This is a genomic window from Bradyrhizobium sp. UBA2491 (assembly GCF_002341725.1).
GTDB lineage: Bacteria > Pseudomonadota > Alphaproteobacteria > Rhizobiales > Xanthobacteraceae > Bradyrhizobium.
Genome location: NZ_DDOP01000037.1, coordinates 1 through 111801, shown reverse-complemented (window position 1 = coordinate 111801; position 111801 = coordinate 1). Strand labels below are relative to the sequence as shown.

113 protein-coding genes and 2 pseudogenes (1 of these 115 only partly in view) are annotated in these 111801 nt (G+C 65.0%); 53 read left to right on the top strand and 62 right to left on the bottom strand.

Translation table 11 applies throughout. From position 1 onward, the window contains the following. On the bottom strand, positions 1-338 hold the 5' portion of the coding sequence (rpsF, locus tag B2W55_RS11110; RefSeq protein ID WP_024581463.1) for a 30S ribosomal protein S6. Its footprint begins 133 nt before the window's first position; the window shows 338 of its 471 coding nt (coding positions 1-338); it begins with the start codon at positions 336-338; the stop codon falls past the left edge of the window. A 340-nt stretch (positions 339-678) separates the two neighbouring features. On the opposite strand from rpsF, the gene B2W55_RS11105 reads away from it, so the two are divergent. The 9 genes from B2W55_RS11105 to gmk all read left to right on the top strand — a co-directional run bounded on the left by B2W55_RS11105 (position 679) and on the right by gmk (position 9467). Then, positions 679-1389 carry a TetR/AcrR family transcriptional regulator C-terminal domain-containing protein gene (locus B2W55_RS11105; RefSeq protein ID WP_024581464.1) on the top strand — a complete coding sequence of 237 codons (711 nt, stop codon included), beginning with the start codon at positions 679-681 and terminating at the stop codon, positions 1387-1389. Next, entirely contained in the window at positions 1386-2411 is a 1026-nt protein-coding gene (locus B2W55_RS11100) for a fatty acid desaturase family protein (protein WP_024581465.1), read from the top strand. Before B2W55_RS11105 ends, B2W55_RS11100 begins: the two co-directional genes overlap by 4 nt. A gap of 220 nt (positions 2412-2631) precedes the next feature. Next, positions 2632-3585: an ACP S-malonyltransferase gene (gene fabD, locus B2W55_RS11095; protein WP_024581466.1), complete on the top strand. Its 954-nt coding sequence runs from the start codon at positions 2632-2634 to the stop codon at positions 3583-3585. A 21-nt stretch (positions 3586-3606) separates the two neighbouring features. Further along, a complete protein-coding gene (fabG, locus tag B2W55_RS11090) occupies positions 3607-4344 on the top strand; it encodes a 3-oxoacyl-[acyl-carrier-protein] reductase (RefSeq protein ID WP_024581467.1) in 738 nt (245 codons plus the stop codon). A gap of 287 nt (positions 4345-4631) precedes the next feature. After that, positions 4632-4871 (top strand): acyl carrier protein, encoded by a 240-nt coding sequence (locus tag B2W55_RS11085; protein ID WP_002716125.1) that lies wholly within the window; start codon positions 4632-4634, stop codon positions 4869-4871. 96 nt (positions 4872-4967) lie between these two features. After that, the gene (gene fabF, locus B2W55_RS11080; protein ID WP_024581468.1) at positions 4968-6233 is read left to right on the top strand and encodes a beta-ketoacyl-ACP synthase II; all 1266 of its coding nucleotides are present in this window, start codon (positions 4968-4970) and stop codon (positions 6231-6233) included. A gap of 225 nt (positions 6234-6458) precedes the next feature. Continuing rightward, positions 6459-7721, top strand: coding sequence for an endolytic transglycosylase MltG (gene mltG, locus B2W55_RS11075; RefSeq protein WP_024581469.1), 1263 nt, complete (start codon positions 6459-6461; stop codon positions 7719-7721). Between the two features lie 201 nt (positions 7722-7922). Continuing rightward, positions 7923-8810, top strand: a complete 888-nt coding sequence (locus B2W55_RS11070; RefSeq protein WP_024581470.1) for a YicC/YloC family endoribonuclease — start codon at positions 7923-7925, stop codon at positions 8808-8810. Between the two features lie 3 nt (positions 8811-8813). Then, positions 8814-9467: a guanylate kinase gene (gene gmk, locus B2W55_RS11065; protein WP_371412492.1), complete on the top strand. Its 654-nt coding sequence runs from the start codon at positions 8814-8816 to the stop codon at positions 9465-9467. Between the two features lie 69 nt (positions 9468-9536). Here gmk and B2W55_RS11060 read toward each other — a convergent pair whose 3' ends face one another. From B2W55_RS11060 to lptF, 9 genes are all read right to left on the bottom strand, one after another. Next, positions 9537-10559 carry a hypothetical protein gene (locus tag B2W55_RS11060; RefSeq protein ID WP_024581472.1) on the bottom strand — a complete coding sequence of 341 codons (1023 nt, stop codon included), beginning with the start codon at positions 10557-10559 and terminating at the stop codon, positions 9537-9539. Positions 10560-11272: 713 nt separating this feature from the next. Continuing rightward, positions 11273-12625 carry a caspase family protein gene (locus B2W55_RS11055; RefSeq protein WP_024581474.1) on the bottom strand — a complete coding sequence of 451 codons (1353 nt, stop codon included), beginning with the start codon at positions 12623-12625 and terminating at the stop codon, positions 11273-11275. Positions 12626-12784: 159 nt separating this feature from the next. Then, positions 12785-13843 (bottom strand): alcohol dehydrogenase, encoded by a 1059-nt coding sequence (locus B2W55_RS11050; protein WP_024581475.1) that lies wholly within the window; start codon positions 13841-13843, stop codon positions 12785-12787. 19 nt (positions 13844-13862) lie between these two features. Beyond that, complete coding sequence (gene rsmA / locus B2W55_RS11045) at positions 13863-14717, bottom strand: 16S rRNA (adenine(1518)-N(6)/adenine(1519)-N(6))-dimethyltransferase RsmA (protein WP_024581476.1); 855 nt, start codon at positions 14715-14717, stop codon at positions 13863-13865. After that, positions 14718-15722, bottom strand: coding sequence for a 4-hydroxythreonine-4-phosphate dehydrogenase PdxA (gene pdxA, locus B2W55_RS11040; protein ID WP_024581477.1), 1005 nt, complete (start codon positions 15720-15722; stop codon positions 14718-14720). A gap of 17 nt (positions 15723-15739) precedes the next feature. Continuing rightward, positions 15740-16687 carry a SurA N-terminal domain-containing protein gene (locus B2W55_RS11035; RefSeq protein WP_024581478.1) on the bottom strand — a complete coding sequence of 316 codons (948 nt, stop codon included), beginning with the start codon at positions 16685-16687 and terminating at the stop codon, positions 15740-15742. 101 nt (positions 16688-16788) lie between these two features. Further along, complete coding sequence (locus tag B2W55_RS11030) at positions 16789-19206, bottom strand: LPS-assembly protein LptD (protein WP_024581479.1); 2418 nt, start codon at positions 19204-19206, stop codon at positions 16789-16791. 77 nt (positions 19207-19283) lie between these two features. Further along, positions 19284-20381, bottom strand: a complete 1098-nt coding sequence (gene lptG / locus B2W55_RS11025) for an LPS export ABC transporter permease LptG (protein WP_024581480.1) — start codon at positions 20379-20381, stop codon at positions 19284-19286. Further along, a complete protein-coding gene (gene lptF / locus B2W55_RS11020; protein ID WP_024581481.1) occupies positions 20378-21544 on the bottom strand; it encodes an LPS export ABC transporter permease LptF in 1167 nt (388 codons plus the stop codon). Before lptF ends, lptG begins: the two co-directional genes overlap by 4 nt. Before the next feature lie 359 nt (positions 21545-21903). Here lptF and B2W55_RS11015 point away from each other — a divergent pair, with 359 nt between their 5' ends. From B2W55_RS11015 to B2W55_RS11005, 3 genes are all read left to right on the top strand, one after another. Beyond that, a complete protein-coding gene (locus B2W55_RS11015) occupies positions 21904-23406 on the top strand; it encodes a leucyl aminopeptidase (RefSeq protein WP_024581482.1) in 1503 nt (500 codons plus the stop codon). A 15-nt stretch (positions 23407-23421) separates the two neighbouring features. Then, positions 23422-23874 (top strand): DNA polymerase III subunit chi, encoded by a 453-nt coding sequence (locus B2W55_RS11010; protein ID WP_024581483.1) that lies wholly within the window; start codon positions 23422-23424, stop codon positions 23872-23874. 151 nt (positions 23875-24025) lie between these two features. Beyond that, on the top strand, positions 24026-24532 hold the full coding sequence (locus tag B2W55_RS11005; RefSeq protein WP_100555262.1) for a hypothetical protein: 507 nt from the start codon (positions 24026-24028) through the stop codon (positions 24530-24532). A gap of 46 nt (positions 24533-24578) precedes the next feature. Here the strand turns inward: B2W55_RS11005 and B2W55_RS11000 are convergent, their stop codons facing one another. Continuing rightward, positions 24579-25484 (bottom strand): LysR family transcriptional regulator, encoded by a 906-nt coding sequence (locus B2W55_RS11000; protein ID WP_024581485.1) that lies wholly within the window; start codon positions 25482-25484, stop codon positions 24579-24581. A gap of 159 nt (positions 25485-25643) precedes the next feature. On the opposite strand from B2W55_RS11000, the gene B2W55_RS10995 reads away from it, so the two are divergent. Next, positions 25644-26264, top strand: coding sequence for a DUF1989 domain-containing protein (locus tag B2W55_RS10995; protein WP_024581486.1), 621 nt, complete (start codon positions 25644-25646; stop codon positions 26262-26264). A gap of 40 nt (positions 26265-26304) precedes the next feature. Here the strand turns inward: B2W55_RS10995 and B2W55_RS10990 are convergent, their stop codons facing one another. The 3 genes from B2W55_RS10990 to B2W55_RS10980 form a co-directional block, all read right to left on the bottom strand. Then, entirely contained in the window at positions 26305-28167 is a 1863-nt protein-coding gene (locus B2W55_RS10990; protein WP_024581487.1) for an ABC-F family ATP-binding cassette domain-containing protein, read from the bottom strand. Positions 28168-28275: 108 nt separating this feature from the next. Beyond that, complete coding sequence (locus tag B2W55_RS10985; RefSeq protein WP_168200255.1) at positions 28276-28446, bottom strand: hypothetical protein; 171 nt, start codon at positions 28444-28446, stop codon at positions 28276-28278. Positions 28447-28644: 198 nt separating this feature from the next. Continuing rightward, on the bottom strand, positions 28645-28914 hold the full coding sequence (locus B2W55_RS10980; RefSeq protein ID WP_024581488.1) for a hypothetical protein: 270 nt from the start codon (positions 28912-28914) through the stop codon (positions 28645-28647). Between the two features lie 346 nt (positions 28915-29260). Between B2W55_RS10980 and ndk the strand changes: the two genes are divergently transcribed. Next, positions 29261-29683, top strand: coding sequence for a nucleoside-diphosphate kinase (gene ndk, locus B2W55_RS10975; RefSeq protein ID WP_024581489.1), 423 nt, complete (start codon positions 29261-29263; stop codon positions 29681-29683). A gap of 111 nt (positions 29684-29794) precedes the next feature. Next, entirely contained in the window at positions 29795-30634 is an 840-nt protein-coding gene (locus tag B2W55_RS10970) for a TerC family protein (protein WP_024581490.1), read from the top strand. A 64-nt stretch (positions 30635-30698) separates the two neighbouring features. Here B2W55_RS10970 and ppx read toward each other — a convergent pair whose 3' ends face one another. The 4 genes from ppx to B2W55_RS10950 form a co-directional block, all read right to left on the bottom strand. Further along, positions 30699-32201, bottom strand: coding sequence for an exopolyphosphatase (ppx, locus tag B2W55_RS10965; RefSeq protein ID WP_024581491.1), 1503 nt, complete (start codon positions 32199-32201; stop codon positions 30699-30701). 12 nt (positions 32202-32213) lie between these two features. Further along, a complete protein-coding gene (locus B2W55_RS10960; RefSeq protein WP_024581492.1) occupies positions 32214-34418 on the bottom strand; it encodes an RNA degradosome polyphosphate kinase in 2205 nt (734 codons plus the stop codon). A gap of 131 nt (positions 34419-34549) precedes the next feature. Beyond that, a complete protein-coding gene (locus B2W55_RS10955; RefSeq protein WP_024581493.1) occupies positions 34550-35227 on the bottom strand; it encodes a DnaA/Hda family protein in 678 nt (225 codons plus the stop codon). An 18-nt stretch (positions 35228-35245) separates the two neighbouring features. Further along, on the bottom strand, positions 35246-35788 hold the full coding sequence (locus tag B2W55_RS10950; RefSeq protein ID WP_024581494.1) for a CDP-alcohol phosphatidyltransferase family protein: 543 nt from the start codon (positions 35786-35788) through the stop codon (positions 35246-35248). A gap of 161 nt (positions 35789-35949) precedes the next feature. Here B2W55_RS10950 and purM point away from each other — a divergent pair, with 161 nt between their 5' ends. Continuing rightward, positions 35950-37035: a phosphoribosylformylglycinamidine cyclo-ligase gene (gene purM / locus B2W55_RS10945; RefSeq protein ID WP_024581495.1), complete on the top strand. Its 1086-nt coding sequence runs from the start codon at positions 35950-35952 to the stop codon at positions 37033-37035. Beyond that, positions 37032-37703, top strand: a complete 672-nt coding sequence (purN, locus tag B2W55_RS10940) for a phosphoribosylglycinamide formyltransferase (protein ID WP_024581496.1) — start codon at positions 37032-37034, stop codon at positions 37701-37703. Before purM ends, purN begins: the two co-directional genes overlap by 4 nt. Positions 37704-37755: 52 nt before the next feature. Here the strand turns inward: purN and B2W55_RS10935 are convergent, their stop codons facing one another. The 3 genes from B2W55_RS10935 to B2W55_RS10925 form a co-directional block, all read right to left on the bottom strand. Then, entirely contained in the window at positions 37756-37959 is a 204-nt protein-coding gene (locus tag B2W55_RS10935) for a cold-shock protein (RefSeq protein ID WP_024581497.1), read from the bottom strand. 350 nt (positions 37960-38309) lie between these two features. Beyond that, on the bottom strand, positions 38310-39458 hold the full coding sequence (gene rnd / locus B2W55_RS10930) for a ribonuclease D (RefSeq protein ID WP_024581498.1): 1149 nt from the start codon (positions 39456-39458) through the stop codon (positions 38310-38312). 255 nt (positions 39459-39713) lie between these two features. Beyond that, the gene (locus B2W55_RS10925; protein ID WP_024581499.1) at positions 39714-40466 is read right to left on the bottom strand and encodes a helix-turn-helix domain-containing protein; all 753 of its coding nucleotides are present in this window, start codon (positions 40464-40466) and stop codon (positions 39714-39716) included. An 89-nt stretch (positions 40467-40555) separates the two neighbouring features. Here B2W55_RS10925 and B2W55_RS10920 point away from each other — a divergent pair, with 89 nt between their 5' ends. From B2W55_RS10920 to B2W55_RS10905, 4 genes are read left to right on the top strand one after another with little or no spacing between them, the layout of a single operon-like run. Further along, the gene (locus B2W55_RS10920) at positions 40556-42049 is read left to right on the top strand and encodes a bifunctional 3-(3-hydroxy-phenyl)propionate/3-hydroxycinnamic acid hydroxylase (RefSeq protein ID WP_024581500.1); all 1494 of its coding nucleotides are present in this window, start codon (positions 40556-40558) and stop codon (positions 42047-42049) included. Then, positions 42046-42900: a fumarylacetoacetate hydrolase family protein gene (locus B2W55_RS10915; RefSeq protein WP_024581501.1), complete on the top strand. Its 855-nt coding sequence runs from the start codon at positions 42046-42048 to the stop codon at positions 42898-42900. The genes B2W55_RS10920 and B2W55_RS10915 overlap by 4 nt, the downstream gene beginning before the upstream one ends. A 5-nt stretch (positions 42901-42905) precedes the next feature. Then, the gene (locus B2W55_RS10910; RefSeq protein ID WP_029879138.1) at positions 42906-43904 is read left to right on the top strand and encodes a VOC family protein; all 999 of its coding nucleotides are present in this window, start codon (positions 42906-42908) and stop codon (positions 43902-43904) included. Between the two features lie 37 nt (positions 43905-43941). Further along, a complete protein-coding gene (locus B2W55_RS10905; RefSeq protein WP_043855563.1) occupies positions 43942-45144 on the top strand; it encodes an ABC transporter substrate-binding protein in 1203 nt (400 codons plus the stop codon). Positions 45145-45284: 140 nt separating this feature from the next. On the opposite strand, the gene B2W55_RS10900 is transcribed toward B2W55_RS10905, so the two are convergent. From B2W55_RS10900 to B2W55_RS10890, 3 genes are all read right to left on the bottom strand, one after another. Continuing rightward, positions 45285-46439, bottom strand: a complete 1155-nt coding sequence (locus B2W55_RS10900) for an acyltransferase family protein (protein WP_043855543.1) — start codon at positions 46437-46439, stop codon at positions 45285-45287. Positions 46440-46508: 69 nt separating this feature from the next. Continuing rightward, a complete protein-coding gene (chrA, locus tag B2W55_RS10895; RefSeq protein WP_024581505.1) occupies positions 46509-47723 on the bottom strand; it encodes a chromate efflux transporter in 1215 nt (404 codons plus the stop codon). 85 nt (positions 47724-47808) lie between these two features. Beyond that, on the bottom strand, positions 47809-48744 hold the full coding sequence (locus B2W55_RS10890) for an AEC family transporter (protein ID WP_024581506.1): 936 nt from the start codon (positions 48742-48744) through the stop codon (positions 47809-47811). 115 nt (positions 48745-48859) lie between these two features. On the opposite strand from B2W55_RS10890, the gene B2W55_RS10885 reads away from it, so the two are divergent. After that, complete coding sequence (locus tag B2W55_RS10885; protein WP_244442214.1) at positions 48860-49753, top strand: LysR family transcriptional regulator; 894 nt, start codon at positions 48860-48862, stop codon at positions 49751-49753. On the opposite strand, the gene B2W55_RS10880 is transcribed toward B2W55_RS10885, so the two are convergent. The 3 genes from B2W55_RS10880 to B2W55_RS10870 all read right to left on the bottom strand — a co-directional run bounded on the left by B2W55_RS10880 (position 49714) and on the right by B2W55_RS10870 (position 52777). Beyond that, positions 49714-51018, bottom strand: coding sequence for an SLC13 family permease (locus B2W55_RS10880; RefSeq protein ID WP_024581508.1), 1305 nt, complete (start codon positions 51016-51018; stop codon positions 49714-49716). The genes B2W55_RS10885 and B2W55_RS10880 overlap by 40 nt on opposite strands. A gap of 144 nt (positions 51019-51162) precedes the next feature. Beyond that, positions 51163-51555 (bottom strand): VOC family protein, encoded by a 393-nt coding sequence (locus B2W55_RS10875; RefSeq protein ID WP_024581509.1) that lies wholly within the window; start codon positions 51553-51555, stop codon positions 51163-51165. A 400-nt stretch (positions 51556-51955) separates the two neighbouring features. Further along, on the bottom strand, positions 51956-52777 hold the full coding sequence (locus B2W55_RS10870) for a hypothetical protein (RefSeq protein ID WP_029879142.1): 822 nt from the start codon (positions 52775-52777) through the stop codon (positions 51956-51958). A 145-nt stretch (positions 52778-52922) separates the two neighbouring features. On the opposite strand from B2W55_RS10870, the pseudogene B2W55_RS10865 reads away from it, so the two are divergent. Next, positions 52923-53447, top strand: a pseudogene (locus B2W55_RS10865) (zinc-binding dehydrogenase); the annotation flags it as partial. Between the two features lie 98 nt (positions 53448-53545). Here the strand turns inward: B2W55_RS10865 and B2W55_RS10860 are convergent. Further along, the gene (locus B2W55_RS10860; RefSeq protein ID WP_024581511.1) at positions 53546-55018 is read right to left on the bottom strand and encodes a protein adenylyltransferase SelO; all 1473 of its coding nucleotides are present in this window, start codon (positions 55016-55018) and stop codon (positions 53546-53548) included. Between the two features lie 195 nt (positions 55019-55213). On the opposite strand from B2W55_RS10860, the gene aspS reads away from it, so the two are divergent. Then, positions 55214-56986, top strand: a complete 1773-nt coding sequence (aspS, locus tag B2W55_RS10855; RefSeq protein WP_024581512.1) for an aspartate--tRNA ligase — start codon at positions 55214-55216, stop codon at positions 56984-56986. Between the two features lie 144 nt (positions 56987-57130). After that, positions 57131-57766, top strand: a complete 636-nt coding sequence (locus B2W55_RS10850) for a response regulator (RefSeq protein ID WP_024581513.1) — start codon at positions 57131-57133, stop codon at positions 57764-57766. Here the strand turns inward: B2W55_RS10850 and B2W55_RS10845 are convergent. Beyond that, on the bottom strand, positions 57759-59564 hold the full coding sequence (locus tag B2W55_RS10845; protein ID WP_168226364.1) for an ATP-binding response regulator: 1806 nt from the start codon (positions 59562-59564) through the stop codon (positions 57759-57761). The two genes, B2W55_RS10850 and B2W55_RS10845, sit on opposite strands and share 8 nt — an antisense overlap. 282 nt (positions 59565-59846) lie before the next feature. On the opposite strand from B2W55_RS10845, the gene B2W55_RS10840 reads away from it, so the two are divergent. Further along, positions 59847-60461 carry a PEP-CTERM sorting domain-containing protein gene (locus B2W55_RS10840; RefSeq protein ID WP_145987268.1) on the top strand — a complete coding sequence of 205 codons (615 nt, stop codon included), beginning with the start codon at positions 59847-59849 and terminating at the stop codon, positions 60459-60461. 126 nt (positions 60462-60587) lie between these two features. Here the strand turns inward: B2W55_RS10840 and B2W55_RS10835 are convergent, their stop codons facing one another. Beyond that, on the bottom strand, positions 60588-62600 hold the full coding sequence (locus B2W55_RS10835) for a hypothetical protein (protein WP_024581516.1): 2013 nt from the start codon (positions 62598-62600) through the stop codon (positions 60588-60590). A 223-nt stretch (positions 62601-62823) separates the two neighbouring features. Between B2W55_RS10835 and B2W55_RS10830 the strand changes: the two genes are divergently transcribed. Together B2W55_RS10830 and B2W55_RS10825 are read left to right on the top strand one after the other, a co-directional pair. After that, the gene (locus B2W55_RS10830) at positions 62824-65133 is read left to right on the top strand and encodes an NADP-dependent malic enzyme (protein ID WP_024581517.1); all 2310 of its coding nucleotides are present in this window, start codon (positions 62824-62826) and stop codon (positions 65131-65133) included. A 178-nt stretch (positions 65134-65311) separates the two neighbouring features. After that, positions 65312-65764: a DoxX family protein gene (locus tag B2W55_RS10825; protein WP_024581518.1), complete on the top strand. Its 453-nt coding sequence runs from the start codon at positions 65312-65314 to the stop codon at positions 65762-65764. A 36-nt stretch (positions 65765-65800) separates the two neighbouring features. Here the strand turns inward: B2W55_RS10825 and B2W55_RS10820 are convergent, their stop codons facing one another. From B2W55_RS10820 to B2W55_RS10800, 5 genes are all read right to left on the bottom strand, one after another. Then, on the bottom strand, positions 65801-66919 hold the full coding sequence (locus B2W55_RS10820; protein WP_024581519.1) for a helix-turn-helix domain-containing protein: 1119 nt from the start codon (positions 66917-66919) through the stop codon (positions 65801-65803). A gap of 517 nt (positions 66920-67436) precedes the next feature. After that, entirely contained in the window at positions 67437-67994 is a 558-nt protein-coding gene (locus B2W55_RS10815) for a hypothetical protein (RefSeq protein ID WP_024581520.1), read from the bottom strand. Positions 67995-68013: 19 nt separating this feature from the next. Next, complete coding sequence (locus B2W55_RS10810; RefSeq protein ID WP_024581521.1) at positions 68014-69009, bottom strand: polysaccharide deacetylase family protein; 996 nt, start codon at positions 69007-69009, stop codon at positions 68014-68016. Positions 69010-69181: 172 nt separating this feature from the next. After that, a complete protein-coding gene (locus B2W55_RS10805) occupies positions 69182-69751 on the bottom strand; it encodes a glutathione peroxidase (protein WP_024581522.1) in 570 nt (189 codons plus the stop codon). Positions 69752-69831: 80 nt separating this feature from the next. After that, positions 69832-71616 (bottom strand): L,D-transpeptidase family protein, encoded by a 1785-nt coding sequence (locus B2W55_RS10800; RefSeq protein WP_024581523.1) that lies wholly within the window; start codon positions 71614-71616, stop codon positions 69832-69834. Positions 71617-71907: 291 nt separating this feature from the next. On the opposite strand from B2W55_RS10800, the gene B2W55_RS10795 reads away from it, so the two are divergent. Next, positions 71908-72411 carry a CreA family protein gene (locus B2W55_RS10795; RefSeq protein ID WP_100555275.1) on the top strand — a complete coding sequence of 168 codons (504 nt, stop codon included), beginning with the start codon at positions 71908-71910 and terminating at the stop codon, positions 72409-72411. A gap of 43 nt (positions 72412-72454) precedes the next feature. On the opposite strand, the gene B2W55_RS10790 is transcribed toward B2W55_RS10795, so the two are convergent. Further along, positions 72455-72679: a hypothetical protein gene (locus tag B2W55_RS10790; protein ID WP_024581525.1), complete on the bottom strand. Its 225-nt coding sequence runs from the start codon at positions 72677-72679 to the stop codon at positions 72455-72457. Positions 72680-73109: 430 nt separating this feature from the next. Between B2W55_RS10790 and B2W55_RS10785 the strand changes: the two genes are divergently transcribed. Together B2W55_RS10785 and B2W55_RS10780 are read left to right on the top strand one after the other, a co-directional pair. Further along, complete coding sequence (locus B2W55_RS10785; RefSeq protein ID WP_168200254.1) at positions 73110-73268, top strand: hypothetical protein; 159 nt, start codon at positions 73110-73112, stop codon at positions 73266-73268. 33 nt (positions 73269-73301) lie between these two features. Next, positions 73302-73697, top strand: a complete 396-nt coding sequence (locus tag B2W55_RS10780) for a hypothetical protein (protein ID WP_024581526.1) — start codon at positions 73302-73304, stop codon at positions 73695-73697. Between the two features lie 53 nt (positions 73698-73750). Here B2W55_RS10780 and B2W55_RS10775 read toward each other — a convergent pair whose 3' ends face one another. From B2W55_RS10775 to B2W55_RS10765, 3 genes are read right to left on the bottom strand one after another with little or no spacing between them, the layout of a single operon-like run. Continuing rightward, positions 73751-73996, bottom strand: a complete 246-nt coding sequence (locus tag B2W55_RS10775; protein WP_029879145.1) for a DUF6719 family protein — start codon at positions 73994-73996, stop codon at positions 73751-73753. Between the two features lie 11 nt (positions 73997-74007). Next, a complete protein-coding gene (locus B2W55_RS10770; protein WP_168200253.1) occupies positions 74008-74160 on the bottom strand; it encodes a hypothetical protein in 153 nt (50 codons plus the stop codon). 47 nt (positions 74161-74207) lie between these two features. Continuing rightward, on the bottom strand, positions 74208-75710 hold the full coding sequence (locus B2W55_RS10765; RefSeq protein WP_024581528.1) for a PLP-dependent aminotransferase family protein: 1503 nt from the start codon (positions 75708-75710) through the stop codon (positions 74208-74210). Between the two features lie 73 nt (positions 75711-75783). Here B2W55_RS10765 and B2W55_RS10760 point away from each other — a divergent pair, with 73 nt between their 5' ends. Next, positions 75784-76509: a pyridoxamine 5'-phosphate oxidase family protein gene (locus B2W55_RS10760; protein ID WP_024581529.1), complete on the top strand. Its 726-nt coding sequence runs from the start codon at positions 75784-75786 to the stop codon at positions 76507-76509. 55 nt (positions 76510-76564) lie between these two features. Beyond that, on the top strand, positions 76565-77842 hold the full coding sequence (locus B2W55_RS10755; RefSeq protein WP_024581530.1) for an ArgE/DapE family deacylase: 1278 nt from the start codon (positions 76565-76567) through the stop codon (positions 77840-77842). Positions 77843-77986: 144 nt separating this feature from the next. Here B2W55_RS10755 and B2W55_RS10750 read toward each other — a convergent pair whose 3' ends face one another. Next, positions 77987-78775: a cobalamin-binding protein gene (locus tag B2W55_RS10750; protein ID WP_024581531.1), complete on the bottom strand. Its 789-nt coding sequence runs from the start codon at positions 78773-78775 to the stop codon at positions 77987-77989. 147 nt (positions 78776-78922) lie between these two features. On the opposite strand from B2W55_RS10750, the gene B2W55_RS10745 reads away from it, so the two are divergent. Together B2W55_RS10745 and B2W55_RS10740 are read left to right on the top strand one after the other, a co-directional pair. Continuing rightward, complete coding sequence (locus B2W55_RS10745) at positions 78923-79321, top strand: PaaI family thioesterase (RefSeq protein ID WP_024581532.1); 399 nt, start codon at positions 78923-78925, stop codon at positions 79319-79321. Positions 79322-79461: 140 nt separating this feature from the next. Further along, positions 79462-80085 (top strand): GNAT family N-acetyltransferase, encoded by a 624-nt coding sequence (locus B2W55_RS10740; RefSeq protein WP_024581533.1) that lies wholly within the window; start codon positions 79462-79464, stop codon positions 80083-80085. 81 nt (positions 80086-80166) lie between these two features. Here B2W55_RS10740 and B2W55_RS10735 read toward each other — a convergent pair whose 3' ends face one another. The 3 genes from B2W55_RS10735 to B2W55_RS10725 form a co-directional block, all read right to left on the bottom strand. Beyond that, positions 80167-80475 (bottom strand): hypothetical protein, encoded by a 309-nt coding sequence (locus tag B2W55_RS10735; protein ID WP_024581534.1) that lies wholly within the window; start codon positions 80473-80475, stop codon positions 80167-80169. 89 nt (positions 80476-80564) lie between these two features. Then, complete coding sequence (locus tag B2W55_RS10730) at positions 80565-80927, bottom strand: putative quinol monooxygenase (protein WP_349678878.1); 363 nt, start codon at positions 80925-80927, stop codon at positions 80565-80567. A gap of 3 nt (positions 80928-80930) precedes the next feature. Beyond that, the gene (locus B2W55_RS10725) at positions 80931-81614 is read right to left on the bottom strand and encodes a DUF2161 domain-containing phosphodiesterase (protein ID WP_024581536.1); all 684 of its coding nucleotides are present in this window, start codon (positions 81612-81614) and stop codon (positions 80931-80933) included. 134 nt (positions 81615-81748) lie between these two features. On the opposite strand from B2W55_RS10725, the gene B2W55_RS10720 reads away from it, so the two are divergent. Continuing rightward, positions 81749-82093, top strand: a complete 345-nt coding sequence (locus tag B2W55_RS10720) for a GrlR family regulatory protein (RefSeq protein WP_029879146.1) — start codon at positions 81749-81751, stop codon at positions 82091-82093. Positions 82094-82113: 20 nt separating this feature from the next. On the opposite strand, the gene fabG (B2W55_RS10715) is transcribed toward B2W55_RS10720, so the two are convergent. After that, complete coding sequence (gene fabG, locus B2W55_RS10715) at positions 82114-82794, bottom strand: 3-oxoacyl-ACP reductase FabG (protein WP_024581538.1); 681 nt, start codon at positions 82792-82794, stop codon at positions 82114-82116. 330 nt (positions 82795-83124) lie between these two features. Between fabG (B2W55_RS10715) and B2W55_RS10710 the strand changes: the two genes are divergently transcribed. Both B2W55_RS10710 and B2W55_RS10705 read left to right on the top strand, forming a co-directional pair. Further along, positions 83125-83625 (top strand): SGNH/GDSL hydrolase family protein, encoded by a 501-nt coding sequence (locus B2W55_RS10710; protein ID WP_244442216.1) that lies wholly within the window; start codon positions 83125-83127, stop codon positions 83623-83625. A gap of 175 nt (positions 83626-83800) precedes the next feature. Next, positions 83801-83944, top strand: coding sequence for a hypothetical protein (locus B2W55_RS10705; RefSeq protein ID WP_244442217.1), 144 nt, complete (start codon positions 83801-83803; stop codon positions 83942-83944). Between the two features lie 9 nt (positions 83945-83953). On the opposite strand, the gene B2W55_RS10700 is transcribed toward B2W55_RS10705, so the two are convergent. Then, the gene (locus B2W55_RS10700) at positions 83954-84697 is read right to left on the bottom strand and encodes a tyrosine-protein phosphatase (RefSeq protein WP_024581540.1); all 744 of its coding nucleotides are present in this window, start codon (positions 84695-84697) and stop codon (positions 83954-83956) included. Between the two features lie 96 nt (positions 84698-84793). On the opposite strand from B2W55_RS10700, the gene B2W55_RS10695 reads away from it, so the two are divergent. Continuing rightward, entirely contained in the window at positions 84794-85105 is a 312-nt protein-coding gene (locus B2W55_RS10695) for an MliC family protein (protein WP_024581541.1), read from the top strand. 90 nt (positions 85106-85195) lie between these two features. On the opposite strand, the gene B2W55_RS10690 is transcribed toward B2W55_RS10695, so the two are convergent. Beyond that, positions 85196-85402 carry a DUF2735 domain-containing protein gene (locus B2W55_RS10690; protein WP_024581542.1) on the bottom strand — a complete coding sequence of 69 codons (207 nt, stop codon included), beginning with the start codon at positions 85400-85402 and terminating at the stop codon, positions 85196-85198. 542 nt (positions 85403-85944) lie between these two features. Between B2W55_RS10690 and B2W55_RS10685 the strand changes: the two genes are divergently transcribed. The 5 genes from B2W55_RS10685 to B2W55_RS10665 all read left to right on the top strand — a co-directional run bounded on the left by B2W55_RS10685 (position 85945) and on the right by B2W55_RS10665 (position 89647). Continuing rightward, the gene (locus B2W55_RS10685) at positions 85945-86979 is read left to right on the top strand and encodes a glutamine synthetase beta-grasp domain-containing protein (RefSeq protein ID WP_024581543.1); all 1035 of its coding nucleotides are present in this window, start codon (positions 85945-85947) and stop codon (positions 86977-86979) included. A 208-nt stretch (positions 86980-87187) separates the two neighbouring features. Beyond that, positions 87188-87892 (top strand): hypothetical protein, encoded by a 705-nt coding sequence (locus tag B2W55_RS10680; RefSeq protein ID WP_024581544.1) that lies wholly within the window; start codon positions 87188-87190, stop codon positions 87890-87892. Continuing rightward, on the top strand, positions 87889-88584 hold the full coding sequence (locus tag B2W55_RS10675) for a substrate-binding domain-containing protein (protein WP_024581545.1): 696 nt from the start codon (positions 87889-87891) through the stop codon (positions 88582-88584). Before B2W55_RS10680 ends, B2W55_RS10675 begins: the two co-directional genes overlap by 4 nt. Before the next feature lie 32 nt (positions 88585-88616). Continuing rightward, positions 88617-89435, top strand: coding sequence for a tetratricopeptide repeat protein (locus B2W55_RS10670; protein ID WP_043855566.1), 819 nt, complete (start codon positions 88617-88619; stop codon positions 89433-89435). 62 nt (positions 89436-89497) lie between these two features. Further along, positions 89498-89647 (top strand): hypothetical protein, encoded by a 150-nt coding sequence (locus B2W55_RS10665; RefSeq protein ID WP_100555261.1) that lies wholly within the window; start codon positions 89498-89500, stop codon positions 89645-89647. 66 nt (positions 89648-89713) lie between these two features. On the opposite strand, the gene B2W55_RS10660 is transcribed toward B2W55_RS10665, so the two are convergent. The 5 genes from B2W55_RS10660 to B2W55_RS10640 all read right to left on the bottom strand — a co-directional run bounded on the left by B2W55_RS10660 (position 89714) and on the right by B2W55_RS10640 (position 95585). After that, positions 89714-90331 (bottom strand): hypothetical protein, encoded by a 618-nt coding sequence (locus B2W55_RS10660; protein WP_024581547.1) that lies wholly within the window; start codon positions 90329-90331, stop codon positions 89714-89716. Positions 90332-90342: 11 nt separating this feature from the next. Beyond that, positions 90343-90867 carry a (2Fe-2S)-binding protein gene (locus tag B2W55_RS10655; protein ID WP_024581548.1) on the bottom strand — a complete coding sequence of 175 codons (525 nt, stop codon included), beginning with the start codon at positions 90865-90867 and terminating at the stop codon, positions 90343-90345. Continuing rightward, positions 90864-93638, bottom strand: coding sequence for a xanthine dehydrogenase family protein molybdopterin-binding subunit (locus tag B2W55_RS10650; RefSeq protein ID WP_024581549.1), 2775 nt, complete (start codon positions 93636-93638; stop codon positions 90864-90866). Before B2W55_RS10650 ends, B2W55_RS10655 begins: the two co-directional genes overlap by 4 nt. Before the next feature lie 121 nt (positions 93639-93759). Further along, on the bottom strand, positions 93760-94851 hold the full coding sequence (locus B2W55_RS10645; RefSeq protein ID WP_024581550.1) for a hypothetical protein: 1092 nt from the start codon (positions 94849-94851) through the stop codon (positions 93760-93762). Positions 94852-95141: 290 nt separating this feature from the next. Then, positions 95142-95585 carry a DMT family transporter gene (locus B2W55_RS10640; protein ID WP_024581551.1) on the bottom strand — a complete coding sequence of 148 codons (444 nt, stop codon included), beginning with the start codon at positions 95583-95585 and terminating at the stop codon, positions 95142-95144. A gap of 158 nt (positions 95586-95743) precedes the next feature. On the opposite strand from B2W55_RS10640, the gene B2W55_RS10635 reads away from it, so the two are divergent. Beyond that, positions 95744-97366: an ABC-F family ATP-binding cassette domain-containing protein gene (locus B2W55_RS10635; RefSeq protein ID WP_024581552.1), complete on the top strand. Its 1623-nt coding sequence runs from the start codon at positions 95744-95746 to the stop codon at positions 97364-97366. Between the two features lies 1 nt (position 97367). Here B2W55_RS10635 and B2W55_RS10630 read toward each other — a convergent pair whose 3' ends face one another. Beyond that, positions 97368-98000: a DapH/DapD/GlmU-related protein gene (locus B2W55_RS10630; protein WP_029879149.1), complete on the bottom strand. Its 633-nt coding sequence runs from the start codon at positions 97998-98000 to the stop codon at positions 97368-97370. 103 nt (positions 98001-98103) lie between these two features. Next, on the bottom strand, positions 98104-98979 hold the full coding sequence (locus tag B2W55_RS10625) for a dienelactone hydrolase family protein (RefSeq protein ID WP_081725948.1): 876 nt from the start codon (positions 98977-98979) through the stop codon (positions 98104-98106). Positions 98980-99124: 145 nt separating this feature from the next. Here B2W55_RS10625 and B2W55_RS10620 point away from each other — a divergent pair, with 145 nt between their 5' ends. After that, positions 99125-100000 (top strand): MBL fold metallo-hydrolase, encoded by an 876-nt coding sequence (locus B2W55_RS10620; RefSeq protein WP_024581555.1) that lies wholly within the window; start codon positions 99125-99127, stop codon positions 99998-100000. 34 nt (positions 100001-100034) lie between these two features. Here B2W55_RS10620 and B2W55_RS10615 read toward each other — a convergent pair whose 3' ends face one another. Genes B2W55_RS10615 through B2W55_RS10600 form a run of 4 tightly spaced genes read right to left on the bottom strand, consistent with a single transcriptional unit; the run spans position 100035 to position 102419 of the window. Continuing rightward, positions 100035-101084, bottom strand: coding sequence for an HD-GYP domain-containing protein (locus B2W55_RS10615; protein WP_024581556.1), 1050 nt, complete (start codon positions 101082-101084; stop codon positions 100035-100037). A 29-nt stretch (positions 101085-101113) separates the two neighbouring features. Next, complete coding sequence (locus B2W55_RS10610; RefSeq protein WP_024581557.1) at positions 101114-101311, bottom strand: hypothetical protein; 198 nt, start codon at positions 101309-101311, stop codon at positions 101114-101116. Positions 101312-101340: 29 nt separating this feature from the next. Beyond that, on the bottom strand, positions 101341-101643 hold the full coding sequence (locus B2W55_RS10605) for a PilZ domain-containing protein (RefSeq protein ID WP_024581558.1): 303 nt from the start codon (positions 101641-101643) through the stop codon (positions 101341-101343). Further along, positions 101643-102419: a DUF2336 domain-containing protein gene (locus B2W55_RS10600; RefSeq protein ID WP_291532222.1), complete on the bottom strand. Its 777-nt coding sequence runs from the start codon at positions 102417-102419 to the stop codon at positions 101643-101645. The genes B2W55_RS10605 and B2W55_RS10600 overlap by 1 nt, the downstream gene beginning before the upstream one ends. Between B2W55_RS10600 and B2W55_RS10595 the strand changes: the two genes are divergently transcribed. The 3 genes from B2W55_RS10595 to B2W55_RS10585 all read left to right on the top strand — a co-directional run bounded on the left by B2W55_RS10595 (position 102393) and on the right by B2W55_RS10585 (position 104341). Then, positions 102393-102773, top strand: coding sequence for a hypothetical protein (locus B2W55_RS10595; RefSeq protein ID WP_244442221.1), 381 nt, complete (start codon positions 102393-102395; stop codon positions 102771-102773). The genes B2W55_RS10600 and B2W55_RS10595 overlap by 27 nt on opposite strands. 555 nt (positions 102774-103328) lie before the next feature. Then, the gene (locus B2W55_RS10590) at positions 103329-104024 is read left to right on the top strand and encodes a helix-turn-helix domain-containing protein (RefSeq protein ID WP_311538609.1); all 696 of its coding nucleotides are present in this window, start codon (positions 103329-103331) and stop codon (positions 104022-104024) included. 71 nt (positions 104025-104095) lie between these two features. Further along, entirely contained in the window at positions 104096-104341 is a 246-nt protein-coding gene (locus B2W55_RS10585; protein ID WP_024581561.1) for a PilZ domain-containing protein, read from the top strand. Positions 104342-104458: 117 nt separating this feature from the next. Here the strand turns inward: B2W55_RS10585 and B2W55_RS10580 are convergent, their stop codons facing one another. Then, positions 104459-104707, bottom strand: coding sequence for a hypothetical protein (locus B2W55_RS10580; protein ID WP_024581562.1), 249 nt, complete (start codon positions 104705-104707; stop codon positions 104459-104461). Positions 104708-104857: 150 nt separating this feature from the next. On the opposite strand from B2W55_RS10580, the gene B2W55_RS10575 reads away from it, so the two are divergent. Together B2W55_RS10575 and B2W55_RS10570 are read left to right on the top strand one after the other, a co-directional pair. After that, on the top strand, positions 104858-105535 hold the full coding sequence (locus B2W55_RS10575) for a nitroreductase (protein WP_024581563.1): 678 nt from the start codon (positions 104858-104860) through the stop codon (positions 105533-105535). Positions 105536-105708: 173 nt separating this feature from the next. Further along, positions 105709-106872 carry an acyl-CoA dehydrogenase family protein gene (locus B2W55_RS10570; RefSeq protein ID WP_024581564.1) on the top strand — a complete coding sequence of 388 codons (1164 nt, stop codon included), beginning with the start codon at positions 105709-105711 and terminating at the stop codon, positions 106870-106872. A gap of 128 nt (positions 106873-107000) precedes the next feature. Here B2W55_RS10570 and B2W55_RS10565 read toward each other — a convergent pair whose 3' ends face one another. Both B2W55_RS10565 and B2W55_RS10560 read right to left on the bottom strand, forming a co-directional pair. Then, entirely contained in the window at positions 107001-109082 is a 2082-nt protein-coding gene (locus B2W55_RS10565; RefSeq protein WP_024578509.1) for a methyl-accepting chemotaxis protein, read from the bottom strand. A 168-nt stretch (positions 109083-109250) separates the two neighbouring features. Beyond that, a complete protein-coding gene (locus B2W55_RS10560; protein ID WP_024578508.1) occupies positions 109251-109502 on the bottom strand; it encodes a hypothetical protein in 252 nt (83 codons plus the stop codon). 209 nt (positions 109503-109711) lie between these two features. Between B2W55_RS10560 and B2W55_RS10555 the strand changes: the two genes are divergently transcribed. After that, positions 109712-110302: an NADPH-dependent FMN reductase gene (locus tag B2W55_RS10555; RefSeq protein ID WP_024578507.1), complete on the top strand. Its 591-nt coding sequence runs from the start codon at positions 109712-109714 to the stop codon at positions 110300-110302. A gap of 25 nt (positions 110303-110327) precedes the next feature. On the opposite strand, the gene B2W55_RS10550 is transcribed toward B2W55_RS10555, so the two are convergent. Then, positions 110328-110711, bottom strand: a complete 384-nt coding sequence (locus B2W55_RS10550) for a hypothetical protein (RefSeq protein ID WP_024578506.1) — start codon at positions 110709-110711, stop codon at positions 110328-110330. 174 nt (positions 110712-110885) lie between these two features. Between B2W55_RS10550 and B2W55_RS10545 the strand changes: the two genes are divergently transcribed. Continuing rightward, the gene (locus tag B2W55_RS10545) at positions 110886-111515 is read left to right on the top strand and encodes a L,D-transpeptidase (protein ID WP_244442100.1); all 630 of its coding nucleotides are present in this window, start codon (positions 110886-110888) and stop codon (positions 111513-111515) included. Positions 111516-111592: 77 nt separating this feature from the next. Here B2W55_RS10545 and B2W55_RS10540 read toward each other — a convergent pair. After that, positions 111593-111801 (bottom strand): annotated as a pseudogene (locus B2W55_RS10540) (hypothetical protein); the annotation flags it as partial.

The following is a 111801-nucleotide window of genomic DNA, read 5'->3' as shown; positions in this document are numbered from 1 at the left end:
CGCTCGCGGTCACGGTCGGCCTTGCGCATCATCGCCGACGGGCCTTCCTCGTGCTCTTCGACGCGCACGGTGAGGTAGCGGATGACGTCTTCGTTGATCCGCTCCTGGCGCTCGATCTCGGTGACGACAGCCGACGGAGCGTCGATGTTCATCAGGACGAAATGCGCCTTGCGGTTCTTGTTCATGCGGTAGGTGAGGGAGCGCACGCCCCAGCTCTCGGTCTTGGTGACCTTGCCGCCGCCCTGTTCGACGATACCCGTCATCTGGGCCGTCAGTTCATCCACCTGTTGGGTGCTCGCATCCTGACGCGCGAGAAAAACATGCTCATAAAGAGGCATGGTTGTCCTTTCCTGTGTTGGCGCGGGTTCCGGCGACAAGCCCTTCGAGACCTTCGGAAAGGACTCGAGCTGCTCAGAAGGCGGGAGCACGGGACGACGGGCCGACTGGCCCTGCCACATCAAAATCAACGGGTGAATTTGCTGAGACCGTCCGTTCAGCTCCCGGCCGGAGCCCACGAATGGCGCGCTTTATACGGATTTTGGCTGGGAAGGCAAGCCTTGCCCGCCACCGGATTGGCAATAGGGCTTAGTCTCTCGAGGCCAATCAACGCAACTTTTCCCAGTTCAGCCTTGATTTCTTTGTTTGTATATCATACAAATATATCGGGAGGACGATCAGATGGGTTCGGAGACCGCCAGCGGCATGTCTGCGCCCGATCCGAAGCACGCGGTGCGCGCGACGCGGTCGGCTGGGCGCAAGATGCGTTCGCTGCTGCTCGACGCCGCCAGCCGGCTGTTCAAGGAGCGCGGGCTCTCCGGTACCTCGATCTCCGACATCGCTGCGGCCGCCGACGCCTTCCCAAGCCAGATCACCTACTACTTCCGCACCAAGGAGGCGCTGTTCGTCGAAGCCGCGAGCCGCGACATGCTTTACCTCGCGCGCGCCACTGAGCAGGCCGCTCTTCAGGCCCGCACGCCGCGGGACTACACCCATGCGCTCGCCGCGACCGTGACGGCGACCGACACGGTCGCCTTCTTCGCCGAGGCCCTGACGCTGACGCGACGCCGGCAGGATCTCGCGCCACTGGTCGAGCGCACCATCGAGCGTCTGCATAGCGAAGGCGCACGCGCCTATGCCGGCCAGGTCGAGCGGCATGGCTGGCGTTCGCTGCGCGCCCCGGAGGAGAGTTCGCGGCGGTTCTGGGCAATTGCGATTGGCGTGATCGTCGAAGGTTTTGCGATGGGCCGCGGCGCCGAGGAGATGTGCCGCGAATTGCTGCGCGCGCTCGGCGAGCAGGCAACATCGACATCGGCTGCTGAGACGACGCGCCTGCGCCTGGTTGGCGACCGCGATACTTCATCCGCTCCGGACGGGGAGACCAGCTCATGACCGCGCTTCGCATGCGTGCCCGCGATTTCCTCACCGAAGACGAACTGGTTTCGGTTCGACAGCGCACGACGTGGAAGGGCGTCGCCCTGATCGTGCACGCCTGGGCGCTGATCCTGGGCGCGATCGCGCTGGTCGCGTGGTGGCCCAACCCGCTGACCTATCTGCTCGCGGTCGCCATCATCGGCTCGCGTCAGCTCGGCCTTGCGATCCTGATGCATGACGGCGCGCATGGCTGTCTCTCTGCGGACGAGAGGACCAATCTCGCGCTGAGCCAGTGGTTTTGCGCCTATCCGATCTTCGCCGAAACCCGTGGCTATCGCCGTTATCATTTGCAGCATCATGCCCGCACGCAGCAGGAGGACGATCCGGATCTCGTGCTGTCGGCGCCGTTTCCGATCACCAGGATGAGCTACCGCCGCAAGTTCTTCCGCGATATCACCGGGCAGACCGGCTACCAGCAGCGCAAGGCGCAACTGCTCAATGCGATCGGGCCGAAGGAGTGGCCGTTGTCACGGCGCGCCGCCAACTTCTGGCAGAAGCTCGGGCCGCAATGCGTCGCCAACACGCTGCTGTTCGCGGGTTTAGCCGCTGCCGGCGTGTGGTGGGCCTATCCGCTGCTGTGGCTGGTGCCGCTGTTGACCTGGATGATGGTGATCACGCGCATCCGCAACATCGCTGAACACGCCGTCGTGCCCGACAGCTCCGATCCGCTGCGCAACACCCGCACCACGCGGGCCAACGTCCTCGAACGTCTGTTCATCGCACCGTACTACGTGAACTATCACCTCGAGCATCATCTGCTGTTCTACGTGCCCTGCTACAACCTGCCGCGCGTGCACCGCATCCTGAGCGGGAGCCGCTATGCCGACCGGATGGAGGTGCAGCCGGGCTACACGGCTGTGCTGCGGCTTGCGACCGCAAAGCCCGATCGGGAAGACCGCCCGGGCCAATTGGTCAACAGCGCGCGCCGGGCGCGGGCCGGCGCCGAGGTCAACGCCGACCAGAATGCCGGTGGATTCTAGGGCCGAACCGGCCCGGCATCCCCAGGGTTCCGCCAGCGCGGCTTGACATCGCGCCTCCCATCAGTGTCTTACGGCCCGGTCCGGGGCCGGTTGCAAGGCTTGATTGCAAGGGATTGCCCGGACCCGCCGTGGCGCGGTTCGCGCGACGCGGATACCGTTTTCCCCTGCGGCAGGCGCGGCGCCTGCGCGGAGATCACGCTCAACAAGGTAGGGATCGCCGATGACGGCAGCTTTTACGTTTCCCGGGCAGGGCTCGCAGGCGGTTGGCATGGGCAAGGCCCTGGCCGACGCCTTTCCGGTCGCCAAGGCGGTGTTCGACGAGGTCGATGCGGCTCTCGGCGAGAAGCTGACCGCGATCATCTGGGATGGTCCGGGCGAGACGCTGCAACTGACCGAGAATGCCCAGCCGGCCCTGATGGCGGTCTCGATCGCCACCTTGCGTGTGCTTGAGAGCGAAGCCGGCTTCTCGGTCGGCCGCAACGCGGCCTTCGTTGCTGGGCACTCGCTCGGCGAGTATTCGGCGTTGGCCGCGGCCGGTAGCCTGACGATCAGCGACACCGCAAAGCTGCTGCGGACCCGCGGGCTGGCGATGCAGAAGGCGGTGCCGGTCGGCGTCGGTGCGATGGCCGCACTGCTTGGGCTCGACTACGAGACCGCCGTGGCGGTTGCCGGTGAGGCGGCGCAGGGTCAGGTCTGCCAGGCGGCCAATGACAATGGCGGCGGACAGGTGGTGGTCTCCGGCGACAAGGCCGCGGTCGATCGCGCCGTCGAGATCGCCAAGACCAAGGGCGCCAAGCGCGCGATGCTGCTGCCGGTGTCGGCGCCGTTCCACTGCAAGCTGATGCAGCCGGCGGCCGATGCGATGGCGCAGGCGCTCGCGGGCGTCACCATCAAGGCGCCGGCCGCGCCGCTGGTCTCCAATGTGCTGGCGTCCGCCATCACCGATCCCGACGAGATTCGCCGCCGCCTGGTCGAGCAGGTCACCGGGACCGTGCGCTGGCGCGAGTCGGTCGCCTATATGGCTGGGCAGGGGGTGACGCGGTTCTTCGAGATCGGCGCCGGCAAGGTGCTGAGCGGCCTGGTCAAGCGCATCGCCGATGGCGCGGTCGGCGTGTCCGTCGGCGGCCCGAACGATATCGCTGCGGCCAAGGACGCGCTGGCAGCTTCGGCTTAATGCAGCCGGGAGGAGAATTCGATGTTTGATCTGACTGGCAAGACCGCGCTCGTGACGGGTGCAACCGGCGGCATCGGCGGCGCGATCGCGCAGGCGCTGCATGCGCAGGGGGCGACGGTGGCGATCTCGGGGACGCGGCGCGAGGTGCTGGACGGCTTCGCGGCCAAGCTCGGCGAGCGCGTACACGTGCTGCCGTGCAATCTCTCCAGCAAGGATGATGTCGAGGCGCTGGTGCCGGCGGCGGAAGCTGCGATGGGGCAGGTCGACATACTGATCGCGAATGCCGGCATCACCCGCGACAACCTGTTCGTCCAGCTGCGCGATGAGGATTGGGACGACGTGATTGCGGTCAACCTGACCGCGACGTTCCGGCTCGCGCGCGCCGCGACCAAATTGATGATGCGCAAGCGCTTCGGCCGCATCATCGCGATCACCTCGATCGTGGGCGTCACCGGCAATCCGGGGCAGGGCAATTACACCGCGTCGAAGGCCGGCATCATCGGCCTGATCAAGACGCTGGGTGCCGAATACGCCAAGCGCGGCGTGACCGCCAATTGCATCGCGCCGGGCTTCATCAAGACGCCGATGACCGACGCGCTGAACGACAAGCAGCGCGAAACCATCCTGGCGAAGGTTCCTGCGGCGCGGCTTGGAACGCCCGAGGATATCGCTGCCGCGGCGGTCTATCTGGCCTCGAACGAGGCCGCCTACGTCACCGGACAGACGATTCACGTCAACGGTGGAATGGCTATGATTTGAGCTGTTGCCGGCTCTCGCAATGCGGCGAAAAGCCGTTTTCGGGAGCCGGTTCAGGCGTGTAGTCAAGGCTTGGGAAGTATGATAGCTGAACCCCCCATGGATGGGCAAAGAACGCCATTGCAGGATTTTGAATCCCTGTATATTGGCGTGGCGACGCCTGCCGTTCGCCGGGGCTTAGTCGGCTACGACCGGGCCGAATCAAGACTATGCGCGATTGAGTAATCGAGACGACCACGATGGCTCGTATCGTCTTGGGGTCGGGTCCAATGGAACAACGAGGTTGAACGATGAGTGAGATTGGCGAGCGGGTTAAGAAGATTGTGGTCGAGCACCTTGGTGTCGAGCCCGAGAAGGTGGTCGATAGCGCGAGCTTCATCGATGACCTCGGCGCCGACAGCCTCGACACGGTCGAGCTCGTGATGGCCTTCGAAGAAGAATTCGGTTGCGAGATTCCCGACGACGCGGCGGAGACCATTCTCACCGTCGGCGACGCGACCAAGTTTCTTGAGAAGAACGCGAAGAGCTAACGCCGATCGCGAAGTTGACAGGGCCGGACGGACCGCGATCGAGCGGTCCCCCGGCTTCTTACTATTAGCCGCGCATTGCTGGCCGGAGACGTTGAAATGAGACGAGTTGTCGTCACGGGGCTGGGCATGCTTTCACCGCTCGGCTGCGGCGTTGACGCAACTTGGACGCGGATCCTCGCCGGCGAGAGCGGTGGCAAGAAGATCGACACCTTCGAGGTGTCCGACCTGCCGAGCCAGGTCGCTTGCTACATTCCGCGCGGCGACGGCGCCAATGGCACCTTCAATGCCGATCAGTGGATGGAGCCGAAGGACCAGCGCAAGGTCGACGACTTCATCCTTTACGCGATGTGCGCGGCCAAGCAGGCGCTCGACGACGCCAACTGGCATCCGACCTCCGATGAGGACCAGTTCGCGACCGGCACCATGATCGGCTCCGGCATCGGCGGGCTCACCGGCATTGCCGAGACCGCGGTGCTCCTGAAGGAGCGTGGCCCGCGCAGGATCTCTCCCTTCTTCATCCCGGGCCGCCTGATCAATCTGGCATCGGGCTACGTCTCGATCGAGCATGGCCTCAAGGGTCCCAATCATGCTGTTGTCACCGCGTGCTCGACCGGCGCGCATGCAATCGGCGACGCGGCGCGGCTGATCGCGCTCGGCGATGCCGAGGTGATGGTGGCGGGCGGCGCCGAATCGCCGATCTCGCGCATCGGCATCGCGGGCTTCTGCGCGGCGCGCGCATTGTCCACCGGCTTCAACGACACCCCGCAAAAGGCGTCGCGTCCTTATGACAAGGATCGCGACGGCTTCGTGATGGGCGAGGGCGCCGGCATCGTCGTGCTCGAGGAATACGAGCATGCGAAGCGCCGCGGCGCCAAGATCTACGCCGAGGTCACCGGCTACGGCCTGTCGGGCGATGCCTTCCACATCACCTCGCCGCCGCCGGACGGCAATGGCGGCTTTCGCAGCATGAGCATGGCGCTGAAGCGCGCCGGCCTCGCCGCCGCCGATCTCGACTACATCAATGCCCACGGCACATCGACGCTGGTCGGTGACGAGATCGAGCTCGGCGCGGTCGAGCGGCTGCTCGGTAATGCGGCCTCCAAGGTTTCGATGTCGTCGACCAAGTCCGCGACCGGGCATCTGCTCGGTGCGGCCGGCGCGATCGAGGCGATCTTCGCGATCCTGGCGATTCGCGATAACGTGGTGCCGCCGACCATCAATCTCGATAATCCGTCGGTGGAGACGGCAATCGATCTTGTGCCGCACACGGCGCGCAAGCGTGACGTGAATGTGGCGCTGTCCAATTCCTTCGGTTTCGGCGGCACCAACGCCTCCGTGATCGTGCAGCGCGTGACCAATTAGTAGGTCGGTAGAGCGTTTTCGAGCGAAGTGGGTACCGGTTCGCGTGAAGAAAACGCGTCAGAATAAGAATCCAAAGTCCCGTTCCGATGTGATCGGAACGGGACTTTAGAACTAGTCCACCGTTTTGCCGTATTCCGCGGTGACTCCTATTAGCGGGCGTATGCTATTGGCAGGGCAGGGGTTTGTCCGGCCACGATTGAACCGGCAGGATATTGGTTTGCATCGATGAGTGAGAGGCCGCCCATTTCACCGAGGAGTCCACGTGCCGCGCTGGAGCCCGAGCAGGTTCCGCCGCCGCCCAAGCGCTCGGATCGCGCCCGCAATCCCTTCGTGATCGTCGGCAATGCCATCTTCACGATCCTGATCATCCTGATGATCGGTGCCGGTGCCACGTACTATTACGGCAAGCAGACCCTGGAATCGCCGGGACCGTTGCAGGAAGACAAGATCGTCAACATCCCCGCGCGCGCCGGCAAGCGCGACATCGCCGACGTGCTCTCGCGCGAGGGCGTGATCAACGTCAATCCGTGGATCTTCATCGGCAGCGTGTTTGCGCTGAAGGCAAGTTCCGACCTCAAGCCGGGTGAATATTCGTTCCAGAAGAATGCCAGCCTGCGCGACGTCATCGCCACCATCGTCGATGGCAAGGTGGTGCAGCACGCGATCACGATTCCCGAAGGCCTGACCTCGGAGCAGATCGTGTCGCGGCTCACCGACAACGACATCTTCACCGGATCGGTGCGCGAGATCCCGCGCGAGGGAACGCTGCTGCCGGAGACCTACAAGTTCCCGCGCGGCACCACGCGCGACCAGGTGATCCAGCGCTTGCAGCAGGCGCAGAAGCGCGTGCTTGCCGAGATCTGGGAACGCCGCAACACCGACACGCCGCTGAAATCGCCGGACCAGCTGGTGACGCTGGCATCGATCGTCGAGAAGGAAACCGGCCGCGCCGACGAGCGCAGCCGCGTTGCCGCCGTGTTCGTCAACCGCCTGCGCCAGCGGATGAAGCTGCAATCCGATCCGACCATCATCTACGGACTGGTGGGCGGCAAGGGCACGCTCGGACGTCCGATCAAGCGCAGCGAGATCACGCAGCCGTCGCCCTACAACACCTATGTGATCGACGGCTTGCCGCCTGGACCGATCGCCAATCCCGGCCGCGCCTCGCTGGAGGCGACCGCCAACCCGGCGCGCACGCGCGACCTGTTCTTCGTGGCTGACGGAACCGGCGGTCACGCCTTTACCGAAACCTACGACCAGCACGCCAAGAACGTCGCCAAGCTGCGTGCGTCGGAGAAGCAGATCCAGAACGACACCGTCGAGCCCGCCGACGAGACGGCGCCCGCCGCCGCGGCGCCCGGCGCGGCCGACACCAATCCAACGGCGACCACGCCGCCGAAGCCGACCAATCAGAAGAAGCCGCCGCGCAGCGGTCGCCAGGGCGCCGCCCAGCAGCAGACCAATTCGCCGCCCGTCGTGCAGCGCTGACACGCGCGCGATCAGATCGGCCTCTTGTCCGACGCTCCGGAACGCCGCGCAACGGCTTCGCCGGATCGCTTGAGCCCTGCATTTTCCGGGGTGGAACGTAATTCCACTTTCACGGAATCCGTTTTAAGGTCGAACCGGCTCCGGACGAGTCTCGTAGGCTCCGGGTGAGTCCCATATCCTTCTGTTGGAGAGTTGCACGCGATGGCGCTGTCGAGCATGACTGGCTTTGCCCGAAGCCATGGCGGAAGCGGTCCCTACACGTTCGAATGGGAGCTGAAATCGGTCAACGCCAAGGGCTTTGACCTCCGGTTGCGGCTGCCGCCGGGCTGGGACGAACTGGAGGCCCTGGCCAAGAAGCGCGCCGGCGAATTGCTGTCGCGCGGCACGGTCTATGCCAATCTCAGCGTCAAGCGCACCGATGCGGCGCAGACGATCCGGATCAATGAGGACGTGCTGGCCGCGGTCGTGAAGGTCGCAGGTGAGCTCGCGCAACGGATCGACGCGGTGGCGCCGAGCATCGACGGACTGCTCGGCATCAAGGGCGTCATCGAAGTGGTCGAGCCTGAGAGCGACGAGGACGAGGACAAGGCGGCGCGCGAAGCGGCGGCGAAGGCGTTCGAGCAGGCGCTCGGCAGCCTGGTGGAGATGCGCCGCCGCGAGGGCGACGCGCTGGGCCAGATCCTGATGCAGCGGATGGACGAGATCGAGCGGCTCGCCAAGCGCGCCGAGACCGCGCCTGGTCGTAAGCCGGAGGCGATCAAGGCAAGGCTTGCCGAGCAGATCGCGGCGCTGCTGGAAACATCCGATCGCTTCGATGCCGACCGCCTCAGCCAGGAGGCGATCCTGATCGCCACCAAGGCCGACATCCGCGAGGAGCTCGACCGCATCGCCTCGCACATTGCCCAGGCGCGCGAGATGATCGGCAAGGGCGGGCCGGTCGGGCGGCGGCTCGACTTCCTCGCGCAGGAGTTTAATCGCGAGGTCAACACCTGCTGCTCGAAGTCGAACGACGTCGAGCTGACCAACACCGGACTTGAAATGAAGAACGTGGTGGAGCAGTTCCGCGAACAGGTTCAGAATCTGGAGTGAATGATGACGGCGGAGGGGTTTGACGGCGTTGAGCGGCGTGGACTGATGTTCGTCCTGTCGTCGCCCTCGGGCGCCGGCAAGACGACGCTGTCACGCATGCTGATCGATCGCATGCCGGGCCTGAAAATGTCGGTGTCGGCGACCACGCGCTCGAAGCGGCCGGGCGAGGTCGAGGGCCGCGATTACTTCTTCGTCGACAAGACCAAGTTCGAGGCCATGGCCAAGCAGGGCGAGCTGCTGGAATGGGCCACCGTGTTCGACAACCGCTACGGCACGCCGCGCGCGCCGGTCGAGGCCGCGCTGGCGGCCGGTCAGGACGTGCTGTTCGACATCGACTGGCAGGGCACCCAGCAATTGCGCGAGAAGGCGCGGGCCGACGTGGTCAGCGTCTTCATCCTGCCGCCGTCGGCCGCCGATCTCGAGAAGCGGCTGCACACCCGCGCGCAGGATTCCGAGGACGTCATCCGCGGGCGGATGAACCGCGCCACGCACGAATTGAGCCATTGGGCGGAGTACGACTACATCGTCGTCAACCAGAACGTCGACGATGCCTTTGCCGAGGTGCAGTCGATCCTGAAGGCCGAGCGCCTGAAGCGGGAGCGCCGCACCGGCCTCACCGAATTCGTGCGCGGCCTGCAGCGCCAACTCGAGAAGTAGCGCGCCGCAACCGTGATGCGATCGCAACCGATCGCATCACGTCTCATTGTTCCTATTCCAGAACGGACGCTAGTTCGCCGCGCTGCGCGCCAGCCGCTGCAGCATCGCGGCGATCTGCTGGTTGTCTTGCTCGGTTTGATCTGGCTTGCGCGCGATCTCACGGCGGGGCGCCGGTGTCTCGGCACGACGCGGCACCTGGGTCTCCGCACGCCGCGGAGTGGCCTCCGACAGCCGTAGCGGACGGTCCCGGTTGACGACGGCCATCGGCGGCGCCGGCTCGGTGTGGAGCGAATCCCACGGTGCGCGCCACTCGTCACTGATCTCGTAGGGCGGCGTCCGCGTCCGCGTCAGCCGGAACACCAGCGCGCTGACCAGGCCGGCCAGCGCCAGTGCACCGACCATCACGAACAGCAGCATCTGCGTCGAGGATGCAGACTTCTCGGCAGGCGTCTCGGCTGCCACGGGGACCGCAGGTGCGGGCGCGGCGGCCTGCTGCGGCGTTGCATCGGCTTGCGCGACCACGGTCGGCTGGTCTGCTGCGTGCCGGGTCCCGTTGGTTCCGGCCATGCTCGAGGCGTCCAGCCATCTCGCATTCGCGTCTGATGATTGGGCGTTCGCTTCGGGCGGCGCTGCCGGAGCCGCCGGAATTGGCGCTGCGCTGTCGGCTTGACCGGCGCCGGCGACCGCGCTGGGCGCGGTCCCAGCCTGCGGCGAGGGCCATTCAGCACGCGCATCGGCGATGGATTTGCGCATTGCCGGCGGCGGCGCCGGCTGGCCCTGTGGTGGTGTTGCGTCGGCCGTCGCCGTGTCGGGCACGGCTGCTGGCTGCGCGACTGCGGTCTTGGCAACCTTGTTCCTGGCGTCACCGAGGTACCAGCACTTCTTCTGGGTGCTGCGGTCGAGGTGATAGAACCAGTGACTTCCTGCCGGCGCGGTTCCCTTCGGTGCGGACTGACAACTGTCCGCCGTCCTGGCAGTGGCCGTGCCGGTGCCCGCCGTGGTGGCGGCGTTCTGGGCCATGGCGCCGAAGTTGGCGCCGGCCATGATGCTGGCGGCTAGCGCCGCAGCGAATTTCGCTGAACGATTTGACATACACGTCCCCGGTATTTCTTTTTTTACGCAAGCGCTGGCGATACCAATCTCGGCAAAGAGTTGGGTCGCAATGCGCCGCAAATCCGGAGCGGTTAGGGCTTAATTGGGGCTTGCGGCGCTCCGCGATTGCGGCGCGCCGGGGGCAGGAAACTTCCGGGGCGAGGGAAGAGGCGGACTATCGCTTTGATGCGGTCCAGTGGCCCCTGCATCCGTCGGAGCGGACGAACGACCCGGAACCGCTGCGGCCGGAGAACCGGCCCGAACTGGTCCAGGTCAGACCTCCAGCGGATCCGCCTCCGGTCGTGGCGCCGTTGGGGCTGACCTGTCCGGAACTCATCTCTCCGGAAATACTGCCGCCGGATATCACCAGTCGCTCCGTGCTCGACCCGCAAGGCGAGCCTTCCGCAACGACGACCCACGAACCATCGAAATTGCCGCCACCGCCGCTACTTTCGCTGCCACCTTTCCTGGTGGCGCGGCGTGGCGCTTCCGAATTCTTGCTTCGCTCCGGCTTCGAGGGCGTCACCGCGCGCGGCGCGGTACGGGTCCCGGACAGCGACTTCTCGTCATTGCCGATGCTGCCGCCGCTGCTGCCGGATTGCGCAAATGCGGACGTCGACCCGAGCGCGAACAGGAGCAGGGTCGAAAGCAGGGCGGGGCCTGCCGATGAGCAAAACATGCTTTTCATTTTCAGGTCTATCCAATGTGATCAATCAATGTCCGGTGCCGTCGGCGCAGACGGCATCGATAATGCGACAGGATTTGCCGGCCTTGCCGCATTCGTCAAGCGCGGCGCTCTTGGCGCGATCGAGCGCATCACGCTGGATCAGCGACCAGGACTTGCTCGATATCGCGAATGCGCCACAGCGCGTCCCGTAGAAGGAAAGCTCGAGGGTGCATTTGGCTCCGCCGCATTTGGCACGGGCGTCGTCGACCGCGGCACGGCGCGACGAATGCTTCCAGGAGATGCCCCATTTGTCGATGTCGGGCCCGTAGACAATCGATCCCCAGGGCTGCAAGTCCTCCATCTTGCGCAGCCGCGTCAGCACGCCTTCGGTGGCTTCGCCGGTCGGCGTCATCGCCACCTTCTGCTGGAATTTGCTGATCGCCGCGCGCATGTCGTTCGGTTCGGGATCGAAATTGTGCTCGTAGAGCCGGTCGCTCAATTCACGCAGCAGCGCGCCATCCTTGATCGGGATGCGGTCGGGATCGGGCCGCAGCGAGCCCGGCAATTGCGGCTCGGGCTGCGGCGCGACCGCGACCTTCGGCCCGGCCGGCGCCGCGGGCGGCACGAAATAGAACGTCCCGTCGATCGGCGACGATGAGACCCAGGGCTGTTGCGAGCCGCCGGTCTCGCGTTTCACCGCGAGCCCGACCTGATTGAAGGTCTGGAAGATGTCGAGGCCGGCGAGCCGGATCGTGGCGGCCAGCGCCTTGGTGTAGGGGCTGTGGCCGTCGCTGCCGTCCTGCGCGACATTGCCGGGTTGCGTGGCGTAGGAGATCAGCGTGCCCTCGGGAGCGCGCATCTGCGCAAGACCGCCGTCGGCTGCGCGCAGCCCGCGTCCGCCGAACGGATTGTTCCGGCAGGCGTCGAGGATCACCATGTTGAGCCGCGTGCCGGAGCCCTGCATCTGCCGCAGCACCAGATTGACGTCGAGCATCTGGAAATCGACGTCGGCCTCGCGGGTGGCGTTGGCGCTGACCGGCACCAGATAGTTCGCGCCGGAGACCTGGACGCCGTGGCCGGCATAGTAGAACAGCGCGACGTCGGCGCCCTGGACCTGGCGGCCGAAGCTCTGGACTGCGATGTCCATCGCCGGCTTGTCGAGATCGAGCTGGGCGCGGCCGCCGACCAGAGTGAAGCCGAGGCTTGCCAGCGTCTCGGCCATCAGGGCGGCATCGTTGCGCGGATTGTCGAGCCGCGTCACGTTCTGGTAGGCGGAATTGCCGATCACCAGCGCGACGCGCTTTTCGGTGGCCGCCTGTGCCACGCCGATGAACGCCTGCCACAACAGCGCAAGCAGCACCGCAGCCGCCAAGCTCCTGCCTTGCACCGCCCCGCGCATGCCCTGTGACCTCTCAGCCCGGAGCGTAGATTACCAGCGGGCGCGAGAGGACAAAAGCAGCAGTCAAGGTCACGGGGCGCGACCAATCGCGCTCAGTGACGTCACACAAGGGCAGGTGCAAGGGCAAGTCCCGCCGGCCACGCCGGCGGGACCTGGGTGCTAGTTCTTCAGGACGATGCGGCCCACGACCTTGCCGGCGCGCAGCTCGTCGATCCATTTCTGAACGTCGGCCATCGGCTCTTCCTTCATCGGCGTCGGCTTGATCTTGCCGGCGCGTGCGAGCGCCATCAGCTCGCGACCCTCGGCCAGGGTACCGACCATGAAGCCTTCGATGGTCATGCGCTTGTAGACCCACTGCACCATCGGCAGCGAGAAGTTGCCGCCCATCAGGCCCGACACCACGATCTTGCCGCCGCGCGCGACGGTCGAGACCGCGAACGCCATCGACTTCTCGTTGCCGGCAAAGTCGACCACGCCGTCGAAGCCGCCATCGCTCTCCTTCAGCATGCGCTTGACGACGTCAGGCTCCGCCGGGTCATAGGCGGCCGCTGCGCCGTTCTTCAGTGCGGTCTCGCGCGCCGCGGGGCTGAGATCAGCGACCGTGATCGGCTGCTTGAACATCGCCTGCGCGAAAGACAGGCCCATCATGCCGACGCCGCCAAGTCCGATCAGCAGCAGATTGCGCTGGCGCGGGCGATCGACCAGCCGCTTCAATGCGCCATAGGCGGTGACGCCGGAGCACATCAGCGTGGCCGCCTGGTTGACCGGAAGCGGATCGTATTCGAGCAGATATTTCGCGTCGGGCACCAGCACGTGGGTGGCGAAGCCGCCGTCGATCGAAACGCCGAGGAAGCGCTGCTTGACGCAGAGGTTCTCGTCACCGGCGAGACAGTCGCGGCACTGGCCGCAGCCGATCCAGGGGAAGACCGCCTGCTTCGTTCCGACCAGATCGTTCGGCGCATCGGGGCCGACCTCGTCGACGACGCCGGCGATCTCGTGGCCGAGCGTGAAGGGCAGGGTCATGCCGCGGGTGGTGTCGAGCTTCTTGCCGCCGCCGAGATCCGCGTAGCCGTCCTGGATGTGCAGATCGGAATGGCACAGGCCGCAGCGCTCGATGCGCACCAGCACTTCGCGTCCCTGTGGCTTCGGTGTGTCCACGATGGTCTCGCACAGCGGTGCATCGAATTTGACGAGGGATTGGCGAACCATACGCGCCATTACGTTTTCTCCTGTTGTTCTATTTTGTGGACCGTATATCGGCCAATTCACGGGCCATGGCAACAAAGCCGGCGACCGGAATGGTTTCGGCGCGCCGCGTCGCTTCGATGCCGGCTGAGGCCGCGAGCCGTGCCGGATCGACCGACAGCGATTTCAGGCTCTGGCGCAGCATCTTGCGGCGCTGGCCGAAGGCGGCGGCCGCGACCTGCTCGAGCATGCGGCGGTCGCACGGCTCGGGCGCGGCGCGCGGTATCAACCGCACCACCGACGACGTGACCTTGGGTTGCGGCACGAAGGCCGCGGGTGAAATGTCGAACAGGATCTTGGTCTCGGCGCGCCAATTGGCGAGCACCGCGAGCCGGCCATACGCCTCTTCGTCCTCATGGGCTGTGATACGCTCGGCGACCTCGCGCTGAAACATCAATACCATGGTGTCGTACCAGGGCGGCCACGGCTCGATCGACAGCCAGTCGACCAGAAGCTGGGTCGCGATGTTGTAGGGCAGGTTGGCGACGATCTTGGCCTTGCCGCCGTCAAGGAAGGGACGTGGATCGAAATGCTGCGCGTCGCCGTGCACGATCTCGATGCGGCCGGGGTAACGCTTGACGATGTAGTCGAGCGCGGCGAGCGCCCGCTCGTCGCGCTCGATGGCGATCACGCGCTTGGCGCCCATCGCAAGCAGCGCGCGCGTCAGGCCGCCGGGGCCGGGCCCGACCTCGATCACGGTGGAGTCTTCGAGCGGGCCTGCGGCGCGGGCGATCCGTGCGGTGAGATTGAGGTCGAGCAGAAAATTCTGGCCGAGCGATTTGCGCGCCGACAGGGAATGCTCGCGAATGATGTCGCGCAGCGGCGGCAGATCGTCGATCGTGCTCACCTAGCTTGAGGCCGCGGCCATGCGCGCGGCGAGCCGCAGCGCGGCGATCAGGCTCGAGGGATTGGCCTTGCCGGTGCCGGCGATATCGAACGCGGTGCCGTGATCGGGCGAAGTCCGGACGAACGGCAATCCGAGCGTGACGTTGACGGCGTCCTCGAACGCGACGGTCTTGATCGGGATCAGCGCCTGATCGTGATACATGCAGATCGCGCAATCATAGGTCTTGCGCGCGGCTGCGTGGAACATGGTGTCGGACGGCAGCGGACCTCGGACCGCAACGCCGTCGCGGCGCAGGATGTCGACCGCCGGCGCGACGATCTCGACATCCTCCATGCCGAGCGTGCCGTCCTCCCCGGCGTGCGGATTGAGGCCGGCTATGGCAAGCCGCGGCGCCGCCAGGCCGAACCGCGCCTTCATATCGGCGACCACGATGCGCGCGGTCGAGACGATCAGGTCGGTCGACAATTGCGCCAGCGCTTCGCGGACCGAGACGTGGATGGTCACCGGGACCACGGCGAGGGCCGGCGACCACAGCATCATCACCGGCTGCGGTGCCGGGCCGCCGCGGGCGGCGGCAAGCTCGGCAAGGAATTCGGTATGGCCGGGATGGCGGAATCCGGCACGGTACAGCACATTCTTGGCGATCGGATTGGTGACGACGGCGCTGGCCTTGCCGGAGGCGACGTCGGCGACGGCCTGGCGGATCGACGCCAGCGCCGCGTCAGCGCTGGTCGCGTCGGGCTGGCCCGGTCGGGCCGTTGCCAGCTTGCCGGTCGCGACCACGGGGAGGGCGTGGGCAAACGCTGCGCAGGCTTCTTCCGCGCCGACCTCGGCAAACTCGACGGCAAGCCCGAGCGCCTTCGCGCGCTCAGCCAGGGAGGCGGGGTCGCCGAGCAGATAGAACGGCGGAAGATCAAGCTCGCGGCGGCGCAGCCATGCGGCGAGCGTGATATCGGGGCCGATGCCTGCGGGCTCGCCGGATGTCAGTGCGAGAGGTTGGGCCATGCATCAACGATAGTCGATCATTTCCCGCCTGGATATTCGATCATCGCGGCTCTTCGGACTTCCTGCAGATAGGCCTTGGACTTCGCCTCGTACTTCTGCACGTACATCTTGTCCCGCATCTCACGCTTCTTCGGCGTGTCCACGGTGGTCGCCTTCCTGCCGCAGAGGACGACCATTTCGACGCCCTGCTTGGTGATCTCAGGCGGGGTGAGGTGGCCGACCGGGGTCTTGTCCAGGATATCGCGCAGCGACTGCGGCAGGTCGGCCGAGGTCTTCACCACGATTTCGCGGATCGCGGCATTGCGCATCGACTTGAAGTAGGAGTTGGCCTCCTCACAACTGGTCACCCGCTCGCGCAGGGTGTCGGCTTCCTTGCGGCGTCCCTCGAACTCCGACTGCGGAGCACCGCGGGGCACGATCAGAACCACCGGCTGCATCCGGTATTCGAACGCTTCGGCGTCCGGAGCGTCTCCGGTCTCCTTGACCGCGGTCGCCACGTCCCTCTCGCCGACCTGCAGGCTTTCCTTGAAGCGGCCACGGACCAGGCTGGTCCAGACCATGTCGGCCCTGATGCGCTGCTTCAGCGTATCGGGTCGGATGCCCTTGCTCTCCAGCACCTTGGTGAGCTGGTCGCCCGACAGCCGCATCCGCTGCGCCATGCCGCCGAAGGACTGCTCGATGTCGTTGGCGGTGGGATCGACGCCATACTTCTTGGCTTCCTTGATCTTCAGCTTCTCATCGATCAACTCGTCGAGGACGGCTTTGCGATCGGGAGTCTTGCCGCCGGTCAGGGCGTTCAACTTCGCGCGCTGCTCGATGTCGAAAGCGGTAATGGGTTCGCCATTGACCATCACGGCGATGCTCTGGGCGTGCAATCGCGCGCTGCCCCCGAACACGAGGACAAGAGCCAGCAGGGAACCCAGTATGAGCGAACGGCGGCGGGGTGGCAGGCTAGCGGTCGTCATTATTGTCATGTCAGCCGTTTAAACCAATTCAAGCCGGAGCCACAGGCCCGCGGGCAATTTAAGCCCCTCGCCAAGCTCTCTCGCCTGGCGCCCCTCGCTTGCTACTGCACGCCAGCCGAACTGCTGGTGGTGGAGGTTTGCGCGATCGTCCGCAGCCCAATCTGGAACATGAACGCGTGGCTGAGGACGGGCGGCTGCGAACCGGCCTGATAGGTATAGGACGTGACGTAGTTGGCGGCCAGCACGAAGCAGTCGTCCACGTAGCCCGCGCCTACCGCATACTGGTTGATCTTGTTCGCTTCAAGGTCCCAGCGCGCCGCGCCCTGGACCACCCAGTTCGCCGCCACCTTGACCGAACCGCTGGTCAGGATGCCCTCGCGGCGGGTCAGGTAGCCGAGTTCCGGCTGGGCGGCATAGTCGCCGTAGGTCACGGCGACCGACCAGCGGTCGAAATTCGCGGCCGCCGTGGCCTCGAACCGGTTGATGTTCCAGGTCGCCTCATCCATCCGGGTGCGGACGCTGAACGTATAGGTGCGGTTGGGCGAATAGGCGAGGCTCGCGACGTAATCCGAGCGCGGGTTCTGCAAGCCGGAATCGATGCCGGTGTTGGTGACGTCGGCGACCGCGAACGAGTTCAGGCCGAACATCTGGTAGGACTGCCCGAACATCGCCTTGACGCTGCCGCCACGGTCGAACTGGGTGGTGGCCTGCACGCCGACATTGGCGCGGCTGCCGCCCTCGACGCGGTCATAGCCGGAGAACTTGTCGACCGAGAACAGGTTCGAGGTGTCGAACACCAGGCTCTGCGCGTCCTCGTTGGGAAGCTTGCCGGCATTGGGCTCGTTGGGCCGGATGATGACCTGCGCGATCGGCTCGACGGTGGTGGTGCCCCACGGCTGCACATTGATGAAGGGGTAGCGGTATTCGAGGCCGACGGTCGGCATCAGGCGGACCGTCTGGGTGTCGCCGATCGGCAAGTAGCTGGAAACGCCCGGCTGGTTCGAGACATCCGCGTTGATCGCATCGGCGCGGATGCTGGCGAACGGCGTCCAGATCTGGCCGAACGGGTCGGTATAGGACTTGCGCCACTGCGCCTCGGCGGTCAGGCGGGTGTAGGTGCCGGGCATGCCGCGCAGCAGGCACTGCGACGGCGTGCGTGCCATCGGATCGGCCGACGTGGTCAGGCACAGGCTGTTGGTGTTGGCCGTCGTCGTGATCGGATCGAACACCGCGGTTTCGCGGGTCAGGTTGACGAAGTTCATCTTGTAGCTGAACTCGCCGCCCAGGATATTGCTGTTGATCACGTTGTTGTAGTCGATCACGGGCGCGACCACCGGCACCTGGCTCTGGTTGCCGGAGTAGCTGAGATAGTAGATCGCGCGCGCGTCAAAGAAGCTGCGGTTGCCGACGCCGGTCAGATAGAGCTGCGAGATCGCCTCGGTCGGCAGCGACAGGAACGACCCGAACGGGTCCTTGTACTGGGCGAGCCGGTAGTCGGACATGAAGAAGTAGTCCGACAGCACCACGCCGTCCCAGCCCCAGACCCATTTGTCGTTCAGCGCGAACTGGCCCTTGGTGTCGACGCCCCAGCGGAAGTCGCGGTCGCCCGGCTGGCCGGTGAACTGACCTCGATCGAGCTGATCGATACCGTAGAGCCGGATCTGATAGGAGCCGTCCGCGAAGCGCTGGCGGAATTCGGTTTGCAGCAGCACGCCCTGTTTCGACGTGATGCGCGGATTGAAGGTCGCGTCCATGTCCGGCGCGATCGCCCAGTAATAGGGGATTTCGACGCCGTAACCGAACGCCGTATAGCTGGTGAAGCCCGGCATCAGGAAGCCGCTCTTGCGCTTCACGGTCGGATCGGGCGTCGAGAAGTACGGCAGATAGGCCATCGGAACGCCGAAGAATTCGAGCTGGGCGTTCTCGAAATAGAGCATCTTCTCGGTCTGGTTATGGATGATGCGCGCGCCCTTGACCTGCCAGAGCGGCGGCTTCTTCGGATCATCCTTACAGGGTGCGCAGGCGGTATAAACGCCGTTGTCGAACACCGTGTAATTGCCACTCGAGCGATCGGCGCGGGTCGCCGCCATGCGGGTCTGGTCTTCGGTGTCGACGCGCAGCGAATCGACGAAACCGTCACGGTAGTCGTCGCTGAGATCCATGATGTTGGCGTAGGTGATCTTGCCTTCCGCATCGGTCATGCGGATGTTGCCTTCGGCATGAAGACGCTTGGTCTTCTGGTCGTAGATGACCTTGTCGGCCTCGACGCTGGTGCCGTTGTAGAACATCTGGACGTTGCCGACCGCCGAGATGCGCGAGTTGTTGTAGTCGTAATCGACCTCGGTCGCCTGAACGAGCATCTGCCCGTCGTTCTTGGCCGGCGGACGGGGCGGCTTCGGCGGACGCGGATTGTAGGTGAATGCCTGCGCGGCAGCCGGCGTCGACGCGACGACGTCGAGTGCGCTGACCACGACGAGCGCGGCGAGGAGAGCTGAGATCGAAACGCCAAACGCGGCCATGCGGCTCCGTTGACGGCGCAGAGCACTGCGCCGCCCGCAAGCAGGCGACCTCAACTGGCGGGCGGCGACAGTAGCCACTACCCGTCCTCCTGGTACAGCAAAGCTAAGAAGCCGGTGAGGCTACCCACAACGACGGGCAACCACGCCGCAGCGATGGGATGCATCAACTCAGCCTTGCTCAAATCTTCAGTTACTTTCGAAAGCACGTAGAGCAGAAAGCCTGCGCCCACGCCACTCAAAACCATCTTCTGCACGCCGCCCATCCGGAAGAAGCGAAGGCTCACAGAAGCCGCCAACATCACCATCGCAGCCAGCAAAAACGGCTGTGCGATGAGCTTGTGATACTGCAATCGATAGCCGGCCGTCGCGAACCCTGAGCTCTCCGACGAACGGATGTAAGTCGGCAGTTGCCAAAAGGACACAGTTTCGGGGGTGGAGAAACTGTTGCGCACCTGTGCCGGGGTGAGAGTCGTGGTCAGGTAGAAGGTGTCCTGATCCACCGGAGCCTTGTCGAGGGTGTATCGGCGTACTCCCTTGAACACCCAGCGACCGTCTTCGAGCGCCGCTTCGCGCGCTTCGATTCGTTCCTTGAACTGCAATGCCGTATCGAATCGAAACACGGTGAGGCCGGTGAGCCGGACGCCCTGCTGCTCGCTGCGCGCCGCGTTGATGATCGCCTGACCCTCGTCGTTGATCTGGTTCAACCAGAAGCCGGACGCGTCCTGGATGCCGCCGCCCGGCGCCGAGCCGAACAGCTCGGCCTCCATCCGCTTCGAGAGCTCGCGCAGATTGGCCGACATCGGATTGTAGGCGGTGGTCGCGAAGATGCCGAGCACGATGGCGCTGACCAGTGCCGGCGAGATGAATTGCCAGGCCGAGACGCCGGCGGCGCGCGCCACGACGAGCTCGAGCCGCCGCGACAGCGCGAGATAGCAGGTCATCGCGCCGATCAACACGCAGAACGGCATCAGCTTCTCGAGCAATTGCGGCACGCGGAACAGCGAGGTCTCGGCGACGGTGATGGCGGACGCATCGACCAGGCCCGATGTCTTGCGCACCATCTCGATGTAGTCGACCAGCACGAGCAGCACGAAGATGCCCGCGAACACGCCCACCGCCGCGATCACGAAGCGACCGGCGAAATAACGCCCGAGCGTGTTGGTGACCATGCTCATGCGGTTGCGGGCCTCCGGAACAGGCGCGCGATGCGCTCATTGTTTCGGTTGATGGCTTCGATCAGCGCCGCCGGCGGTTCGACGACCACCCCGCCGACGATCATCCAGATCCCGATGCCGATGCCGGCGAACAGCATCACATATTGCACCAGCGCCGCGATCGGCGTCTTCACCGCCATGACCGAGCAGGCGAAGCCGACCATGCGCAGGCCGAACACCGCGAATACCGAGCCGCCGATCGAGAAATTGCGGCTTTGCCGCGTGGTGCGCGGCGCGCCGAGGAAAGCAAAGGTGAGAGCCGCGAACGCGAACGGATAGATCGGTGCCATGAATCGATCGTGCAGCTCGGCGAAGAACTGGCCCGACAGCTGCTGATAGGTCGGATCCTTCTCGTCCGGCGACATCAGCTCCCAAAGATAGCGTTCGCGAATCCCGAGGGTGACGTCGCGGCCCTGCGAGAACTTCGACATGTCGAAAGCGTAGCGCTGAAACACCACCAGCGTCGGATCGCGCTTGCCGACCTCGAATCGCTCGAGGTTGCCGTCCTCCAGCACGAGATACGACCCGCTCTCGTTCTTCAGCACGGTGCCGTGGTCGGCGACGATGGTCACGCGCTGCTGCGGATCGCGGCGATCGTCGACGAAGACGCCGCCGAGTACGCCGCCGGGCAGCCGCTCGCGGATCCGAATCGTCAGATTCTGGTCGAGCTGGGCGAAGCGGCCGGGTTGCAGGATGTTGGTCAGGACGTCGGCGGTGATCTCGGCATCCCACTGCTTGATTCGGCGCATGCCGTCGGGGGCGAGATAGGCGCCGATGAAGGCGACCAGCGCTGCCACCACGCAGGTGGCGAAGAAGAACGGCCGGAACAGGCGGAACGGCGAGAACCCCGCCGCATTCATCACGATGATCTCGGAATCGGTCGCCAGCTTGTTCAGCGTGTGGGAGATCGCAATCATCAGTGCGATCGGGGCGATGATCAGCACCAGGGCCGGAATCACGAGGCCGGTGATGCCGAGGAAGGTCAGGATGGTCTGGCCCTGGCTCGTCATCAGATCGATACCGCGCAACGCCTGCGTAATCCAGATCACGCCGGTGAGGCTGACCAGCACAAGCGCAAACGACGCCAGCGTCGTTTTAAAGATGTACTTGTCGATCGACCCCATCGCTACCCGTACGACCCCCAAGACCCCTAGTACGCAGCCAAACGCACGGCTTTCGACCAATCCCGTCAACCCGGGTTCCCCAATGGTCGAGCCGCGAACGCACCTGGCTCACTCTCTCACTACCATCCCTTTGATCCGTCAACAAAATGGCCACGCCAAGGCGCGCTTAATTTATGGTTAATTATTCGCTTTTGTGACCTTCCGGCCACTGCGGTGCTTGGCAGCGGCGCAGCCGACAGGTCATAGTGTGTGACAAACCCGGTCCGGGATGTTCCGGACCGCCATCGCCATGCTCACCCCGAGTGCCGGAAGGACCGCCTCAGGTTCGGGCAACACCCTGAGTTCTGGAGGATTTTCCTATGCCCGACGCCGTCAAGGTCGGCTTTGCCCCATTCTCCGCGGCCGCTCGCGGCATTCTGGTCGTCTTCTGCGACGAGCAGTTGAAGCTGGGATCCGCGACCCGAAAGGCGCTGGGCGTCGCAGCCGAGACGATCAAGCGGGCCGCGGCGACCAACCAGTTCAAGGGCAAAAGCGGGGCAGCGCTCGACATTCTGGCGCCCGAGGGCATCAAGGCCGAGCGGCTGATCGTGATCGGCGCGGGCAAGCCGGCCGACCTCAAGGAGAAGGATTTTCTCAAGTTTGGCGGGCTGGTGGCCGGCAAGCTCAATGCCGGCAGCGCCGCGATGACCGTCATCGCCGAACTGCCCGATGCCGCGATGGCAGCCGGCCAGGCGGCCGCGATCGCCGCCGGTATCCGCCTGCGCGCCTACAAATTCGATCGTTACAAGACCAGGAAGAAGGACGGCGAGGACGGCACCGTGCGGGCCGAGGTCTCCATCGCGGTCGACGATGTCGCGGCGGCGAGGAAGGCGTTCGCGCCTGAATCTTCCATCGTCGACGGCGTCAACCTTGCCCGCGAGCTCGTCAACGAGCCGCCGAACGTGCTGTATCCCGAAGAGTTCGCGCGCCGCGCCAGCCAGCTGCGCAAGCTCGGCGTCACCGTCGAGGTGCTCGACGTCAAGGCGATGACGAAGCTCGGCATGGGCGCACTGCTCGGCGTCGGCCAGGGATCGGCGCGGCCGAGCCGTACCGTGATCATGCGCTGGAACGGCGGCAAGAAGAGCGAGACACCGGTCGCCTTCGTCGGCAAGGGCGTCTGCTTCGACACCGGCGGTATCTCGATCAAGTCCGCCGGCGGCATGGAGGATATGAAGGGTGACATGGGCGGCGCGGCCTGCGTGGTCGGGCTGATGCACGCGCTGGCGGCGCGCAAGGCGCGCGTCAATGCGGTCGGCGCCATCGGGCTCGTCGAGAACATGCCCGACGGCAATGCCCAGCGTCCCGGCGACATCGTCACCTCGATGTCCGGTCAGACCATCGAGATCATCAACACCGATGCCGAGGGCCGCCTCGTGCTCGCCGACGTGCTCTGGTACGTCGCCAAGAAGTTCAAGCCGAAATTCATGGTCGATCTGGCGACGCTGACCGGCGCGATCATGGTCGCGCTCGGCACCGATCACGCCGGCCTGTTCTCCAACAATGACGAACTCGCCGAGCGCCTGGCCAAGGTCGGCCTCGAGACCGGAGAGAAAGTGTGGCGCATGCCGCTCGGGCCGGAATACGACAAGCAGATCGATTCGCAGTTCGCCGACATGAAGAACACCGGCGGGCGCAACGGCGGCTCGATCACGGCGGCGCAATTCCTGCAGCGCTTCGTCGACGGCACGCCATGGGCCCATCTCGACATCGCCGGCACCGCGATGGGCGCGCCGAAGACCGAGATCAATCAGAGCTGGGGGTCGGGTTACGGCGTGCGGCTGCTGGAGCGGTTGGTCTCCGACTATTATGAAGCCAAGAAGTAGGATGCTCGCCGGCGCATGACCGAAGTGCTGTTCTACCATCTCCAGAACATGACGCTGGAGAGCGTGCTGCCGCCGCTGCTCGAGAAGTCGCTCGAGCGCGGCTGGCGCGTGGTCGTGCAATCGACGTCGCAGGAGCGCGCCGAGACGCTCGACGCGCATCTGTGGACCTACAGCGACGATTCGTTCCTGCCGCACGCGTCGTCGCGCGTTGCCGATGCGCAGGACCAGCCGATCGTCCTGTCGATCGAGGAGGGCAATCCGAACCGGGCCAATGTCCGGTTTCTGGTCGACAACGCCGCGCTCCCGGCCGACTGCGACAGCTACGAACGGGTGGTCCTCGTGTTCAACGGCGACGACCCCGACGCGGTGGCCGCGGCGAGGGAGAGCTGGACCACTTGCAAGGCGCGCGGCTTCGAGGTGACCTATTGGCAGACCGACGAGCGGGGTCGCTGGCAGCGGCGCCAATAGCGATATCTACTAATTAATGATAATCCGAGGTTTCTCGGTGTGGGTCACGGTCATGCCGCAAAGTGATGTTCGGACAACCTCTTAGGTAAAGGGGTTAGGAGCCTGGTCGATCGTGCGTGATGGAACATTCAGTCGGAAGTCGCTGCTGGCGTTGCTGGTGCTTGCACCCGGTCTTGCTGGCTGCTCGGGCGCGGCATCCGACATATTCTCGCGCGACGCCGACTGGTTCTCGCGCCCCGGGCGGGTGTTCATCCGCAACATCTCGATCGAATCGCCGCCGCTGACACCCGATAAGCCGGTGACCAACGACGATCTGGTCAGTGCCGACGGCGGTTGTCCGGGCATGGCGCCGCCGGCCGCCGCCGCCGATGCCAACGCCCAGGCTCCGGGTGGCGCACTGCCGCAGCCGACCGGCGGCAGCGTCGCGCTCGGTCACACCGAATGCGATGTCGTGCGCGGCATCGGTGCCCCTGACAGTGTGAACCTGTCGAACGGCCCCGGCGGCGAGCGCGTCGCGGTCGTCACCTGGTCGCGCGGCCCGCGTGCCGGTATCTACACGTTCTCCGGCGGGCGCCTGACGTCCGTCGAGCGTGGCCCAGACGCTGCGCCGGAGCCGAAACCGGCGAAGCCGAAGAAGAAAAAGACCGCGCACGGCTAAGGCACGATCCGGAGACCAGCGACGCTGTTCTCCGAAAAATGCACGCTCATCTGCCTGACGATCGCAAGGCGGATTCGAACTCCCTGATGGCAAGCTGAAGCAATGGAGACACTCGCTTCTCCATTCGCGTCGCCATGAAGAAGTTCGAATACACGCGGGGAATGCTCGGCGACAACGACCTCATCTCGCCGCGCAACACCCAGGCCTTTGCATAATGTTCGGGAAGGTAGCTCAGATAGAGCCCGCTCAGAACCAGAATGGCCTGCGCCTCCATGCTTGAAACGCTGACGCGGGCGATCGCATTCGGCACATGCTCCAGTTCGAGCATCCTGGCGTAGGGACGAACCACAAAGGCATGACGTTCGACCGTTTCGCGCACGATCTCGGTCCTCCTGCGGCCGAACAGCGGGTGGGTCGACCCGCAATAGAGCGAATGCACCTCTTGCCTGAGGGCAATGCACCGGATGCCCGGATAACGACCGGGCTCGGGCAGGATGGCGAGATCGAGTCCGCCGTTTCCAAGCTCCGAGATCAGGGATTCCGGCGATCGGACTTCGATGCGGACGATGACATCAGGCGCCTTTCGATTGAGCGCGGCGATGACCCGATGAACCGGCATCTGCGGGTCGGTGATGGTGTTGTCGACCAGTCCCAGACGGATCGTCCCGGAGAGTCGCTTTTTCAGTGCGCCGACGACGTTCTCGAACGACGTGAGCTCCTCGAAGACCTTCTTCGATTGCTCGAAGACGACCGACCCGCGATCGGTCAACCCAAATCCGCGCCGTCCCCGTTGGCACAGTGTGAAGCCGAAGCGCTCCTCAAGCGCCTTGATATGGAAGCTCACGGCGGATTGGCTGAGACCGAGCGCAACCTGCGCGCCCACAAACGACCGATGCTTGACGACGGCATGAAACACGACAAGGGAAGCCAGGTCCGAGCTGGATGTCTTCATCGATACACCAATAATCCTGATGTGAAGATCACCATACCACTATTTTCCGGAGGTTGAATCGACGATCTGCTCCCGGGTGGGCGCTGCCCTGTTCGCGCATGGGGCCATCGCTCGCATGACGATGTCATTCACGCGGGTTCGTTTCCGGGAGAAAGCGCAATGGGCAAGTTCGAATTGGACGGCAAGACGATCGTCCGTCGGGAGACGGTCGAGGCGAAGGGCAGGTGGTCAGCCCGGCTCGATCGCGGGCAGAAGCTGACCCTGGTCGATTTGAAGGGGCAGCAGGCGATCGATTTTCTCTGCTTCAGCGCGACGATGCCGCTCGACAGGATCAACCTCCCCAACACCGTCAAGCTCAACAAGTCGCTATACATCACCAAAGGATCAAAGATTTATTCCGACCACGCACAGGTCATGATGTCGGTCGTCGAGGACACCTGCGGGTTTCACGATACGCTGGCGGGATGCTGTAGCTGCGAGATCGACAGGGTCAGGTACGGCGTCGAGAAGCACGAAAGCTGTAGGACGAATTTCATCGCCGAGCTCGCCGGATGGGCGCTCGGTCCGTCCGAGATCGTCTCGAACATCAACTTCTTCATGCGGGTGCCGTTTGACGACAGCGGCAAGATCGAGATTGCCGACAGCGTGTCGAAGCCTGGCGACTATGTGACACTGGTGGCAGAAATGCCCGTCATCGTCGTCATCTCCAACTGCCCGCAGACGGACAATCCCGCGGCTGGGTTTGCGCCGACGCCCGTCGAGGTGAGCATATGGGAATGATGCGGAGTTGGATATCCCGTGTCGTTGGGAAGCGCGCGATCTAGTTCGCCGCCTCGTCGAGCTCGGCGCTGGCCTCCAGCCACTCTTCCTCGGCGCGTTGCAATGCGCTTTCGGCGCCGGCGCGCGCCTTGGTGAGCTGCGCGGCCTGCTTGGGGTCGCGGGTGAAGATATCGGGCAGCGCGAGCGCGGCGTCGATCTTGGCGATGATGCCGTTGATGCGCTCGATCTCGGCCTCGGCCTGCGCGATCCGCTGCTGCGGCGACACGCGCTTCTCGTTGCGGACGCGCTCGGGCTTCGCGGGTTCCTTGAGGCGCTCGCGCGATGCCTGGCGGCCGTCATTGGCCGACAGGATCATGCGGCGATATTCGTCGAGATCGCCGTCATAGGAGGTCACGGTCTGGTTGGCCACGACCCACAGCCGATCGGCGCAGGCCTCGATCAGATAGCGATCGTGCGAGACCATCATGACGGCGCCGGGGAACTCGTTGATCGCCTCCGCCAGCGCGGCCCGGCTGTCGATATCGAGATGGTTGGTCGGCTCGTCCAGGATGATCATGTTCGGGCCGTAGAACGTCGCGAGCCCCAGCAGCAGCCGTGCCTTCTCGCCGCCCGACAGGCTTTTCACCAGCGTGTCGCCGGCCTTGCCGGAGAAGCCGATCGCGCCGACGCGGCCGCGCACCTTGCTCTCGGGCGCATCGGGCATCAGCTTGCGGATGTGGTCATAGGGCGAGCCGTCGAGGTTGAGCTCGTCGACCTGGTGCTGGGCGAAATAGCCGACCGACAGCTTGTCGGCCTTCGTGATCTTGCCCGCGGACGGCGCGAGCTTGCCTGCCAGGAGCTTGACCAGCGTCGACTTGCCGTTGCCGTTGGAGCCGAGCAGCGCGATGCGGTCGTCGGGATCGACGCGCAAGGTCACGCGATTGAGCACCGGCTTGCCGGGCTCGTAGCCGACCGAGACGTCGTCGACGGCGATGATTGGCGGCGACAGCAGTTTCTCGGGCGCCGGAAACGAGATCTCGCGCACGTCCTGCGTGACCAATGCGGTGATCGGCTTCATCCGCTCCAGCATCTTGACGCGCGACTGTGCCTGCCGCGCCTTGGAGGCCTTGGCCTTGAAACGGTCGACGAAGTCCTGCAAGCGCTTGCGCTCATCGGCCTGGCGCTTGGCATGCTTGGCGTCGAGCAGTTCGCGCGCTGCGCGCTGTTCCTCGAACGAGGAATAGGTGCCCTTGTAGAGCGTCAGTCTGCCGCGATCGAGGTGCAGGATCTGGTCGACCGAAGTGTCGAGCAGATCGCGGTCGTGGCTGATCACGATCACCGTGCGCGGGTAGTTGGCGAGATGGTTCTCCAGCCACAAGGTGCCTTCGAGATCGAGATAGTTGGTCGGTTCGTCCAGCAGCAGCAGATCGGGCGCGGAGAACAGCGTTGCCGCCAGCGCCACGCGCATGCGCCAGCCGCCGGAGAATTCCGCGCACGGTCGCGCCTGGTCTGATGTCGAGAAGCCGAGGCCCGAGAGGATCGCAGCCGCCCGGGCGGGAGCGGAGTGGGCGTCGATGTCGACCAGCCGGGTCTGGATCTCGGCGATCCGGTGCGGATCGTGCGCGGTCTCGGCCTCGTGCAGCAGCGCGTCGCGCTCCAGATCGGCCTTCAGCACCACGTTGATCAGGCTCTCGGGGCCGTCGGGCGCTTCCTGCGCCAGGCTGCCGATGCGCCAGCGCGGCGGCAGCGCGATGCTGCCGCTCTCGGTCGGAAGATCGCCCCGGATGGCATGAAACAGCGTCGACTTGCCGACGCCGTTACGGCCGACAAATCCGACGCGCGCGCCGGGCACGATTTGCACAGAACTGTGATCGATCAACAGCCGTCCGGCGATCCGGACGGAGATGTCAGTGATGGAAAGCATGCAGCGTTGTCACCGGACCCGCTGCCAAACGCAACCCGTCTGCTTGTAAAATCTCTCCGGGTCGCGGTCTCGAAAGCACGTTTGGGCTGCTCGGCAGCCCAATAACACCTAATGGCGATCGTTTTCCCGTCGGCGCATCTCGTCGAGCAATTGCTGCAAGCGGGACGAAAGTGCGGGCTCAGGCCGCATGTTTTGCTGAAGCCGTTCACCCACGGCATCGCAGATGTAACGGCATGTCTTGTGATCAATCTGATCGGGATCGGTATCGATCTGGGTCATTGTCATGGCGCGTCTTTCGGCGAGTTCCACCTCGCGTGTTCGAGTCAACTCTCGCCATGACAAGTCGCGACCCCCGAATTTGGTTTCCGGTCCGCCTTGGTTTCGCCTTCGAGCCGTGCGCGGCAGTTCCCGAATGGCTTGAAAAAAGCCCCGGCGCGGGCGCCGGGGCTGAGCAAGTCAGGGGAGGTCGTGGGCAGATCAGTAGCAGCGGTTGACCAGGCGCCAGCGGGGGCCCCATGGGGTCGGCACGACGCGCCGCACGTAGCAGCCGCCGCCGTAGCCATACCCGTAACCGCCATAGTAGGCGGGACCGCCGACCACGATGCGCGGGCCGCCCCACCAACCGTGGTGCCACCCACCGTGCCAGCCGCCATGCCAACCACCCCAGGCGGAAGCGGAGGTCGGGGCGAGCGCGGCCGCACCGAGCGAAATTGCAGCAACTGCGGCAAGCGAGATCTTGCGTAACATGATCGTCTCCTCGAGCTGTGGGCGCGCGTGGCGCGCCGCGGTGACATCGTTTCCCGAGACGTCCTGTGAAGCTTGCGGATGGGTCAGCAAGGCGTCCGATCGATGCAGAGCCTAGGCGGCTAGAACTGAACGGCAGCGGCACGGCGCTGACAGAATGGGTTCACCTAGGTGAAATCGCGGTAAGTCGGCCGGTCCGGCGTCCGTCCGAACGCCTCCCAAACCGCGGCTTTCGTCGCGAAAATCCATCAAAACTAAAGGCTAACGCGTCACAGGGTCGCTTGCCGTTGTCCCATCGCGCCGATATAAGCCCCCGCAACTCCCAGCCACCGTTTACAAGGACGAAATCATGGCGATTGAACGCACCTTTTCGATCATCAAGCCCGATGCCACCGAGCGCAACCTGACCGGCGCGGTCAACGCCGTGATCGAGAAGGCGGGCCTGCGGGTCGTGGCGCAGAAGCGCATCCAGATGACCCGCGGCCAGGCCGAGACCTTCTACGCCGTCCACAAGGCGCGTCCGTTCTTCGGCGAACTGGTCGACTTCATGACCTCGGGCCCGGTGGTGGTGCAGGTGCTGGAAGGCGAGGGCGCCATCCTGAAGTATCGCGACGTGATGGGCGCGACCGATCCGTCGAAGGCGGCCGAGGGCACCATCCGCAAGCTCTATGCGAAGTCGATCGGCGAGAACTCGGTGCACGGCTCGGATGCGCCGGAGACCGCGGCGATCGAGATCGCGCAGTTCTTCGCCGGCAACGAGATCGTCGGCTAACGCCGAATTGTCGACAATGGCACGGTCTCCGATGGAGACCGGGCCGAAAGAAACTGGGGAGCGGCGGACGACCGCCGCCAGGGGCGGCCGCAAGGCCGAATAGGACTCGCTGTGGACTGGCTGTGGCAGATCTTTGATCCGGCGTACATCGGCGCGTTCTTCACCGAGTTCAAGAACGAGATGGCGACGCCGACCTTCTGGGTCGCCGTCGGCAAGATCATCTGGATCAACGTCCTGCTGTCGGGCGACAACGCGCTCGTGATCGCGCTCGCCTGCCGCGGGCTGGCGCCGCGCCAGCGCCTGTGGGGCATGATTCTCGGCGCCGCCGCGGCGGTGCTGCTGCGCGTCATCTTCACCGGTATCGTCGCCAGCCTGATGGAGCTTCCCTACCTGAAGCTGGTCGGGGGACTGGTGCTGATCGTGATCGCCGCCAAGCTGCTGGTGCCGGAGCAGGAAGACGAGGACGGCGTGCAGGCGGCCTCGCATCTGTGGGCCGCGGTCCAGATCGTCGTGGTCGCCGACATCGTAATGAGCCTGGACAACGTGATCGCGGTCGCCGCCGCCGCCAATGGCAGCGTGCCGCTGCTGGTGCTCGGGCTTGCGATCAGCGTGCCCTTGATCGTGGCCGGCGCGGCGCTGATCATGGCGCTGCTCACCAAGCTGCCGATCCTGGTCTGGGCCGGTGCCGCATTGCTCGGCTGGATCGCGGGCGATGTCATCGCGACTGATCCGGCTGTGCACCCGAAGCTCGATGCGCTGTTTGCCGGGCCACTCGGCGCCAAGCTCGATTCCTGGCTGACGTCGATCGGGATGTCGCCGCAATTCGCCCATGGCGGCAGCGGCGGCGAGATTTCGCTCGCCGTGCTCGGGATCGTCGTGGTGCTGGCCGTGGGATCGATCTGGCGCCGTCACGCGCTCCGCAAGGCCAAGCACGCCGCCAAGGCGGCGTGAGCGAGAAGCGTTTTCGAGCCAAGTGGACGCCGGTTCGCGTCAAGAAGCGCGCTGAAAAAGAGCCTCAGCGCCGCACGATCGAGCCGACGCGTCCGACCAGTCGCGCCAATTGCCTGAAGCGGCTGCCGACCCGGTCGGCGACCAGATCCACCATCCGATGCTCGAACACCAGCATCAGCTTGCGGCCCTGGGTGCGGAAATGGGTCAACGGCAGCACGCCGGTGCGCGCCGCCGTGATCAGGTGCGCGACGCGGAACGCGGCGCCCAGCACCCGTGCGCGCTCGTCCATCGCCGGCGTCACCAGCGCGCGGATCTGCGGCGGCGGCTCGTTCTCCTCGCTGAGGCCGGCATAGCGATAGAATACCGACAGCGCGACGAAGGCGCGGCCCTGATGCGTGATCGAGCCGAAATTGCCGTTCATGATCAGGCTGAGGGTTTCCTCGCCGCGATGATCGGGATGCACCCGCCAGCCGATATCGGAGAGCAGGCAGGCGACGTGGCGCAGCCTGCGGTCTTCCTCGGTCTCGCGCAGCCTGACGACGCGCACCAGGCGGTCGGTCCATGAGGTGAGCTCCTGGGCGTGGCGGGCGGAGCGCGACAGCAATTCGTTGAGGTTCTGCGCGGCGCAGACCAGCCCGTCCTTGGCGCGCTCGGCCGGCGGCAGCATCTCGTAGAGCAGGCCTTCGCGCACGCCGAAGGTCGAGAACACGATGGTCTTCGGCTGCGCCACGCGGATGATGTATTCGAGCACGAGCGCGGCGTAGGCCAACAGCGGCCGCCGCGCGTCGGCGATCGATTCGATGTTGGCGAGCATGTTGGTGGCCGCCAGCCGTCGCAGCCGCTGCGCAAAGTCGAGCGCGTCGACGGCCGGGATGGAATAGCCGTGCATGACCTTGAGCGGGTAGCCGCTCTGGATGATGTGGATCCGTGCCAGCGCGCGCCAGGTGCCGCCCACCGCGTAGAAGGTGCGGCCGCGGCCGGTCTTGAGCTGGGCGACGCCGAGCAGCTCGTTCTTGACGATGCGTTCGGCGCGCTTGAGCGATTTGTTCGAGAGGTCTTGCAGCGCGAGGCTGCCGAGCGGCAGCGTGACGCCGCTGCGCACGCGGTTGCCCTTGACGTCGATCAGTTCGAGCGAGCCGCCGCCGAGATCGCCGACGATGCCGTTCGGATTATGTATGCCCGAGACGACGCCGAGCGCGGACAGCTTCGCTTCACGCGGTCCGGTGAGAATCTCGATCTTGGCGCCGCAGATGCGCTCGGCCTGGGCGATGAAGTCCGGACCGTTCTTGGCATCGCGGCAGGCCGCGGTCGCGATCGCGTACACGCGGCCGACCTGCTGGATCTTGCACAGTGCGCGGAAACGCCGAAGCGCGGTGAGCGCCTTGTTCACCGCATCGGTCGCGAGCAGGCCGGTGCTCTGCACCTCGCGCCCGAGGCCGCACAGCGCCTTCTCGTTGAAGATGGTGATGAGGCTGCGCGCCATCGTCTCGTAGACCACGAGACGAACCGAGTTCGAGCCGATATCGATCACAGCGACGCTGGAAGCGCGCTTCCGCGGCCGCTTCACCGGTAGGCCCCCTTAAGACGATGGCTGCTGACGCTCGTTGCGACGCGTGAGACGGCGCGGTGAAGATTCCTTGAGAGACTTACCACGGCCGGACAGACTCGGATTTGTCATAAAATAGTCATGCAGATTGAAGGGCTCTTCGCCTTTCGCGGCCTTCATACGCGTTGACGATCCATCCGGCAACAATTGCCAGCTCTGCTCATTGTCCTTCAGGTTCGCGACCATGATCTGTTCGAGAACCTGCTGATGCACCGTGGGATTTTGCAGCGGACAGAGCACCTCGACGCGGCGGTCGAGGTTGCGCGGCATCATATCGGCGGACGAGATATACACAGCAGCTTTTGTGCTCGGCAGGCCCTGGCCCATGCCGAAGCAATAGATTCGGCCGTGTTCCAGGAACCGGCCGATCACCGATTTGACGCGGATGTTCTCCGATAATCCCGGAAGCCCGGGCCGCAGGCAGCAGATGCCGCGCACCACGAGCTCGACCGAGACGCCTGCCTGCGATGCCTCATACAGCGCGTCGATGATATCGGGGTCGACCAGCGCATTCATCTTCATCCACACCGCGCCCGGCCGGCCGTGCTTGGCGTGGGCGATCTCGCCATGGATGTGCTCGATGATCCGCTTGCGCAGCGTCAGCGGCGATACCGCCATCTTCTCGATGTCGCTCGGCTCGGCATAGCCGGTGATGTAGTTGAAGACACGCGCGACGTCGCGGCCGATGATCTGATCCGAGGTGAAGTAGGAGAGGTCGGTGTAGATGCGCGCGGTCACCGGATGGTAGTTGCCGGTGCCGGTGTGGATGTAGGTCGTGAGATTGCCGCCCTCGCGGCGCACCACCATCGACAGCTTGGCGTGCGTCTTGAGCTCGATGAAGCCGTAGACCACCTGCACGCCGGCGCGCTCGAGGTCGCGGGCCCAGCGGATATTGGCTTCCTCGTCGAAGCGCGCCTTCAGTTCGATCAGCGCGGTGACCGACTTGCCGGCTTCGGCGGCTTCGGCCAGCGCGCGCACGATCGGCGAGTTGTTCGAGGTGCGATAGAGCGTCTGCTTGATCGCGACCACGTCGGGATCGCGCGCCGCCTGTTGCAGGAACTGGACCACGACGTCGAAGGATTCGTAAGGGTGATGGACCACGAGGTCCTTCTGCCTGATCGCAGCGAAGATATCGCCGCCGTGGTCGCGTACGCGCTCGGGGTGGCGCGGCACATAGGGCGGGAATTCGAGGTCGGGGCGATTGAGGCGGGTGAGCTGTGACAGCTCGTTCATTGCCAGCACGCCGTCGACCAGGATCACTTCATCGTCCGCTGCCGACAATGCGTGTTGCACGAAGACGCGCAGCTCTTCGGGCATCGTGGCCTCGATCTCGAGCCGGATCACCGAGCCACGTCGGCGGCGCTTCAGCGCGGTCTCGAACAGGCGAACGAGGTCTTCCGCCTCTTCCTCGATTTCGAGTTCGGAGTCCCTGATGATGCGGAACGCGCCCTGGCCTTTGACCGTATAGCCGGGGAACAGGCGGCCGATGAACAGGCCGGTGGCCTGCTCGAGCGTGATCAGCCGCGCCGGTGCGCCTTCCTTGGTGGAGGGGATCCGGATGAAGCGGTCGATCTTGCCGGGCATGCGGATCAGCGCGTTCATCGCCTTGCCGTCGGAGATCCGCGACAATTGCAGCGCCACCGTGAAGCCGAGGTTCGGGATGAACGGGAACGGATGCGCGGGGTCGATCGCCAGCGGCGTCAGCAGGGGGAAGATGTTGTGGAGGAAGTGATCCTCGATCCAGGTGCGCTCGGACTTGGTGACGTCGCGTCCGTCGACCAGCTGGATGCCGACCTTGGAGAGGATATCCCGCAGGTCGCTCCAGATCGCCTGCTGGTCGGAGGCGAGCTGCGACACGGTCTTGTTGATCATCACGAGCTGCTCGGCCGGCAGCAGGCCATCCGGGCTGCGCTCGGCGATGCCCTCGCGGACCTGCGCCTTGATGCCGGCGACACGGACCATGAAGAATTCGTCGAGGTTGTTGGCCGAAATCGACAGGAAGCGGACCCGCTCCAGCACCGGATGGCCGGTGTTGACCGATTCCTCGAGCACCCGGCGATTGAAATGCAGCCAGGAAAGCTCCCGGTTGATGAAGCGCTCCGGGCTGGTCGCGATCGCGGGGACGGGCGGGAGCTCCGCCTCTTTCTCTTTGATTTCAGGTGCTTGTGCCGAGTCCATCAAGTGCTGGTCCAATTCGGGGCAGGGGCCGGAGCGGTCTAGCCGAAGGCCGCGCCGACCATGTGATATTGCAATGACGTTTCGATGACATTGATGTTCCGCCAGCCTGCGCCGTCAAGCCGCGGCACGGCTCAGGCATCGCGCAATAGTTCGGCCGCCAACGCCCGTGTGACCGGCCGGCCGAGCCGCAGTGCCTCGGTATCGAGCAGCTCGACCGCCTTGCGGACAGCGGTATAGGACCGCTCGATCCGGTTGCAGAGGTAGCTGACCAGCGGTTCGTCCACGCTCATCTGGCGGTCGGCGCAGAATTTGACGATCAGGCCGCGGAACAGCTGGTCGTCGGGCGGCAGCAAGGTCACCGTCGGCACCGCGCGCAGCCGCGACCGCAAGTCGCGCAATTCGACTTCGAACGCCGAGGGCGGTACGCGCGCCGTGATCAGCACGAAGGCGTCGTCCTGACGCGCGAGATTCATCAAATGAAACATTGCGCGTTCGTCGAAATCGCCCGGCCTCAAATCCTCGACCACCAGCGCCCCGGTCGCCAGCGCCGTCGGCACCGCATCGGCGGTCAGGGCGTGCGCAGCGGTCGCGCGCGCACCCGCGCTGTCTGCCCAGATCGCGGCGAGGTGGCTTTTGCCGGCGCCGTCCGGTCCCACCAGCAGCATGATTCGGTTCGGCCAGTCGGGCCAGCGATCGATCAGCGCCAATGCGGCTTCATTGGCGGGCCCCTCGAGGAAATCGTCGCGGGTCAGCTTCTCCTCGTGCGGCAGTGCCAAGGCCAATTGACGAGGTTGAACGCTACCGGCCACGCAGATCTCCAAAGCAAACTACCGAGCCTCGATCGTGCTCATGTGCCGCACCCACTCCACGAGATAGAGGGACACCGAACCCAAAGTAAAGATCGTGACCAGGCCCATCAGGATCAGGTCGTAGGGGTGCGGCTGGAAGCCGAAACCGAGCGAGGCCAGCACCAAGGCGGCGAAGCCGACCTGCGCCACCGTGTTCAGCTTCGACACCATCAACGGCTTCATCTCGACCGGCTTGTCGAACAACCATGACACAATCACGGCGGAGACGATCATGATGTCGCGCGACACCACGAGAATCACGATCCAGCGCGGCACCGCGCCCCAGATCCCGAGCGCGACATAGATCGACACCAGCAGCGCCTTGTCGGCGAGCGGGTCGAGCAGGGCGCCGAGCTCGCTTGTCATGTTGAAGCGCTTGGCGAGGAAGCCGTCGACGGCGTCCGAGACACCGGCGATCACGAAGATCGCGAACGCGATCTCCATCTGGCTCGACACGATGGCCCAGACGATCACCGGCACCAGGATGATGCGGCCAAGGGTAATGATGTTCGGAATGCTCAACTTTGGATCGCTTCCCGGCTAGAAGCCTGATTTTACTCGATATCCGGCTCTTTTGCGTGGCGGCCGGGTGTTATCTACATAGTATCGCGGCGAGCTGGCCGCGAGCCATTGCGCGGGGGCGGAATTCCTCGTAACCAGCCCCTGATCATCTGGAATTGGGCATGACCGAGCGCAAAAACGGGCTCACTTACGCGGATTCGGGCGTCGATATCGATGCCGGCAACCGTCTCGTCGATCTGATCAAGCCGATGGTGCGCGCCACCGCGCGGCCGGGCGCTGACGCCGAGATCGGCGGCTTCGGCGGCCTGTTCGACCTCAAGGCCGCGGGCTTCAAGGATCCGATTCTGGTGGCGGCGACCGATGGTGTCGGCACCAAGCTGAAGATCGCGATCGAGACCGGAATCCACAGCGGCATCGGCATCGACCTGGTCGCGATGTCGGTCAACGACCTCGTCGTGCAGGGCGCGGAGCCGCTGTTCTTCCTGGACTATTTCGCCTGCGGCAAGCTGCATCCGGAGGCCACCGCGCAGATCGTGGCGGGTATCGCCGAGGGCTGCCGCGAATCCGGCTGCGCGCTGATCGGTGGCGAAACCGCCGAGATGCCCGGCCTCTACAAGGATGGCGATTACGACCTCGGCGGCTTTGCGGTCGGCGCGGCCGAGCGCGGCACTTTGCTGCCGACAGCGGACATCGCGGCGGGCGACGCCGTGATCGGCCTCGCGTCCTCGGGGGTGCACTCCAACGGGTATTCGCTGGTGCGCAAGCTCGTCGAGCTGTCCGGCATTGCCTATGACGCGCCGGCGCCGTTCGCGCCGGTCATGACGCTCGGCGCGGCGCTGCTGACGCCGACCAGGCTCTATGTGAAGTCCTGCCTGCGCGCGATCCGGGACACCGGCGCAGTCAAGGGGCTCGCCCACATCACCGGCGGCGGCTTCACCGACAACATTCCGCGCGTGCTGCCGAAGCATCTCGGTGTCGGCATCGATCTGGCGCGGCTGCCGGTGCTGCCGGTGTTCAAATGGCTGGCGGAGCAGGGCGGGATTGCCGAGCTCGAGCTGCTGCGCACCTTCAACTGCGGCATCGGCATGATCGCGATCGTCAGGCCCGATGCGGTCGATGCGGTGACCGAGGCCTTCACCGCCGGCGGCGAGACTGTGACGCTGCTCGGCGAGGTGATTGAAGCCAAGGGGGAACACACGGGCGAGCATCGCGTGGTCTATAACGGCCATCTCGACCTCTCGCGATGAAGCGCCGGACAGCCATTCTGATTTCCGGCCGCGGCTCCAACATGGCCGCGCTGATCGAGGCCGCCGAGGCTCAGGACTATCCGGCCGAGATCGCCGTGGTGATCTCCAACCGCGCCGATGCGCCCGGGCTGGAGAAGGCCGCGGCGCACGGCGTTCCGACTGTCGTGATCCCGAGCAAACCGTTCGGCAAGGATCGCGCCGGGTTTGAGGTGGTGCTGCAGAAGGCGCTCGACGACAACAAGGTCGAATTCATCTGCCTCGGCGGCTTCATGCGGCTGTTCACCGCGGACTTCGCCCGGCGCTGGTACGGGAGGATGCTCAACATCCATCCCTCGCTGCTGCCCTGCTTCCCCGGCCTTGATCCGCACGGCCAGGCCTTGCGGGCGGGGGTCAAGCTGTCCGGAGCGACCGTGCATTTCGTCATCCCGGAGACCGATGCCGGGCCGATCGTGATGCAGGGCGCCGTGACTGTCGCCGACGATGACACGGCCGAGACGCTCGCCGCGCGCGTGATCAGAATCGAGCATCGCATCTATCCGGAAGCGTTGCGGCTTCTGGCGACCGGCCGGCTCCAGCTCGACGGCGACCGCTGCACGACGAAAGGCAGCGCCGCGACCGATCGCACGCTGATCGCGCCGGCGGTTGAAGGAGCGCTTGCGCCGGAGTAGTCCCCGGAGGCGCCGGGGAAGGCATCAGGACGGCTTCCGTCGCTAGCGCCGTTCAGTGAACCTTGAGGTTCTCTGCCGACGCCTTGCCGCGGTTCTCGACCAGATCGTATTCGACGGTCTGGTTCTCGTTGAGTGTCGAGAGCCCCGCGCGCTCGACCGCCGAGATGTGGACGAACACGTCCTTGTCGCCGACGGCCGGCTTGATGAACCCGTAACCCTTTGTCGGGTTGAACCATTTGACGGTACCCTTCGGCATCGTCGCTCTCCCAGTCTAGCTAGACATAAAAAAGACGCGGCGACGTTTTCCACGTGCCACGCCACGATCGGGCTTTGCGCTGTCTGTTCGGTTTCCGGGTCTTCAGATCCAAAGTCTTCAAGTCCGAAGTTTCGCCTCTCGAAGCCTTGTTCACCGAAGCCTTGTACGTCGAAGCTTGGATAGCAACGTCGCAAATCGCACAGTCGAACGGCCGCGATCCGATTGTGAAGGGATTGCAACACGAAAATTGCGCGTTAGCAAGCGCGGCAGTTTCGTGTGACGCAACCTCAGTCTGTGTCGGTCGAGCTCCGGCGCAGGCATTCGCGAGGGGCGGAACCAGGTGGGTCTTTCTAACCCCGGTCCACCCGCACCACGCGGCCTTTGTCGATCGCGAGCGCGACCTGGCCGTGCTTGAGCTTCAGTGCCGCCTCGCCGAACAATTCACGCCGCCAGCCATGCAGGGCGCCGACTTCGGCCTGATCGCTGGCCGCGATCTGCTCGAGATCGTCGACGGTCGCGATCACCTTGCTGGCGACGCCGTGGCGTTCCGAGGTCATGCGCAGCAGCACCTTCAGCAGCTCGACGGTCGCCGCGCCGTTGGAATTGTTGCGCGGCTTTTCCAGCTTGGGCAGTGTTGCCTGGTCGCGGGCCAGCCCGCGCTGCACCGCGGCGATGATGTCGGCGCCCCATTTCGAGCGTTCGAAACCCTTCGGCAGCGAACGCAGATTGCCGAGCTTCTCCAGCGAGGTTGGCGCGTGGGTGGCGATATCGCCGACCGCATCATCCTTGAGCACGCGCGAGCGCGGCACGTCGCGGCCCTGCGCTTCCTGCTCGCGCCAGGCCGCGACCTCGATCAGGACCGCGAGCTCGCGCGGCTTGCGCACGCGGGTCTTGAGCCGCTCCCAGGCCCGCTCGGGATGGAAGTCGTAGGTCTTCGGCGAGGTCAACACCTCCATCTCCTCGCTGACCCAGTCGCTGCGGTCGCGCTTCTTCAGATCGGCGTCGAGGGCGGCGAACACTTCACGCAGATGGGTGACGTCGGAGACCGCGTAGTGGAGTTGCTCGTCGGTCAGCGGGCGGCGCGACCAGTCGGTGAAGCGATGCGTCTTGTCGGGGCGGTGGCCGGTGACGCGATCGACAAGCTGGTCATAGGCGATGCTGTCGCCATAGCCGAGCACCATCGCGGCGACCTGAGTGTCGAAGATCGGATGCGGGATCGTGCCGGACAGATGCCAGACGATTTCGATGTCCTGCCGCGCGGCGTGGAACACCTTCAGCACGGCCTCGTTCGACATCAGTTCGAAGAACGGCTTGAGGTCGATGCCGGGCGCCAGCGCATCGACCACGATGGCCTCATCGGCGCTTGCCATCTGCACAACGCAGAGCAGCGGGTAATAGGTCGTCTCCCGCAGGAACTCGGTGTCGACGGTGATGACCTTGTGTTGGGCGAGCCGATCACAGGCGGCGGCGAGGTCGGAGGTCGTGCTAATCAGATCCATGAACTGTCCATGACGGCTTGACCCAACGCGTTCTGCCGAAAGGGCAACTATGTCAAGGGTCTTGCAGGGATTTTGGCCCTGCACGGGGCGAGGGGCAGGGCATTTTTGAATTGATTGTGCTTGATTCGGGGGTGTTTTCGGCTTGCTCCTGCCGCGAATTCGTCAGTCGAGCCGGGCGTTGACAGCGAGGATGAGGACACATCCTTGCGTTCTCGCGACAGAGGAAAAGTCTGATAATCGGAATATGATTGGCGTCTACAATGCGCGCAGTCGGGCTTCGATGGCGCGGATGGCGTCGCGCAGCGGGGCCTGGCAACGCGCAATCCCTTCGGTCGCGGTCAGCGCCTTCGTCATCCAGATGATCGACGCGCAGCCGATCACCTGCCTGTCGCGGCGGATCGGCATCGCGATGGTGCCGGTGTGAGGCCAGATCCGGCCGCCCTGGCGTACGGCGTAGCCGCGGCGACGGACGCTCTGCAATTGCTTCTCGGTGGCGGCGCGATCGGAGAGTTCGCCTGATGTCTGTAGCAGATCGAGCAGCAGCGTACGCTCGCGCGCCGTAGTGAATGCGAGGTAGGCGAGGCCGGCGGAGCTGGCGAGCAGTGGAATGCGCATGCCGACCATGCGCCGATCGATCGACATCGGCGCGAAGCGGTGGGTGGACTCACGGACCACCATGCGCACGCCCTCGAGCGTCGTGACATCGCTCGGCCAAAGGATTTTATGCGTGAGATCGAAGATCACGGGCGCCGCCGCGGCTCCCAGCCATTGCTCGTCCTCGAACCCGTCCGACAGTTCGCGCACCTTCAAGAGCAGCGTGAAGCGGTCGTCGGAGCGGCTCTGCATGACATAGCCGGTGTCGATCAGGGTTTTCAGCGAGCGATACACGGTGGCTCGCGGCAGGCCGGTTTCGCGCGCCAGCGTCAGCGCGCTGGCGGAGGCGTGGCGGTTCAGCGCGGCGAGGACGGCGAGGCCCCGCCCGAGCGCGCGGATCGGTTTGACGTCCATGGCATGTTCACCTGGTGAACAGAATTGCCGTCGTCGTTGCACGGTCGGTGGCCGGCTGGCAAGCCTCATCGCAACGGAAAGGGAAACGCATGGACGGGCCGCAACGCGCCAACGGACTTTATGACGTCGCGATCGTCGGGTTCGGTCCGGTCGGCGCGACGCTGGCCAATCTGCTGGGGTTGCAGGGGCTCAGCGTGATCGCGCTCGATCGCGAGGCCGCGCCCTATGCCTTGCCGCGCGCCGTGCATTTCGACGACGAGGTGATGCGGGTCTTCCAGACCATCGGTCTGGCGGACGAGATCCTGCCGTTCACGCATGTCTCGCCGGGCATGCATTTCATCGACGGCGACGGCAAGCTGTTCCTCGACTGGTCGCGGCCGTTGCAAATCGGCCAGAACGGATGGAACACGAGCTATCGCTTCCATCAGCCCGATCTCGAACGGGTGCTGCGCGCCGGTGCGCGCGCCCATGCATCGGTCGATCTTCGTTTGCGCGCCGACGTCTTTGCCGTGGACGAACACGGCGATCACGTCGCGGTCCGCTTTGAGAACCTCACCAATGGCAAGCTCGACGAGGCTCGCGCCCGCTATGTCGTCGGCTGCGACGGGGCGCGCTCGCTGGTCCGGCGGCTGATCGGCTCAGGCATGGAAGATCTTGGCTTTCACGAGCACTGGCTGGTGGTCGACGCGATCCTGAAGCGGCCGATGCCGGAGCTCGGCGACTACAGCGTGCAGTTTTGCGACGCTCGACGGCCGGCAACCTATGTCCGCAGCATCGGCGATCGCCGGCGCTGGGAAATCGCCATCATGCCGGATGACGATGCGCGGCGGATCACCGATCCGGAGACTGTCTGGAAGCTGCTGGCGCGCTGGATCACGCCCGATGATGCCGAGCTGGAGCGCGCGGCATCCTACAGCTTTCATTCGGTGATTGCGTCGACCTGGCGCCGGCAGCGTCTCTTGATCGCCGGCGATGCCGCACACCAGACCCCGCCGTTTCTCGGCCAGGGCATGTGCGCCGGCATTCGTGATGTGGCCAACCTCGCCTGGAAACTTGGACGCGTGACCCGCGGCGAAGCGGGCGATGGCCTGTTGAACAGCTACCAGACCGAACGCCATCCCCACGTCCGTCAATATATCGAGCTCGCGGTCCGGCTCGGCAGCCTGATCAACGCGACGCGCAGCGAGGGCCCGGAGGCGGGCGCGGAGCCGCGGCGGATGGCGACCATCAAGCCGCGGCTTGGACCGGGCCTGTTCAGGCATGGCTGCGCTGTGGCGGGCACGCCGGTCCCGCAGCCGATGCTGTCGAACGGACGCCGGCTCGACGATCAGGTTGGCTATCGCTTTGCCGCGCTGGCGCGGCCGGGCTTTCTCGACGGACTGGACGGCGCGACGCATGAGCGTTGGCGCCAGCACGGCATCGTCCTCGTCAGCGACGGCCAGGGGCCGCTGAAGGACTGGCTCGACAGCGTCGACGCGCACGCCGCGCTGGTCCGGCCCGATCGCTACATCGTCGGACTGGCGAGGACCCCGCAGGAATTGTCGGCGCTGGTCGACAGCATGAACCAGGAGGATTTTGGATGAAGCTCGCATCGTTCTCGACTGCCAGGGGACCCGGCTATGGATGCGTGGTCGATCAGGGCATTGTCGTTCTGTCGGCCGCGTTTGGCGATCGCGCGCCGACCTTGCGCGACCTGTTGGCCGGCGGATTGCTGGAGGAGGCCGCGGCGCTTGCAAAGACATCGAAACCTGACCTTGCCCTGAGCGACGTCAGCTTCGATCCGGTCATTCCCAACCCCGACAAGATCATCTGCGTCGGTCTCAACTACCGTGACCACGTCGCCGAGACCGGCCGCACGGTCACGGAGAAGCCGGCGCTGTTCGCGCGTTACGCCGGCAGCCAGATCGGGCATCTTGCGCCGCTGGTGAAGCCAAGGGTGTCCGACGAGTTCGACTATGAGGGCGAACTCGCCGTCATCATCGGCAAGGGCGGACGGCACATCGCACCGCACGTCGCGCTGACGCATGTCGCGGGCTATGCCTGCTACAATGAGGGTAGCATTCGCGACTGGCAGCGCCACACCAGCCAGTTCCTCTCCGGCAAGACCTTCGCCGGCACCGGCGCATTCGGGCCGTGGATGGTGACGAGCGACGAGATCGCCGATCCGTCGAAGCTCACGCTGGAGACGCGGATCAACGGACAAGTGGTGCAGCACACCACGACGGACCTCCTGATCACCGATATCCCGCATCTGATCGCCTACATCTCGACCATCCTGCCGCTGCTGCCGGGCGATGTGATCGTGTCGGGCACGCCGGGCGGCGTCGGCGCCAAGCGTAACCCGCCGCTCTGGATGAAGCCCGGTGACGTCGCCGAGGTCGAGATCTCCGGGATTGGCGTGCTGCGCAATCCGGTGGTGGCAGAGGCGGTGTGACAGCGATGGAGAGCAACACGGAGATCAACGCGCTCGGCTATATCGGCATCCAGTCGCAACGGCTCGAGGACTGGACCGGCTTTGCGACCAGACTGCTCGGCATGCAGCCGGTGGATCGCGGCGGCGGCACGCGGGCGTTCCGGATGGACGACCGCAAGCAGCGGCTGGTGGTGAGCGATCGCGACGGCGACAATGCCGGTTTCTTCGGATGGGAGGTCGCTGACGCGGCTGCGCTGGAGCGGCTGGCGGCGCGGCTGGAGCGGCACGGCACCGCGGTTCGTCGTGGCACCCGTCAGCTCGCGGACGAGCGCCACGTCGCCGATCTCATCAGCTTCCGCGATCCCGCCGGCAATCCGCTCGAGGTGTTCCATGGGCCCGCGATCGCGGACACGCCGTTCGTGCCGGCGCGGCCGATCTCGGGGTTCAAGACCGGGCCGCTCGGCATGGGCCATGTCGTGCTGAATGTCGAGGACGTCGAACCGCTGTTGCCGTTCTATCGCGATCTGCTCGGCTTCAAGGTCAGCGATTACGGGCTGACGCCTTACAAATTGTACTTCTTCCACGTCAATGGCCGTCACCACAGCTTCGCGATGGTCGGCTCCGGCCGGCGCGGGCTGCATCATTTCATGGTCGAGCTCTACAGCCTCGACGATGTCGGGCAAGGCTATGACCTGGCGCAGCTCGACGAAGGACGAATTGCCTTCACGCTCGGCCGGCACACCAACGATTTCGTGACCTCGTTCTACGCCACGACGCCCTCCGGCTTCTTCGTGGAGTATGGCTGGGGCGGCCGCGTCATCGATCCCGCCACCTGGCAGCCGCATGAAACCTTCGACGGCCCAAGCTTCTGGGGCCACGACCGGCTCTACATGGAGCCCGAGAGCCGCGCGCGTCTGCGCGAAATGCGGCTGTCGGCGGCCGCGCGCGGCGTGCGTGCGCCGGTGCCGGACTGTCCGTGGCTCGACGCGGTGACGGGGCGCGGCACATCCATCCAGAAAACATAGAACGGGGGAGGCACTGATGGCCGGGAAACCAAGCCTGATGTTTCGTTTGGTGGGCGGCGCGATGTTCATTGCTGTGGCGCTGTCGGGCAGCGCGTCGGCCGAGATCAAGGGCGATGCGATCCGCATCGGCGTGCTCACCGACATGAGCGGCATCTTCGCAACCGCGATGGGGCCGGGGTCGGTCGAGGCGGCGCGGATGGCGGCGGAGGACTTCGGCGGCAAGATCAACGGCAAGCCGATCGAGATCTTGCAGGCCGACCACCAGAACAAGGCCGACGTGGCGTCGGCGATCGCGCGGCGCTGGTTCGATCGCGAGGGCGTGCAGGCCATTGCCGATGGCGGCAGCTCCGGCGCGGCGCTCGCCGTGCAGGAGTTGGTGCGCGAGAACAAGCGCGTGTTCCTGGTCTCGGGCGCGGGCGCCGTCGAGCTCACCGAAAAGGCCTGTGCGCCGACCAGCGTGCAGTGGACCCACGATGCGGCTTCGACCGCCAATGCGGTCGTCGCCGGCGTGTCGAAGACCGTGCAGGGCTCGTGGTTCTTCATCACTGCGGATTATGCGTTCGGACACGCAGTGGAAGCGATCGCGCGGGCCAAGCTCGACAAGCTCGGGGTCAAGGTCGCCGGCAGCGTCAAGACCGCGCTCAACACCGCCGATTTCGCCTCCTTCCTGCTACAGGCGCAGTCGAGCGGCGCCAAGGTGCTGGCGCTGAACGCCGCCGGCGACAATGTGACGATCATGAAGCAGGCGCAGGAGTTCGGCTTCGCGCAGCAGGGCATCGCAGTGGTGCCGATGACGTTCCAGAACGTCGACATCGTCGCTGCCGGGCTGTCGGTCACGCAGGGCGACCTGATCGCGACCAGTTTCTTCGAGGACGTTTCGCCCGCGGCGCGCAAATGGGCCGATGCGTTCTTCGCCCGCCGCAAGGCGATGCCGTCGCAGATCCAGGCCGGGGTCTATTCGGCCGTCCGGCATTATCTCCAGGCGGTGAAGGACACGGATTCCGACGACGGCGAGGTCGTGATGGCAAGAATGAAGGCGACGCCGGTGGTGGACGCCTATACGCCGCAGGGGACGATCCGCGCCGACCAGCGCATGGTGCACGACCTCTATCTCGTGCAGGTCAAGACGCCAGCGGAATCGAAGGGGCCGTGGGACCTGGTCAAGCTCGTCACCGCGATCAAGCCCGACGAGGCATTTCGCTCGCTCGAGGAGAGCAAGTGCCCGCTGGTCGGGCGTTGACCGCCGTCATTCCGGGGCGGCGCGCAGCGTCGAGCCCGGAATCCACTTGGCCGCAGAACAGGTGGTCGAATGGATTCCGGGCTCTCGCTTCGCGAGCCCCGGAATGACGGAGGAGGTTGCAGCTTGCGCCGCCCGGCACGTCAGTGATTGGCGAGCCGCCCGGCCTCGGCCGGCGCGGCGACGTTGCCCGGATTAATCCGCGCGTCACTGGAGCCGATGCGCGAGGGCCAACCGTGTCGCAAGGCCAGCATCGTGAGCTGTTCCTTGACGCGATAATGCGCGGGGCCCTCGAGGAAGCGCCAGACGAACCACGCCAGCAGCACCATGCACGCCACGACGAACGTGGTCGAAAGCGCGTCCGGCGTTGGCGTGATCAGCAGCAGGATCACGTAGCCGAGCTGTAGATGCAGCAAATAGAGCGGATAGGTGATGCCCCCGATGGCCCTCACAAAGCCGTCCGGCAGCGGCACTGATTTGATGCGGGTGGCGGCGAACACGATGCCGAGCGAGACGATGCAGATCACTGTCACGACGCGCGGATCGAAACTGCCATGGGTGTGGACGCCGAGCCGCTCCAGCTTGTGCACGGCCTGGAACGTCGCCGTGCCCATCGCCAGCGTCAGAAGGCTGTACAGCCTGCTGTCGCGCCGTCCGCGGTAATGCTCATAGATCAGCAGGCCGACCGCGAAGAAGCCGCTGTCATCGGCCATGAACAATTTCTCGAACAGCGGAATGTCGAGCGTCAACTCGTTGGCGAAGGTGATCGCGATCCACACCACGATGAGAGTGTCGATCCGCCGCGGGAAGATGCCCCAGGCCAGCAACAGCGCGACCCAGGCGTAGAACACGACTTCGATCACCAGCGACCAGTAGGCGTCGTCCATGTAAGGCTGACCGAGCATTGGCGCCGCGATGAACAGATTCGCCAGCCATTGTCCCCACGTCACCTGAAACCAGGTGTGGCCTATGAAGAGCGTGGCGAGGAAGGTCAGCGTCATGCAGATGACGAAGGTCGGATAGATCCGGCTGAAGCGGGCGATGGCGAAGCCGATCGGCGTGCGGCCCTCGGCCGAATAGGCGATGACGAAGCCGGAGATCGCGAAGAACACGGGGACGCCGAGGAAGCCATACTGGGCGACCGGCGCGAGATACGGCAACGCCACTTTCTGCACGCCGTGCGATGCGGTGCCCCAGAAGCCGTAATGATACAGGATCACGGCCCCGACCGCGGCGAGCCGCAGCAGGTCCAGCACGGGAACACGGGTCGGATCCGCATGTTTGGAAACATTTGGCATGTACCGGCCATTTTGGCGGCCAGCCGTGAAGGCGTTCTTAATCCGGCCGTGGAGGGCCGGGGTCGTCGTTCACGATTGCAGGAGCCCGGTGACGATCCCGGCGGCCGCGCTGAGGACCACCACCAATAGCGGCGGTGCGCGCCAGGCCGTGAGCAGGACGAAGCCCGCCAGCGCGATGCCGAAGTCGAGCGGACGGTGCACGCTGGTCGTCCACACCGGATCGTAGAGCGCGGCACCGAGGATGCCGACCACGGCGGCATTGACGCCGCGCATCATCGCCTGCGCGGCCGGCCGCTTGCGGAATTGATCCCAGAACGGCAGCGCCGCCAGCAGGACGAGCAGTCCCGGCAGGAAGATGCCGAGCAGGCCGACGATTGCGCCCGGCACCCCGCCGATCACGGCGCCGAGATAGGCCGCGAAGGTGAACAGCGGGCCCGGCACGGCCTGGGCGGCGCCATAGCCGGTCAGGAAAGCATCGTCGCCGATCCAGCCCGGCGCCACCACCGCTTCGCGTAGCAGCGGCAGCACGACATGGCCGCCGCCGAACACCAGCGCGCCGGAGCGATAGAAGGCCTCGAACACGCCGAGGCCTGACCATATCCGGGCGAGCAGCGGCAGCCCGATCAGCAGTGCCAGGAACAGGATCAGTGCGGCGATGCCGACGCGGCGCGACACCGGCATCGCGATATGGGTGGTGCCGCTGGACGGCTGCGCCCGGCACAGCCACAGTCCGGCGACGGCACCGAGCATGATGGCGCCGATCTGCGCGATCGACGACGAACTGGCGAGGATGATCAGCGCTGCGACCGTCGCGATCGACGCGCGTTCACGGTCGGGGCAGAGCGAGCGCGCCATGCCCCAGACCGCCTGCGCCACGATCGCCACCGCGACGAGCTTCAGGCCGTGCACCAGGCCCGCGCCGGCCAGGCCGCTCAAGCCGCCGGCGCCATAGGCAAACAGCACCAGCGCGATCGCCGAGGGCAGCGTGAAGCCGGTCCAGGCCGCCAGCGCGCCGAGGTAGCCGGCACGCATCAGGCCGAGCGAGAAGCCGACCTGGCTGCTCGCCGGGCCGGGCAGGAATTGGCAGAGCGCGACCAGATCGGCATAGGCCTGCTCGTCGAGCCAGCGCCTGCGGGTGACGAACTCGTCGCGGAAATAGCCGATATGGGCGATCGGGCCGCCAAAGCAGCTGACGCCGAGCTTGAGGAAAATCAGCAGCACCTCAAGTGGCGAATGTGCAGTGGAGGGCGCCGTGTCGGAGTGCTGGACGTCGGTGTCGTTCAAGCGTCGTCCGATCCCTGACTTGCGTCCCGCCGTCAGGACCCGTCAGGCCGACCATATCGCCTTTCGATGACGGCTGGGCGCGATATTATCTGGCCATTGCGAGATACCCGCTGAGGGTCACGACTGACACGACCGTGGAGGCGAGGATGACGTTCGACGTCATGTTGGCCTCGCGCCGGTAGAACTCGGCCAGCATGAACGGGCCGGTGCCGGTCGGCAGTGCGGCGAGCAGCACCGCCGTATGCGTCAGCAGGGGGGAGAGGCCGAACACGGTGGTCGCCATCACCCAGGTGATCGCCGGTTGCAGCACGAGCTTGCAGCCGACCAGCAGCGCCGCCGATCCGATGTCCTGCTCGGCGGCCTCCCGCTTGGTGGCGAGGAACAGGCCGAGCGCGACCAGCGCGCAGGGCGAGGCCGCGCCGCCCAGGAGCTTCAGGAAATTCTCGGCCGGGCCGGGAATGCCGAGGCCAGCGAGCGGAATGATCGCGCCGAGCACGGGTGCGACCAGCAGGGGATTGGCGAGCAGCGAACGGCCGACCTTGACGACGACGTGCCTGCCGCGCCGCTCGGTTTGCAGGCCGGTCTCGATCAGCACGATGGCGATCGCGAACAGGACGCACACCGTCATGATGGTGGCGACGAGCGTCGGCGCCAACGCCTCGCGGCCGAGTGCTGCGACGGCGAGCGGGAAGCCGACGAAGCCGGTATTGCCATAGCCGGCGTTGAGGCCATCGATCGCCGCATCGACCAGATGCCGGCGACGGAGCAGGGCAACGACGATGGTCAGGCAAAACACCAGCGCGGCGCCGATGCCGAACGCCGCGATGAAGCAGGGTTGCCAGACATCGCTCCATTTGGCGTGCGCGATGACGTCGAACAGCAGCGCGGGCAGAGCCAGGTAGACGACGAAGCGGTTCAGTTCGCTCGATGCGGCCGGGCCGACCACGCCGATCCGGCGCGCCAGCCATCCGGCGAAGATGAGGGAGAAGATCGGAAGAACGGCGGCGAGGGTCGCGAGCATAAGGGAAGCCTGAGTGACGAAAACGCTTCAGTCCTACGCTGCGGCTCTGATATCATCCAATACTGATTGAAGCCCCATTTCATACCTTTTCGGTATCATGATCGACATCAGGCAAATGCGCTATTTCGTGGCCGTGGCGGAGACGCTGCATTTCGGCCGCGCCGCCGAGCGGCTGCATATCAGCCAGCCGCCGCTGAGCCGGCAGATCGCAGCGCTGGAGAAGGAGCTCGGCGTCCGTCTGTTCGAGCGGGAGTCCCGCCGCGCGCGCCTCACGCCGGCCGGCCGCCGCTTTCTGGAGGATGCGCGCGCCGTGCTGATGAGCTTCGACCAGGCCTGCCGCAACGCGCGGCTCGCCGAGCGCGGCGAGATCGGCGAGCTTGCGATCGGCTTCATGATGCACGCGGCCTATACCAGCCTGCCGGGCCTGGCGCGGCGCTACATGGCCGACCATCCCCAGGTGCATGTCGAACTGCGCGAGGTGGTGCCCGGCGCGCTCGCCGAGGCGGTGCTGAGCGGACGCTTCGATGCGGCCATCATGTTCAATCCCGGGCCGATCAAGGGGCTCGAGACCCGCATCATCCATCGCGAGCGGATGTGCCTCGCGCTGCATCCAAGTCACCCGCTTGCCAATCGTGCTGTCGTCAACGCCAGGCAACTGAAAGGCCAGCCGCTGATCGCAACACCGACCGAAGCGGCGCCGATGCTGCGCGAGGCGATCGTGCAATATTGCCGCGCCGGCGGCTTCGAGCCGACCATTCGGCTCGAGGTCGAATTGCAACAGACCATCGTCAGCCTGGTCGCGGAAAATCTCGGCATCGCGCTGGTGCCGGAATCGATGGGCAAGCTCGGCATCGATAATCTGGTGCAGCGCGATTTGCAGGCGGCACCGGCGATCGAGCATGTGATCGCCTGGCGGCCGGGCAATCTCAATCCCGCGTTGCGGCCGTTCCTGGAGGAGGCGCGGGCGGCTCAGCCGATCCAGCCGAGCAGCCGGAACCAGATCAGATAAAGCGGCGCCAGCACCACGAACGAGATCAGCCCGACGATCAGGCACATCTTGACCGCCGCGCTGGTCGGCACCCGCGCCATGCCGGCGGCAACGACGATCGGCGCGGCCTGGTACGGCAGCAGCGGCGTCGCATAGGCGAACACCTGCGACATCAGCACGGTCGGCAGGCTCAGGCCGGTGTGCGCGGCGAGCGAGGCGGCAAGCGGCGTGAACACCGCGGGCACGCCGTTGGCGGTGACGACGAAATTGAGCAGGCTGGCGAGTCCGATCATCGAGGCGAAATCCGACGCCGGCCGCGCCGGGTCGAGCGGCAGATGCGGAATGATCAGATCGCCGATCGCGGTGCCGAGCCCGGACCACGCGACGACCGCGGCAAGCCCGAGAATGCCGCCGAGATAGATGCAGGTGCGAACATTGACGCCGGCGGCGAATTCCTCGCCATTGAGGAAGCCGATGCGCGGCAGCAGGCACAGACACGCCGACACCAGCCCGACCCAGGCCGGGCGGATGCCGTGCAGGCTGTCCGTCATCCAGAAGGCGAGCGTGGCAAGCAGGATGATCGAGAGCCGCCATTCGGCCGCGCTCATCGGCGTGGCCTCGGCGTGATCTTTGATCGGCTTCGGCGAGGCTGGAAACAGCCAGACCAGGCAACCCACCAGCACGACGCCCTTGAGAATGCCGATCACGGGCGCATGCAGCACCAGATACGACATGTAGTCGAAATGCACGCCATAGGCGCGCTCGGCGGCGCCGGTCATGATCAGGTTCGGCACATTGGCTGGCAGGATCGAGGCCGAGAGCTGATAGGTGCCGAAGCCCACCGCGAGCGCGAGCGCATAGCGGCCGCGCGATCCCTCGGCGAGGCCGGCGCGATCGGCCAGCGCCAGGATGATCGGCATCAGCAGCGCGATGCGGCCCATGTTCGAGGGCATCACGAAGGCCAGCGCATAGGTCAGCAGGACGACGCCACCCACCATCCGGAACCAGGACCCGGTGAGATGCGCGGCAAGGCCACGCGCGATCCGGTCGGCCAGCCCGACCTTGCGGATCGCGCTGCCGATCACGAAGCCGCCCAGCACCAGCCAGAACGCCTCCGACTGGAAGCCGGAGAACAGCACGTCCGGCGGCGCCGCGTGGAACACGGCCACCGCCGCGAAGAACAGCAACGCCGTGAGGTATTCGGGCAGCAGGCTGGTCGCCCACAGCAGGATGGCGATCGCGGCAAACCAGCCGGGATGGATCAGGGACGTCGCGGTCTCGGGCATGTCTGGGAATCAGGTGCAACAAGGACGGACCGCGACCATAGCACCGCGGAACGTGGTTGCGTGGCCGTGAACGAACAGGGCTGAGGTGTGCGGAGGGAAGGGCGAACGACGTTGCGTGGAGGCGCCGGAGCGCCGGATGCGGGGTTATGCAACACGCCGATGGCAGACCGCTTCGATGCGGTTGCCGTCCGGGTCGCTTAGAAATGCCCCATAGTAGTGTGGATGATATTCGGGACGCAGGCCCGGCGCGCCGTCGTCTGATCCGCCTGCCGAAAGCCCGGCATGCCAGAAGGCGTCAACCTGCTCCCTGAGCCGCGCCTTGAAGCACCAATGCCGTCCATAGGCTGCTTCGGGCATGGGTCCAGGACGTATCAGCAAATAGGTCAGATCCGGATGGTCTGCGTCACAGCGCTCGCCGTAGCTGATCCACGTGTCGCCACTGCTCATCTTGGTGACGCCGAGCGCGGCCATTACGGCGTCGTAGAAGGGCTCGGAGGCGCGTATGTTGGATACGGTGATGGAGACGTGGTCCAACATGAACGACCTCCTCGATTGACGACGCTAGCGCATGATCCGGAAACGCGCGGAGCGGCTTTCCAAAAAGATCATACTCAAACAAGGAGCAGCGCGCCTCTCTATGACGGATCGATCCCCGCCGCCGTCGCGACGAGCCGGCGCGTCACTCGCAGCGCAGGTTCTTCGACGGCCGTCGCGCCGCGGGCATCGCCAGCACGACGAGGCAAAGCGCGATCATCGCCAATCCCATAAATTCGAATGCAAACGCGTCCACGGGCCGATCTCCCCCATTAGAAACAATTAGACTTGTTGGGGGAGCGTTGACGCGCTGTTAAGCCTTATGGTTACCGCCGCTAGCCTCCCGGCATGGTGGAGAGTGAGTTAACGCTCACGAGCGGCCTCATGCCGGCTGATGCCGCGATCAGCGCCGTGGATCGTCCACGTACTCTTCAGCCAACGCGCCATCCAGCACGCCGCGGAACTGCGCCGATCGATAGAACCGGCGGGCCTTTGCTGATGTCATGTGCTCGAGGAGATGCAGGGTGTCCTCGAGCAGTGTCGCGCCCTCGACGCGGGGTTTCACCACCTCATCACAAACCCAGATGGCGGGCACCGGCTCGAAATCGCCACGCCTGCGGCACTGATGCGCCGGCGTCAGGCGATCGGCGGTGGAGATGAAGGCGTCGCACGACGTCGGCAGATGTCTCGACTTGCATTCACGCAGGCTCTTCGCAAGTCGCGGACAGAGCGCGCGCGCCGGGCACTCGCCTTCCTTGTCCCAGGGACGGTCGGAGAACGACACGGTCAATCCGGCAAGCGGGACCGCGGCACGGACCTCGATGTGTCCCGGTACGTTGTTCGGCGCGAAAAACCAGTTGACGAAGCACTCGGTGCCGTTGCCTCCGATCGTGATGTGCATGGTCTTCGCGGTCCAGACCGCTTCGATCGGCGGATGCCATTTGTCCGGATAGGTCGGATTTTCCGGCGTCCAGACCAGTTCGACGTCGGTGGGTGTGCGCAACCCGGAGAACTGGATGCGCCGGAATACGTAGCCGTCGAGCCGATAGGACAGGCTGTCTGCGTCGGGCGTGGCCAGGCTGCGATCGGGCGCGGGCATGACCGGCGTTTCGATCGGGCAATCAGCGACACGGACGAGATTGGTGTCGGTGCGCATCAGCACCTGAGCGTGCGCGCCCGGCGCGGCCAGGACGCAAAGCAGGAGGATCGCAAGGACGGGTCTCACGGGCCGCTTTCATTGCCGAAGGTTGCCGGGCGCGCACGATCATCTCCATCAATCGTTGCAAATCCGTATGTCGAATGCAGCAGCTTGTAGCGGTGCGGGCCGGGCGGATGCAGTGCGCCCTTCAAGCGGGGACGATCATGGGCGATCGTCGCCGATGCTCGCCGCGATCCAGATCGCTAATCGCGTTGGTGCGATCCCGATTGCAGTCACGCGCACCTCGGCGAAGGCGCAAGCGTTGCGCGATGCCGGCGCCGCGCATGTGATCGCATCCGCGGAGGAGGACCTGCAATCGAGGCTGGAGCAGATCGCGGGGCCGGACGGCGTTCGCGTGGTGCTCGATCCGGTCGGCGGTCCCGTCTTCGTGCCGCTCACGGCGGCAATGGCACACGGCGGCATCCTGATCGAATATGGCGGGCTCAGCCCGGAGCCGACGCCGTTTCCGCTGTTCACGGTGCTGAGCAAGAGCCTCATCCTGCGCGGCTACCGCGTGCACGAGATTGTTCGAGATCCCGCGCGGCTCGCTGCGGCGAAGGCGTTCATCCTCGACGGGCTTGCGGACGCCGCGCTTAAGCCGATCATCGCCAGAACATTTCCGTTCGAGGAGATCGTCGAGGCGCACCGGTATCTGGAGTCGAATGTGCAGTTCGGCAAGATCGTGGTGACGGTGTGATGGATCAGTAGGATGGGTAGAGCGCAGCGAAACCCATCGGTCTCATGCGCAGACGCAATGATGGGTTTCGCTGCGCTCTACCCATCCTACAGTTGCGTTCACGTCCCGCAGAACGTCCGCATCACACGTTGATCGGGCAGCGGCGGGTCGGCATAGGCTGCGAATTGCGGCTGGTCCTCGTAGGGTTTTGCCAGCACCGTCACCAGCTCCTCGAACGGCGCGTAGTCGTCGTGGTCGACCGCCGCCTGGATCACCGCCTCGATGCGGTGGTTGCGCGGGATGAAGGCCGGGTTGACGGCCTGCATTGCGGCCTTGCGCTCGGCCGATGTCTGCGGCTCCAGCGCGAGGCGGGCGCGCCAGCGCGAGGCCCATTCGTCGAAAGCCGCGGGCTCGGTGAACTGGGCGCGGACGTCGGCGGCATCATCAGCCGCGGCATCGCCGAGATGGCGGAAGGTCAGCGTGAAATCGGCCTCGTTCTTGGCCATCGCGTCGAGCAGGTCCTGGATCAGCGCCTCGTCGCCGTCGCGCGCGGTGAACAGTCCGACCTTGGCACGCAAGCCGGCATTATAGGCCGCGGTGAACTTTTCGGGGAATTCGCCGAGGATAGTCTGCGCCTGTTCGATTGCCTTCTCCTGTTCGCTGTCGAACAGCGGCAGCAGGCACTCGGCGAGCCGGGTCAGATTCCACAAGCCGATCCGCGGCTGGTTGGCATAGGCGTAGCGGCCCATCTCGTCGATCGAGGAGAACACCTGCGCCGGATTGTAGGCATCGAGAAAGGCACAGGGACCGTAGTCGATGGTCTCGCCCGAGATCGAGGTGTTGTCGGTGTTCATCACGCCGTGGATGAAGCCGACCAGCAGCCAGCGCGCGATCAGCGCGGCTTGCCGCACGACGACGCCGGCGAGCAGCGCATGGTAAGGCTGGGCGGCATCCTTCAGCTCGGGGTAGTGCCTTACGATGACATGGTCGGCGAGGGCACGCACGCCGTCGGTGTCGCCGCGGGCGGCGAAGAACTGGAAGGTGCCGACGCGGATGTGGCTGGAGGCCACGCGGGTCAGCACCCCGCCCGGCAGCGCGATCTCGCGCTGGACCCGTTCGCCGGTGACGACGGCGGCAAGCGAGCGGGTGGTCGGCACGCCCAATGCATACATCGCCTCGCTGACGATGTACTCGCGCAGGACCGGACCGAGCGCGGCGCGGCCGTCGCCGCGGCGGGAGAACGGGGTCGGGCCAGATCCCTTGAGCTGGATGTCGCGGCGGACGCCGTCCCGGTCGATGACCTCGCCGAGCAGGATCGCGCGGCCGTCGCCGAGCTGGGGCACGAAATTGCCGAACTGGTGGCCGGCATAGGCCATGGCGATCGGGTCGGCGCCGGCGGGCAGCCGCTTGCCGGCGAGGATCTCGGCACCCTCCGGCGTCGCCAGCAGGTCCGGGTCCAGCCCGAGCTGGAGCGCAAGCGGCCGGTTCAGCTTGATCAGCCGGGGCGCGGCCACCGGGGTCGGCGCGACGCGGGCGAAAAAGTTCGCCGGCAGCGCCGAATAGGTGTTCTGGAACGGGAAATGGATGGTCATGTCCAGAAGATAGGCCTGCGGGCAGAATAGGCAAACGATTGGCGGCATCCGCCCGGAAAATCTGCCGTTTGACCCGAAAACCGGGCGTTCCATTGGTTGCCGCACCGGGCCTCGTCGGCTAAACCCTCCGCAACTTCGGACAGGGCATTTGGCCCTGTCGCGATTCGACCCTCCGACATCAGTTTTGGGACTACCATGCATCGCTACCGGTCACACACATGCGGCGCGCTCCGAGAGAGCGATATCGACCAGACGGTCCGGCTTTCAGGCTGGGTCCACCGGGTCCGAGACCATGGCGGCGTGCTGTTCGTCGATCTGCGCGACCATTACGGTATCACCCAGTGCGTCGCCGATCCGGACTCGCCGGCATTCGCCGAGGTCGAGAAGTTCCGCTCGGAGTGGGTGGTGCGGATCGACGGCAAGGTGCGTCGCCGCCCCGCCGGGACAGACAATCCCGAGCTGCCGACCGGCATGATCGAGGTCTACATCAAGGAGATCGAGGTGCTGGGCCCGGCGGCCGAGCTGCCGCTGCCGGTGTTCGGCGAGCAGGAATATCCCGAGGACATCCGGCTGAAGTACCGCTTCCTCGACCTGCGCCGCGACAAGCTGCACCAGAACATCATGACCCGCGGCGCGATCGTCGATTCCATCCGCAGGCGGATGAAGGGGCAGGGCTTCTTCGAATTCCAGACCCCGATCCTGTCGGCGTCCTCGCCGGAGGGCGCGCGCGACTTCCTGGTGCCATCGCGCATCCATCCCGGCAAGTTCTACGCGCTGCCGCAGGCGCCACAGCAGTACAAGCAGCTCCTGATGATGTCGGGCTTCGACCGCTACTTCCAGATCGCGCCGTGCTTCCGCGACGAGGACCCGCGCGCCGACCGCCTGCCGGAGTTCTACCAGCTCGACGTCGAGATGAGCTTCGTCACCCAGGACGACGTGTTCGCGGCGCTGGAGCCGGTCATCACCGGCGTGTTCGAGGAATTCGCCAACGGCAAGCCGGTCACGAAGAACTGGCCGCGGATTCCGTTCGCCGAGGCGGTGCGCAAATACGGCTCCGACAAGCCGGACCTGCGCAACCCCATCGTGATGCAGGAGGTCTCCGAGCATTTCCGTGGCTCCGGCTTCAAGGTGTTCGCGCGGATGCTGGAAGACCCGAAGAACCAGGTCTGGGGAATCCCGGGCAAGGGCGGCGGGTCGCGGGCGTTCTGCGACCGCATGAACTCCTGGGCGCAGGGCGAAGGTCAGCCCGGCCTCGGCTACATCATGTGGCGCGAGGGCGGCGAGGGCGCAGGCCCGCTTGCCAACAACATCGGGCCGGAGCGCACCGCTGCGATCCGCGACCAGCTCGGCCTCAAGGAAGGCGATGCCGCGTTCTTCGTCGCCGGCGACCCCGAGAAATTCTGGAAGTTCGCTGGCCTCGCACGCAACAAGCTCGGCGAGGAGCTGAACCTGATCGACAAGGACCGGTTCGAGTTCGCCTGGATCGTCGACTTCCCGATGTACGAGTATGACGAGGAGAACAAGAAGGTCGACTTCTCGCACAACCCGTTCTCGATGCCGCAGGGCGGCCTGGAGGCGCTGCAATCGCAGGACCCGCTCACGATCAAGGCGTTCCAATACGACATCGCCTGCAACGGCTACGAGATGGCGTCCGGTGGTATCCGTAACCACAAGCCGGAAGCGATGGTGAAGGCGTTCGAGATCGCGGGCTATGGTGAGCAGGAGGTCATCGACCGGTTCGGCGGCATGTACCGTGCGTTCCAGTACGGCGCGCCGCCCCATGGCGGCATGGCGGCCGGTATCGAGCGCATCGCGATGCTGCTGTGTGGCACCAACAACCTGCGCGAGATCTCGCTGTTCCCGATGAATCAGCAGTACGTCGACCTGCTGATGGGCGCGCCGTCGGAGGCAACGCCGAAGCAGCTCAAGGAACTTCACATCCGGCCCAACCCGCCGGCCAAGAGCTAAAGCTCAGAGTGTGATGTTCGTTACGATGGCGAGACATGGTCTCGCCGTCGCCACCGGTGCGGGTTCCACGGCAATGCAGTCCTGCGCGAACGGTTGAAGCCGCGGGGATGGCAACTATTCGCTGTAGCGGATAGACTCTCTCGAATGAAGGTGCTGGTTGTCGACGATCATTCGATTGTAAGGGATGGGTTGGCTGCATTGCTCGAGCAGGTCAGCCCCGAATTTGAAGTTTTTCAGGCTGGAGACGCAGAGGAGGGTCTCCAGTTGCTGGATCAGGTCGGTGATTTCGATCTGGTCATCCTCGACCTCTTCATCCCCGGCGTAGATGGCTTTGAGGCGATTTCCGCGTTCGGTCTCAAGCGACCCGAACTCCCTGTCATCGTCTTGTCATCGTCCGAAGATTCCGACGACGTCCGCAGGGCACTGGCAAGCGGGGCGCTCGGTTACGTTCCGAAGTCGGCCAGCCAGCATGTGCTGCTGTCGGCCATCAAGCTCGTCATGAACGGCGACCTGTACGTTCCGCCGCTCGTTCTGTCGAAAAGTTCCGACAGCAATTCTCAAACGGGCGACCTGCCGAAAGCCAACGGCAAATTGCTGACGCCGCGGCAACGTGAAGTGCTGATCCTGCTCTGTGAAGGCAATCCCAACAAGGCGATCGCGGCAAAGCTCAATCTCTCGGAGAAGACCGTCAAGACCCACATCTCGCTGATCTACAAGGCGCTGAACGTCGCCAACCGCATGCAGGCATCGAAGGCCGCGCGCGAGACCGGGCTCATTTGATCGCCGTGAGCGGGGCGGGCGCGCCGCCGCCGGCCTGATCGGACACACGCATCGAGTTGACCATTGCAGCCCTGAGCTTGCTGTTGTGGACCGGCTTGTGCAGCATCACCAAACCGCTGGCCTGGGCTTCGATCAATCGGTGTTCGGCGGTGTCGCCGGTAATCAGGATGGCGGGGACTGGCTGCCTGCATGCAACTTGCAGCAAGCGAATGACCTCGATGCCGTTCTCATCGCCGCGCAAGCGATAATCGCAAATGATGATGCGCGGCGATATCTTGTCGCGGGACAGCGCCGCCAGTGCTTCGCTGCCTGACGACGCGGCGAGAACGCGATAGCCCCAACCTGTCAGCAGTGCATCCATCGCTTCGAGCACGGCGACTTCGTCGTCGATCACCAGAACCCAGGCGCCTTCGGCGACGACATGAGAGGTCTCGGCGACTGCGAGCAGCGAACTCGGAACCAGGTTGGTCGAGGGCAAGCAAATGCTGAAGCAGGAGCCACGGCCGACTTGCGAACGCAGATTGAGCTCGCAGTCCAGCAACTCGCTCAGGCGGCGCACGATGGCGAGGCCGAGGCCCAATCCCCTGGTGCGGTCCCGTTCCGGATTCCGCAGCTGGACATACTCCTGGAAAATCTTTTGCCGGTTCTCCGGCGGAATTCCCGTCCCGGTATCCCAGACCTCGATCCGCATCGTCTTGCCGCGTTTCCGACATCCGACCACAACGCGACCTTGATCGGAATGCCGCACCGCATTCGAGATCAGGTTGCGCAGGATGCGTTCCACGAGCAGCGGATCGGAATGAACGACCGCGCTGGTGGTGTGTTGGTGAATGACGATGGTTTTCTCGGCGGCCTCGTCGGCAAAGTCCAGGCAGATGCGGTGGAGCAGGGGCTGCAACGCGAAGGATTGTCGCCGCACTTCGACGACACCGGCATCGAGCCGGGAAATGTCGAGGATGGCGCTGAACAGGTCCCCCATGGCCGAAGTCGACAGCTCCATCCGGTCGAGGATACGCAGCGCCGGCGTCGGAAGTCCCGACACCGCGCGCAATGCGCTGACAAACAGACCGAGCGCGTGAACCGGCTGGCGCAGATCATGGCTTGCAGCCGCGAGGAATTGCGATTTTGCCAGGCTGGCCTGCTCCGCCACTTCCTTCTGCTTCTGCAGATCCCGCGCAAGTTCGCTGGCCTTGATCCGAAGATTCACCAGCTCGTTGAAGCCGCGGTTGGCGCGAACGCCGAGCACGCCCATGCCGATCACGTAGATGATCATGAGCAGGACCATCATCGTGGCTTCGGGGAAGGCCGTTCTGGATTCGAGGCCCCATACCAGGCAGGGGATGGTGGTTGGAAGGAAGAGCGAGAAAAAGGCCGGCAAATAGGAGCTGAACGCCGGGATTGCGCCGGCCGCCACGCTGAGCGAGACGATCAGGACCACCATCTCGGAGGCGAACCGGCCGCTGTTTCCCGCAAGTGAGACGGACGCCCAGCCCCAGCCGATGCCCTCCGCCAGGCTGATGACGACGAACCAGTTTGCCCAGAGCTGCCAGCGCGACGCGTCCGGCCTTGCGCGGTCGTAGAAGATGCGCAGCGTGATATGCGCAGCCGCGCACGCTACGATATAGAGCGCCCAGGCAATGCCGACGCCTTGCTGCAGGACGCCAAGATCGATCAGGGCGCCGACCAGAACAATCGCTGCTGCGGCGGCGGCAACGACGCCTGGCACCACATTCTGAAACAGCGCCGCGACCTGCTCCGAGTGAAGCTCGATCGTCGGTGGGGGGGCCTGGTCAGACAAGGCTGTCATGCTCTCCACTCGGAGGCGGGATTTGTTGCCGCGCTATTCATACCAGCGATTTCAACCGCCGGGTTCCACATCAAGCGGGACTTAGGTCCTAGGTCCTTCGGCGCAGCGGCCGGACCCTTGCCCGATTGACCGGAGCTGTGTCGTCAAGCTCTTCTGACGTCCGATCGGGCGGATTTTGCCCGGCAACCAGTTTGCTCTGAGATCGTCGGACATCTGGGCGGTTCGACCAATTGACATGAACTGAATGCCCAGTTTTTACAGGGATCAAGTGTCATGAAACTAAAAACACTTTTGTTCGGTGCCGCGCTGCTCGCGTCAACGACGTTGACCGCGAACGCTGCGACCGTCACCGAAACCTACAGCTTTTCGCTCACCGGCTTCGTCGACATTCAAGGCAACACGACGGCGCCGTCAAATCTGGTGACCGGTTCGTTCACCGTCACCTTCGATCCGACACAGAACTACACCAACGACACGACCGACATCCACGTCAATTCCTTCAGCGGCGTCACCGTCGATTCTCCATTTGGATTCAGCTACGATGCAACCAGCAAACTGTTCGGGTTCGGCGGAACCTATGGCGGGACGAATCTGGTCTATGACGGGACCAACGATATCGTCATCAGCTACAATTTGAGCAACCTCGCCGATCCGACATTCGTTCCGTGCAGCACCCCGGGATACACCTGCGGCAAGTACACCGGCAGCAGCGCGGTCGAGGCGTCGGGATACACCACCGTGGCAAGTGGCACGGCCTATTTCTACGGCGCCCAGAGCACCATCACGGCGGGAGTCCCCGAGGCCTCCACCTGGGCGATGATGATCGCCGGCTTCTGCGGGCTTGGCTTCATGGCCTATCGCAAGCGGACCACGGTGCGCTTCGCCTGACCGCGATCGTGCCGCTTGACCGGGAGGCCGCCTTCGGGCGGCCTCTTTGTCTTTAGCGCAATCGCCGGTCGATCGCGCCGTCTCGAACGTGATGTTTTCTCCCCAAAGAACGGGGAGCGAAGGCGATCACAGCCCGGTCGAGGCCTCGATCCGGAATTGCGCCAGTGCCGATTGCGGATCGGTCTTGAGCAGTTGCATCAGTTGCAGCGCCGGCGCCTTGGCGCGCGGGGTCAGCTTGATCAGCAGCGTCTGTCCCGGCGTCTCGACGAACTGGCTGACGGCGGTGACGAGGGCGGCGATATCGGGATTGCTCCCGCCGATCGCGTCGCCCTGCGCCTTGATGCTGTCAAGGACAGCGCGACGCGCATCGTCGCGGCCGATGTTCTGGCTGCGCGCATATCGGGCGATCGCGAGATCGAGGACGCCGAGGTCGTGGACAGCAAGTTCGATCGTGCCGGCCTCGACCTGCGCGACCGCGCCCATGGCCTCGGCGACGTTGGCCGAAAACGCGTCGCGGGGGACGTTGGCGAGCGAGATCTTTGCCGACGCATTGAGCAGGCCCGCCATGTCGAGCTTGAGGGGTTCGAGCGCCAGAGAGCGCGACGCCTCGGTCCATGCGGCGCCGAGATCGGCATCGATGGCCATCCGATCGATCCCGGCGGCCACGAGCGCTTGTTGCCGCGGATCGGCTGCATCCAGCGGCGCCGCCATCTTGGCGATCAGCCGCAGCTTGCTCGGGATCGATCCGACGAACTGCCCCCAGTCGAGGCTGAAGACGTCGATGTTGACGGGCTTGCCGGTGGCCTTGTACGGCGAGGCGACACCCTTGACCTCGATCCCCTCGATCAGCGGCAACAGCGCCAGCAACTGTTCGGGCGCAGGCTTCTGCCCGGCGAATTGCGCCGATAGCCGCATGAAGTTGACGACGTCGAGCGACTTCAGCGCGAGGCGTCCGACCTTGACGGGACCGTTCGGCGCGCGGGCATCGAGGCCCTCGACCGCAAGCTCGCCGATCTTGCCATGCTCGAAGTTGAACTGCATCGAAGCCAGCTTGAGCGGCCCCTGCGGCGTCTCAAACGAGAGCCCGTGCATCTCGGCATTGCCCACGGCAAAACCCGAATAGAGGCCGGCGACCTTTTCCAGCAATTGGCGTGCCTCGGCGGACGACGGCGGCGCGCTGCCCGGCGGCGGGATCATCGCCATCAGCGCCGGCAGTTGCATCCGGGACGGGTTGATCCTGGCGTCGTCGGCGGTCACGCCCTCGATCCGCATGTTCAGGCCGGGGGTGGATGTGCTGGCGTCAGGCGTCACGGTGATCACATAGGGACCAGCCGAAAGATGTCCCTGAATCCGATAATCCCTGTCGTCGTTGGCCTTGGCCGGGTCGAACATCGCAGCCATCGCGCCGACATCGATATCGGTCGCGACGATATTGGCAACGTCGCCGGTCATCTTGATCGGCTTGGCTGCGGCCTGCTGGTTGATTGCGAACGTCACCTTGTCCGTCTTGCTCGACCCGATCTTTCCGTCTTTGATGCTTTCGATGGCAAGGCCGGAATAGTCGAACGTGCCACCGGCATTGTCGCCGACATGCGCGGCCGCACTGAACGTGAGCGTTCCAGTCAATTTGGGTACGGCGACCGATGCGGCGTTGATGCTCGCGAGCTGGGTGAATGCAAACCGATACAGCTCGAAGATCGATGACGAGGCCGGGAGCTGGGGCAGGCCAGTGGGACCGGAATAGTCCTTTACCGTGATCTGCGGCGCCTTGTAGGTGAGGGAGGCGATCGTCGGGGTCAGTCCCGTTACACCGACCTCGATGTCGCCGAACTCGACTTTGTCGGCGGAAAACCGCGCCGGGTCGAGTTGACCGAGGCCCGAGGCCGTGAAGCGGGCGATCTTGACGCTGGCTGGGGATTGTGCGCCCGATTCAGCGACAATGTCGGAAATCGTCAAGGTGCGGCTCTTGACGTCGAATGCGATCTTGCCGTGGCTCGCCTTGGCGCCGGCGGCGCGAAGCTGCTCGAAGGCGGCCTCGACCTCGCGCGTCACCCGGCGCTGGGCGTAGAAGTCGAAACCGAAATAGCCGGCCGCCGCCACCAAGGCAACGGCGATCAGGCCGAGCAGAATTTTCTTCATTCGGTCAACTCCGGATCACCAAGGGAAAGAAATTGCCAATCCGCGGTCGGAAAGTGCAGCATCCTTGAACGGGCCGTCCGGGCCTGTTGACGGGGACATTATCGGATGTTGCATCCAAGCGGCGGGACATGCTTCACATCCGGCTCGATTTGCCGGACAACTGACTTTCGCCTGGATTAGCACAGAAACAAAGAAATTTGGGCCGGAAACGCGGGAAGCATGCATGTCGCAATCGTCTGAAGAACTCCATAACGCCGCGCTCGCCTATCACCGGCTGCCGCGGCCGGGCAAGCTCGAGATCCAGGCGATCAAGCCGCTTGCCAACCAGCGCGACCTGGCGCTGGCCTATTCGCCGGGGGTCGCCGCCGCCTGCACCGAAATCGCCAACAACCCGGCGGAGGCGGCGTCGCTGACCGCCCGCGCCAATCTGGTCGCCGTGGTCTCCAATGGGACGGCGGTGCTTGGTCTCGGCAATATCGGCCCGCTGGCCTCGAAGCCCGTCATGGAAGGCAAGGCGGTGCTGTTCAAGAAATTCGCCGGCATCGACGTGTTCGACATCGAGATCAAGGCCGACACGATCGAGCGCGTGGTCGAGACGGTCGCCGCGCTGGAGCCGACCTTCGGCGGCATCAATCTGGAGGACATCCGCGGGCCGGAGTGCTTCGAGATCGAGGGCCAGCTCAAGGAGCGCATGAAGATCCCGGTGTTCCACGACGACCAGCATGGCACCGCCATCATCGTCGCGGCGGCGATCACCAACGGCCTGCTGCTGAATGGCAAGAACCTCGCCGATGTGAAAATCGTCTGCTCGGGCGCCGGGGCGGCGGCGATCGCCACCCTCAACCTGTTGGTCTCGATGGGCGCGCAGCGCAAGAACATCTGGGTCTGCGACATCGACGGCGTCGTCTATGAGGGCCGCAACACCACGATGGATCGCTGGAAGGCGGTCTATACCCAGAAGACCGATGCGCGGGTGATGGCGGACGTCATTCCGGGCGCGGACATCTTCATCGGCCTGTCGGCGCCGGGCGTGCTGAAGCCCGAGATGGTCAAGCAGATGGCCGACCAGCCGCTGGTGATGGCGCTCGCCAATCCGGTGCCGGAGATCATGCCGGAAGAGGCGCGCCAGGCGCGGCCCGATGCGATGATCTGCACCGGCCGTTCGGACTATCCGAACCAGGTCAACAACGTGCTGTGCTTTCCCTTCATCTTCCGTGGCGCGCTCGACGTCGGCGCCACCGCGATCAATGAGGCGATGAAGCATGCCGCGGTCGACGCCATCGCGCAGCTCGCGCGCGATCCGCCGTCGGATGCGGTCGCCCATGGTTTCGAGACCGGCGAGACCCAGGGGTTCGGCCCGGGCTCCCTGATCCCCAGCCCGTTCGACCCGCGCCTGATCCTGCGTATCGCCCCTGCGGTCGCCAAGGCCGCGATGGATTCCGGCGTTGCGACCCGGCCGATCACCAATTTCGAAGAATATACCACGCAGCTCGAGCGCTTCTCGTTCCGCTCCGGCCTCACCATGAAGCCGGTGTTTGCCAAGGCCAAGACCCAGCCGGTGCGGGTGATCTATGCCGAAGGCGAGGACGAACGCGTGCTGCGCGCGACCCAGGTGGTGCTGGAGGAGAAACTGGCGCGGCCGATCCTGGTCGGCCGTCCCTCGGTGGTCGAGACCCGGATCAAGCGCTTCGGCCTGTCGATCAAGGCCGGGCGCGATTTCGACCTGGTCAATCCCGAGGACGACCCGCGCTACCGCTCCTATGTACAGTCCTATATCGACGTCGCCGGCCGGCGCGGGGTCACGCCCGAAGCCGCGCGGACGGTGGTGCGGACCAACAACACGGTCATCGCGGCGCTCGCCGTGTCGCGCGGCGAGGCCGACGCGATGCTATGCGGCGTCGAGGGCCGCTACATGAGCCATCTGCGGCATGTCCGCGAGATCATCGGCTTCCTGCCTGGGATCAGCGACTATGCCGCGCTGTCGCTGATGATCACGACCAAGGGCGCCCATTTCATCGCCGACACCCAGGTGCGGCCCAACCCGAGCGCGGAAGAGCTCGCCGAGGTGGCGTCGCTCGCGGCGATCCACGTCCAGCGCTTCGCCTTCAAGCCCCGCGTCGCATTCGTGTCACATTCCGACTTCGGCAGCTACGATACCGAGTCGTCGCGCAAGATGCGCCGCGCCACGCAGTTGCTGAAGGACAAGCATCCGGAGATCGAGGCCGACGGCGAGATGCAGGGCGACACCGCCTTATCGGCGGTCGCCCGCAAGCTGGTGCTGCCGCAATCGCGGCTGGAAGGCGAGGCCAATATCCTGATCATGCCGAACCTCGACGCCGCCAACGTCGCCTATCAGATGATCAAGTCGCTGGCGGATGCCTTGCCGGTCGGACCGATCCTGATCGGCCCGGCACGTCCGGCGCACATCCTCACTCCGTCGGTGACGGCGCGCGGCATCCTCAACATGACCGCGGTCGCCGCGGTCGAGGCCCAGGAGCGTGCCGGCCGCGCACAGCCGACGCTGTTCGGCTGAGTGGTCGTTTGGGCATGACCTCCGCGCAGACGCCAGCGTCTGTCGCGGGGGAAAACCGCTCCCCACTTTTCCGGATCATGCTTTCGGCCGGAAGGATTCGATTTGATCGTGACAGGCGGGGCGGCCATAATCGCGCCGCCTGCTTCGTCCGATTTCTGCCATCCAGTGAGGCCGACCCATGCCAGCGTTCATCACCTTCGGGCGCATCCTGTTTGCCGTGCTGTTCCTGTATTCGGGCGCGAGCAAGCTGTTCAGCATCCAGGGGACTGCGGATCTGCTCACCGCCAAGGTGACCATCCCTGCCGTCGTCGCGCCCTATACGCAGCAGATCGAAACCTTCGTCGGCATGCCGTTCATGCAACTGCTGGCGATCGTGGTCGGTGGCTTCGAGATCGTCGCGGGGCTGATGATCGCGGTGAATTTCCTGGCACGGTTCTTCGCCATCCTGCTGATCATCTTCGTATGCTTCGCGACCTTCTACTTCCATGATTTCTGGAATCAGCCGGCGCCCGACAACCTCAAGACCCTGATCGACGCGCTGAAGAACCTGTCGCTGATCGGCGCGCTCTTCATCATCGCAGGCTACGGCCACGGCCCGCGCCGCGACGAGCCGGCCTACGGGGACGTATAGGGCCCCGGTCACGCTACCCGGGAGTGTGTCGGGCAATCAGTCCGTGACGCGGGGCGGGGCGATCTCCCGCATCCACCGTGAGATCGTCGCGGTATCGGCACCGGCAGCCGATCGGCTGATGCCGGTGCCCAGCAGCGCGGCCGCGCGTGCCGCGCGGGGCGTGATGCCGTAGGCCGCCTTGAACGAGCGGGTGAAGTGGGCGTCGGTGCCGAGATGCCAGCGCCTTGCGACTTCGCTGATCCTCAGGTTGCGCGCATCCGACCCGGCAAGGTCGAAGAATGCCCGATGCAGACGACGGCTGCGGATGTACTCGGCGATGCCTCCGGCCGGTGCGAACAGCCGGTAGAGCGAAGCCCGCGACAGGCCGAAATGGACCGCGAGCGACGCGGCCGAGAGCTGCCCGTCGTCGAGCTTTGCCTCGATATGCTGTCTGATCCGCATCAGCGATGCGTTCGCGGCGAGGCCACGGTTGGAATCGCCGCGCTCCATTTCGCCCCTGAGGCAAGCGGCCAGCAGCGAGATCGTCCCCTCGACCACCGCGGGGCACTCCTCGAATGTCATGCGCGGCGCGAACTCGAACAGGGCGGTGAGATGCCCGGCCAGCAGGCGTCCGACCACGCCGCTTGCCGGCAGCACCAGGCCGTGCAGCGCGTCGACCTGCACGATGTGGGCCGCGAACATCGGCCGCGGCACGACGAGCGTCACGTTCTCGAAAGCGGTTGCCCTGGTCTCCAGTGTCTGGGCGAGGTCGAACGCGCAGATGTCGCCGGCGCCCACGCGGACCGGCATTTCGCCGGCAACGCCGTCGAAGCCGCCCTTCAGATAGAGCTGCAGGATGATGTGGTCGACGCCGGACCGCGCCACCGTCGCGGTGGTGCGCAGGAAGCGTTGACCGCTGGCGCGGCTGAGCCCGATCAGCACGGGTCCCATGGCGTAGGAACAAAGGTCCGCGCTGAACGGCGCCGGTTCGCCGCGCCCCAACTCGTCGACGTCGAACAGCGTCGCGACGGCTTCCCGCCAGGCTGCGATGTTTTCATCAGGAGCCATCCGAGCAGCTGTAAAGCCGAAGGTCGGCAGCAGGGACGCCACGGAGGTGGTGTCGTCGATTGTTCCGGCGGTTCCCCGCTGGCCGGTGGTTGTGGGGTCGTCGGTCATTGGCGCAGGCGTACAGTCAGCTTTGGATTCGATCTTCGCATCCGTGCCGGACCACCCGGGGATAGCGGCAGATCGTGCCAATCCCTTGATGAATCGTCTCGGAAGATCAGGGTATAGGTCGGCTCGGCCGGAACAGAAAGCCGCCGCGCGGCTATTTGGCGCGACCCGTTGTCCTGTTCCATCAAGACGTCGACAGCGCCGCGGGAGCGATCGCTGGTCTGATGCAAGACCGCTGCTTGCGGTTTTGTCTCAGTCTATTGATGCGGCGTTTCGCGAGCATCAGCCCGTATTGACGATATTCATTCCATGCCGGTTATAGCGGGCGCGCGTCGAACACCGACGCAAGGCTGCGTGGTGGTTCGTTGAGAAATGGAACCAGCTACGGCTTTGGACCGCCGTCGGGGCCGATTATTGGCTCTTGGCACATTACGCGAGCCGGTTTTTCACTGGCCGGCGGCGGTACCAGTTTCAGCCGGATGACGTGTTTCAGCCAACTGACTTGGCGATGACGTCGCCGTCAGCCCGTGCGCCGCCACGGCGTGACCGTCACGTCCTGCGCGGCGTCGATCAGTTGCGGCGCGCCGGCGTGGAGGCCGTGAGCGGCAAGTACCTGCTGCGGGGTGCGGGCAGGGACGCCGGGAAAGCACGGCTCGCCGTCGGGAATTCGCACCTTCGGTGCGACCGACAGCCAGAACGTGTCGTAGCGCGCCATGAACATGCCGAACACGCCGGGGCCGCCGATGATGGCGACAATGCCTGCGGTCACGCCGGCCTCGCGGCTCGCCGTCTCGAACGGGCAGCCGGCGGGATTCCACAACAGCGCGTTCGGATTGGCTGGGTCGGGCGCGATGGCCGCGACCTTGCCGGTCAGGATCAGGCGGCGCCGCTTCGGCGCATTCGGCTGCTCTTCCTGGGAGTGGCGGCCATGCACGACGAGATCGGCACGGTCGAGGGCTGCGGTGAAGAACCGCTTGTCACCCTCGATCTTGAGCTCGTCCGGCATCACATTGTCTGCATTCGCCAGCCGGCCGTCGGCGGAGACGATGACGAAACCCTCGATACGCAATCCAGCCACCAGGACTTGGCCGGCGCGCTTACTGATCGACGGTGGTGACGACGCTGTTCACTGGCCGCGAGCTCACGGTCGGCAGCTTGACGTCCTTGGCAAGCTCCTGCTCGTATTGCGGCAGGATCGTCGCCGGGAATTTGGCGCGCATCGCCACCACCTTGTAGCCGCCAGCCTTGAGCTGCGTCAGCAGCGTGGGCAGCGCTTCGGCGGTATGCTTCTGGAAGTCGTGCATCAGGATGATGCCCTTGCCGAGCTTGGCGAGCTTCTTCATCACGGTGTCGATCACCTGCTGGGAATTCTTCGACTTGAAGTCGAACGAGTCGAGGTCGCAGGAGAAGATCGCGATGTTGCGGTTGCCGAGATAGGTCACCATCTCGGGCGGATGTTGCAGCGCCGGGAAGCGGAAGAACGGCGCGGGTGAGGTCTCGAGCGCCCATTTCACTGCGGCCAGGCCGCGCTCGATCTCGTCCTTCTTCTGATCCTCGGTCAGCTTCTTGTTGTTCAGATTCTCATGCGACCAGGTGTGCGAGCCGACGGTGTGGCCGGCGGCATAGACCTGGCGCAGGATCTCGGGATGATAGGTGGCGTGCTTGCCGATCGGGAAGAAGATGCCCGTGGTGCATTCGTCGGCCAGCGCCTTCAGCACCGCCGGCGTGTTGCCCGGCCATGGGCCGTCGTCGAAGGTCAGCACCACTTCGTGGTCGCGCAGGAAGTCGAGCTGCTTGAAATGCTCGAAGCCGAAGCCCGGTCCGCCTGTCGTGTCGATCTCGACGGTGCGGGCAACGCCGAGCGCATTCGGATTGCTACATGCGGCGCGTGCCGGCTGTGGCGGTTGCTTCGGCGGCACTGGAGCGACCGCGGTGGCAGCGGGCGCGGGCGCTGCGGCGGCAGGGGCTGGAGCTGCGGCTGCGGGAGCTGCCGCCGGCACAGTGCCCTTGGCGGGCGGCGTCTGCGACCAAGCTGCGCTCGACGCGAGCAACGATACGGTCCCTGCGAAAATCAGACCTGCCGCAATGCGCATGGCGTGTTCCCTGCTGATCGCGCTCCCGGCGCCGGCATTGCCGCGCCCGGGCCGCTTCTGCCCCCAACCGATCGTACCCTAGTCGCAGTGGCGTCGCCAAGGCAATGAACGGGGCGGGTCCGTGCCCAAAATCCTCGTCGGATCAGTTAATTCCGGGGATTGTTGCCGCCTCTCAGGCTACCGCCAATGCCCGCGCGATAGCAGTCTTGATGCGGGTGTCGTCGGGCGCGACCTGTTCAGAGAAGACGTCGGCGATGTAGCCGTCGCGGCCGATCAGGTATTTGTGGAAATTCCAGCGCGGCACATCCTTCGGCCGTGCCTCCGCCGCCCATCGATAGAACGGGTGGGCGCCGGCGCCCTTCACGACCGCCTTGGCTGCGATCGGGAAGCTGACGCCGTATTGATGCTGCGCGGTCTCGGCGATCTCGGTCGGGCCGCCGGGCTCCTGGCCGCCGAAATCGTTCGAGGGCACGCCGATGATGACGAAGCCGCGGTCGCGGAATTCGGTCCACAATTGCTGCAAGCCGGCATATTGCGGCGTGAAGCCACAGAGCGAAGCCGTGTTGACGATCATCAGCGGACGGCCGGCGTAGTCGGCGAGGCGAATGTCGCCGCCGGTGAGTGCCGGGAACGAGAACGCGTAGGCCGTGATCCGGCTCATGGCCGGCTGTTGCGCATGCAGGGCGCGGGAGCCCGCAGCCGCGGCCAACGCCGCCACGATCAGTGTCCTGCGGTCCATCATGGTCTCGTCCCCGGAACGGATGCCGACGGCATCATAGTCCAGCGGACGGCCGCAGGCTTTCAAGAAGGCGTTATGGGGGCTCAGCGCAGCGGCAGGATGAAGTCGGTGCCTTCGCCGGTCTCGCCCTGGTTGACGCCGAGATCGGAGACGATGATCGATCCGCCGGTGCCAAGCGCTTCGGTGATCCGCGCCATCGCGTCGGCCGGGATCGAGATGCGGTCGAGCGCCTCGGCCGGGGTGTTGGTCGCCGGCTGCGGCTTGGCCTCGACCGGCGCCGCGGCCGCCATCTTGCGACGATGCGAGGTACGGTCCTGCACATCGATGCGAGCGGCATTGCGGGACGGCAGTGTCACCACCGACCAGTGCAGCAGATTGGTATCGGTCTTGTCGGCCTGCGCGGTGAACACATGCGTGCCGAGCGGCCGGTCGCTCGCCGCGATCGTCACCGGCACTTCGAACAACGGCGCGAAGTTCTGCCGGACATAGAGCTTGGAATCCTTGCGGCTGATGAACACCGCGATCTGCCCGGTGCGCTTCGGCACGTCGATCCTGGCCGCGCCCGGCAGCCGAGCCGGATCCTTGGCCGCATCGTTGTTGGCGTCCGACGCGCCGGCTGGGGTTGCGGCTTCAGCGGGCTTGGCCGCATCCGTCGCCTTAGCCGCGTCCTTGCCCGTCGCGTCCTTGCCTGCCGTGTCCTTGGCCGCATCGGCTTTCGGCGCATCGATCTTCGACGTGTCGGTCTTCGGCGCCTCAGGCTTTGCCGCGTCGGTCTTGGGTGCCACGGCAATGGCGGGCTTGGCCGTGTCCGCCTTCGGCTCGTCGGCCTTGGTGTCGACCCTGGCCTCGGCCTTCACCTGATCGTTCGAGGCTACCTCGGTCTTTGGTGCGTCGATGCTGCCGGTGGTTTCGCCGACGGTCCTGTCGTCGGACGCGGTGGTGCTGTCGGCGGCGGCCGTGGTCTCCGATGTGTCGGCTGCAAGCTTCTGCGCGATCGCATCGCCGGAGGAGGGCGCATCGGACATGGTCGACGACGCGCTCGCCACAGGCATCGCGCCGCTGGCGTCGGCGGTGTGGGGGTTGTCGCGCAGCGAAGCGGCGTCATGGCCGACGCTGCTGCGCAAATCGAGCCCGGTCTGCGGCTTGTCCGCGCCCTTGTCGCTTTTCACGCCGAGCGGCGCGTCCATCTTCAGAACGTCGTCGGCAACCGGCTGCGGCGGCGTGACCTTCTGCGTCACCAGCAGCGGGTGCGAGAAACTCTCCGGCGAGACCGTGCCTGGCGTCACGAACACGCGGGCACCCATCCGGGTCCAATTGTACATCTTGACCGCGAACGACATAGGCATGCGGATGCAGCCATGGGAAGCCGGATAGCCCGGCAGCACGCCGGCGTGCATCGCGATGCCCGACCAGGTGATGCGCTGCATGTACGGCATCGGCGCGCCGCTGTAGATGTTGGACTGATGGTACTTCTGCTTCTGGATGATGCTGAAGACACCCATCGGGGTGGAATGCCCCTTCATGCCCGTCGACACCGGGCTCTCGGCATAGAGGCCGTTGACGTCGTAGACGCTGACCCGCTGCTGGTCGATCGAGACCGAGATGATCAGGGGGCCCTGCGGCCTGGTGCCGGCTTCTTTCTCGATCGCCGGATTCTTCTTGACGAGATTGCGCTTCGGCTTCGGTCGGGCCGGCTGCGGCATCGGCTCGACGTCGCCGTAATAGGCGGAGTCGCGGTTCCAGTAGAACAGCGCTGCATCGGCGTTGGACGACGCGCCGATCGTGCCGGCGGCGGTCAAAATCGCAAATTGCCAGAAGCGCCCGTTCGCAGAATTAAAAATCGAAATCCGAGGCCCGCTTGCGCGCATATTCCGAATCCCAGTCCAAACTATCCATTGGTTGTCGCAGACGCAGAACGCGTTCACCAGCGCAAGCGATCTAACCCTTCCGTGAGGGGGTATTTTTCGACGAAAGCGTAGCAAAAAAGCCTCACAAGAGGTTAAAGCGCGAGGTCCGATCACCGAACTGTCAGCGCCTTCCCGTGCGGCGTTTGCGCACTACATAGGCGGAGCCATTCTGCGGAGACCCCAATGACATCGAGAAGTGTGAGCTTGTGTGACGTGCGACAATTGTCTCGATGGAGGTCCGCGTTGCTGCTGATGTTGCTGGCCTCGACGTTGGTCGTGGGGCAGGCGGGCCCCGCAGCCGCGGCTGACGAGCCCGACCTGATCTTCCGCCGCTCGACCGTGTTCAAATGGGTGAGCCCCAACGACAAGCTCGCCACCTACGGGGTCGACGACCCCGAGATCGAAGGCGTCGCCTGTCACTTCACGGTGCCGGAGAGGGGTGGCTTCAAGGGCTGGCTCGGCCTCGCCGAGGAAGTCTCTGACATCTCGCTGGCTTGCCGGCAGATCGGACCGATCCGCTTCAAGGGCAAGCTCGGCCAGGGCGACGACATGTTCAGCAAGCGGCGCTCGCTGTTCTTCAAGAAAATGCAAATCGTGCGTGGCTGCGACGCCAAGCGCAACGTGCTGGTCTACATGGTCTATTCGGACAAGCTGATCGAGGGCTCGCCGAAGAACTCGACATCGTCGGTGCCGATCATGCCATGGGGCGCGGCCGATGCTGCCGCCGTCCAGAAGTGTGGTGAGTTCATTCAATAGCACGACCAGGGACTTGAACCCGTCGGCTGAAGCGATAGGGGAGCTAGCGCTGGGTTTGCCCGAACTGCTTCGCGCGGATGCTGAGGCCCGGCCGGACGTTCGAGTCGCGACAACCGATCAGGCGAACCAGCTTCTGCGGTGCGCATTCATTGTCGCCCATCACGTAGGCGCCCTGCTGAGGCATCGCGGCCGTCATCTGCTGCTGGCCGGATTTGCCGGTCGCGGACTGATTGCCAACACCGATGTTGCCATTACCCACGACTGACATCCTTCGTTGGTTGGATCTGGACCACGACAACGTGCCACCGCGAGGATGGTTGCACGGCACCAGATGAGTCGGCCCGGAACCTCGAGCGGTTCACGCAGCTCTTGCTCCGTTGCTTCCTGTCTCAGCAGAGGAAAGTTAAGAAAGCGCGGTAGCGCACTCAGTCTACATGCATAATTCGCGGTCGGTGCCCCGGCCGTCCAGCGGGTGACCTAACGCGCGAAATCTTGAACAACGTCCCCGCTGCCCCGTCTCGACTGAAAACATTGGAGTTTTTCGGCGAATGTTTCGTGGACCGCCGGCCGACGAAACAATTCTCCCGCGGACGAAACCATTTTCCGCTTGTTCCGCAGAACTCCGGAAACGGCAGATCGTTATCAAACCGTCAACACCACGGCGCCGGGCGCCGACCGTAAATGACGGAGACTGCCACATGCGGACCCTGAGCCTGATCCTCGCCGTCGCTTTCGTGATGGCCGGCTCGTCGATGGCTGGTGCCCCGGGCAGCGGTTTGCCCGGGATCGGTACCTTCTCCTACAATGGCTCGCCTGTCGTGACTCCGGCCGCGATGATCGTGGCACAGGCCAACTGACGCGACAGACAGAACTGCCGGCAAAGGCTCCCCATGTTGCTTCGTATATGTTCCGCCGCGATGCTCGCATCGTTCTTCCTGGCGGGTTCCGCGCAGGCCCAATCCCAGCTTCCGCTCGAGTCGATGCAGATCCGGTCGTTGTACCGGGCGGCTGAACCGCGCGACGAATTCGTGCGCCAGTGCGCGCCGCATATGCTCGGGCGCTGGACGCATCCCGAAGCCGTCTGCGGCTGCCTGCACGACCACGCCGCCGCGACGGTGGATGATCCCGATCTTCGCCACGCCCTGCTGCGCGGCATCAGCGAGACCGGGGTGCCGACCATCGAGTCCGATTGGGTGCCGACATCGAAGCAGGCCGAGATCGGCCCGACCTTCACCAAGATCGCCAAGCCGACGCTGCAATGCATGTTCGAGCCGATCTCGAACTAAGCGGCGCGTTGCCGGGATCGTGACGAACGAAGCGCCTCGCGATTGCGGGGCGCTTATTTTTTGGCGAGCCGTGGCACGCAGCTATGTGTGCGCACCACGCCGTTCTGGCTCAGCTTGGAGCCGACGACCTGCTTGATCTGCCCGGCCGGACACGAGCCGTCGTCGATGAGGACGCGCTGACCGACCCTGAGGTCGACGATGTCACCTTCGCGCATCAAGGCCTGCTGCGCGGAGGCGGAGTAGGTCATCGCGACGAATGCTGCGGCGCTGACCAGCGCGACCAATGCGATGCGCGGCATCCGAGCCTCCTTCACTTGTTCTGGATCTTGAGCCCGTCGGGCCCGACATTGATCTGAAGGCCTTCGGGCTGCTTCTTGGCCTGATAGAGATTGTAGCCGAGCATGCCCGCGATCACGACCAGCGCGGCGATCACGAGATACAGGACGTTGCGATTGGCGGGCATCCGGTAACTCCGTAAGCTGGCACGCACTGAACGACGGGCGACCATAGTCAGGTGGCCGTGATTCTCCTAGCGCGCCGCGGCTTCGTGGATTGCTTGTGCGTCGCGCGCAATGCGGTCAGCGTTGTCTTCGCCAATTGTTCCGCCGACGCGACGAGTTGCGGAACCGGATGACCGGAAAATCCCAGCACGAAACCCGGCAATGGACGCGCGCGATGATAGGTCTCGGCAAGCAGCCAGCCGCCGACGCCGGCGTTAGCCTTCGCCTGCGCCGCGATCAGCGGATCGGTTGCGGGATCGAGCCGCGCCACGAGATGCAGGCCTTGCGACGGCACGGGAACCGTAAGCTCGCCCTCGGATGCATTCTGAAGCGTCGATGCCAGGACATCGCGCGCCTCGCGATAAAGCTTGCGCGATTTGCGCAAGTTCGCGGCGAAAGCGCCGGAGTTCAGCATGTCGGCGACCGCGCCTTCCATCAGAGTGCCAGGAAACCGATCAAGCGCGGCGCGCGCCGCCGTCACCGGTCCGATCAGTGCTTCAGGCAAGGCGCAGTAACCGATCCGAAGTCCCGGGAACAGCGTCTTCGCAAACGTGCCCATGTAGATCACGCGGCGCAGATGATCGATGCCGGCGAGCGACAGCAGCGGCGCACCGTCATAGCGGAACTCGCTGTCGTAATCGTCCTCGAACACGAAGGCGCCGGCATCCCGGGCCCAGTCCAGCAGCTCGAGTCGGCGCAGCATCGACATCTGCACGCCGAGCGGAAATTGATGTGACGGGGTGACATAGGCGGCGCGCGCCTGCGACGCGGATGCGCGCCCCTTGTCGATGCGCATGCCGGAGCCATCGACCGGCACCGACACCGGCCGATAGCCGCAATGCTCGATCGCGCGCCGCGCTGCCGGATAGCCGGGATCCTCGCACCAGACCTGATCGCCGGGCTTGAGGATGGCACCGAGTACGATGCGCAGTGCGTGCAGTGTGCCCGACGCCAGCATGATCTGGTCGGGGTCGCAGCGCAGCCCGCGTGCCGACAGCAAATGATCCGCGATCGCGGCGCGCAGTTCGCTGCTGCCGCGTGGATCGCCATAGTGCAGGTGTTCGGAGCCGAAGGCGCGCAGCCTCCTGCCGGCGAAGGCGCGGAAGCGCTGCAATGCGCGCTCGTCGATATGGGTGCAGCCGAGCGACAGCGCATTGTGCTGCGGCGGCTCGATCTCGATCCTCGCACGTCGCGGCGCGGTGGCCTGCGCCGGGATGCGCGCGGCGACGAAGGTGCCGGAGCCGGTGGTCGCCACCGCGAAGCCGTCGGCGATCAGCCGCTCATAGGCCGTGGTGACGGCGTTACGGCGGAAGCCGGTCTGCCTGGCCAGCGCACGCGACGGCGGCAGCGGCTCGCCCGGCTTGACCAGGCCGCCGACGATCGCGCGGCACAGCGCCTGATACAGCCGCTGCTGCGAGGCCGCGCCCGGCGTCACGTGGGGGTCGGCGAGGTCGAGCGGCAAGTCGGCCTTGCCGGCCGAAGGCTTGCGCAAATTGGTCGGAATTTTTCGCATGGAATTGGCACTATCGCAGACCAAATTGGCCGCTACAACTCTTGAAAGATTCCAAATCCATGCGAGGCCTGCCGTGACCGAAGGTGCATCCACTCCGTCCTATCCGCTGTCATCTCGCAACAGGGTGAAGCGCCGCCATGACCGCGGCTTCTACGACCACGCCACCGTGCACAAGATCCTGGATGCCTCGATGCTGTGCCACGTCTCCTACGTGATCGACGGCCAGCCCTATTGCACGCCGACCTTCTTCTGGCGCGAGGGCACCAGGCTCTACTGGCACGGCTCGAGCGCGAGCCGGATGCTGGAGAACCAGTCGGAGGGGCAGCGGGTGTGTCTGACCGTCGCCCATCTCGACAGCCTGGTGCTGGCGCGCTGCGGCTTCAACCACTCGGCCGACTATCGCGCGGTGATGGCGTTCGGCTCCGCCTATCTCGTGACCGACCCCGCAGAGAAGGAGCGTGCCGTCGTCGCGATGGTCGATCGCTTTTTTCCCGAGCGCACCGCGGGCCTGCGCGCCAGCAACAAGCAGGAGATCAAGGCGACCTCGTTCATCGCGATGGAGATCGAGGAGGCCTCGGCCAAGGTGCGCGCCAAGGGCGTCGCCGACGACGATGAGGATTACGAGTTGCCGATCTATGCCGAGCGCATTCCGGTGCGCACCGTGCTCGGCTCGCCCGAGCCGTGTCCGCGGCTGCTCGACGGCGTGACTCGGCCGAAGACGCTCGATGGCTATTCCGAAGGCCGCCTGCTCGAAGATGCATTGCGGGATGCCTATTTTGCGCAATACCCGGCCGAGTGAAATCAGGTTACGCTGCGGCTCCCGCCTTGTCTGATGTCCCCCATGGAGCTGCCGAATGACTGCCGAGACGCAACAACGAATCCTTGCCGCCGTTGACGAAGGATTCGATGCGCAGCTTGCGACGACGCAGGCCTTTGTCGCGATCCCCTCGACTCGCGGCGCCGAGGGGCCATGCCAGGACATGATCGGCGATTTGCTGCGCGAGCGTGGCTATGAGGTCGACGACTGGCACATCAATCTCGACGAGTTGAAGGACCTGCGCGGCTTCGGCCCGATCGAGCATGATTTCTCGAAAGCCCGTACGGTGGTCGGCACCTACCGCCCGGCGACCAATGCCGGCAAATCGCTGATCCTGCAGGGTCACTGCGACGTGGTGCCGACCGGCCCGCTCGAGATGTGGGAGACGCCGCCGTTCTCGCCGGTGATCAAGGACGGCAAGATGTATGGCCGCGGTGCATGCGACATGAAGTCCGGCACCATCGCCGCGCTCTACGCGCTGGATGCGATCAAGAAGGCCGGGTTGAAGCCGACGGCGCGGATCCACTTCCAGTCCGTGATCGAGGAGGAGAGCACCGGCGTCGGCGCGCTCTCGACCTTGCAGCGCGGCTATCGCGCCGATGCCTGCTTCATCCCGGAGCCGACCAACGGCACGATGATCCGCTCGCAGGTCGGCGTGATCTGGTTCCGCCTGAAGGTGCGCGGCTTCCCGGTGCATGTGTTCGAGGCCGGTGCCGGCTCGAACGCGATCATGGCGGCATATCATCTGGTGCATGCGCTGGAGAAGCTCGAGATCGCCTGGAACGAGCGCGCCAGGGCCGACAAGCATTTCAAGGACGTCAATCATCCGATCAACTTCAACCCCGGCATCATCAAGGGTGGCGACTGGGCTTCCAGCGTGCCGGCCTGGTGCGACGTCGACTGCCGCATCGCGGTGCTGCCGGGCTGGTCGATCGCCGAGTGCCAGAAGGAGATTCTGGCCTGCGTGTCGGCGGCTGCCCGCGACCACCGCTTCCTCTCCAACAATCCGCCGCAGGTGGAATGGTCGGGCTTCCTGTCGGAAGGCTACGAGCTGGTGAACTCCGAGGCGCCGGAAGCCGCCTTCGCCAAGGCGCACCAGGCGGTCTATGGCGGGGCGGTGGAGGACCGCGCCTTCACCGCACTGACCGACACACGGTTCTACGGCTTGAACTACGACATCCCGAGCCTGTGTTTCGGCGCCAGCGGCGCGGCGATGCACGGCTTCAACGAATATGTCGATCTGCACTCGCTGCGGCAGTCGACCAAGGCCACCGCGCTGTTCATCGCGGAATGGTGCGGGGTGGAGAAGGCGTAGGTTCGCAGGCTCTGCTCGTCATTGCGAGGAGCGAAGCGACGAAGCTATCCATAGTGCCGCTTGCGGTGAGATCGATTGCTTCGCGGAGCCTGTCATCGGGCGCGCATTCGCGCGACCCGTTGGCTCGCAATGACGGGGTGAAACCTACCTAGCATTCCCCCACAACGCCTTCACGATCGCATCGAGCCCATCGGTCAGCGCGGCGGGGCCAGGCTGCAGGATGATCGGCGACTTGATCTCGACGATGCGGTCGTTGCGCACGGCCGGAACGTCATTCCAGCCGTCACGCCTGCGGATGCGGTCGGGCACCACCTTCTTGCCGCACCAGGAGGCCAGGATCACGTCGGGCATCGCCTCGCGGACGGCTTCAGCCGAGACGATGCGATCCCGGGCGGCCTTGTGTGCGCGCAGATGCGGCAGCGCGTCCGCGCCGCCGGCGATCTCGATCAGCTCGGACACCCAGCCGATGCCGCTGATCAGAGGATCGTCCCATTCCTCGAAATAGACTTTTGGCCGCGGCGCCGGCCGCGGTGTTGCCCCGATCGCGGCCAGCCGTTGTTCGTAGCCCGCAGCGAGCTGTTCGCCGCGATCGGCTGCGCCCACCATCGCAGCCAGGGTGCGGATCATCGCGAGGATGCCGGCGACGTCCCGCTGGTTGAAGACATGGACAGCGATGCCGGCGCGCACGAGATCGGCGACGATGTCGGCTTGCAGGTCGGAAAAGGCGAGCACCAGATCGGGGTCGAGCGCCAAGATCTTCGGAATGTCGGCGGAGATGAACGCAGACACCCGCGGCTTCTCGCGGCGGACCTGCGGCGGCCGCACGGCGTAGCCGGAGACGCCGACGATGCGGTCCTGCTCGCCGAGCAGGTACAGCGTCTCGACCGTCTCTTCGGTCAGGCAGACGATCCGGCGGGGAGGGAAGTCGCGCATCGGCGACGATATGCAGGCTCGGCGGCCCCTTGTCACGGACGACATAACGTCATGGTCGCCATTACCTCGGACGTCATTGCCGGGCCCGGCCGAGCAATCCATCATGCTGCTATCAACCTCGAAGAAGACCACAGGCAGGGAGTGCCCATGACGCCGCTCGAAAAGATCCAGTCGATGAAGATGCCGTTTGCGGAACTGAAGGGCGTCACCTTCACCGAGGCCAGTCAGGATCGCGTGGTCGCAAAGATGCTGGTGCGGCCGGACCTCTGCACCCTCCGCAACACGATCCACGGAGGCGCTGTGATGGCCTTCGCGGACTCGGTCGGCGCTGCCGCCACCGTGATCAACCTGCCGGAGGACGCCAAGGGCACCACGACGCTGGAGAGCAAGACCAACTTCATCGGCGGAGCCAAGGAGGGGAGTACCGTGATCGCGACGGCCACACCGGTTCATCGGGGCCGGCGGACCCAGGTCTGGCAGACCCGGTTGGAGACGGAAGACGGCAAGCTCGTTGCGGTGATCACCCAAACCCAGCTGGTATTATGATGAGGTGATGATGTGATTTGCCAATCACATCATTGTTTATTCAAATGAATCTCAGTACTTGAATTATATGGTGCGGCGCACAATATAGGACGGGTTAGGGAGTCGACGCCTCCTCGAGGGCTACCAAGAGGAGTTATGAAATGAACCACGATTCCATCAGTTCGACCTCTGCCCGGGGTACCGTGCGGACGTTGAGCCAGCAGGAGGAGCTTCCCCTGCTGCGCGATCATCTGCTGAGACTGGATCGAACCAGCCGTCATGATCGTTTTCATGGCTTCATCGACGACAGTTTTATCCGCCGCTATGCTGAGCGCTGCGCCAACGACGGCACCGTCATCATCGCCTATTTCGAGGATGGCGTGGTCCGCGGCGCGGCCGAGCTGCACCCGCCGGAGCAGTCACCGGATGCGCAGCCCGAGATCGCTTTCAGCGTCGAGCGGTCGGCACGGCGCAAAGGCGTCGGCAGCACGCTGTTCCGCAAGCTGATCACCGAGGCGCATGCCAAGGGCTACGGCAGCCTGCGCATCACCACCGGCGCGCAGAACGATGCGATGCGGGCACTTGCCACCAAGTTCGGTGCGCAGCTGACCTTCCGTCACGGTGAGTCGACCGGGAGCATCGACCTGACCGAGCAGCACCAGCCTGAGCCGGCACCGCCGATCGCTCCGGTGACGCCGGTCGAGGCTGCACGCGCGATCGTCGACATGAACCGCGCCTATTGGCGAATGGTGATGCAGATGTCCGGCTGGGGCCGAGCAGCCTGAAGCTGAGATATCGGACGCGACGCAAAAAGGGCAATCCACTCAGTGGATTGCCCTTTTTCTTTGAACCAACGGATGTTGTTTTCAGGTGCCGGTGCGCTTGTCGGTGGCAAAGCGGCGGACCACGCGGCGCTCGACCACGACGGAGCGCTGCGCGCCCTGTTCGCCGGCGATCACCCGGGTCGCTGTGCCGGTGCGGGCGCTGACGCGCGCGGTCTTCTTCACCTCGGCCAGCACCTCGTCATAGGGCAGCCCCATCAGGGACGAGGCAATCTCGGCCTGGGCTTCGACGTCATCGGTGATGCCGATGGCAGCGAAGATTGCTTCCTCCAGCGTCGGCGGATCATGCCGCACGCGCCTTGTGCCGTATTTGGTGTTCCAGTCTCCGCTCATCGCCGCCTCATCCTTGAATCGCGGGAGATACGTAAGGTGCCCAATGTTGCATTGCAATATGAATGTGGCATGGCAATCCAGCCATGCAGCTAGAGTCTCTCAATTTTGTGAGCGTCATAAAGTTCGATCGTGGTCGCGGCGGCCGCCAGGGATTGCAGCGAGCGGACAAAGTCGCGCGACGCGGGGACCGCAAAATGCGCTGCCAGCGCGGCGCGGTCGGCCCATTGCTCGAAAAACACCAGCCTGAGCGGATTCTCGCAGTCGACATGCACCGCGTGCGAGATGCATCCGGGCTCGGTGCGCGAGCGATGGACATGCTCAAGGCTCAATCGCCGTACCTCGTCAAAGCTGTCGGGGCGGGCGGTGACGCTGCCGGTGACGACGATCATGATCTCCCCCTCTTGTTTGAGCGTGATCTCTTCGGAAAACCGCTTGGCACTTTTCCGGATCATGCCTTACGGGGCGGCTTCCGCCCCTGACGTAGTGATCGGCTGCTGCGGCCAGCGCTTGAGCGCGGCGCGACCGGCATCGGTCAGCACATAGATGCCCCGCTCGGCGCGATCGAACCAGCCATAGACATTATGCTGCAGGATCTTGCCGGCGTCCGGAATCTCGACACGCAGGTCGCGGAGCCGCCGGGGCCCATCCGACATCGCACAGGCGCAGGCCAGCGCCTGCTGGCGATAGGCGGTCATGATCGGCGCCCGTGTCGAGCCGCCCATCGCGGGATCGCCCTTGCGCTTGCGATGCTCGGTGATCAGCCGCGAGCGCTTCTTCGGATTGCGACGCGGTGCCGCAGTCGGCGGCGGCACCAGCACCTCGACGTCGCCGCGGTCGGTGACGCCGAGCATGCCGAAGCCGAGCCGCCGGCACAGATTGCGATAGCGCGCGTCGCTCTCGCGACCCTTGCCGCGGGCTGAAACCTTGGCCGCGATCCACACCTCGTCGGCGGCGCCGGCGCGGTCGACCGCCTGCAGGATCAGTTCGAGATTGAAGGCGAGCTTGAGCTCTCCGACCACGACGACGGGCGGATCGTCGGCGCTGAGCGCCACGAGGTCACAGCCACCGATCTCGCCCTTCACCGTGAAGCCGAGCTTTTCGAGGAAGCGTTTGACGGGCAGATAAAGCGCGGTTTCCAACGGGCAGGCTCCTGCGGCGTCGGCCGCGACTCGGTGCCGCAGCATAGCGCGGAATTGCGCCGGCCGAGGCGGATGCAATTGCCCAAAGCTCGGCCAGACAGCTATTGTCGGGCCTGGAAGGCGCAAGCATCTTCATGATCCGGAACGGGCTCTACCACATCACTGTCGAATTCCTCGACGGCGTCTCTGGCGGAAACCAGGGCGTGATGGTGCTGCGTGACGGTCAGATGCGGGGCGGCGACTCGTTCTTCTTTGCCTATGGCAGCTACACGGCGGCCGACGGCAAGTGGAAGGGCGAGGTCACCAACCAGGAGCACTCGCCCACCTATGGCGCGCGCCCGGTATGGGAACGCAAGGTGGTCACCATCGGCTTCACCGGAACTTATACCGATGAGACCGCCGAGGGCGACGGCATGGCACTCGCCGGCAAGCAGAGCATTCGCTTCAGGTCAAAGCTGCGGCTGCTGGTTGCCGACTAAGCGTTCAATCGGCGAACCGCCTAAACCCGGCCATTGACCGGCAGCAGCGCGCCGGTGACAGCGCTGGCGGCGTCGCTGGCCAGGAACAGGATGACGTCGGCGAGTTCCTTCGGCGTCACCCATTTGGAGATATCGGCCTTCGGCATCGCGGCGCGATTGGCCGCGGTGTCGATGATCGAGGGCAGCACGGCGTTGACCGTGACCTTGCCCTTGAGCTCGGCGGCGAGCGACTCGGTGAGGCGGTGCACACCGGCCTTGGATGCCGCATAGGGTCCCATGCCGGACGCCGCCTGCAACGCGCCCAGCGCGCCGATATTGACGATCCGGCCGGCGCCGGATTTGACGAGATGCGGGATCGCGGCATGCGAGGTGTTGAACGCGGTCATCACGTTCATCGCATACATGCGCTGCCAGGTCGCGGGATCGCCGTCGCTCACCGCCTCGAAGGTGAAACCGCCGGCGATGTTGATCAACCCGTCGAGCCGGCCGAAATGCGCGGCCGCCTTGTCGATCGCCGCCTTTGCCTGCGCGGTGTCGGTGAGGTCGACACCGCCGAGCTCGATACGATCAGCCGTCGACGCAAGCTGCGAGGCGGCGTGATCGACGCCGGCAACGCGCGCGCCGCGCGCCAGGGCTTCTGCGGCGACCACTTTGCCAAGCGCGCCGAGGGCGCCTGTGATGACGATGGCTTTTCCGTTCATGGCGGTCTCCGTAAACGCAACTGACTGCGACCACTATGATCAGGCGGAATTCATTTGCAATGCCGCCGATTTCGCCTCCTACTGCGCGCATTCATTCGTTCATTCACCCCAAGGATGTTTGCGATGCCGACACCGAGGCCGTGCGAAACCCATCTCGAACTCGTCAAGTTCAGTTACGGATTGCCGCATCTTGCGCAGGCGCTCGAACGCGAGCGCAAGGTCAAGATCGTTGCTCTCGGATCATCATCGACCGCGGGAGCCGACCGAATTCTCCCGTTTCCGCCCCGGCTGGAGATGTTGTGGAGGAACCAGAAGCAGTCGTTCGGCCGCATGATCGACATCATCAACCGGGGGATCGGCGGGCAGGAAGCGCCGGAAGAGTTCGCGCGCATCGAGTCCGACGTCATTGCCGAGGCGCCGGTAATGGTGATTTGGCAGGTCGGCACCAACGCCGTGTACAAGAACTACAACTTCGATCAGGTGCAAGCGACATTGGAGGCAGGACTCGATGTGCTCGCCGGGTTGCCGCTGGACGTCGTGGTGATGGATTCGCAATACACCCAGGCAATCGTCGGCACGCCGGACGTGCTGAAGCTCGCCAACCAGTTCATGTCGATGATCGCTGACGTCGCTGCAAGCAGGAAAGCCAACCTGTTCTGCCGCTTTGCGCTGATGAGGCAATGGGTCGATGCCGGAATTCCGCTCTCCGAACTCGACGATGGTGCGCAGGAACATCTTCATACGAGCGAGTGGGCGACCGATTGCGTCACTCAGGCGTTGCTCGGAGCGATCAACGATGCGGTGGCACGCAGCGCCAGCGCGTCGTCCTGACTACGTAAGACTACGGAGGTGGGGTGGTTGGATAAAATTTTCGGCAGTTCTGTAAGTCGTTCGCAGAACCCTTTTCGTAGAAACGGAACTCCAGCCAAGCCAGGGGTTTTCGATGGGATATCTTCCGGATCACGGTTTACCGCTCGTTCAGCTTAAGGAGCAGCGGCGTGACCTCGTGGTTGCGCTCCAGAATCGCACCGGACCGGTGAGCAGCTGGGAGTTGATGCAGATCGCGGCGATCCAGCAGGCCATCTCGGCCTTCGAGGATGTGATCGCCGATCTCGATGCCGAGCTCGAGCTCGAGGCCGCCGCGGCCTGAGCCAAGCTATCAGGCTTGCAGGTAGCGGCCTTCGAGCGCCTTGCGTTCGGCCTGGCCGAGCCCGAGGCCATCCCGGAAATAATTATCGAGGCTGCCATAGTCGGCCTCGACTGCTTCGAACGCAGCCTCCAGGAATGCCGCGCGCACGGTGCCGAGCACCTGCTTGACGTCGTCGGGCAGCTCGGTGCTGTGGGCGGGATCGCGCTTGTAGAACTGGTTGGTTAACAGATAGTCGTCCGCGATCACCTGCTCGGACACGCCGAGTGCGTGCAGGATCAGCGCGCAGGCGAAGCCGGTGCGGTCCTTGCCGGCGGTGCAGTGGATCACCAGCGGCGCGCGGTCTTCGAGCAGATGTGCAAACAGCGTGCGATAGCGCTGGGTGTTGTCCTGGACATAGCCGCGATAGGAATCCCGCATCACGTCGATCGCGTCGGCTTCGGAGAGCTGGCGGTTGCCAGCGATCTCGCGCAGCGCGGCCACCACCGTCGGCTCGACGGGAAGCGAATGCACGGTGATGTCGGTCATGCCGCACAGCGCTTCGGCGCGCTCGGTGACGCCGCGAAAATCGAACGCGCTCTTGACCCCGAGCGTGCGCACCACGGCGACGTCCTGCTCGGTGAGGTGTGCCAGATGGTTGGAGCGGAAGATCTGCCGCCAGCGCACCGTCCGGCCGTCGCGCGTCTGGTAGCCGCCAAGGTCACGGAAATTGCTGGCGCCGGCGAGATTGAGATGGCGGGCGGGGGCGTCTGACATCGGGCGGGCCTGTTGCAGCTGTTGATATCCTGGCTCAGTCTTGGCGCGAATGGATCGGCGCAGACAGGTCTATAGCCGGCCCGCCGGGAGGAGAATATGACTTATCGCGCGGGCGCCGTTGTGATCGGCGCAATTCTTTGCGGGGTGTTCGGTTCCTCGACGGTGACGGCGCAGTCCGCCTTCCGGAATTATCGCTGCGCCGACGGCACACAGTTCATAGCGGCGTTCTTCGACGGGGATACCCGCGCGCATCTGCAACTCGACGGCAAGGCGGTGACGTTGACGAAACGCCTGTCGCTGGCGGGCACGCGCTACAAGGGCAGCGGTGTCACGCTGGCGTTCAGCCGTGCCGGCCCGATCAGGCTCCGGCATGCGAAGCGGCCGGTGACGGCCTGCGAGCTGGCATGAAAAAAGGGCCGAAACGTTTCGTTCCGACCCTTTGCTAGTGTTGTGACGCCGTCTGACGTTTTGATGTCGTGCCCCTTTGTTGTCGCGACATCAGTGATCGCGGCTCGGCTTTGCGTCGTCGATCGCTGCCTGATGGTACCAGCTCTCGCTGCATGCGGAGGTCTCGACCTCGGCGGAAAGCTCATGCGCCGTCCGCGCCTCGCCGTAGCGGCGCCCGCCGAGAGCCGCGCGGCCCCCAACCGGGAATTGATAGATCGTTGCCGATCCCTGGATCTGTCCTTGGCCCGTGGTGATCATGTCAAAGTCTCCTTTGGCCGGTGCGAGCCTCCATGGTGCGCCCGACTCATTCGTGTGCGGTTACCGTGATTTTGATATCGGCCCGGGCCCGGAAGGGTGCAAGTTGACCAAGAAATAGTCATTGTCTGTCTAATCTGTGTGCAAGTCCGGGTTTGCCTCCTGCAAGGCAGGATGCAGCTGACCAACGCTTGGGCCTCGGCCATGGTTGCCGGAGGTCGGGCAGCCGGACACGAACTGTCACATGGCGCTGCTGCGGCTTTAATCGGCAGGCGGTGTCGCAGTTGGATTTGCTGGAGAAAAAGGCGGTCGGGAGCATCGGGAGGCGGATTCCGCCTGTCCCGGACGCATGCCAGCCGCGCTGCTATGTCGCAGCTAAAAATGCGATGTCGGCTGTGGACATCCGCGACCAGGGCGGGTGCCGCAGTGCAGCGACTGGCATTTTAATTGCTTAGTAAGAGCCGGCCGATGGTGGCCGGGTACGCGTGCGGCGGCCGACTGGCTTTCGGTTCCTCACGGTTTTGCATCATCAACAGAGAGGTTCAATGACCAAGTACAAGCTCGAGTATATCTGGCTCGACGGATATACGCCGACGCCGAGCCTGCGCGGTAAGACGCAGATCAAGGAATTCGCGTCGTTCCCGACCCTCGAACAGCTTCCGCTGTGGGGCTTTGACGGTTCGTCCACCCAGCAGGCTGAAGGCCACAGCTCTGACTGCGTGCTGAAGCCGGTCGCCTGCTATCCCGACGCCGCGCGCGAGAACGGCGTGCTGGTGATGTGCGAAGTCATGATGCCCGACGGCAAGACGCCGCATGTCTCGAACAAGCGCGCAACCGTTCTGGACGACGAAGGCGCCTGGTTCGGCTTCGAGCAGGAATACTTCTTCTACAAGGACGGCCGTCCGCTCGGCTTCCCGGAAGAGGGTTATCCGGCGCCGCAGGGCCCGTACTACACCGGCGTCGGCTACAAGAACGTCGGCAGTGTCGCCCGCAAGATCGTCGAAGAGCATCTCAATCTCTGCCTCGCCGCCGGCATCAACCACGAAGGCATCAACGCCGAAGTGGCGAAGGGCCAGTGGGAATTCCAGATCTTCGGCAAGGGCTCCAAGACCGCCGCTGACCAGATGTGGATGGCCCGCTATCTGATGTTGCGCCTCACCGAGAGCTACGGCATCGACATCGAATTCCACTGCAAGCCGCTCGGCGACACCGATTGGAACGGCTCGGGCATGCACGCCAACTTCTCGACCAAGTACATGCGCGAAGTCGGCGGCAAGGAGTACTTCGAGAGCCTGATGAAGGCCTTCGACAAGAATCTGATGGACCACATCGCCGTCTACGGCCCGGACAACGACAAGCGTCTGACCGGCAAGCACGAGACCGCGCCGTGGAACAAGTTCAGCTACGGCGTGGCTGACCGTGGCGCTTCGATCCGCGTGCCGCACTCTTTCGTCAACAACGGCTACAAGGGCTATCTGGAAGACCGTCGTCCGAACTCGCAAGGCGACCCCTACCAGATCGCGTCGCAGATCCTGAAGACGATCTCCGAGGTGCCGACCGGCGCCAAGGCTGCCGCTTAAAGCCTGCGGCTTAAAGGCGGCGGCCTAAGCAACTCCGAACCGGGTGGAGGCATCCGGTACCGCAATCAGGTCCGCCCGGGCGAATGCCTTGGCGGACCTTTGCATTTTAACGGCAGCCTTTGCAGGCAGCTTGCCGGCGAAAGCGGTTTCGCTACGTTATGAACCGCGCTAGATAACGATTGCATGTTGGCTGCCGGGGACACGGCGCTTGTTTGAGGGGTTTTACAAGGTCCGGTTCGAGCTGGGCGGTGCGGTCGGCCGCAGCGTGATGTATGTCGGCGACGGCAGGATGCTCGGCGGCAACTCTGCATTCGCCCATATCGGCACCTACAAGAAGGACGGCGACGTGGTCGCGGTCGAGATCCAGACCGTCCGCCACAACCCCGATCCGAACTATCGGGCAATGGCCGGCACCGACGATGCAACGCTCATCGCCACCGGCGGACCCGACGGGGAGCTCTACCGTTTCAACGGCGAACTCAAGGAGCTGCCCGGCGTGCCGTTCCAGTCGGTGATGACGCCGATCACCGAAGACGACATCCCGATCGCCGGCGGGGTCGGCGAGGGCGGTATCGTCAACGGCCTCTACGCGATCCGGATCCGCGTGCTCGACGGTGTCGATGGCGGCCTCACCGGCGTGATGCTGCTGAACAACGGCCGCATCCTCGGCGGCGATGCGTTCTTCTATTATCTTGGCACCTACACCTCCGAGCAGGGCCGCTGGAAGGGCCAGATCCTCAACCAGGAGCACACCTCGGCAATCGGCGAGGATGCGATCTTCGGCGGCCATGAGGTCGGCATCGGCTTTGCCGGCACCTGCGACGCGGAGGGCGCCGTGCTGGAAGCGACCGCGCTGGCGGGCAAGCGCAGCCTCCGCCTCACCGCCGCGCTCAAGCTGATGCGCCGGGCATGAGCGGAAGAGACAATTCGGTCCGCGTGCTCTCGACGCTGGCGCTCAAGGGCGCGATTGCGCGCCTTGCCGGGGCGTACCAGGCGGCAAGCGGCGTCGCGATCGATGCCGACTTCGCGCCGACGCTGGCGCTGCTCGAACGCCTGCGCGGCGGCGAGGTAGCCGATCTCGTGATCCTCACCCGCGAGGGCCTCGACGAGATGACCGGCGAGGGCCGCGTTGCGCCGGACAGCGCGATCGATCTCGCGCGCTCCTATGTCGGCGTCGCGGTGCAGGCGGGCGCCATGCATCCCGACATCGCAACCGAAGCCGCGCTGCGTTCGGCGCTGCTCGGCGCGCGGGCGGTGGCTTACTCGCGGCTTGGCGCCAGCGGTATCCTGTTCGCGCGGCTGATCGAGCAGCTCCGCATCGCCGCGGAAATCAACGCGCGCGCGGTGATCATTCCCGTCGGGTTCACCGCCGAAAAGCTCATCAGCGGTGAAGCCGATCTCGCGATCCAGCAGATCAGCGAGTTGAAGCAGATCGACGGCATCGAGGTCGTCGGGCCGCTTCCCCCGGAATTGCAGACACCCGCTGTGTTCTCCGCCGGCCGTATGGTCGCATCGCAACGCGCTGCGGCGGCCGATCATCTGCTACGCTATCTGTCGTCGGCTGACATCGCGCCGGTGCTGCGCGAGACCGGCCTCGAGCCTTGAATTTGCCTGCACCGCGACGCAACCTGCCGGTCATGTTCAGATCTCTCCATGCAATTGCCTTTGCCGCGGCGCTGGCCTTGCCCGCACTCGCTCACGCGCAATCGGCCGACCTCGTGCTATGCGACCGGCTCGCCGCCGATCCCAGCGATCCCGACAAGCCGGCCGATGTGAAGGGCGTGTCCGAGATCGCGCCGGCGGATATTGCGACCGCGATCAAATATTGCGCGGTGGCGGCAAAGTCCTCACGTCGGGCGATGTACGAACTCGGCCGCGCCTATGCCGCCAACAAGCAGACGCTGGAAGCGGCAAGTGCCTGGCGCAAGGCCGCCGACAAGGGTTCGACGTCGGCGATGGTCGAACTTGGTGTGCTCTATGGCAATGGCACTGGCGTCGCCAAGGACGAGGCGCAGGCGCGCAAATTGTTCGAGCGCGCGGCGCAGGCCGGCAATGCGCGCGGCGTCAGCAATCTGGCGGCGCTCGGCGGCAGCGCGGCTGCGGATCCGGCACGTGCGCGCGAATTGCTCGCCAGGTCCGCCGAGACCAATGCCGAGGCGCAGTACCAGCTCGGCATGATGCTCGCCGAAGGCAAGGGCGGCGCGCAGGACGATGCCGGTGCGCGGGCGTTGTTCGAGAAGGCGGCGGCGCAGAACCACCCGGGCGCGCTGGAGCGGATGGGGGCGTTCGCGCAGGCCGGTCGCGGCGGGCCGAAGGATACCGATGCCGCCAAGGCCTATTACGAGCGGGCGGCCGCGCTCGGCGACGAGGATGCCAAGAAGGCGCTGGAGCGGGCCCGCTGTCCCTATGTCATCAAGGACAAGCGCGGCAATGCCGTGACCAATCTTTGCTTCTGATCAAGCAGGAACGCTCACGCTGGCGTATCGTTGTCTCGCGAAGGCATTGGCGAGGCGACGTCATGATCCGCAAGCTGCGTTCCGGCGAGTATCGGCTGTATTCCCGCAAGGTCAGTCCGAAGACCGGCAAGCGCCGCAATCTCGGCACCTTCAAGTCACGCGCCGCGGCCGAGAAGCACGAGCGCGACGTGCAGTACTTCAAGCGCCACTGAATTTACGAGCTCTTTGTTTGCGCATGATCTTATCGGAAGAGCGCAGTGCATTCTCCTGATCATGCGTTACGGCGCGGGACAGGCCGCGCCGGTCTTCACCCAGGCCTCGACCAGGGCGCCGGCCTGCGCCTGCGTGCCCGGCGCCGGCGAGCGGCCGAAGCCGGGATGCCAGGCCCAGCCGACCAGCGTGTCCTTGCCGATATGGTCGATCAGGTCCTCGACCTTGCGGCCGCCATTGCGTGCGGGGTCCCGGAGCTGCGCGCAGATCTCGCCGACGGTCTTGCCAGCCCATGCCATCTCGCGCGGCGCGAGGTGCCATTCCGGATGTCCGGGCACACGGCCGGGATCGAAATTGGCGTGCTGGTGGCAGATCGAACAGCGCATGGCGTCCTTGCCGTGGCCATCGGCACCGCGCGTGACCGGTGGCTGGTGCAGGCGGCTGATATCGCCTTGCCGGGGGCTGTCGCCGGCGGGGTGGCAGTTGGTGCAGCGCGGATGGGTCAGGACCTTGCCGAGTTCGGTGAAGATCGCCGCGGAGCGCTGCTCGACATTCTCGATCCCGGCAAAGCTTTCCGGCGAGGCGAGGGCGTGGCTTGCGCTCTCCGACGCGGCGTAGCCGGCACCCAGGCTGGTCGCGAGCGCCGTCAGCACCGCCATGATCCGAAACCGCGTTTCCGATGGCATCGCGCGCGGGCTCACTTGTTGGCGGTCAGATAGCGTTGGGAATCGGCGAGGATCACGTCACGCACCGCCTGGTGATATTTGATGTAGCCGGTGCAGCGGCACAGATGGCCGTCGAGCGCATCGGCGATGACGGTCTCGAGCTGGTCCCGCGCCACCGGCGTCTTCGCCAGCCGTTCGAGCAGCACCTGGCCTTCGTTGAGGAAGCCGGCCGTGCAGTAGCCGCACTGGAACGCGAAGTGGTCGATGAAGGCGCGCTGCAAGGCGGAGAGCTCGCCGTCCTTGGCGTGGCCCTCGACGGTGCGGATCGCCATGCCGTCGAAATTCGCCGCCGGCACCACGCAGGTCGGCGTGGTGTAGCTGCTGCCGTCGGGATTATCGACGATGATTGCACAACTCAGGCACTGCGCGGCGCCACAACCGAACTTGGTGCCGGTCATGCCGAGCATCTCGCGCAGCAGATCGTTCATCGAGAGGTCGTCGCGGACCTCGATCGGGCCGTGCTTGTGGCCGTTGATGGTGAGGTTGAGCGTCGTCACGCAAGCGCTCCCTTGAGCAGGCTCGATGTCACCGGCAACGAGCGGAAGCGGTGGCCGGTGGCATCGTTGATGGCGTTGAGCAGCGCCGGCACGATCGGGATCATCACAACCTCCGCCATGCCCTTCGGCGGTTCGTCCGGCGTCAGCGGCGGCAGCATCTCGATCTCAAGATCGTGCAGCGGCAGGTCGGAGCCGCGCGCGATCAAATACTGGCCGAGATTCCATTGCCCGTTGCCGGGGCCGCCTTCGAACGGCGGCAGGGTTTCCAGCAGCGCGTAGCCGACACCCATGGCGAAGCCGCCATGCGACTGGCCGAGCACCACTTCGGGCACCAGCGCCTGGCCGCATTCGAACACGCTGTAGGCCTTGGCGATGCGCAAGATGCCGGTCGCGCGCTCGATCTCGATGCGGACCAGCGTGCCGCACATCGAGGTGTAGGCGGTGCCGATCCGGTTGTTGTCGGTCGGCGGGAATTTCACGCTGGTTCGGTCGATCCGCGCGAACCTGCCGCGGCCACGGCGGATTGCCAGCGCATCGATCTCGGCGCGAACCTGCTCGCCGAACAGGGGGAAGCGGCCGCGCGACCAGGCCCAGCGCGAGAAGCTGTGCGCGATGGCGCCGGTGACGAAGCCGCGCGCATGGGCGGTCGCCGCAAGCTTCGGCAGTGGCAGCGGCGCGAGATCGTCGAGCGCGAGCCGCCCATCCTGCCAGCGCGCTCTGTCCGATTGCCGGGCACGCGGATCGGTCTTCGCAATGCGCCAGAGCTCCAGCGCCGCCGGCCACAGGCCGAAACGGAAGACGATGCGGGCGGCCTCGGCCGCCGAATGCGTGCCGACATGGGCGCCGATCGAGGCGCTGGTCGCCGAGCTGATCGCGGGCACCCAGCGCGGGTTCTTCTCGGCGAGGTCCTGGGTCTTCTGATCCATCGTGTAGGGATCGCCCGAGGTGACGAGCCCGAGCGCGTCGTAGCTGTCGACCCGGGAGACTGCGACCTCGTCGGCGACGGCGCCAAGATGGTTCGCGACCCGGTTGGCGAGCGCGGTGCCGATGCCATTGCCCATCTCGACATGATCGCAGTGGATCGCGATCCGCCCCTCGGGATCGATCTCGACCCGGCCGAGCGAGCAATCCGCGCCCGAGCCGTAATCCTTCGTGACGCAGGCGACGCCGGTGCCGACCAACCGTCCTTCGGGGGCTTGCCGCTTGAAGTCGGCGCGCTGCTGCCAGATCGGATGCTTCTCGAGCTTGTCGAGGATGTCGGGCGTGCGCACCGACACGATGTAGGGATTGCCGGTCATGGTCCGGTCGTTCTGCTTCAGCGCATTGTTGCGGCGGAACGCGATTGGATCGAGCTTGAGCTCGCTTGCGGCCTCGTCGATCAGCACTTCCAGCGCGGTCATGGTCTGCAGCGTGCCGTAGCCGCGCATCGAGCCCGCGGTGACGCCGCGTGAATGCAACGCCACCGTGGTGACGTCGACCTTCGGGATGTCGTAGATGCCGATTGCGGCGGTCGCGGCAACGACCGCGACATTGGCGGAGAAATTGGCGAGCCCGCCGCCGTCGAGCACATGATCGGCGGCGAATGCCGTGATCCTGCCGCTGGCGCGGTCGATGCCGATCCGCGAGCGCATCTTGATCGGGTGGCGTTTGATGCCGCCCTGGAACTGCTGGTAGCGGTCATGCGCCAGCCGCACCGGCCGTCCCGGAAAGAACATCGCCGCCAATGCCACGTAGAGCACGAACGGGGTGTGGTCGCGGCCGCCGAAGCCGCCGCCGACATGGGCGAACTGGGCGTTGATGTGCGAGGGCCGGAACGGCGCGCGGGCCTTGCCGAGCATGAAGGCGATCGACTCGGTCGCCTCATAGGGCGACTGCACGCCGAGCACCAATTCGAGCTGGCCGCTGTCGTCGCTGTACCAGGCGAGCCCGCTCTCCGGTTCGAGGAACATCGGATCGACCGACTGGGTCTCGAACTCGCGATCGAGCACGAGCTGTGACGGATCGTCCTTGGCGAGCTGGGCGCGGATCGCTTCGCCATGGGTTGCGGCCTTGGCGTAGTCCGCCTTGGTCTCCTTGGCGAGCGGCAACCAGACCGGCAGTGCCGCGTTCTGGATCCGGCTCGGCGAGACCCAGCCGGCCTGGATCGGCGAGTACACGTCGGGCGCATCGGGTGATGCGCCAGCGACGCGCGTGAAGCGATATGCGCCGTAGTTCGGCAGGATCACGGGGCCGGTCTCGTCGCCGAATTTGACGAACGTGCCGTCGCGCAGCGCGAGGCGGGCGCGGTCGAAGGCGTCGAACTGCGCGAAGATCAATAGCGCGACCGGCTGCCCGAGATAGAGCGGCGTCTTGCCGACCGGGCAGAACAGATCGCCGGTGTAGAACTCGGGCACCCGGGTGCCGATCCGGTCGAGATCGGCAGCGGTCACGACGACCGAGGGCTTTGCCGGACCATCGAGGCGGGCGAGGTCGATGCCGGCATAGACATGCGTGGCGTCATTGGCGCGGACCAGGATGGCGTGCGCGGTGGTCGCGGGCCAGCCCGGCATGTCGGCGGCGCGGAAGTCGGAGGCGTAGAGTTTCGCGCCGGTGACCTTGGCCACGCCGTCGACGCGGCCAACGCCTTTTGCCGCCGGATTGAAATGGCCGCGCCCAGGCAGCGTCTCGCGGCTCGCGAAGGCCGGCTCCTTCGCAAGCGCCAGATGCGACAGGCTGACCGAGATGCCGCCCGCCGACAACCACTTCACGAATTCGCGTCGCGAAGGCCGCATGGTCTGATCTTTCATCGACACCTCGACGGCATATCGCGCCGGGGTTTAACAACTGGTGCAATACTCGTGGAAGTATTGCGGCAGAGCGAACGCAACCGCGATACCGCAATAAGCCGTGGCCTCACTTGAGGTCGGCGATCGTTGCTGGTCCCGGGCCCGGGGTGATCAGGGTCGGCCATTGCTTGGAGCCGAACGGCACCAGCGGCGGCAAGAAGGCCGTCATGCCGCGCTTCTTGGTCTCGGCGATGATCGCCTGGCGCGCGTCGCCCCCCATCAGTTCATAGTCCATCAAGTGATAGCTGCCGAAGAACAGCGCGCCTACCGAGCGGTCGGCGATGATCCGGGTCAGCGACTCCAGCATGTCGGACGGCGTCGTGGTGAAGGAGATGGTTTCGATCAGCATCAGGCGGCTGTTGACGGCGTCGGGTCCGAAGAATTGCGCCAGCACGCTGAAGATCACGTTGTTCTGCCGCGCCACGTAGATCGTGTTGCTGGCGGCATAGGTCTTGTCCCAGTCGTCGCCGAGCTGGGTCTTCCAGTCGGCCACGACCGTCATCCAGTGCGCCACCTGGGTCTGCGCGGCCCAGGCGACGTTCTTGGCCAGCAGCGGCGCCTGCTTCTTGCCGAACGCCTCGAGCTTGGCGAATGGGATGACGCCGGCCGACAGGCATTCATCCATGAAGGCGACGTTGTTGGTGAGGATCGCGCGGTTATTGTCGCGCCAGTCCGCCTGCATCGGCGTCTGATCGAGCCCATCGAGTGCCGATTGCATCCGGCTGCGATAGGCGAGCATCGATCCGCGCCACGATTTGTTGTCGGGATTGTTGACATAGGGTCCGACCACCTCGGCCAGCGCCATCGTGCTGTGGCCGACCGACTTCAGCAGCTGATAGACGACCGGCACAGGCGGCGCTTCGGTCGGCTGCTTGCCCGGCCGGTACAGGATCAGCCGGCCGCCGGCGCCGGAGAACAGGCCGAGGATCACCGGATGCTTGTCGAGGATGTTCTTCTGGAAGATCCGCGCGGCATCGCCATAGAGCTCGAACATGCCGGTGTTGAGCGCGAGCACGTCCTTGGTCGCGACATCGCCCGGCGTCGATGTGGTCTTGCCTGCGATCGGCGCCATGTAGTCGGGCAGCGACTGGGCCAGCGATGCGCTGCTGCCGGCGAGCAGCAATGTCAGCGCGGCGGCCAGGCGAAAGCGATTGATCATGTGATGCTCCTCGAGGCCTCGCGCCAATGTCGCGGTCGAATGCGACCGCGCGAACATTAGCGGAATGCGCAAATGCTTGGACGCAATGAACTGGAGAGTGGTGAACAGGGAGTGTAGATCTCGCGCGACGCAGCACAACGCGAGCGGGCGCCTACAGCTAAGTGACGAATCGGCCGCTGTCCACACTTCGAGATGACCGAGGTGGTTGCGTCATCTCGTCATACGGCGCCGCATTCAGCGACGCTTTCTCATTCAGGGAATCATTCGTGTTGATGGGCCTCTCGATGGCCTCAGTCCTTGATCAGAAGCACGCCTCCGATGATCAGCGCGATGCCCGCCAGTCGCGAGATCGACACCGGATGCTGCGTCAGCCCGAACAGGCCAAAATGATCCATCGCGATGCCCGCGGTCATCTGGCCCGCGACCACCAGCGCCAGCAAGGTCGCGGCGCCGAGCGAGGGCAATAGCAGGATCATCAGCAGGATGAACACGCCACCGAGCACGCCGCCGCTCCACGCCCACCAGGGCACGGCGGTCACGAGTTTCCAGGAGGGCATCGGCTCGCGCGTTGCGACCAGCACGACCGCCATCGTCAGCAACCCGCCGAGATAGCTGACGAGGCCAGCCCAAGCCGGCGAGTTGAGCGCGGACCTGAGATTGCCGTTGAGGACCTGCTGCGTGGCGACGCTGATGCCGGCGCCGAGCGCGAGGAGATAGAGAAGCCAGACTTGCATGTGATGCCTCAAATCGATCGCCGAAGGGTTTCCTGTCATATTCCACCGGCAGCAATCGTGGCATGCATGGCGCACGGCACCAAACCCATGGGAATGGGCTTCCACCCGGGTCCGAGATCGAATAAGAGGCCGCAAACCCTCAATCCCCCAGAATTCGAATGATCCGCCTCGATAACGTTTCCAAGCAAGTCGGCCACCAGATTCTCTTCATCGAAGCCTCCGCGGCGCTCCAGAAGGGCGAAAAGATCGGCCTTGTCGGCCCGAACGGCGCCGGCAAAACCACGCTGTTCCGTATGATCTCCGGCCGGGAAATCCCGGATGAAGGCCAGGTCTCGCTCGATCGCGGCATCTCGATCGGCTACTTCAGCCAGGATGTCGGCGAGATGAGTGGCCGCAGCGCGGTCGCCGAGGTGATGGACGGGGCAGGGCCCGTCAGCGAGGTCGCAGCCGAGCTCAGGGAACTGGAGGCCGCGATGGCCGACCCTGACAAGGCCGACGAGATGGACGACATCATCGCGCGCTACGGCGAGGTGCAGCACCGCTTCGAGGAATTGGATGGCTATGCGCTCGACGGCCGCGCGCGCGAGGCGCTGTCCGGCCTCGGCTTCAGCCAGGAGATGATGGACGGCGACGTCGGCAAGCTCTCGGGCGGCTGGAAGATGCGGGTGGCACTGGCGCGCATCCTGTTGATGCGGCCCGACGTGATGTTGCTCGACGAGCCGAGCAACCATCTCGATCTGGAAAGCCTGATCTGGCTCGAGCAATTCCTGAAGGGCTATGAGGGCGCGCTGCTGATGACCTCGCATGACCGCGAGTTCATCAACCGCATCATCAACAAGGTGGTCGAGATCGACGGCGGCCAGCTCACCAGCTATTCCGGCAATTACGAATTCTACGAGCAGCAGCGAGCGCTGTCCGACAAGCAGCAGCAGGCGCAGTTCGAGCGGCAGCAGGCGATGCTCGCCAAGGAGATCAAGTTCATCGAGCGCTTCAAGGCGCGCGCCTCGCACGCCGCCCAGGTGCAGAGCCGGGTCAAGAAGCTCGACAAGATCGAGCGGGTCGAGCCGCCGCGGCGGCGTCAGACCGTGGCATTCGAATTCCAGCCGGCGCCGCGCTCGGGCGAGGACGTCGCCAGCCTGAAGAACGTGCACAAGGCCTATGGCAGCAAGCGCATCTATGACGGGCTCGACTTCATGATCCGTCGCAAGGAGCGCTGGTGCGTGATGGGCATCAATGGCGCCGGCAAGTCGACGCTGTTGAAGCTGGTGGCCGGCTCGACCGAGCCTGATAACGGCGCGGTGACGGTCGGCGGCAGTGTCAAGATGGGCTATTTCGCACAGCATGCGATGGATCTGCTCGACGGCGAACGCACCGTGTTCCAGTCACTGGAGGATGCGTTTCCGCAAGCCGGGCAAGGCTCGCTGCGCGCGCTCGCCGGCTGCTTCGGCTTCTCGGGCGACGACGTCGAGAAGAAGTGCCGGGTGCTGTCGGGCGGCGAGAAGGCGCGGCTGGTGATGGCCAAGATGCTGTTCGATCCGCCGAACTTCCTGGTGCTGGACGAGCCGACCAACCATCTCGATCTCGCCACCAAGGAGATGCTGATCAATGCGCTCTCTGAGTTCGAGGGCACCATGCTGTTCGTGTCGCACGATCGGCATTTCCTCGCCGCGCTCTCCAACCGCGTGCTGGAGCTGACGCCCGACGGCATCCATCAATATGGCGGCGGCTACACCGAATACGTCGCCCGCACCGGTCAGGAAGCGCCGGGGTTGCGGAGCTAGCTCAAGCCCGCCAGCGCGCGCAAAACGCCTCGACGTCGCCGGACTGGAATTCGGGAAGGCGTTCCCAGATCGTCTCCGGCGGCCAGTTCCACCAGGCGATCTGCGACAGCTCGGCTGCGATCTTGCGGCTGAAGCGCTCCTTGATCGGCCGGGCCGGCACGCCGCCGACGATCGTGTACGGCGCAACGTCGCGCGAGACCACCGCACCAGCCGCAAGCACCGCGCCGTCGCCGACGGTGACGCCGGGCAACACGATCACGCCGTGGCCGATCCAGACATCGTTTCCGATCACCACGCGATCGGCGCGCCGATTTCTGAAGAAGTCGCGATCCCGCTCGGCAGTGTCGGTGTAGTATTCCGGGCAGTAGGTGAAACGATGCTGCGACGGGCGCTCGAGCGGGTGATTGGGCGCGCCGATCCGGACCTGTGCCGCGATCGCGCAGAATCGGCCGATTACGGCGTCGGCGACGATGCAGCCGCTGCCGAGATACGAGTAATCGCCGAGTTCGGTATATTCGATCGCAGTGTCGCCGAGGATCTCGCAGCAACGTCCGACCTTGACTTCCCGCAGTTTAACCGTCGGCTCGATGACGGTTTCGGCAATCTTGGGGCGGGGCGGGTTGGATTCGGTCACGGATTGGATCCTCGTTACTGCGAGCTGATTGAGTCGGGCCGTATCTATCACGGCGAGATGACAGCACGAGGCCGCAGCAATGTTTATGGTCGCTTTGCGGCGGCTAATCCTTCGCGCCGTCGACTGCGGCAATCGCCCGCACCATCGCATCCTTGAGCGCGGCGCTGTTGGCCGGGTTCGACTGGCGGCTGCGGCCGGGATCGTCGAAGTCGTGGGTCGCGCCCGGATAGACCACGACATCGATCTTGCTGCCGGTCGCGATCGAGCGATGGGCGACGTCCTGGCATCGCGCGGGCGATACTTCCTCGTCGTCCGCACCGAGCAGCATGGTGATCGGCGCCGCCGATTCCAGCGTCTGTGCCAGCAGCGCCGCCGGTCCGCAGCCCGGATAGAACACCAGCGCGGCGCGATAGCCCGACGTCGCCGCACCCTGCCGCTGCATCACGTTCAGCGCGGTGCTGCCGCCGTTCGACCATCCTTGCAGGAAGATGCGATCTCCGATCACGTCCTTCTGGCTGCGCAGCCAGGTCAGCGCGCCCTCGGCGTCGAGCGGTCGCACGGTTTTTTCGTTCACATCGACGCGATCGGGATCGCCATGCGTGAAGCGGCCGAAGCCGTGAGCCTTGCCGCGCGGCCCGAAACTGTCCGGCAGCAGCGCGACATAGCCGTGATCCGCCCAAAACTGTCCCCACATCATGTGCCGCTTGGACAGACCATTCGCGTTGCAGTCCGTGGACGGATCGGTCCGCGACACCAGCGTGCAGTCCCTGTTGACGTTGGTCGAATAGGGCCCGCCGCGGCCGTGCAGCAGCACGATCGCCGGATGCCGACCCGGCGTTTGCGGCTTGAACAGATAGCCGACGATCTCGGTCTTGCCGTCGGCGCTCGGAAAGAAAGCGGTGTCGGGGGCGGCCATTGCCACAGTCGGCAAGGTTGTCAGCATCGTCAGCAGCGCGATCTGAATCAGGCGGTTGGTCATTCCGACAGCATCGCCAACATTCCGGATGAATTGCGGCACGAGGGCCGCGTCAGCAATGCAAAGCCGCATGGCGTGCTGCGTGGTGCTCCGCTTGTGAGGCCCGGTATGGCCCGCTACGCTTCGAAAAAATCGGGAGCGAAGCGGCATGAGACAGATCAGGATCGGCGACATCACGATCGACGCGGTGATCGAGCGCGAAGGGCCGTGGCGGCGGCCGCAGGATTTCTTCCCGACCTATGACGACGCGGTGTTCAAGCATCATCTGAAGACGATGGAGCCCGAGGTCTTCGATGCCGCGCGCGGCATGATGGTGATCACCTACCAGACCTTCGTGGTGCGGACGCCGCGCTACACCATCCTGGTCGACACCTGCACCGGCGAGGACAAGGGGCACCCGCCGCCGTTCGATTTCCCGGGCAAGGAGCGCTGGCGCAACGAGCTGTTCGCGCTCGGCATATCCTTCGAGCAGATCGATTATGTGTTCTGCACCCATCTGCATATCGACCACACCGGCTGGAATACGACGCTGCGCGACGGGCGCTGGGTGCCGACCTTCCCGAACGCGAAGTACGTCTTCCACAAGGGCGAGTATGCGGCCTGGGAGGTCGAGAACGCCAAGGGCGCCAATCCGCCCGGCACGGTGTTTCGCGACAATTGCCTGCCGATCGTCGAGGCCGGGCAGGCGCTCCTGGTCGACGACGACTATGCGCTCGACGATACCGTGACGCTGACGCCGACGCCGGGCCATTCGCCCTGCCACTGCTGCATCAACATCTTCTCGAAGGGGCAGCGCGCGGTGGTCGCGGGCGACCTGATGCACCACGCGATCCAGTGCCGCGAACCGGAATGGTCGGCCAAGCCCGATTGGGATCCGAAGCAATCGGCGGTCTCGCGCCGGAAATTCTTTACCTCGGTTGCCGGGACCGACACGCTGATCCTGCCGATCCATTTTCCGACCCCGACGGTTGGCCTGATCACGGCCGACGTCGATCGCTTCGACTATCGCTTCAAGCGGGAGTAGCGCCCCGCAATGCGTGGCGCGTCAAGCAGCAGGTTCAGCGGTTCAAGGCGACGTCCCTGAAGGCCATGACCAGCGGTCGCTCGAGCTTGCCTTTCATGTCGAGCAGAATCTCGTAGGCCTTGTCCCGCGACATCGTCGGCTTGTAGGTGCGGTGCTCGATCAGTGCGGCGAAGATGTCCGAGATGGTCAGGATGCGGACGATATCCGGGATGCTTTCGGCGCACAGCCCGTCCGGATAGCCGCTGCCGTCGAGATATTCGTGATGGTGCCGCACCGCGTCGAGCACCTCCGCGGAGATGCCCGGCGTGCCTTTCAGCGCGTCATGGCCTGCGCCAGGATGGGTCTCGATCAGCGCGCGCTCGGCGTCGTCGAGCCGCCCCGGCTTGTCGAGCACCGCGAGGGGAATCGTCGCCTTGCCGATGTCGTGGAACATCGCCGCCGAATGCAGCCGCTCGATGTCAGGTTTGCCCATGCCGAGGCTCATGCCGAAATCGACCGCGAGGCCGGTGACCAGCAGGCAGTGCTGGTAGGTGCCCTCGTGGTGGCGGCGGACCGTCGTCAACCAGTCGGAGAGGCCATTCTCCGCGATGCTGTCGGCGATCCCCGCGCCGGCGCGCCGGGCATCGGCGACGTCGATCGCCGAGCCGTTGATGACGGCCGAGAACATCGCGGCGATGCTGGCCGCGCCCGCCGATGCCGCCTCCGTGGCGGACGACGGCAACTCCTCCGGAACGATCGACGGCGCTTCGATATCGACAAGCCTGGCCAGAAGCTGCGACGGCTTGACCGGACTGAAGAACGCATCGGTCGCGCCGAGCGCATAGGCCTGCACCGTCGCGAGGCGCGTACGCTGGTCGATGATGAAGATGCGCCGCGGGATCCGCTTCAGCCTGGTCGAGATCCCCTTCAAGGCGGCGATGTTGTCGACCAGGCGGAGGTCGGCGCTGACCACCAATGCCTCGACATCGCCGTCCCGTAGCCGCGCGGCAGCAAGCAGTTCTGAGGTGACCTCGAACGTCTGTCCCAGCAGGCCGCGAAGATCGGACAGCCTGGACGGCGTATCGGCAACAAGATGGATCGGCATCGAGGCGGACGATCTGTTTGGCGGAGAGGTTACCTGACCAGCGTCATCCGGGTTCGGCGCGGAACCTGGGTGAGAAACCGTTCAAGGTCGGCGCAGAGGCGGTGCGCGAGTTCCTCGTCGATCTCGAACGTCGCCACGGAGTCGTGGCAGTCGATCTCGACGGTCGCGCGCAGCGGCGCCGTGGAAATTGTCGATACCGAGATATTCGTTGCTCTCTGCCTGGTCATGTCGTCGATCTCTCAACCGTTGCCAATCCTCATTTCGGGACCACGGCGCGTCCCTTGCGCTTCTTCTCTTCGATGAATCTCACTCCGATCTCGATGCCGTCGACACGGACCAGCTCGCAGCGGCGGAACGCCAGGCCCCGCGAGGACAGGATCAGGAAGAACTCCTGGGCCTTCAACACCTCCAGCGTCCCGTCGACCTCGAGCCGGGCGCCGCTCTGGGAGACGTCGAGCAGGATGCAGCTGCGCCGCCACGTGCCGTCGACCCCCATGAGATTGACGGGATAACGGGTCTCGAGCCGGACGCGCTCCGCCTTGCGGCCTCCATACGTCATCACGCCCCTCGCGCCGCCTGGGCAGGCTTGGCCATGAGGTCGCTCAGCGAGCCGAACCGGATCGTGCGCTGCGCGTTCGACAGCGGCAGTCGTTCAAACATCTCCCGCGCGCGCTCGAGTTCCTCCGGAACGACCGACAGCCCGGCCTTCCGGTAGCTGACGACGGCGGCCGTCGTGTTCCAGTTCAGCCGCGAGGCGCGGCAGGCGATGACGAGCCCGTTGATGTCGGCGGCTTCCATCAATGGGGCGATGGTCTCGATCGGAACGGTGGCGAGATGGGCCAGCGCCGCCGCGACGTTGTGGACCTCTCGCCGGATCGCGAACCGGTTGACGCTCGAGTCGTTCAATTGTCCGGACTTATTCAGGGCCGTGACCGTGGCCCGCGCCTCCGTGTAGTCGATCGTGGCTGGAGGCTTCACGGCGGCGCGGGCGGTGCTGGCATCGATGGCGGCGCGGATCGCGTCCTGAATGTCGGGGCGTGCGAGCTTGAGCAGCCGGGCCTGCTGACGCGGCGTGGACCGCATGACGAGGTCGGCAGCGACGCGGTGGGGCAGGTCGCTGCGCGTCATCAGCGCGCTTGCGATGTTGTCGTCGCGTTCCGAGGCGTCGACCATCATGGCAAGGCCGGCGCTGGTCATTTCGGCGCCGGGATTGCTCGCGAGAACGCGCACGACACTGCTGTCGCCGCGCATCAGCAGAATATCGCTGAGTTCCGGATTGACGGTCTTTCGCCCGGCGATCGCGCAAAGATGTTCCTCGGCGCGCATCCAGGCGATGTCGATCAGGTCGCTGTCGGGGATGCAGTCGCATTTCCGCAGGATCGGAGCTGCGACATCGGCGTCGTCGTGGTTGGCGAGACGACGCGCCAGCTGCCGCGGAACCAGGCGCAAGTCGGCAAGCGAGCGGCTCAGCGTGGTGAGCGTCCGCAGCTCGACGCTCTCGGTCAGGCGGACCAGGACGTCGTCGAACAACCCGACATGATGCTCGTTGAGGCGGTGAGCGTCTTCGAGAAACAGCCCCGCCACCTCCCGCAGCATGCGCGTGCGGCGGTCAGGCGAGCCTGCTTTCAAGACATCGTCGAGTTCGGCAATAAGATCGGACAAAGCAATAGTGGTCATTGCGGTACCTAAAATGTTCCGCGACGGAGAACCTCACTGTCCCCGTAATCAATCTGCTCCCAGAATCTTTAATAGGGGTATAGATATTGATGGGGAGTGCCACTCGTTGTGGTGGATATTCTTACTATCACTATCGAAAATCGGCAGCGGGGACGCTTTGCCAGATTGCCCGGACCACCGTGCGAAACGCAGTTTCGATAATCGCGTTCATCGGACGATTCGCAATTAGTGCATGGATATTTTCAGCGCGCTGAAGAGAGATTTCAAAGAGTATTTCAGGGGAGCAATCATTTGACGGCGCCATTGCCGGTGCCGAGAGTCTTTCGTTTTGACGATGTAGATGCATTCCGGAGTTCGATCCGAGACCTGGATGTAGATTTCACGCCACTTGCGCGGAAGATTTCGGCCGAGCAGATCATCCTGAGTTTGCCGGGGTGCGAGCTCAACTATACCCAGTCGTTTCCGCGGATCGTCGACGCGCAGCTTGCGCCGCACGTCACCGCGGTCGGCTTCACGATGGACGACGGCACTCCGATGCGATTCAACGGCGTTGAGCGCGATCGTGCCGTGATCGTGCTCGGCAGCGGCGGCGCGTTCTATACCTCGGTGGAGGAGACGCCCCGCAAATATGCCTCGGTCGTCTTCACGCCCGCGGTGGTCGACCGCGGCTGGCCGAAGACGGATCTCAACTTCACCATTCACGAGATCTCCCAACGCGCGCAGGATCGGTTGCGCGAGGTGGTCCGGGAGATTCTGCGCGTCACGTCGCAGCAGCTTGCCGACAGCGAATTCGCGACGGGAATGTCGATGAGGGAATCGCTGCTCGGCGCGATCGACAATGCCTTCGCCGAGATCGTGCCGGCGAAGTGGACGGCGCGCGCCAACGCGACGCGTCAGTTCAAGGTCTTCAACGATGCGCGCGCCATTCTCGCCGGCGACGTGGCTCACCCGATCTACAGCGGCGAACTTGCACGGCGGATCGGCGTGTCCGTGCGCACGCTGCACGACGCCATCCAGCGCTACCGGGGCGTCAGCCTGCATCGCTATTTGCGGCTGCGTCGGCTCTGGCTGGTGCGCCAGCAACTCCTGGCCGGCGCGCCCAGCGTCAAGGCCTGCGCGCTGGCCTACGGGTTCTGGCACCTCAGCGATTTCTCGCGGAGCTACCGGTCGCAGTTCGGTGAGGCGCCGTCCGAGACGCTGGCCACCGCGCGCCGCCCCGGCGCGGCGCGCACCGATCCGCTCGCCAGTGGACACACTTCGTAACAATTGGCCTGAACGGAATCTTAACGGCGGCCGACGAGCCTGTCGCTCTGGTTCCACCAAGGGCAGCGGTGATGCATCCCCGGCGATTTGCGCGTGTTCGACCGACAGGTTGCGTGTCCAGCGTGGTCAAGCTCCAGCTTGAACCGAAATCGCCCATGGTCGAATGCCGGCTGGTGGACTATTCCGCCGGCGGGGCCTGCCTGGAATTTCAGAAGCCCGTGCAACTGCCGGAGCGCTTCGAAATATTTCACGGCAATACCAGGAAACGTTGCCGGCGGGTCTGGAGCCGCGGCGTGCGGGTCGGCGTCTCGTTCTGAGCGCTGGCGGACGGGCCGACCGGGTCCGTTCAGTCCTGATCAATCGTCATTCGGGCCGCGCCTCGCGCGACCCGAATGGTCTGAGCCGATAAGTGGACCCGGAAACCCCGACGGGAATCAGGCGCCGCTCTGGCACTTCTTCATGAACGAGGTCTTGGCCGCGCCGGCGAGCTTCTTGCCGTCCGAGCCGACCGCCTTGGTCTCGCAGGTGTCGGTGGTGCACTTCTTCATGAACGAGGTCTTGGCCGCGCCGGCCAGCGGCTTGCCGTCCTTGCCGACCGCCTTCGTCTCGCAGGAGGCATCCTGCGCAAATGCCGAACCGGCGGCAAAGGTCGCGATCACGGCCGCCAAGAAAATCCGCTTCATCTGGGTTCTCCCTAAACCAAACCAGTGGCCGGATTGGATATCGGATTCTTGGTCCGATCAAGTTCCCACAGCTGATTTTGTCTATAAAATACCCGGATAGCCGCCAGAAATTTCCGTGTGCGGCGCGGAACAAAATGGAGGAAGCGCGGGATGGAATTCGAGACGCTGGTACAGACACGCAAAAGCGTGCGCGGGTTCAAGAAGCAACCGGTGTCCCGGGCGACCGTCGAGGAGATCATCGAGGTGGCCAAGCGCGCGCCGTCCTCGATGAACACCCAGCCCTGGCATGTCCACGTCCTGACCGGGGCGCCGCTGGAAGAGGTGCGCCGCCGCAACATGGAGGAGATGATTGCCGGCGCCAAAGCCAAGCGCGACATCGTCAGCCATGGCGAGTATCAAGGCGTGCACCGTGGCCGTCAGGTCGATATCGCCAAGAAGCTGTTCGGGGCGATGGGGATTGCCCGCGACGACAAGCCGATGCGACAGGATTGGGTGCTGCGCGGCTTCCGCCAGTTCGACGCCCCGGTCTCGCTGGTCCTGGCCTACGACCGGATCCTCGATCCCGGCGCGGTCTGCCATTTCGATCTCGGCGCGCTCTGCTACGGCATCGTGCTGGCGGCCTGGGATCGCGGCCTCGGCAGCGTGATCAACGGCCAGGGCATCATGCGCTCCGACATCGTGCGCGAGGTCGCCGACATCCCTGAAGACCAGGTGATCATGACCTGCGTCGCGATGGGCTATCCCGACGACGGCTTTGCCGCCAATGCGGTGCGCTCGGATCGCGAGGCCAACAGCGACTTCGTCCGCTACGTCGGCTTTGCCGACTAAGCGCGAACTGCTCGCGCGAATTCGCTGCCGCTCACCGCGTGGCGGGATATTGAATTCCGTCTCATGAAACCATCGCGCGACAGTGAGCGCGAGCGGGCGTTTCCGCTATTCTTGCCGACGAAAAATACGCTACTGGTTTTGTGAAACGAAACAGCACAGGCGAGGAATCCCAGATGAGCGATGACGAACAGACAGCCATGATCCGTGAGACCGTCGCGAAGTTCGTCGATCGCGAACTGATCCCGCTGGAGCCGCAATATCTGAAATCGAAATTGCCCGGCAGCGATCATCCGGAGCTGACCTCCGAACACCGCAAGCGGCTGCGCGACGTCTCGAAGGAACTCGGGCTCTGGGGCCTCGATGCGCCGGAGGATCTCGGCGGCCACGATTTGCCGACGCGCACCATGGCGGCGGTGCATGAAGAGCTTGGCCGCAGCTGCGTGCCGTTCGTGCTGCCGCCGGACTCGCCGAATTTGCGCATGTTGCAGGCGGTCGGCACCGACGCGCAGAAGAAGAAATATCTGCAGCCCTATATCGAGGGCCGCATGGCATCGGCGATCGCGATCTCCGAGCCTGGCGCCGGTGGCGATCCCGCCGGGATGAAGACGCGTGCGGTGCTCGAAGGCGAAGAGTGGGTACTGAACGGCCGCAAGATCTGGATCAGCAATGCGCGCGCCGCCGACTTCATCATCGTGATGGCGCGGGTCGGCAGCGATCAGCGCCAGGGCGGCATCACCTCCTTCATCGTCGAGAAGGGCACGCCGGGCTTCATCATCGAGCGCGAGATCCCGATGGTCGGCGGCGGCTCGACCTATGAGATCGTGTTCGAGGATTGCCGCATCCCGAAGGCCTCGGTGCTCGGCGAGGTCGGCAAGGGCTACGCGCCGATGCAGCTGCGCCTGCGCACGCGGCGGCTCGAGATGGGATCGACCTGCGTCGGCATCACCAAACGCGCGCTCGACATGATGTGCGAGCACGCCAAGCAGCGCGAGACCTTCGGCGTCAGGCTCGCCGAGCGCCAGGCGATCCAGTGGTGGATCGCCGACATCTCGACGCGGATGCATGCCTGCCGGCTGATGGTGCGGGATGCCGCCGACAAGACCGATCGCGGCGAGGACATCCGGCACGAAGCCTCGATGATCAAGGTGTTCGCGACCGAGATGGCCTATGAAGCCTGCGACCACGCCATGCAGACGCTCGGCGCGCTTGGCGTGACGCTGGAACTGCCGCTCAACGCGCTTTGGCAGAAGGCCCGCCTGATGCGCGTCTATGAAGGCCCGAGCGAGGTTCATCGCCAGGCGATCGCGCGCCGGGTGCTCGGCCTGCGCGGCGGTTAGGGAGCTGCGCGGCCCTCATGCCCGCGCTGTCATTGTAGGATGGATAGAGCGAAGCGAAACCCATCAATTGCATTGGCGCGGAGAGATGATGGGTTTCGCTTCGCTCTATCCATCCTACGGATTCGCGGCTACGCCGCGCGGACGTCGGAGAGGAAGCGGTTGACCTGGCCGGCGAGGTCCTTGGACTGGGTTGAGAGCTGTTCGGCAGCACCCAGCACCTGGGTTGCTGCCGCGCCGGTGTCGTCGGCGGCGCGCTGTACGCCGGAGATGTTGGCGTTGACCTCCTGGGTGCCGCGGGCGGCTTCCTGAACGCTGCGCGAGATCTCCTTGGTCGCCGAGCCCTGTTCCTCGATCGCAGCGGCGATCGCGGTGCCGATCTGGTCGATTTCGGTGATGACGTCGACCACGTTCCTGATCGCGGTCACGGTCTCGTCGCTCGCGGTCTGGATCGCGGTGATCTGCTCGGAAATCTCCGTGGTGGCCTTCGCGGTCTGGCCGGCCAGCGATTTCACCTCCGAGGCGACGACGGCAAAGCCGCGGCCGGCTTCGCCGGCGCGCGCTGCCTCGATGGTGGCGTTGAGCGCGAGCAGGTTGGTCTGTGCCGCGATGCTCTGGATCAGGGTCACGACGTCACCGATCTTCTGGGCGCCCTCGGCCAGCGAACGCGCGGTGTCGCCGGTGCGCCGGGCGTGGTCGACGGCGCGCGCGGCGATCTCGGTCGAGGTCGCGACCTGGCGGGCGATCTCCGAGATCGAGGAGGTCAGCTCCTCGGTCGCGCTGGCGACCGTCTGCACATTGGTCGAGGTCTGATCCGAGGCGGCGGCCACCACGGCAGCCTGGCGATTGGTGGCGGAGGCGGTGGCCGACATCGATTGTGCCGTGTCCTCCATGACAGATGACGCCGCGGACAACCCGCCGACCAGTTCGGTGACCTTGGCCTCGAAGGCGCGGGTCAGATCGTCGAGCACGCGGGCGCGCCGCATCTTGACGTCGTTCTCGGCTTCCTTCTCGGTGGTGAGACGATCGGCATCGATCTTGTTGTCCTTGAACACCTGAACCGCGGCGGCCATCGCGCCGATCTCGTCGTTGCGTGCGGCGCCGGGGATGGCTTCGGCGACTTCGCCCGCAGCGAGACGCGACATGCGGCCGGTGAGGGCGGCGATCGGGTTGAGGATGCGGCGGCGGACCATCACGATCAGCCCGGCGCTGCCGGCGATCACCGCGAGCAGTCCGATCAGCGCCACCACGAAGCTGAAGCGCGCCGATGAATAGGCGGCGGCAAGGCCCTGTTCGGCATTGTCGTAGAATGCGTCACGCACGGTGACGATGGAGGCGAGGCCGACCTGGGACTCGGCATAGTAGGTCTCGACGTCCTGCTCGTATTTGCCCGAGGTTGCGCCGTCCTTGGCGAGCTTCAGCGCCTTGCCGAAGCGTTCGACATAGTCGGCCTGCATCTTGCCGAGCGCCGCCAAAACGTTTGCCGGCGTCGCCGGATTGTTGCGCAGCTCCTGCAGCGTCGAGAGGATTTGTTGGGTCCGGCCGGTCGAGCGATAGAGTTCCATCTTCTCGGGCTCGGTGGCGACGCGCTTGGCGCCGACCACCGCCTTGTGCAGGCTGGCGTCGAGCCCGCCGATGTCGCGCAGCGTCCAGGCGACATTGGCGTAGCTGGCCTGGCGGTAGGCGTTGCCGTCGAGGCCGGCGAGGCGGCGCACCTGTTCGTCGAGCAGCGTGGTGACGCCGGCATTGAACACGGAATTGTCGGCGACGATCTTGGCTGCCGCCGGTTTGCGTGCGTCGACCGGACCCGCGATCGCCTTCTCGATGGCGTCACGGAGTGCCGCGAACTTGGCTTTCAGCGCATCGATCGCGCTGGCAACCGCGTCGCCATCGTCGAGCGCGCCGGGCAGCGTGGCGCGGACCTGATTGACCTTGGCGAGCGCGCCGTCGGTCAGTTTGCGCAGCTTGTCGAGATCAGCGACCTGCTTCTGGTCGATCGCGCCGGTGCCAAACAGCAGGTTGGTGGACATGCCGCGCTCGGAGTTCATGTAGCGCGGGATATCGCCGACGGCGCGAACGATCTCGAGCCGGCTCTGCGCGGTCGAGACCTTGTCCATGGTCTGGTACTTGGTGACCGCGACATAGGCCGCCAGTCCGCCGCCGACCGCGGACAACGAGACGATCGCGGCCGTCAGGAGAGTACCGATTTTCATGGGATGCGCGCCATTTCTTGACGAGGAAGGAGAGGCCTCGACCGTACCGGGGGCGCATTAAGCTTGGGTTTACGATGCCGGAGCCGCGGTGGTCGCGGCCATCATCATCATCCGAAAGTTGAAGGTCTGGCGTTGCCGGCCGCGCGCGCGGACAGCAGCGCGTGACGCTCAGTGCTCCTCGTCGTCCGCGCCCTTGGTCGCGGCGCGGTGCTGGGTCGCGCCGTTGGCGCCGGCTTCGCCGCACGGGAGCTGGTTCCAGGTGCCGTCGGCGGCCTGCTGGTAGGCCTGGCAGCCGGCCGATGTGGTGGCGTTGGATTTCTCGTCGGCTTTCTGTCGCTCGGCGCTCTTCGCCAGCGCAGGCGTGGCCGTGGCAGCGATGGCTGCGAGCGTGCCTGCGAAAACCAGCTTTGCGATCCGCATGTCGGGTTCTCCTTCTCGAAGCAGACGTCTATCCAGGAAATGAATCGGGCGATTTTGGGCCGCGGTGTGCGCTCTGCGACGAATTGCTTAATGCCTGGGAAAATCGGCCGGATCGCCGTTAACTTCTGCCTCACGACGCGCTGCGGAGCGCGGTCGATTGGGGCGGGCAGCGCGACGGTGTCACGATGGCGTGCTACCATGGTCGCACCATGACCCACCGCATTCTCGTGTTCTACGGCTCCTACCGTTCGGATCGCATGGGCATCCGCCTGGCGCATTTCGTCGTCGAGGGCCTGCGCGCCCGCGGCGACGATGTCGAGCTGATCGATGCCAAGGAGGTCGGCCTGCCGATGCTCGACCGGATGTACAAGGAACATCCCAAGGGGCAGGCGCCGGCCGTGCTCGAAACGCTCGCCGGAAAGATCCGCGACGCCGACGGCTTCCTGTTCGTCACCGGCGAGTACAATTGGGGTATCCAGCCCGGGCTGAAGAACCTGACCGATCATTTCCTCGAGGAATGGTTCTGGCGCCCCGCGGCGATCGCGAGCTACTCCGCCGGGCGGTTCGCCGGCGCGCGTGCCGCCACCGCCTGGCACGGCACGCTGTCGGAGATGGGCATGGTGGTGGTGTCGAGCACGATCAGCGCGGGGCCGATTGCGCAGACCCTGTCGGCCGAAGGCAAACCGATCGGCGAGGGCGGCAAGTCGCTCGAACGCGCCTTTCCGCGCTTCGCCGACGACTTCACCTGGTGGATCGAGGCCGCCAAGGCGCAGCGGGCGCGCAAGGCGCCGCCATACTGAGCGCCGGATTCCTCACGCCAGTCGGCTATTCCTTCGTCCTGATGTAGCCCGCGAGCCGTGCCTTCTGGTCGTGGCACCAGGTCGTCATGCCGATGCGGCGTTGATCGAGGTCGGTGGTCTGGGTTGCGATCGCGACTTCCGTCATCAGGTCGTCCGACTGCTTCTCGCCCATCTTGCCGCCGGTGTGCATGTAGGCGATCGCCTTGCGCACCTGTTCGGTGGTGCCGTCGGGCAGGTGCATGTCCTGTGCGCGCTGCACGAGGTCCTGATAGACGAGATCGGTGCCGGGGCACTCGACCTTCGCGGCGAAGGCTTGCAGCACCATCGTGACATAGGCCGCGCGTGGATCGGCGGCGTGAGCCGGAGACGCTGCGACAATCAGTCCGCCCAGCAGCAGTGCGTAACGCATGGAATTCCTCCCAATGTCTTTGACTTTTTTTACCAAGCTAGCGTCCAAGGGAACCGACTGCAACCGGAAGGACACACTCGCTGAAGGAACCGATCAAACCGATGTGTTCCATATTGCGCTGCCACGATTTCAGCACGATTTCGGCAGCATCTGGCGAAAGTTAACGCAGGGAGAATGATCGTGTCGAAGTTGGGGCTTGCTGCCGTGCTGGTGGGGACACTCGCGCTTGGCGGCTGCATGCAGGCGACGCTGTCGCCGGTGACAGATGCCGCGATGACGCCGCGCGATCGGCAATTGCTGGCGCATCCGCCCTATGCCGATGCCAAGATCCCGGATCAGTTCCAGCGTCACATCGTCGAGTATACGCGCCGGGAGCAGCCGGGTTCGATCCTGGTCGATACCGACGCGCGCTACCTGTATTACGTGCTGCCCGGCGGCAAGGCGATCCGTTACGGCGTCGCGGTCGGCGAGGAGGCGATGGCCTTCTCGGGCGTGGCCACGGTTGGCCGCATGGCGGAGTGGCCGGACTGGGTTCCGACCGCGGATATCCAGCAGCGGCTTGGTCCGTACCCGAAGCGTGTCGCCGGTGGACCGGCCAATCCGCTCGGCGCCCGCGGCATCTATTTGTACCAGGGCAACAAGGACACGCTGTATCGCATCCATGGCACCAACCAGCCCGAATATATCGGGCAGGCGATCTCGTCGGGCTGCATCCGGATGAACAACGCGGACGTGATCGATCTCTACCAGCACGTCAAGCCGGGCGCGACCGTGGTGGTGCTGCCGCCGGGACAGAGCGCCTGATTTCGTATCCGAGAAAACAAAGCGGCCGATCGCTTGATTGCGATCGGCCGCTGTTCTTTTGACGGGCCGTTGGATCGTCAGCGCAGCGGCATCGGCGGACGAACCACGGGGCCGTTGTCGTCGGCATCAACGACACTGGACTGCTGTTGCTGTGATTGCAGCGGTCGCGGTGCCACGACGGACTGCGGCGAGGTGGCAACGGGCGGCGGCAGCGGCGCCGCTGCTGTCGGCGGTGGCGGGACGTAGGCCTGCGCCGGCCGGCGCACCGGCGGCGGCGCAACGGCGG

Bases quoted from the DNA above. Each gene is read 5' to 3' on its own strand.
- B2W55_RS10620 (WP_024581555.1), top strand. From the start codon at position 99,125: ATGAGACAGATCAGGATCGGCGACATCACGATCGACGCGGTGATCGAG.
- B2W55_RS10650 (WP_024581549.1), bottom strand. From the start codon at position 93,638: ATGCGGCCTTCGCGACGCGAATTCGTGAAGTGGTTGTCGGCGGGCGGC.
- B2W55_RS10825 (WP_024581518.1), top strand. From the start codon at position 65,312: ATGCCAGCGTTCATCACCTTCGGGCGCATCCTGTTTGCCGTGCTGTTC.
- fabG (WP_024581538.1), bottom strand. From the start codon at position 82,794: ATGAACGGAAAAGCCATCGTCATCACAGGCGCCCTCGGCGCGCTTGGC.
- B2W55_RS10755 (WP_024581530.1), top strand. From the start codon at position 76,565: ATGACTGCCGAGACGCAACAACGAATCCTTGCCGCCGTTGACGAAGGA.
- B2W55_RS10570 (WP_024581564.1), top strand. From the start codon at position 105,709: ATGAGCGATGACGAACAGACAGCCATGATCCGTGAGACCGTCGCGAAG.
- B2W55_RS10910 (WP_029879138.1), top strand. From the start codon at position 42,906: ATGGAGAGCAACACGGAGATCAACGCGCTCGGCTATATCGGCATCCAG.
- B2W55_RS11070 (WP_024581470.1), top strand. From the start codon at position 7,923: ATGGCGCTGTCGAGCATGACTGGCTTTGCCCGAAGCCATGGCGGAAGC.
- fabD (WP_024581466.1), top strand. From the start codon at position 2,632: ATGACGGCAGCTTTTACGTTTCCCGGGCAGGGCTCGCAGGCGGTTGGC.
- rnd (WP_024581498.1), bottom strand. From the start codon at position 39,458: ATGGATCTGATTAGCACGACCTCCGACCTCGCCGCCGCCTGTGATCGG.
- B2W55_RS10810 (WP_024581521.1), bottom strand. From the start codon at position 69,009: ATGCGCATTGCGGCAGGTCTGATTTTCGCAGGGACCGTATCGTTGCTC.
- purN (WP_024581496.1), top strand. From the start codon at position 37,032: ATGAAGCGCCGGACAGCCATTCTGATTTCCGGCCGCGGCTCCAACATG.
- B2W55_RS10750 (WP_024581531.1), bottom strand. From the start codon at position 78,775: ATGCGCGACTTCCCTCCCCGCCGGATCGTCTGCCTGACCGAAGAGACG.
- B2W55_RS10550 (WP_024578506.1), bottom strand. From the start codon at position 110,711: ATGCGTTACGCACTGCTGCTGGGCGGACTGATTGTCGCAGCGTCTCCG.
- B2W55_RS10915 (WP_024581501.1), top strand. From the start codon at position 42,046: ATGAAGCTCGCATCGTTCTCGACTGCCAGGGGACCCGGCTATGGATGC.
- B2W55_RS10615 (WP_024581556.1), bottom strand. From the start codon at position 101,084: ATGCCGATCCATCTTGTTGCCGATACGCCGTCCAGGCTGTCCGATCTT.
- B2W55_RS10840 (WP_145987268.1), top strand. From the start codon at position 59,847: ATGAAACTAAAAACACTTTTGTTCGGTGCCGCGCTGCTCGCGTCAACG.
- B2W55_RS11050 (WP_024581475.1), bottom strand. From the start codon at position 13,843: ATGGCGCGTATGGTTCGCCAATCCCTCGTCAAATTCGATGCACCGCTG.
- B2W55_RS10675 (WP_024581545.1), top strand. From the start codon at position 87,889: ATGAGCGGAAGAGACAATTCGGTCCGCGTGCTCTCGACGCTGGCGCTC.
- B2W55_RS10820 (WP_024581519.1), bottom strand. From the start codon at position 66,919: ATGACCGACGACCCCACAACCACCGGCCAGCGGGGAACCGCCGGAACA.
- B2W55_RS11100 (WP_024581465.1), top strand. From the start codon at position 1,386: ATGACCGCGCTTCGCATGCGTGCCCGCGATTTCCTCACCGAAGACGAA.
- B2W55_RS10795 (WP_100555275.1), top strand. From the start codon at position 71,908: ATGTTGCTGGCCTCGACGTTGGTCGTGGGGCAGGCGGGCCCCGCAGCC.
- B2W55_RS10860 (WP_024581511.1), bottom strand. From the start codon at position 55,018: ATGACCATCCATTTCCCGTTCCAGAACACCTATTCGGCGCTGCCGGCG.
- B2W55_RS10905 (WP_043855563.1), top strand. From the start codon at position 43,942: ATGTTTCGTTTGGTGGGCGGCGCGATGTTCATTGCTGTGGCGCTGTCG.
- B2W55_RS11085 (WP_002716125.1), top strand. From the start codon at position 4,632: ATGAGTGAGATTGGCGAGCGGGTTAAGAAGATTGTGGTCGAGCACCTT.
- B2W55_RS10645 (WP_024581550.1), bottom strand. From the start codon at position 94,851: ATGATCAATCGCTTTCGCCTGGCCGCCGCGCTGACATTGCTGCTCGCC.
- B2W55_RS10740 (WP_024581533.1), top strand. From the start codon at position 79,462: ATGAACCACGATTCCATCAGTTCGACCTCTGCCCGGGGTACCGTGCGG.
- B2W55_RS10610 (WP_024581557.1), bottom strand. From the start codon at position 101,311: ATGACCAGGCAGAGAGCAACGAATATCTCGGTATCGACAATTTCCACG.
- B2W55_RS10785 (WP_168200254.1), top strand. From the start codon at position 73,110: ATGCGGACCCTGAGCCTGATCCTCGCCGTCGCTTTCGTGATGGCCGGC.
- B2W55_RS11060 (WP_024581472.1), bottom strand. From the start codon at position 10,559: ATGTCAAATCGTTCAGCGAAATTCGCTGCGGCGCTAGCCGCCAGCATC.
- B2W55_RS10775 (WP_029879145.1), bottom strand. From the start codon at position 73,996: ATGCCGCGCATCGCATTGGTCGCGCTGGTCAGCGCCGCAGCATTCGTC.
- B2W55_RS10960 (WP_024581492.1), bottom strand. From the start codon at position 34,418: ATGGACTCGGCACAAGCACCTGAAATCAAAGAGAAAGAGGCGGAGCTC.
- B2W55_RS10990 (WP_024581487.1), bottom strand. From the start codon at position 28,167: ATGCTTTCCATCACTGACATCTCCGTCCGGATCGCCGGACGGCTGTTG.
- B2W55_RS10565 (WP_024578509.1), bottom strand. From the start codon at position 109,082: ATGAAAATCGGTACTCTCCTGACGGCCGCGATCGTCTCGTTGTCCGCG.
- lptF (WP_024581481.1), bottom strand. From the start codon at position 21,544: ATGGGGTCGATCGACAAGTACATCTTTAAAACGACGCTGGCGTCGTTT.
- B2W55_RS11010 (WP_024581483.1), top strand. From the start codon at position 23,422: ATGACCGAAGTGCTGTTCTACCATCTCCAGAACATGACGCTGGAGAGC.
- B2W55_RS10835 (WP_024581516.1), bottom strand. From the start codon at position 62,600: ATGAAGAAAATTCTGCTCGGCCTGATCGCCGTTGCCTTGGTGGCGGCG.
- B2W55_RS10575 (WP_024581563.1), top strand. From the start codon at position 104,858: ATGGAATTCGAGACGCTGGTACAGACACGCAAAAGCGTGCGCGGGTTC.
- B2W55_RS10595 (WP_244442221.1), top strand. From the start codon at position 102,393: ATGTTCCTCGGCGCGCATCCAGGCGATGTCGATCAGGTCGCTGTCGGG.
- B2W55_RS10730 (WP_349678878.1), bottom strand. From the start codon at position 80,927: ATGATCCGGAAAAGTGCCAAGCGGTTTTCCGAAGAGATCACGCTCAAA.
- B2W55_RS10625 (WP_081725948.1), bottom strand. From the start codon at position 98,979: ATGACCAACCGCCTGATTCAGATCGCGCTGCTGACGATGCTGACAACC.
- mltG (WP_024581469.1), top strand. From the start codon at position 6,459: ATGAGTGAGAGGCCGCCCATTTCACCGAGGAGTCCACGTGCCGCGCTG.
- fabF (WP_024581468.1), top strand. From the start codon at position 4,968: ATGAGACGAGTTGTCGTCACGGGGCTGGGCATGCTTTCACCGCTCGGC.
- B2W55_RS10690 (WP_024581542.1), bottom strand. From the start codon at position 85,402: ATGATCACCACGGGCCAAGGACAGATCCAGGGATCGGCAACGATCTAT.
- lptG (WP_024581480.1), bottom strand. From the start codon at position 20,381: ATGAGCATGGTCACCAACACGCTCGGGCGTTATTTCGCCGGTCGCTTC.
- B2W55_RS10555 (WP_024578507.1), top strand. From the start codon at position 109,712: ATGACCCACCGCATTCTCGTGTTCTACGGCTCCTACCGTTCGGATCGC.
- B2W55_RS10670 (WP_043855566.1), top strand. From the start codon at position 88,617: ATGTTCAGATCTCTCCATGCAATTGCCTTTGCCGCGGCGCTGGCCTTG.
- B2W55_RS10560 (WP_024578508.1), bottom strand. From the start codon at position 109,502: ATGCGGATCGCAAAGCTGGTTTTCGCAGGCACGCTCGCAGCCATCGCT.
- B2W55_RS10765 (WP_024581528.1), bottom strand. From the start codon at position 75,710: ATGCGAAAAATTCCGACCAATTTGCGCAAGCCTTCGGCCGGCAAGGCC.
- B2W55_RS11000 (WP_024581485.1), bottom strand. From the start codon at position 25,484: ATGAAGACATCCAGCTCGGACCTGGCTTCCCTTGTCGTGTTTCATGCC.
- B2W55_RS10660 (WP_024581547.1), bottom strand. From the start codon at position 90,331: ATGCCATCGGAAACGCGGTTTCGGATCATGGCGGTGCTGACGGCGCTC.
- B2W55_RS11035 (WP_024581478.1), bottom strand. From the start codon at position 16,687: ATGACGACCGCTAGCCTGCCACCCCGCCGCCGTTCGCTCATACTGGGT.
- B2W55_RS10640 (WP_024581551.1), bottom strand. From the start codon at position 95,585: ATGCAAGTCTGGCTTCTCTATCTCCTCGCGCTCGGCGCCGGCATCAGC.
- B2W55_RS11015 (WP_024581482.1), top strand. From the start codon at position 21,904: ATGCCCGACGCCGTCAAGGTCGGCTTTGCCCCATTCTCCGCGGCCGCT.
- B2W55_RS10830 (WP_024581517.1), top strand. From the start codon at position 62,824: ATGTCGCAATCGTCTGAAGAACTCCATAACGCCGCGCTCGCCTATCAC.
- B2W55_RS10710 (WP_244442216.1), top strand. From the start codon at position 83,125: ATGATCGACATCATCAACCGGGGGATCGGCGGGCAGGAAGCGCCGGAA.
- B2W55_RS10920 (WP_024581500.1), top strand. From the start codon at position 40,556: ATGGACGGGCCGCAACGCGCCAACGGACTTTATGACGTCGCGATCGTC.
- B2W55_RS10545 (WP_244442100.1), top strand. From the start codon at position 110,886: ATGATCGTGTCGAAGTTGGGGCTTGCTGCCGTGCTGGTGGGGACACTC.
- B2W55_RS10735 (WP_024581534.1), bottom strand. From the start codon at position 80,475: ATGAGCGGAGACTGGAACACCAAATACGGCACAAGGCGCGTGCGGCAT.
- B2W55_RS10580 (WP_024581562.1), bottom strand. From the start codon at position 104,707: ATGAAGCGGATTTTCTTGGCGGCCGTGATCGCGACCTTTGCCGCCGGT.
- B2W55_RS10790 (WP_024581525.1), bottom strand. From the start codon at position 72,679: ATGTCAGTCGTGGGTAATGGCAACATCGGTGTTGGCAATCAGTCCGCG.
- B2W55_RS10850 (WP_024581513.1), top strand. From the start codon at position 57,131: ATGAAGGTGCTGGTTGTCGACGATCATTCGATTGTAAGGGATGGGTTG.
- B2W55_RS10805 (WP_024581522.1), bottom strand. From the start codon at position 69,751: ATGATGGACCGCAGGACACTGATCGTGGCGGCGTTGGCCGCGGCTGCG.
- B2W55_RS10685 (WP_024581543.1), top strand. From the start codon at position 85,945: ATGACCAAGTACAAGCTCGAGTATATCTGGCTCGACGGATATACGCCG.
- B2W55_RS10875 (WP_024581509.1), bottom strand. From the start codon at position 51,555: ATGTTGGACCACGTCTCCATCACCGTATCCAACATACGCGCCTCCGAG.
- B2W55_RS10720 (WP_029879146.1), top strand. From the start codon at position 81,749: ATGATCCGGAACGGGCTCTACCACATCACTGTCGAATTCCTCGACGGC.
- B2W55_RS10880 (WP_024581508.1), bottom strand. From the start codon at position 51,018: ATGCCCGAGACCGCGACGTCCCTGATCCATCCCGGCTGGTTTGCCGCG.
- B2W55_RS10695 (WP_024581541.1), top strand. From the start codon at position 84,794: ATGACTTATCGCGCGGGCGCCGTTGTGATCGGCGCAATTCTTTGCGGG.
- B2W55_RS10995 (WP_024581486.1), top strand. From the start codon at position 25,644: ATGGGCAAGTTCGAATTGGACGGCAAGACGATCGTCCGTCGGGAGACG.
- gmk (WP_371412492.1), top strand. From the start codon at position 8,814: ATGACGGCGGAGGGGTTTGACGGCGTTGAGCGGCGTGGACTGATGTTC.
- pdxA (WP_024581477.1), bottom strand. From the start codon at position 15,722: ATGGCCCAACCTCTCGCACTGACATCCGGCGAGCCCGCAGGCATCGGC.
- B2W55_RS10585 (WP_024581561.1), top strand. From the start codon at position 104,096: ATGCATCCCCGGCGATTTGCGCGTGTTCGACCGACAGGTTGCGTGTCC.
- B2W55_RS10985 (WP_168200255.1), bottom strand. From the start codon at position 28,446: ATGACCCAGATCGATACCGATCCCGATCAGATTGATCACAAGACATGC.
- B2W55_RS10770 (WP_168200253.1), bottom strand. From the start codon at position 74,160: ATGCCCGCCAATCGCAACGTCCTGTATCTCGTGATCGCCGCGCTGGTC.
- B2W55_RS11055 (WP_024581474.1), bottom strand. From the start codon at position 12,625: ATGCGCGGGGCGGTGCAAGGCAGGAGCTTGGCGGCTGCGGTGCTGCTT.
- B2W55_RS11030 (WP_024581479.1), bottom strand. From the start codon at position 19,206: ATGGCCGCGTTTGGCGTTTCGATCTCAGCTCTCCTCGCCGCGCTCGTC.
- B2W55_RS10745 (WP_024581532.1), top strand. From the start codon at position 78,923: ATGACGCCGCTCGAAAAGATCCAGTCGATGAAGATGCCGTTTGCGGAA.
- aspS (WP_024581512.1), top strand. From the start codon at position 55,214: ATGCATCGCTACCGGTCACACACATGCGGCGCGCTCCGAGAGAGCGAT.
- B2W55_RS10890 (WP_024581506.1), bottom strand. From the start codon at position 48,744: ATGCTCGCGACCCTCGCCGCCGTTCTTCCGATCTTCTCCCTCATCTTC.
- purM (WP_024581495.1), top strand. From the start codon at position 35,950: ATGACCGAGCGCAAAAACGGGCTCACTTACGCGGATTCGGGCGTCGAT.
- B2W55_RS10935 (WP_024581497.1), bottom strand. From the start codon at position 37,959: ATGCCGAAGGGTACCGTCAAATGGTTCAACCCGACAAAGGGTTACGGG.
- B2W55_RS10800 (WP_024581523.1), bottom strand. From the start codon at position 71,616: ATGCGCGCAAGCGGGCCTCGGATTTCGATTTTTAATTCTGCGAACGGG.
- B2W55_RS10635 (WP_024581552.1), top strand. From the start codon at position 95,744: ATGATCCGCCTCGATAACGTTTCCAAGCAAGTCGGCCACCAGATTCTC.
- B2W55_RS10780 (WP_024581526.1), top strand. From the start codon at position 73,302: ATGTTGCTTCGTATATGTTCCGCCGCGATGCTCGCATCGTTCTTCCTG.
- ndk (WP_024581489.1), top strand. From the start codon at position 29,261: ATGGCGATTGAACGCACCTTTTCGATCATCAAGCCCGATGCCACCGAG.
- B2W55_RS10700 (WP_024581540.1), bottom strand. From the start codon at position 84,697: ATGTCAGACGCCCCCGCCCGCCATCTCAATCTCGCCGGCGCCAGCAAT.
- B2W55_RS10665 (WP_100555261.1), top strand. From the start codon at position 89,498: ATGATCCGCAAGCTGCGTTCCGGCGAGTATCGGCTGTATTCCCGCAAG.
- B2W55_RS10925 (WP_024581499.1), bottom strand. From the start codon at position 40,466: ATGGACGTCAAACCGATCCGCGCGCTCGGGCGGGGCCTCGCCGTCCTC.
- B2W55_RS11105 (WP_024581464.1), top strand. From the start codon at position 679: ATGGGTTCGGAGACCGCCAGCGGCATGTCTGCGCCCGATCCGAAGCAC.
- B2W55_RS10900 (WP_043855543.1), bottom strand. From the start codon at position 46,439: ATGCCAAATGTTTCCAAACATGCGGATCCGACCCGTGTTCCCGTGCTG.
- B2W55_RS10980 (WP_024581488.1), bottom strand. From the start codon at position 28,914: ATGTTACGCAAGATCTCGCTTGCCGCAGTTGCTGCAATTTCGCTCGGT.
- fabG (WP_024581467.1), top strand. From the start codon at position 3,607: ATGTTTGATCTGACTGGCAAGACCGCGCTCGTGACGGGTGCAACCGGC.
- B2W55_RS10885 (WP_244442214.1), top strand. From the start codon at position 48,860: ATGCGCTATTTCGTGGCCGTGGCGGAGACGCTGCATTTCGGCCGCGCC.
- B2W55_RS10605 (WP_024581558.1), bottom strand. From the start codon at position 101,643: ATGACGTATGGAGGCCGCAAGGCGGAGCGCGTCCGGCTCGAGACCCGT.